This window comes from Allobosea sp. TWI1241 (assembly GCF_039673065.1).
Taxonomy (GTDB): Bacteria; Pseudomonadota; Alphaproteobacteria; order Rhizobiales; family Beijerinckiaceae; genus Allobosea.
Window position 1 is genome coordinate 108,363 of record NZ_JBDJKW010000006.1, and the last position, 111,510, is coordinate 219,872.

Annotated in this window: 106 protein-coding genes, 3 tRNA genes and 1 pseudogene (1 of these 110 cut by a window edge); 67 read left to right on the forward strand and 43 right to left on the reverse strand. The window is 70.6% G+C overall.

Annotation, left to right across the window (positions count from 1 at the left end; genetic code table 11):
- The 3 genes from rfbD to ABE438_RS10035 all read left to right on the forward strand — a co-directional run.
- Positions 1-816 carry the 3' portion of a dTDP-4-dehydrorhamnose reductase gene (gene rfbD / locus ABE438_RS10025; protein WP_346502467.1) on the forward strand. It extends 78 nt beyond the left edge of the window, so only the last 816 of its 894 coding nucleotides appear in the window; its start codon lies beyond the left edge, outside the window; the stop codon is at positions 814-816.
- A gap of 13 nt (positions 817-829) precedes the next feature.
- Complete coding sequence (rfbA, locus tag ABE438_RS10030) at positions 830-1,708, forward strand: glucose-1-phosphate thymidylyltransferase RfbA (RefSeq protein ID WP_346502468.1); 879 nt, start codon at positions 830-832, stop codon at positions 1,706-1,708.
- Positions 1,709-1,821: 113 nt separating this feature from the next.
- Positions 1,822-3,234 carry an FAD-binding oxidoreductase gene (locus ABE438_RS10035; RefSeq protein ID WP_346502469.1) on the forward strand — a complete coding sequence of 471 codons (1,413 nt, stop codon included), beginning with the start codon at positions 1,822-1,824 and terminating at the stop codon, positions 3,232-3,234.
- A gap of 92 nt (positions 3,235-3,326) precedes the next feature.
- Here the strand turns inward: ABE438_RS10035 and ABE438_RS10040 are convergent, their stop codons facing one another.
- The 4 genes from ABE438_RS10040 to ABE438_RS10055 form a co-directional block, all read right to left on the reverse strand.
- Positions 3,327-3,821 (reverse strand): DUF1178 family protein, encoded by a 495-nt coding sequence (locus ABE438_RS10040; RefSeq protein WP_346502470.1) that lies wholly within the window; start codon positions 3,819-3,821, stop codon positions 3,327-3,329.
- 151 nt (positions 3,822-3,972) lie between these two features.
- Positions 3,973-4,860: a carbon-nitrogen hydrolase family protein gene (locus ABE438_RS10045; RefSeq protein WP_346502471.1), complete on the reverse strand. Its 888-nt coding sequence runs from the start codon at positions 4,858-4,860 to the stop codon at positions 3,973-3,975.
- Positions 4,861-4,875: 15 nt separating this feature from the next.
- Positions 4,876-5,133: a glutaredoxin 3 gene (grxC, locus tag ABE438_RS10050; protein WP_346502472.1), complete on the reverse strand. Its 258-nt coding sequence runs from the start codon at positions 5,131-5,133 to the stop codon at positions 4,876-4,878.
- A gap of 44 nt (positions 5,134-5,177) precedes the next feature.
- Positions 5,178-5,990 carry a ComF family protein gene (locus tag ABE438_RS10055; RefSeq protein ID WP_346502473.1) on the reverse strand — a complete coding sequence of 271 codons (813 nt, stop codon included), beginning with the start codon at positions 5,988-5,990 and terminating at the stop codon, positions 5,178-5,180.
- A gap of 158 nt (positions 5,991-6,148) precedes the next feature.
- On the opposite strand from ABE438_RS10055, the gene ABE438_RS10060 reads away from it, so the two are divergent.
- The 9 genes from ABE438_RS10060 to mobA all read left to right on the forward strand — a co-directional run bounded on the left by ABE438_RS10060 (position 6,149) and on the right by mobA (position 13,837).
- The gene (locus ABE438_RS10060) at positions 6,149-7,270 is read left to right on the forward strand and encodes an alkene reductase (RefSeq protein WP_346502474.1); all 1,122 of its coding nucleotides are present in this window, start codon (positions 6,149-6,151) and stop codon (positions 7,268-7,270) included.
- 593 nt (positions 7,271-7,863) lie between these two features.
- Positions 7,864-7,939: transfer RNA gene (locus ABE438_RS10065), tRNA-Glu, on the forward strand.
- 400 nt (positions 7,940-8,339) lie between these two features.
- Positions 8,340-8,669: a c-type cytochrome gene (locus ABE438_RS10070; RefSeq protein WP_346502475.1), complete on the forward strand. Its 330-nt coding sequence runs from the start codon at positions 8,340-8,342 to the stop codon at positions 8,667-8,669.
- Entirely contained in the window at positions 8,666-9,940 is a 1,275-nt protein-coding gene (locus ABE438_RS10075) for an FCSD flavin-binding domain-containing protein (RefSeq protein WP_346502476.1), read from the forward strand. The genes ABE438_RS10070 and ABE438_RS10075 overlap by 4 nt, the downstream gene beginning before the upstream one ends.
- A complete protein-coding gene (locus ABE438_RS10080; protein ID WP_346502477.1) occupies positions 9,937-11,028 on the forward strand; it encodes a YeeE/YedE family protein in 1,092 nt (363 codons plus the stop codon). The genes ABE438_RS10075 and ABE438_RS10080 overlap by 4 nt, the downstream gene beginning before the upstream one ends.
- Entirely contained in the window at positions 11,025-12,347 is a 1,323-nt protein-coding gene (locus ABE438_RS10085; protein WP_346502478.1) for an FAD-dependent oxidoreductase, read from the forward strand. The genes ABE438_RS10080 and ABE438_RS10085 overlap by 4 nt, the downstream gene beginning before the upstream one ends.
- A gap of 14 nt (positions 12,348-12,361) precedes the next feature.
- On the forward strand, positions 12,362-12,802 hold the full coding sequence (locus tag ABE438_RS10090; protein WP_346502479.1) for a thiosulfate oxidation carrier protein SoxY: 441 nt from the start codon (positions 12,362-12,364) through the stop codon (positions 12,800-12,802).
- A 10-nt stretch (positions 12,803-12,812) separates the two neighbouring features.
- The gene (soxZ, locus tag ABE438_RS10095; RefSeq protein ID WP_346502480.1) at positions 12,813-13,139 is read left to right on the forward strand and encodes a thiosulfate oxidation carrier complex protein SoxZ; all 327 of its coding nucleotides are present in this window, start codon (positions 12,813-12,815) and stop codon (positions 13,137-13,139) included.
- A 56-nt stretch (positions 13,140-13,195) separates the two neighbouring features.
- Positions 13,196-13,837 (forward strand): molybdenum cofactor guanylyltransferase MobA, encoded by a 642-nt coding sequence (mobA, locus tag ABE438_RS10100; RefSeq protein ID WP_346502481.1) that lies wholly within the window; start codon positions 13,196-13,198, stop codon positions 13,835-13,837.
- 4 nt (positions 13,838-13,841) lie between these two features.
- Here the strand turns inward: mobA and ABE438_RS10105 are convergent, their stop codons facing one another.
- Together ABE438_RS10105 and mobB are read right to left on the reverse strand one after the other, a co-directional pair.
- Positions 13,842-15,110: a molybdopterin molybdotransferase MoeA gene (locus ABE438_RS10105; RefSeq protein WP_346502482.1), complete on the reverse strand. Its 1,269-nt coding sequence runs from the start codon at positions 15,108-15,110 to the stop codon at positions 13,842-13,844.
- A 5-nt stretch (positions 15,111-15,115) separates the two neighbouring features.
- Complete coding sequence (mobB, locus tag ABE438_RS10110; RefSeq protein WP_346502483.1) at positions 15,116-15,670, reverse strand: molybdopterin-guanine dinucleotide biosynthesis protein B; 555 nt, start codon at positions 15,668-15,670, stop codon at positions 15,116-15,118.
- A gap of 185 nt (positions 15,671-15,855) precedes the next feature.
- On the opposite strand from mobB, the gene ABE438_RS10115 reads away from it, so the two are divergent.
- Positions 15,856-16,164, forward strand: a complete 309-nt coding sequence (locus ABE438_RS10115) for a hypothetical protein (RefSeq protein WP_346502484.1) — start codon at positions 15,856-15,858, stop codon at positions 16,162-16,164.
- A 60-nt stretch (positions 16,165-16,224) separates the two neighbouring features.
- Here the strand turns inward: ABE438_RS10115 and ABE438_RS10120 are convergent, their stop codons facing one another.
- The 6 genes from ABE438_RS10120 to ABE438_RS10145 form a co-directional block, all read right to left on the reverse strand.
- A complete protein-coding gene (locus tag ABE438_RS10120) occupies positions 16,225-17,724 on the reverse strand; it encodes a 5-methyltetrahydropteroyltriglutamate--homocysteine methyltransferase (RefSeq protein WP_346502485.1) in 1,500 nt (499 codons plus the stop codon).
- An 80-nt stretch (positions 17,725-17,804) separates the two neighbouring features.
- Positions 17,805-19,403, reverse strand: a complete 1,599-nt coding sequence (locus ABE438_RS10125; protein ID WP_346502486.1) for a hypothetical protein — start codon at positions 19,401-19,403, stop codon at positions 17,805-17,807.
- Between the two features lie 46 nt (positions 19,404-19,449).
- Positions 19,450-19,974 carry a hypothetical protein gene (locus ABE438_RS10130; RefSeq protein WP_346502487.1) on the reverse strand — a complete coding sequence of 175 codons (525 nt, stop codon included), beginning with the start codon at positions 19,972-19,974 and terminating at the stop codon, positions 19,450-19,452.
- A gap of 11 nt (positions 19,975-19,985) precedes the next feature.
- A complete protein-coding gene (locus tag ABE438_RS10135; RefSeq protein ID WP_346502488.1) occupies positions 19,986-20,348 on the reverse strand; it encodes a DsrE family protein in 363 nt (120 codons plus the stop codon).
- A 26-nt stretch (positions 20,349-20,374) separates the two neighbouring features.
- Complete coding sequence (locus ABE438_RS10140; protein ID WP_346502489.1) at positions 20,375-20,614, reverse strand: sulfurtransferase TusA family protein; 240 nt, start codon at positions 20,612-20,614, stop codon at positions 20,375-20,377.
- A gap of 305 nt (positions 20,615-20,919) precedes the next feature.
- The gene (locus ABE438_RS10145) at positions 20,920-21,171 is read right to left on the reverse strand and encodes a sulfurtransferase TusA family protein (RefSeq protein WP_346502490.1); all 252 of its coding nucleotides are present in this window, start codon (positions 21,169-21,171) and stop codon (positions 20,920-20,922) included.
- A 352-nt stretch (positions 21,172-21,523) separates the two neighbouring features.
- Here ABE438_RS10145 and fdnG point away from each other — a divergent pair, with 352 nt between their 5' ends.
- The 15 genes and pseudogenes from fdnG to ABE438_RS10220 all read left to right on the forward strand — a co-directional run bounded on the left by fdnG (position 21,524) and on the right by ABE438_RS10220 (position 36,563).
- Positions 21,524-24,610: a formate dehydrogenase-N subunit alpha gene (gene fdnG / locus ABE438_RS10150; protein ID WP_346502491.1), complete on the forward strand. Its 3,087-nt coding sequence runs from the start codon at positions 21,524-21,526 to the stop codon at positions 24,608-24,610.
- 14 nt (positions 24,611-24,624) lie between these two features.
- Positions 24,625-25,533: a formate dehydrogenase subunit beta gene (gene fdxH, locus ABE438_RS10155; protein WP_346502492.1), complete on the forward strand. Its 909-nt coding sequence runs from the start codon at positions 24,625-24,627 to the stop codon at positions 25,531-25,533.
- A complete protein-coding gene (locus ABE438_RS10160; protein ID WP_346502493.1) occupies positions 25,530-26,222 on the forward strand; it encodes a formate dehydrogenase subunit gamma in 693 nt (230 codons plus the stop codon). Before fdxH ends, ABE438_RS10160 begins: the two co-directional genes overlap by 4 nt.
- Positions 26,223-26,301: 79 nt before the next feature.
- A complete protein-coding gene (gene fdhE, locus ABE438_RS10165) occupies positions 26,302-27,219 on the forward strand; it encodes a formate dehydrogenase accessory protein FdhE (RefSeq protein ID WP_346502494.1) in 918 nt (305 codons plus the stop codon).
- Between the two features lie 12 nt (positions 27,220-27,231).
- Complete coding sequence (gene selA, locus ABE438_RS10170; RefSeq protein WP_346502495.1) at positions 27,232-28,641, forward strand: L-seryl-tRNA(Sec) selenium transferase; 1,410 nt, start codon at positions 27,232-27,234, stop codon at positions 28,639-28,641.
- Positions 28,638-29,456, forward strand: coding sequence for a tetratricopeptide repeat protein (locus ABE438_RS10175; RefSeq protein WP_346502496.1), 819 nt, complete (start codon positions 28,638-28,640; stop codon positions 29,454-29,456). The genes selA and ABE438_RS10175 overlap by 4 nt, the downstream gene beginning before the upstream one ends.
- A pseudogene (gene selB / locus ABE438_RS10180) lies at positions 29,453-31,300 on the forward strand (selenocysteine-specific translation elongation factor); the annotation flags it as partial. The gene ABE438_RS10175 and the pseudogene selB, both read left to right, overlap by 4 nt.
- Before the next feature lie 129 nt (positions 31,301-31,429).
- A tRNA-Sec gene (locus ABE438_RS10185) sits at positions 31,430-31,525 on the forward strand.
- A 19-nt stretch (positions 31,526-31,544) separates the two neighbouring features.
- Entirely contained in the window at positions 31,545-32,003 is a 459-nt protein-coding gene (locus tag ABE438_RS10190) for a hypothetical protein (RefSeq protein ID WP_346502497.1), read from the forward strand.
- 4 nt (positions 32,004-32,007) lie between these two features.
- Positions 32,008-32,400 (forward strand): hypothetical protein, encoded by a 393-nt coding sequence (locus ABE438_RS10195; RefSeq protein ID WP_346502498.1) that lies wholly within the window; start codon positions 32,008-32,010, stop codon positions 32,398-32,400.
- Positions 32,400-33,389: a radical SAM protein gene (locus ABE438_RS10200; RefSeq protein WP_346502499.1), complete on the forward strand. Its 990-nt coding sequence runs from the start codon at positions 32,400-32,402 to the stop codon at positions 33,387-33,389. Before ABE438_RS10195 ends, ABE438_RS10200 begins: the two co-directional genes overlap by 1 nt.
- Positions 33,389-34,597, forward strand: coding sequence for a radical SAM protein (locus tag ABE438_RS10205; protein ID WP_346502500.1), 1,209 nt, complete (start codon positions 33,389-33,391; stop codon positions 34,595-34,597). The genes ABE438_RS10200 and ABE438_RS10205 overlap by 1 nt, the downstream gene beginning before the upstream one ends.
- Positions 34,598-34,646: 49 nt before the next feature.
- Positions 34,647-35,735 carry a lipoyl protein ligase domain-containing protein gene (locus tag ABE438_RS10210; protein ID WP_346502501.1) on the forward strand — a complete coding sequence of 363 codons (1,089 nt, stop codon included), beginning with the start codon at positions 34,647-34,649 and terminating at the stop codon, positions 35,733-35,735.
- Positions 35,732-36,115, forward strand: a complete 384-nt coding sequence (locus ABE438_RS10215) for a DsrE family protein (RefSeq protein WP_346502502.1) — start codon at positions 35,732-35,734, stop codon at positions 36,113-36,115. The genes ABE438_RS10210 and ABE438_RS10215 overlap by 4 nt, the downstream gene beginning before the upstream one ends.
- Before the next feature lie 7 nt (positions 36,116-36,122).
- Entirely contained in the window at positions 36,123-36,563 is a 441-nt protein-coding gene (locus ABE438_RS10220; RefSeq protein ID WP_346502503.1) for a glycine cleavage system protein H, read from the forward strand.
- Positions 36,564-36,611: 48 nt separating this feature from the next.
- Here ABE438_RS10220 and selD read toward each other — a convergent pair whose 3' ends face one another.
- Positions 36,612-37,670: a selenide, water dikinase SelD gene (gene selD / locus ABE438_RS10225; protein WP_346502504.1), complete on the reverse strand. Its 1,059-nt coding sequence runs from the start codon at positions 37,668-37,670 to the stop codon at positions 36,612-36,614.
- Between the two features lie 302 nt (positions 37,671-37,972).
- Here selD and ABE438_RS10230 point away from each other — a divergent pair, with 302 nt between their 5' ends.
- The 11 genes from ABE438_RS10230 (at position 37,973) to ABE438_RS10280 (ending at position 50,576) form a co-directional block, all read left to right on the forward strand.
- Positions 37,973-38,188, forward strand: coding sequence for a TOBE domain-containing protein (locus tag ABE438_RS10230; protein ID WP_346502505.1), 216 nt, complete (start codon positions 37,973-37,975; stop codon positions 38,186-38,188).
- A 7-nt stretch (positions 38,189-38,195) separates the two neighbouring features.
- Entirely contained in the window at positions 38,196-39,335 is a 1,140-nt protein-coding gene (locus tag ABE438_RS10235) for a cysteine desulfurase family protein (RefSeq protein WP_346502506.1), read from the forward strand.
- 141 nt (positions 39,336-39,476) lie between these two features.
- Positions 39,477-40,073 carry an invasion associated locus B family protein gene (locus tag ABE438_RS10240; protein ID WP_346502507.1) on the forward strand — a complete coding sequence of 199 codons (597 nt, stop codon included), beginning with the start codon at positions 39,477-39,479 and terminating at the stop codon, positions 40,071-40,073.
- A gap of 924 nt (positions 40,074-40,997) precedes the next feature.
- Entirely contained in the window at positions 40,998-41,933 is a 936-nt protein-coding gene (locus tag ABE438_RS10245; protein WP_346502508.1) for a hypothetical protein, read from the forward strand.
- A gap of 274 nt (positions 41,934-42,207) precedes the next feature.
- Positions 42,208-45,114 carry a monovalent cation/H+ antiporter subunit A gene (locus ABE438_RS10250; protein ID WP_346502509.1) on the forward strand — a complete coding sequence of 969 codons (2,907 nt, stop codon included), beginning with the start codon at positions 42,208-42,210 and terminating at the stop codon, positions 45,112-45,114.
- The gene (locus ABE438_RS10255; RefSeq protein ID WP_346502510.1) at positions 45,105-45,446 is read left to right on the forward strand and encodes a Na+/H+ antiporter subunit C; all 342 of its coding nucleotides are present in this window, start codon (positions 45,105-45,107) and stop codon (positions 45,444-45,446) included. The genes ABE438_RS10250 and ABE438_RS10255 overlap by 10 nt, the downstream gene beginning before the upstream one ends.
- Positions 45,446-47,080 carry a monovalent cation/H+ antiporter subunit D gene (locus tag ABE438_RS10260; RefSeq protein ID WP_346502511.1) on the forward strand — a complete coding sequence of 545 codons (1,635 nt, stop codon included), beginning with the start codon at positions 45,446-45,448 and terminating at the stop codon, positions 47,078-47,080. Before ABE438_RS10255 ends, ABE438_RS10260 begins: the two co-directional genes overlap by 1 nt.
- Positions 47,077-47,565 carry a Na+/H+ antiporter subunit E gene (locus ABE438_RS10265; RefSeq protein ID WP_346502512.1) on the forward strand — a complete coding sequence of 163 codons (489 nt, stop codon included), beginning with the start codon at positions 47,077-47,079 and terminating at the stop codon, positions 47,563-47,565. Before ABE438_RS10260 ends, ABE438_RS10265 begins: the two co-directional genes overlap by 4 nt.
- Positions 47,562-47,846 carry a K+/H+ antiporter subunit F gene (locus tag ABE438_RS10270; protein ID WP_346502513.1) on the forward strand — a complete coding sequence of 95 codons (285 nt, stop codon included), beginning with the start codon at positions 47,562-47,564 and terminating at the stop codon, positions 47,844-47,846. The genes ABE438_RS10265 and ABE438_RS10270 overlap by 4 nt, the downstream gene beginning before the upstream one ends.
- The gene (gene mnhG / locus ABE438_RS10275; protein WP_346502514.1) at positions 47,843-48,220 is read left to right on the forward strand and encodes a monovalent cation/H(+) antiporter subunit G; all 378 of its coding nucleotides are present in this window, start codon (positions 47,843-47,845) and stop codon (positions 48,218-48,220) included. Before ABE438_RS10270 ends, mnhG begins: the two co-directional genes overlap by 4 nt.
- 82 nt (positions 48,221-48,302) lie before the next feature.
- Positions 48,303-50,576, forward strand: coding sequence for a heavy metal translocating P-type ATPase (locus ABE438_RS10280; protein WP_346502515.1), 2,274 nt, complete (start codon positions 48,303-48,305; stop codon positions 50,574-50,576).
- On the opposite strand, the gene ABE438_RS10285 is transcribed toward ABE438_RS10280, so the two are convergent.
- Positions 50,561-50,791 (reverse strand): heavy-metal-associated domain-containing protein, encoded by a 231-nt coding sequence (locus tag ABE438_RS10285; protein WP_346502516.1) that lies wholly within the window; start codon positions 50,789-50,791, stop codon positions 50,561-50,563. The genes ABE438_RS10280 and ABE438_RS10285 overlap by 16 nt on opposite strands.
- Before the next feature lie 84 nt (positions 50,792-50,875).
- On the reverse strand, positions 50,876-51,613 hold the full coding sequence (locus ABE438_RS10290) for a response regulator (protein WP_346502517.1): 738 nt from the start codon (positions 51,611-51,613) through the stop codon (positions 50,876-50,878).
- A gap of 151 nt (positions 51,614-51,764) precedes the next feature.
- On the opposite strand from ABE438_RS10290, the gene ABE438_RS10295 reads away from it, so the two are divergent.
- Both ABE438_RS10295 and ABE438_RS10300 read left to right on the forward strand, forming a co-directional pair.
- Positions 51,765-52,520: a Crp/Fnr family transcriptional regulator gene (locus ABE438_RS10295; RefSeq protein ID WP_346502518.1), complete on the forward strand. Its 756-nt coding sequence runs from the start codon at positions 51,765-51,767 to the stop codon at positions 52,518-52,520.
- A 67-nt stretch (positions 52,521-52,587) separates the two neighbouring features.
- On the forward strand, positions 52,588-54,459 hold the full coding sequence (locus ABE438_RS10300; RefSeq protein ID WP_346502607.1) for a hybrid sensor histidine kinase/response regulator: 1,872 nt from the start codon (positions 52,588-52,590) through the stop codon (positions 54,457-54,459).
- 223 nt (positions 54,460-54,682) lie between these two features.
- On the opposite strand, the gene ccoS is transcribed toward ABE438_RS10300, so the two are convergent.
- The 9 genes from ccoS to ABE438_RS10345 form a co-directional block, all read right to left on the reverse strand.
- On the reverse strand, positions 54,683-54,853 hold the full coding sequence (ccoS, locus tag ABE438_RS10305) for a cbb3-type cytochrome oxidase assembly protein CcoS (RefSeq protein WP_346502519.1): 171 nt from the start codon (positions 54,851-54,853) through the stop codon (positions 54,683-54,685).
- Entirely contained in the window at positions 54,850-57,057 is a 2,208-nt protein-coding gene (locus ABE438_RS10310; protein ID WP_346502520.1) for a heavy metal translocating P-type ATPase, read from the reverse strand. The genes ccoS and ABE438_RS10310 overlap by 4 nt, the downstream gene beginning before the upstream one ends.
- A gap of 5 nt (positions 57,058-57,062) precedes the next feature.
- Complete coding sequence (locus tag ABE438_RS10315) at positions 57,063-57,575, reverse strand: FixH family protein (RefSeq protein ID WP_346502521.1); 513 nt, start codon at positions 57,573-57,575, stop codon at positions 57,063-57,065.
- 54 nt (positions 57,576-57,629) lie between these two features.
- A complete protein-coding gene (ccoG, locus tag ABE438_RS10320) occupies positions 57,630-59,066 on the reverse strand; it encodes a cytochrome c oxidase accessory protein CcoG (RefSeq protein ID WP_346502522.1) in 1,437 nt (478 codons plus the stop codon).
- Between the two features lie 2 nt (positions 59,067-59,068).
- A complete protein-coding gene (gene ccoP / locus ABE438_RS10325; protein ID WP_346502523.1) occupies positions 59,069-59,953 on the reverse strand; it encodes a cytochrome-c oxidase, cbb3-type subunit III in 885 nt (294 codons plus the stop codon).
- Positions 59,954-59,956: 3 nt separating this feature from the next.
- The gene (locus ABE438_RS10330; protein WP_346502524.1) at positions 59,957-60,115 is read right to left on the reverse strand and encodes a cbb3-type cytochrome oxidase subunit 3; all 159 of its coding nucleotides are present in this window, start codon (positions 60,113-60,115) and stop codon (positions 59,957-59,959) included.
- Between the two features lie 5 nt (positions 60,116-60,120).
- Entirely contained in the window at positions 60,121-60,885 is a 765-nt protein-coding gene (gene ccoO, locus ABE438_RS10335; protein ID WP_346502525.1) for a cytochrome-c oxidase, cbb3-type subunit II, read from the reverse strand.
- A gap of 13 nt (positions 60,886-60,898) precedes the next feature.
- Positions 60,899-62,566 (reverse strand): cytochrome-c oxidase, cbb3-type subunit I, encoded by a 1,668-nt coding sequence (gene ccoN, locus ABE438_RS10340; RefSeq protein WP_465248594.1) that lies wholly within the window; start codon positions 62,564-62,566, stop codon positions 60,899-60,901.
- 99 nt (positions 62,567-62,665) lie between these two features.
- On the reverse strand, positions 62,666-63,418 hold the full coding sequence (locus ABE438_RS10345) for a helix-turn-helix domain-containing protein (protein ID WP_346502527.1): 753 nt from the start codon (positions 63,416-63,418) through the stop codon (positions 62,666-62,668).
- Positions 63,419-63,933: 515 nt separating this feature from the next.
- On the opposite strand from ABE438_RS10345, the gene ABE438_RS10350 reads away from it, so the two are divergent.
- From ABE438_RS10350 to ABE438_RS10370, 5 genes are all read left to right on the forward strand, one after another.
- Positions 63,934-64,911 carry an ABC transporter substrate-binding protein gene (locus ABE438_RS10350; protein ID WP_346502528.1) on the forward strand — a complete coding sequence of 326 codons (978 nt, stop codon included), beginning with the start codon at positions 63,934-63,936 and terminating at the stop codon, positions 64,909-64,911.
- The gene (locus tag ABE438_RS10355) at positions 64,908-65,753 is read left to right on the forward strand and encodes an ABC transporter ATP-binding protein (RefSeq protein ID WP_346502529.1); all 846 of its coding nucleotides are present in this window, start codon (positions 64,908-64,910) and stop codon (positions 65,751-65,753) included. The genes ABE438_RS10350 and ABE438_RS10355 overlap by 4 nt, the downstream gene beginning before the upstream one ends.
- 3 nt (positions 65,754-65,756) lie before the next feature.
- Positions 65,757-66,503: an ABC transporter permease gene (locus ABE438_RS10360; protein ID WP_346502530.1), complete on the forward strand. Its 747-nt coding sequence runs from the start codon at positions 65,757-65,759 to the stop codon at positions 66,501-66,503.
- Positions 66,504-66,507: 4 nt separating this feature from the next.
- A complete protein-coding gene (locus ABE438_RS10365; RefSeq protein ID WP_346502531.1) occupies positions 66,508-67,239 on the forward strand; it encodes an ABC transporter permease in 732 nt (243 codons plus the stop codon).
- A 204-nt stretch (positions 67,240-67,443) separates the two neighbouring features.
- Positions 67,444-68,100, forward strand: a complete 657-nt coding sequence (locus ABE438_RS10370; protein ID WP_346502532.1) for a transglycosylase domain-containing protein — start codon at positions 67,444-67,446, stop codon at positions 68,098-68,100.
- A gap of 98 nt (positions 68,101-68,198) precedes the next feature.
- Here the strand turns inward: ABE438_RS10370 and ABE438_RS10375 are convergent, their stop codons facing one another.
- Entirely contained in the window at positions 68,199-68,972 is a 774-nt protein-coding gene (locus tag ABE438_RS10375) for a ferredoxin--NADP reductase (protein ID WP_346502533.1), read from the reverse strand.
- A 37-nt stretch (positions 68,973-69,009) separates the two neighbouring features.
- Positions 69,010-69,339, reverse strand: a complete 330-nt coding sequence (gene fdxA / locus ABE438_RS10380) for a ferredoxin FdxA (protein WP_346502534.1) — start codon at positions 69,337-69,339, stop codon at positions 69,010-69,012.
- Positions 69,340-69,476: 137 nt separating this feature from the next.
- Here fdxA and ABE438_RS10385 point away from each other — a divergent pair, with 137 nt between their 5' ends.
- The 3 genes from ABE438_RS10385 to ABE438_RS10395 all read left to right on the forward strand — a co-directional run bounded on the left by ABE438_RS10385 (position 69,477) and on the right by ABE438_RS10395 (position 74,863).
- On the forward strand, positions 69,477-70,673 hold the full coding sequence (locus tag ABE438_RS10385; protein WP_346502535.1) for an amidohydrolase family protein: 1,197 nt from the start codon (positions 69,477-69,479) through the stop codon (positions 70,671-70,673).
- 162 nt (positions 70,674-70,835) lie between these two features.
- Positions 70,836-71,324: a (2Fe-2S)-binding protein gene (locus ABE438_RS10390; RefSeq protein ID WP_346502536.1), complete on the forward strand. Its 489-nt coding sequence runs from the start codon at positions 70,836-70,838 to the stop codon at positions 71,322-71,324.
- Complete coding sequence (locus ABE438_RS10395) at positions 71,321-74,863, forward strand: molybdopterin cofactor-binding domain-containing protein (protein WP_346502537.1); 3,543 nt, start codon at positions 71,321-71,323, stop codon at positions 74,861-74,863. Before ABE438_RS10390 ends, ABE438_RS10395 begins: the two co-directional genes overlap by 4 nt.
- Positions 74,864-75,408: 545 nt before the next feature.
- Here the strand turns inward: ABE438_RS10395 and ABE438_RS10400 are convergent.
- Genes ABE438_RS10400 through ABE438_RS10415 form a run of 4 tightly spaced genes read right to left on the reverse strand, consistent with a single transcriptional unit; the run spans position 75,409 to position 78,987 of the window.
- Positions 75,409-75,993, reverse strand: a complete 585-nt coding sequence (locus tag ABE438_RS10400; RefSeq protein WP_346502538.1) for an amino acid synthesis family protein — start codon at positions 75,991-75,993, stop codon at positions 75,409-75,411.
- Positions 75,990-76,574, reverse strand: a complete 585-nt coding sequence (locus ABE438_RS10405; RefSeq protein WP_346502539.1) for an amino acid synthesis family protein — start codon at positions 76,572-76,574, stop codon at positions 75,990-75,992. The genes ABE438_RS10400 and ABE438_RS10405 overlap by 4 nt, the downstream gene beginning before the upstream one ends.
- Positions 76,567-77,457 (reverse strand): UPF0280 family protein, encoded by an 891-nt coding sequence (locus ABE438_RS10410; protein WP_346502608.1) that lies wholly within the window; start codon positions 77,455-77,457, stop codon positions 76,567-76,569. Before ABE438_RS10410 ends, ABE438_RS10405 begins: the two co-directional genes overlap by 8 nt.
- A gap of 45 nt (positions 77,458-77,502) precedes the next feature.
- Positions 77,503-78,987 (reverse strand): 6-hydroxynicotinate reductase, encoded by a 1,485-nt coding sequence (locus ABE438_RS10415; RefSeq protein ID WP_346502540.1) that lies wholly within the window; start codon positions 78,985-78,987, stop codon positions 77,503-77,505.
- Between the two features lie 391 nt (positions 78,988-79,378).
- Between ABE438_RS10415 and nadC the strand changes: the two genes are divergently transcribed.
- On the forward strand, positions 79,379-80,212 hold the full coding sequence (gene nadC, locus ABE438_RS10420; protein ID WP_346502541.1) for a carboxylating nicotinate-nucleotide diphosphorylase: 834 nt from the start codon (positions 79,379-79,381) through the stop codon (positions 80,210-80,212).
- Positions 80,213-80,218: 6 nt separating this feature from the next.
- Complete coding sequence (gene phnN, locus ABE438_RS10425; RefSeq protein WP_346502542.1) at positions 80,219-82,261, forward strand: phosphonate metabolism protein/1,5-bisphosphokinase (PRPP-forming) PhnN; 2,043 nt, start codon at positions 80,219-80,221, stop codon at positions 82,259-82,261.
- A 45-nt stretch (positions 82,262-82,306) separates the two neighbouring features.
- Here phnN and ABE438_RS10430 read toward each other — a convergent pair whose 3' ends face one another.
- From ABE438_RS10430 to ABE438_RS10445, 4 genes are all read right to left on the reverse strand, one after another.
- Positions 82,307-82,765 (reverse strand): MarR family winged helix-turn-helix transcriptional regulator, encoded by a 459-nt coding sequence (locus ABE438_RS10430; RefSeq protein ID WP_346502543.1) that lies wholly within the window; start codon positions 82,763-82,765, stop codon positions 82,307-82,309.
- Between the two features lie 240 nt (positions 82,766-83,005).
- Positions 83,006-86,488: an acyl-[ACP]--phospholipid O-acyltransferase gene (locus ABE438_RS10435; RefSeq protein WP_346502544.1), complete on the reverse strand. Its 3,483-nt coding sequence runs from the start codon at positions 86,486-86,488 to the stop codon at positions 83,006-83,008.
- Positions 86,489-86,583: 95 nt separating this feature from the next.
- The gene (locus tag ABE438_RS10440) at positions 86,584-86,862 is read right to left on the reverse strand and encodes a YiaA/YiaB family inner membrane protein (RefSeq protein ID WP_346502545.1); all 279 of its coding nucleotides are present in this window, start codon (positions 86,860-86,862) and stop codon (positions 86,584-86,586) included.
- 41 nt (positions 86,863-86,903) lie between these two features.
- Positions 86,904-87,596 carry a PspA/IM30 family protein gene (locus ABE438_RS10445; protein ID WP_346502546.1) on the reverse strand — a complete coding sequence of 231 codons (693 nt, stop codon included), beginning with the start codon at positions 87,594-87,596 and terminating at the stop codon, positions 86,904-86,906.
- Between the two features lie 115 nt (positions 87,597-87,711).
- On the opposite strand from ABE438_RS10445, the gene ABE438_RS10450 reads away from it, so the two are divergent.
- Positions 87,712-88,347, forward strand: a complete 636-nt coding sequence (locus ABE438_RS10450) for a TetR/AcrR family transcriptional regulator (protein WP_346502547.1) — start codon at positions 87,712-87,714, stop codon at positions 88,345-88,347.
- Between the two features lie 94 nt (positions 88,348-88,441).
- Positions 88,442-90,145: an IlvD/Edd family dehydratase gene (locus tag ABE438_RS10455; RefSeq protein WP_346502548.1), complete on the forward strand. Its 1,704-nt coding sequence runs from the start codon at positions 88,442-88,444 to the stop codon at positions 90,143-90,145.
- Between the two features lie 27 nt (positions 90,146-90,172).
- On the opposite strand, the gene ABE438_RS10460 is transcribed toward ABE438_RS10455, so the two are convergent.
- Both ABE438_RS10460 and ABE438_RS10465 read right to left on the reverse strand, forming a co-directional pair.
- Positions 90,173-91,417: an NAD(P)/FAD-dependent oxidoreductase gene (locus ABE438_RS10460; protein WP_346502549.1), complete on the reverse strand. Its 1,245-nt coding sequence runs from the start codon at positions 91,415-91,417 to the stop codon at positions 90,173-90,175.
- On the reverse strand, positions 91,414-92,217 hold the full coding sequence (locus ABE438_RS10465; RefSeq protein WP_346502550.1) for a glutamine amidotransferase: 804 nt from the start codon (positions 92,215-92,217) through the stop codon (positions 91,414-91,416). The genes ABE438_RS10460 and ABE438_RS10465 overlap by 4 nt, the downstream gene beginning before the upstream one ends.
- 240 nt (positions 92,218-92,457) lie before the next feature.
- Here ABE438_RS10465 and ABE438_RS10470 point away from each other — a divergent pair, with 240 nt between their 5' ends.
- From ABE438_RS10470 to ABE438_RS10480, 3 genes are all read left to right on the forward strand, one after another.
- Positions 92,458-93,111, forward strand: coding sequence for a TetR/AcrR family transcriptional regulator (locus ABE438_RS10470; protein WP_346502551.1), 654 nt, complete (start codon positions 92,458-92,460; stop codon positions 93,109-93,111).
- Positions 93,112-93,185: 74 nt separating this feature from the next.
- Positions 93,186-94,373, forward strand: coding sequence for an efflux RND transporter periplasmic adaptor subunit (locus ABE438_RS10475; RefSeq protein WP_346502553.1), 1,188 nt, complete (start codon positions 93,186-93,188; stop codon positions 94,371-94,373).
- 11 nt (positions 94,374-94,384) lie between these two features.
- Positions 94,385-97,621, forward strand: coding sequence for an efflux RND transporter permease subunit (locus tag ABE438_RS10480; protein ID WP_346502555.1), 3,237 nt, complete (start codon positions 94,385-94,387; stop codon positions 97,619-97,621).
- A gap of 40 nt (positions 97,622-97,661) precedes the next feature.
- Here the strand turns inward: ABE438_RS10480 and ABE438_RS10485 are convergent, their stop codons facing one another.
- Entirely contained in the window at positions 97,662-98,573 is a 912-nt protein-coding gene (locus ABE438_RS10485) for a DMT family transporter (protein WP_346502556.1), read from the reverse strand.
- 139 nt (positions 98,574-98,712) lie between these two features.
- On the opposite strand from ABE438_RS10485, the gene ABE438_RS10490 reads away from it, so the two are divergent.
- The 7 genes from ABE438_RS10490 (at position 98,713) to ABE438_RS10520 (ending at position 104,447) form a co-directional block, all read left to right on the forward strand.
- Positions 98,713-99,600, forward strand: a complete 888-nt coding sequence (locus tag ABE438_RS10490; RefSeq protein WP_346502557.1) for a LysR substrate-binding domain-containing protein — start codon at positions 98,713-98,715, stop codon at positions 99,598-99,600.
- Between the two features lie 6 nt (positions 99,601-99,606).
- Positions 99,607-100,188: a cob(I)yrinic acid a,c-diamide adenosyltransferase gene (locus tag ABE438_RS10495; protein WP_346502558.1), complete on the forward strand. Its 582-nt coding sequence runs from the start codon at positions 99,607-99,609 to the stop codon at positions 100,186-100,188.
- Positions 100,189-100,195: 7 nt separating this feature from the next.
- On the forward strand, positions 100,196-100,885 hold the full coding sequence (locus tag ABE438_RS10500) for a rhomboid family intramembrane serine protease (RefSeq protein WP_346502559.1): 690 nt from the start codon (positions 100,196-100,198) through the stop codon (positions 100,883-100,885).
- A gap of 146 nt (positions 100,886-101,031) precedes the next feature.
- On the forward strand, positions 101,032-101,781 hold the full coding sequence (locus ABE438_RS10505) for an electron transfer flavoprotein subunit beta/FixA family protein (protein WP_346502560.1): 750 nt from the start codon (positions 101,032-101,034) through the stop codon (positions 101,779-101,781).
- Positions 101,782-101,783: 2 nt separating this feature from the next.
- Positions 101,784-102,731, forward strand: coding sequence for an electron transfer flavoprotein subunit alpha/FixB family protein (locus ABE438_RS10510; RefSeq protein WP_346502561.1), 948 nt, complete (start codon positions 101,784-101,786; stop codon positions 102,729-102,731).
- 64 nt (positions 102,732-102,795) lie between these two features.
- Positions 102,796-103,677 carry a 3-hydroxybutyryl-CoA dehydrogenase gene (locus ABE438_RS10515; protein ID WP_346502562.1) on the forward strand — a complete coding sequence of 294 codons (882 nt, stop codon included), beginning with the start codon at positions 102,796-102,798 and terminating at the stop codon, positions 103,675-103,677.
- 197 nt (positions 103,678-103,874) lie between these two features.
- Positions 103,875-104,447, forward strand: coding sequence for an HNH endonuclease (locus tag ABE438_RS10520; protein WP_346502563.1), 573 nt, complete (start codon positions 103,875-103,877; stop codon positions 104,445-104,447).
- A gap of 3 nt (positions 104,448-104,450) precedes the next feature.
- On the opposite strand, the gene ABE438_RS10525 is transcribed toward ABE438_RS10520, so the two are convergent.
- Both ABE438_RS10525 and ABE438_RS10530 read right to left on the reverse strand, forming a co-directional pair.
- A complete protein-coding gene (locus ABE438_RS10525) occupies positions 104,451-104,984 on the reverse strand; it encodes a disulfide bond formation protein B (protein WP_346502564.1) in 534 nt (177 codons plus the stop codon).
- A 6-nt stretch (positions 104,985-104,990) separates the two neighbouring features.
- Positions 104,991-105,602, reverse strand: a complete 612-nt coding sequence (locus tag ABE438_RS10530) for a YqaA family protein (RefSeq protein WP_346502565.1) — start codon at positions 105,600-105,602, stop codon at positions 104,991-104,993.
- Positions 105,603-105,720: 118 nt separating this feature from the next.
- Between ABE438_RS10530 and ABE438_RS10535 the strand changes: the two genes are divergently transcribed.
- From ABE438_RS10535 to soxR, 3 genes are all read left to right on the forward strand, one after another.
- Positions 105,721-105,805, forward strand: a tRNA-Leu gene (locus ABE438_RS10535).
- 274 nt (positions 105,806-106,079) lie between these two features.
- A complete protein-coding gene (locus ABE438_RS10540) occupies positions 106,080-106,454 on the forward strand; it encodes a VOC family protein (protein WP_346502566.1) in 375 nt (124 codons plus the stop codon).
- Between the two features lie 110 nt (positions 106,455-106,564).
- Positions 106,565-107,047, forward strand: coding sequence for a redox-sensitive transcriptional activator SoxR (gene soxR / locus ABE438_RS10545; RefSeq protein WP_346502567.1), 483 nt, complete (start codon positions 106,565-106,567; stop codon positions 107,045-107,047).
- Between the two features lie 80 nt (positions 107,048-107,127).
- On the opposite strand, the gene ABE438_RS10550 is transcribed toward soxR, so the two are convergent.
- From ABE438_RS10550 to ABE438_RS10565, 4 genes are all read right to left on the reverse strand, one after another.
- Positions 107,128-107,427, reverse strand: coding sequence for a hypothetical protein (locus tag ABE438_RS10550; RefSeq protein WP_465248595.1), 300 nt, complete (start codon positions 107,425-107,427; stop codon positions 107,128-107,130).
- Positions 107,428-107,496: 69 nt separating this feature from the next.
- Positions 107,497-107,952: an RbsD/FucU family protein gene (locus ABE438_RS10555; RefSeq protein ID WP_346502568.1), complete on the reverse strand. Its 456-nt coding sequence runs from the start codon at positions 107,950-107,952 to the stop codon at positions 107,497-107,499.
- Positions 107,953-107,959: 7 nt separating this feature from the next.
- The gene (locus ABE438_RS10560) at positions 107,960-108,820 is read right to left on the reverse strand and encodes an amidohydrolase family protein (RefSeq protein ID WP_346502569.1); all 861 of its coding nucleotides are present in this window, start codon (positions 108,818-108,820) and stop codon (positions 107,960-107,962) included.
- The gene (locus tag ABE438_RS10565; RefSeq protein ID WP_346502570.1) at positions 108,817-109,863 is read right to left on the reverse strand and encodes an aldo/keto reductase; all 1,047 of its coding nucleotides are present in this window, start codon (positions 109,861-109,863) and stop codon (positions 108,817-108,819) included. Before ABE438_RS10565 ends, ABE438_RS10560 begins: the two co-directional genes overlap by 4 nt.
- A 172-nt stretch (positions 109,864-110,035) precedes the next feature.
- Between ABE438_RS10565 and ABE438_RS10570 the strand changes: the two genes are divergently transcribed.
- On the forward strand, positions 110,036-111,388 hold the full coding sequence (locus tag ABE438_RS10570; RefSeq protein WP_346502571.1) for an ABC transporter substrate-binding protein: 1,353 nt from the start codon (positions 110,036-110,038) through the stop codon (positions 111,386-111,388).
- Positions 111,389-111,510: the final 122 nt, after the last annotated feature.

The window sequence follows — 111,510 nt, forward strand, 5'->3', positions numbered from 1 at the left end:
GTGATCGCGATCGGCCGCCCCGCGCTCGACCTGGCGTGGCCGGACGGCGTGCTCGCCGCGCTGGCGGAAGCCCGGCCCGACTGCATCGTCAACGCCGCCGCCTATACCGCCGTCGACAAGGCCGAGTCGGACGAGGAGCTGGCGATGGCGGTCAATGCCGAGGGCGCCGGCGCGGTGGCTGCCGCCGCCCGCCAGCTCGGCGTGCCCGTGATCCAGATCTCGACCGACTACGTCTTCGACGGCGCCCTGCCCCGCCCCTGGCGCGAGGACGACGCGACCGGCCCGCTCGGCGCCTATGGCCGCTCCAAGCTCGCCGGCGAGCGGGCGGTCGCGGCGGCGCATGCGGACCACGTCATCCTGCGCACCGCCTGGGTCTACAGCCCCTTCGGCCAGAATTTCGTGCGCACCATGCTGCGGCTGGCGCGGACGCGCGAGGAGATCGGCGTGGTCGCCGACCAGATCGGCTCGCCCACCGCAGCAACCGATCTCGCCGATGCGATCCTCTCCGTCGCGGCCGGTTTGGTGGCGCGACCGGGCGACGGCATCCTGCGCGGCGTCTTCCATGCCGCCGGCGGCGGCGAGGCGAGCTGGGCCGATCTGGCGCGCGCCGTCTTCGCCGCCTCGCGGGCGATCGGCGGCCCCGCGGCCGCGGTACGGGCGATCGGCACCGCCGACTATCCGACGCCGGCACGGCGGCCGGCCAGTTCGAGGCTCGATTGCGGCCTGCTGGCGCAGCGCCACGGCGTCGCCCTGCCGCCATGGCGCGACTCGCTCGGCCCCTGCGTCGCGGCGCTCCTGGCCGGCGGCGAAGTCTGAAGGAGGCTTTCCGGTGAAAGGCATCATCCTGGCCGGCGGCAGCGGCACGCGGCTCCATCCGATGACGATGGTGACGTCGAAGCAGCTTCTGCCCATCTACGACAAGCCGATGATCTACTACCCGCTCTCGACGCTGATGCTCGCCGGCATCCGCGAGATCCTGATCATCGCCACGCCTGAGGACGCGCCGCGCTTCGAGGCGCTGTTCGGCAATGGCGAACGCTGGGGCCTGAAGCTCTCCTATGCGGTGCAGCCCCGGCCGGAGGGCCTGGCGCAGGCCTATCATATCGGCGCGGATTTCGTGGCGGGCGGTCCCTCGGCCCTGATCCTCGGCGACAATCTCTATTATGGCGACGGGCTGACGCAGGTGCTGCGCCGCGCCGCCGGCCGCGGCGAAGGCGCCACCGTCTTCGCCTACCGCGTCAGCGATCCCGAGCGCTATGGCGTGGTCGAGTTCGACGCCCAGGGCACGGCCCTCTCGATCGAGGAGAAGCCGCAGCGGCCGCGCTCGCACTGGGCTGTGACGGGGCTGTATTTCTACGACGCGCAGGTGGTCGAGATCGCCCGCGGCCTCAAGCCCTCGGCGCGCGGCGAGCTGGAGATCACCGACGTCAACCTCGCCTATCTCGAGCGTGGCCAGCTCGGCGTCGAGCGGCTGGGGCGTGGCTATGCCTGGCTCGACACCGGCACGCCGGATTCGCTGGTCGAGGCCTCGGAGTTCGTGCGCACGCTGGAGCGGCGCCAGGGCTTCCGCATCGCCTGCCCGGAGGAGATCGCCTTCGACAATGGCTGGATCGACCGGGCGCAGCTGACCGAGCTCGGCCGGGCCCTCGCCAAGAGCGGCTACGGCCAGTACCTGCTCGGCATCGCCGAGCGGGCGGACATGCGCTGACGCCGCTTTCGTTCGGCGCGGGAAGCGCTCATGCTCAGCCTGCCGCGGGCGGGCCCGGCGCGACGAGACGCGCGCGGGCCGGCGGCGAGGACACGCTTCGGGATCCCTGACCCATGACCATCACAGCCATCGTCCCCGACCGGCCGCGGCATCCCGCGCTCGACGGCCTCGTCGCGCAGTTGCAGGACCTGCTCGGTCCGCGCTGCACCAGCGCCGCCAGCGAGCGCGAGCATCACGGCCACGGCGAATCCTACCATCCGACGCAAGCCCCCGACGTGGTCTGCTATGCGCTGACCACGGAAGAGGTCAGCCGCATCCTGGCGCTCTGCCACGCGGCGAAGGTTCCGGTCGTGCCCTTCGGCGGCGGCACCTCGCTGGAAGGCCATGTCGCGGCCTTGCAGGGCGGCGTCTGCGTCGATCTTTCGCGCATGACCGGGATCGTGCGCGTCAACGCCGAGGACCTCGACTGCACGGTCGAGGCCGGCGTCCGCCGCAAGCAGCTGAACGAGTATCTGCGCGATACCGGCCTGTTCTTCCCGGTCGATCCCGGCGCCGACGCCACCATCGGCGGCATGGCGGCGACGCGGGCCTCCGGCACCAATGCGGTGCGCTACGGCACGATGAAGGACAATGTGCTGGCGCTCACCGTGGTGCTCGCCGACGGCACGGTGGTGAAGACCGGCGGGCGCGCCCGCAAATCCTCCGCCGGCTACGACCTGACGCGGCTCTTCGTCGGCTCGGAAGGCACGCTCGGCATCATCACCGAGGTGACGCTGCGGCTCTTCGGCATTCCCGAGGCGAGCGCCGTCGCGGTCTGCTCCTTCCCGGACGTCGAGGCGGCGGTCTCCTGCGCCATCGAGACGATCCAGTGCGGCATCCCGGTCGCGCGCGTCGAGCTGGTCGACGAGACCTGCATCCGCGCGATCAACACCTACAACAACTTGTCCTATCCCGAGACGACGACGCTGTTCATCGAGTTCCACGGCACGGCCGACGGGGTGGCGCAGCAGGCGGCGATGATGAGCGCCATCGCCGAGGGCCATGGCGGCAGCGGCTGGCGCGAGGCCGCCAGCGCCGAGGAGCGCACGAAGCTCTGGCAGGCCCGCCACAACCTGCACTACGCGCTGCTCGGCCTGCGCCCGGGCTCGAGCAGCTGGGGCACCGACACCTGCGTGCCGATCTCGCAGCTCGCCACCTGCATCGGCGAGATCCGCCGGCACGCCAAGGACGCGCCCTTCCCCGTCGTGGCGCTCGGCCATGTCGGCGACGGCAATTTCCACATGGGCTTCCACATCCGCATGGATTCGCCCGAGGAGATCCGCGAGGCCGAGCGGCTGAACACCCTGCTGGTCGAGCGCGCCATCGATCTCGGCGGCACCTGCACCGGCGAGCACGGCCTCGGCTACGGCAAGGTGAAGTTCCTGCGCCGCGAATATGGCGACGAGGCTGTCGCGGTGATGCGCCAGATCAAGCAGGCACTCGACCCGGACAATCTGATGAACCCGGGCAAGGTCCTGCCGGACTGACGCCGGCCTGCAGCCCGCCATCTCTGCACGGAGCCGGCAGCGCCCGCTTCAGGTCATGAGAAGCGCACCGCTTGCGGGGCGCGACGCCGGCCTCAGTTGCCGCCGTCCGGCAGGCGCGGCAGCGGCAGGAACGCGACGCCTTCCTCGTGCAGCATGCGCGCATCCTCCAGCGAGGCCTCGCCATAGATCGCGCGGCTCTCGCTCTCGCCGTGATGGATCTTCAGCGCCTCGTCGGCGAAGCGCTTGCCGACATGCTCCGCGCTCTGCGCCACATGGGCGTGCAGCGCCCCGATCATCGCCCGCAGCGCCTTCTCGCGCTCGCCGATCAGCGCCACAGGCTGCGTCGGCTCGGCCGGAACGGGCGCCGCGGCAGGCTCCGCCGCAGGCGGCACGGCAGCGCCGCGCCCGCGGCGCTCATGGTCGGTGCGCGCCACGGCCGGGGCCATCACCGCGCGCTCGACCCGCGGGCTGTCGCAGACCGGGCAGGTCACCAGGCCGCGCTGCGCCTGCTCCTCGAAGCCCGACGAATTCGCGAACCAGCTCTCGAAGGCGTGGCCCGTATCGCAGATCAGGGAATAGCGGATCATCTCGTCACGAAACCCGTAGGCCGCGCCGACCGCCCCGCGTGAACGGGGTGGTCGCCGGCACGGCCTCTCTCGCCATGCGCCTGGGAAGCGCACCGGCAGGCGACATAGGGGGCGGGGCGATCGCCCGCAAGCCGCGCCGGACCGGGGCGCTTCATTCCGCCGCGTCGTGGCGGGGACGCTCGGCCCGCGCGATGGTGACGCGCGGCGAACGGCCATGGCGCAGCGAGGGCACGCGGGCCCGCGCCTGCGCCACCAGCGCGGTATCGATCTCGGCCATGACCACACCCGGCTCGTTGCCGGCCTCGGCGAGCACGCGCCCCCAGGGGTCGACGATGATCGAATGGCCGTAGCTCTCGCGCCCGTCCTCGTGCAGTCCGCCCTGCGCCGCCGACATCATGAAGGCGCCGTTCTCGATCGCCCGCGCCCGCTGCAGCACCTGCCAGTGCGCCTCGCCGGTCTGGCGGGTGAAGCAGGCCGGCCCGGTCAGCATGAAGGCGCCGGCCTCGGCCTCGGCCCGGTAGAGATAGGGGAAGCGGACATCGTAGCAGATCGATAGCCCGACCAGCCCCCAGGGCGTCTCGACCAGCACCGCCCGGTCGCCACCGGTGAAGGTGTTGGACTCGCGCCAGGTCTCACCGTTCGGCAGGTCGACGTCGAAGAGATGCACCTTGTCGTAGCGCGCCGCGATCGTGCCCTCGGGGTCGATCACATAGGCGCGGTTGGCGATCTTCTCGCCATCGGCGACCGAGAGCGAGCCGATATGCAGCCAGATCTTGGCGTCGCGTGCCGTCTCGCGCAGCCCGGCGAGCACCGCGTGCGCCTCCTCCGTCTGGGTCAGCTCGCGCATGCGCTTGGTGTCGCGCTCGCAGAGATTGGTGACCTCCGGCGTCTGCACGAACTGCGCGCCCGCAGTCGCCGCCTCGCGGATCATGCGGATCGCGTCGTCGCGGTTGCGCAGCGGGTCGCGCGTCGCGCGCATCTGCACGCAGGCCGCACGGAAGACCGCATCGGGGCCGGCGCCGGCCGTCGATCGTGTCATCGCTTCCGTCCTCCCTCAGGCCGCCAGCAGCGCGTCGAGCTCGCCGCGCGCCTCGAGCGCGTGCAGATCGTCCGAGCCGCCGACATGACGGTCGCCGATGAAGATCTGCGGCACCGAGGTCCGCCCGCCGGCACGCTCGGTCATCGCCTTGCGCAGCTCCGGCTGGCCGTCGACGCCGATCTCCTCGAAGGCGACGCCCTTCTTCGTCAGCAGCGCCTTGGCCGCGTGGCAATACGGGCACCAGCCCGTGGTGTAGATCGTGACCTTCGGCATCGGCGTATCGTCCTGCTTGCGATGCCTTGGACTATAGGCGCGGCTCAGGCCTGCGTCACGACCCGCGCGAAGGTCAGCAGGTCGACCGCGGCGGCGCCCCCGCGCAGCAGGGCGCGCGCCGCGGCATTGGCGGTCGCGCCCGTGGTCAGCACGTCGTCGACCAGCAGCACGCGCCGGCCGGCAAGGCGCGGGCGCATCGCCTCCGGCACGCGAAATGCGCCTTGCAGGTTCTCCGCCCTCTGCGCCCGCGTCAGCCCGATCTGCTGGCGCGTGCGCTTGACGCGCGCCAGCGCCCGCGGCTCGTAAAGCCGGCCCGAAAGCCGCGCCACCTCGCCCGCCAGCGCCGCCGCCTGGTTGAAGCGCCGCGTCCACAGCCTCAGCCGGTGCAGCGGCACTGGCACGACGAGGTCCGCTTCGGCCGTCAGTTCGTGCCCGGCCTGCGCCATCAGCCGCCCGAGCAGCCGCGCCAGTTCCAGCCGATCGCCGTATTTCAGCCGGTGCACGAGATCGCGCGCCGTGCCGTCGAAGCGGCAGGCGGCGCGGGCGCGGGCGAAGACCGGCGGATCGGCCATGGCCGCCGGCGAGATCAGCCCCGGACCGAGATCGACCTCGAAGGGCGTGCCCAGCCGCTCGCAATAGGGCCGCTCGATGAAGGCCATGCCGCTCCAGCAGGCGGCGCAGAGCGCCTGCGCCTCGCCGGTCGCCGCCCGGCAGGCGACGCAGGACGGCGGATAGACCAGACCGACCAGCCCACGCAGCCCCAGGCCCAGCCCCGAGCCGAGCCCGCGCCCGAGGCCGGCACGCCAGCGCGGCAGGAGCGTTTCACCCGCCACAGGGCCCTCCGGGGGAAGCGTCATCTCCCGCCGGCTCCCGCGCCGGACGAATCGTGTTTTCTTGGCGTCATGCGTGCGGCGGCCGTACCAATCCGCCGGCGCGCGCCTATCTCTCCGGCGATGCGACGGCGCGACCCGCGCGCCCTCGCCGCCCAGTCGATCTGCAGTCGAGGATTGCCAGAATGAGCCATTCCGCCGCTCCCGCCGGGACCGAGACCCCCGCGCTGTTCACGCCCTATCGCCTCGGCGATCTCACCTTGAAGAACCGCGTGGTGATGGCGCCCCTGACCCGTAACCGGGCCAGCCGGGGCGATGATGCGCCCAACGCGCTCAATGTCGAGTATTATCGCCAGCGTGCCGGCGCCGGCCTGATCATCACCGAGGGCACGCAGATCTCGCAGCAGGGCCAGGGCTATGTCTGGACGCCTGGCATCTACAGCGAGGCCCAGATCGCCGGCTGGAAGGCGGTGACGGATGCCGTCCACGCAGAGGGCGGCGTGATCTTCGCGCAGCTCTGGCATGTCGGCCGCGTCAGCCATCGCACGCTGCAGCCCGGCGAGGCCGCGCCTGTCGCCCCCTCGGCCCTGCGCGCCGCGACCAAGACCTATATCGAGAGCGGCTTCACCGAGGTCTCGAAGCCGCGCGCGCTCGCCCTCGACGAGATCCCCGGCATCGTCGCCCAGTTCACCCAGGCTGCCCGCAACGCCAAGGCGGCCGGCTTCGACGGCATCGAGCTGCACGGCGCGCATGGCTACCTGATCGACCAGTTCCTGCGCGACGCCTCGAACCGGCGCGAGGACGCCTATGGCGGCTCGATCGAGAACCGCTGCCGCTTCGCGCTCGAGGTGGTCGACGCCGTCTGCACCGTCTTCCCGAAGGAGCGCGTCGGCATCCGCATCTCGCCGGTCTCCCCGGCCAACGATGCGCGCGACAGCGATCCGCAGCCGCTCTTCGCCCATCTGGTCGCCGCGCTCGACCAGCGCGGCATCGGCTTCATCCATGTCGTCGAGGGCGCGACGCGCGAGGCGCGCGACTACCTGCCCTTCGACTACAAGGCGCTGCGCCGGGCCTTCCGCGGCACCTACATCGCCAACAACAGCTTCACCCGCGACCTCGCCATCGCCGCGGTGGCGAACGACGAGGCCGACCTCGTCGCCTTCGGGCGGCTGTTCATCGCCAACCCCGACCTGCCCGAGCGCCTGCGCCGGAACACGCCTCTCAACACCCCGCAGGTCGAGACTTTCTATGGCGGCGACGCCAGGGGCTACACCGACTACCCCGCCCTCGCCGACGCAGCCGGCTGAGGCAGCATTTCCGACCAACCACCTTACGCCCGGCGCGCGCCCCGCGCCGGGCATGTGCCCCCTTGCCCTATCGTCCCGCAGCGAGCGGGCGGGAGCAGGCTTCCGGGCAACTCTTGCGCTTTCGGCCCCGCGCTAAGGGCTGCAAGGAGGCGCTCCAGGCCATTTCACGCCCCTCCCGACATGACGGAGGGAGGCAAGCCCCTGCGCCGGAGATAAGCCTCACCGAGCTCCCGCAACGGCGGAACAGCGAGCGTGGCATCGCACCCGGACATCGCCGCAAACCTGCACAAGCCGACCGCCGGCGGGCCTTGCCTCAGCTCAGCCGCGGCCGCTCGTCCCCTCGGCAGCCGGCCGGGCGCGCCTCCGTTCGGCCGCGACCGCACGCCCCTTCGGCAGCCGGACCGTCCAGACGTGCCCCATCCCTGTCCCCGCCGGTCTCCGCTCGCTATCCGCCCTTCGCCGGCACCGCCCGCCGCGACCATCCTCCGCCGCTCGGCCCCGCCCGACGGCGCCCGCGAGATTTTTCCACATCATCGCACCACAGGGGCTTGCAGCCCGCCGCGCCGCCGACTATACGGACGGCCTGCCGCGCTGCTCCCTTCGTCTAGCGGTCTAGGACGTCGCCCTCTCACGGCGAAAACAGGGGTTCGAGTCCCCTAGGGAGCGCCATCGGCTATCGGCATGATTTGTCGCATTTCCATCAGCCGCACGCTTTGAAGCCGAGCATCTCACCCGGATGAGCGATCCTCGGCTGCGCGTCTAAACCTACCCTAGCGCCACCGCTGCCCCGGCCGGCCGTGCCATCGGTCTGCGTCCTCATGCGCCGCCCGCCGGCTCCCGGTGCCCGGCGCGCATCCGCAGCCTTCCCTGCCCTTCCGGCAGCCCGGCTTGACGGGCGATTTGGGCGGCTTCTATGGTCGTGCGGTCGAAGGTGTTCGCGTCGCGCCATGCCCGGTTCGGGCTCTGCCACCGTAGCGAGCGGACCTTCCAGCTCCAGTCAAACATGATCGGCGACAGGCCGGGCCTTGGGCCCGTGCGCTTCCGGCGCGCGGGTGTGGGAGGATGGCGGATGAAGCAACTCGCACCGGCCCTGGGCGCGGCGGCGCTCCTCATGGCCGCGACGGCTCCCGTCGCGGCCGAAACCCCGTCAGCGGCGGATGCGGCTATGCTCGCCGGCGGCTGCATGAGCTGCCACGGGCCGCAGGGCGCCTCGCCCGGCGCCATGCCCTCGATCGCGGGGCGGCCCGAGCAGGAACTGGCGACGCTGCTGCTGGCCTTCCGCGCCGGCGAAATCCCCGGCACCACCGTGATGACCCGGCTGATGAAGGGCTTCGCACCCGAGGAGATCGCGGCACTCGCACGCTATTACGCCGCTCTGCCGGCGAGGAGCACGCCATGATCACGCGTCGCGACCTCCTGCGCGGCGGTGCCGCCGCCCTCGCCACGCTCGCCGCCCCGCATGTCGCGCGGGCGGCGCCCGCCCGCGTCGTCGTGGTCGGCGGCGGCTTCGGCGGCGCCACCGCGGCGCGCCAGCTTCGGCGCCTCGCCCCCGAGATCGCGGTGACGCTGGTCGATCCGGCGCCGCGCTTCGTCACCTGCCCCTTCTCCAATCTCGTGCTGGCGGGCCTGCGCAACATCGGTTCGATCAGCCACGACTTCGCCGCTCTCGAACGGCTGGGCATAACGCGGGTCCAGGCCGCGGCGCGCGAGATCGACCAGAGCGGCCGCCGGCTCGTCCTCGCCGACGGCTCGGCCCTGCCCTATGACCGTCTGGTGCTCTCGCCCGGCGTCGACATGCGCTGGGATGCGCTCGAGGGCTATGACGAGGCGGCCGCCTCGCTCGCCCCCCATGCCTGGAAGGCCGGCGAGCAGACGCTGCTGCTGCGCCGCCAGCTCGAAGCCCTCGAGGATGGCGGCCTCGTCGTGATGACGGTGCCGGACAATCCCTATCGCTGCCCGCCCGGCCCCTATGAGCGCGTCGGCCTGATCGCGCATTATCTGAAGACCGCGCGGCCGCGCGCCAAAATCCTCGTGCTCGACGCCAAGGACGCCTTCTCGAAGAAGGCGCTGTTCCAGGAGGGCTGGAAGGCGCTCTATGGCGACATGGTCGAATGGATCGGCCAGGCCGATGACGGCGCCGTCGTCCGTGTCGACGCCGCGAGGCGCGAGGCGGTCACCGCCTTCGGCACGGTGCACAAGGCGGCGGTGCTCAACGTCATCCCGCCGCAGCAGGCCGGCGCCATCGCCCGGCGCGCCGGGCTGACCGACGCCTCCGGCTGGGTGCCGGTGAAGCCGGAGAGCTTCGCCGCCCGCCAGGGCGAGCACATCCATGTCGTCGGCGACGCCACCCAGGCCGCGCCCATGCCGAAATCCGGCTTCTGCGCCAGCGGACAGGGCCGGCTCGCCTCCGCCGCCATCGCCGCCGAGCTCGGCGGGCGGCCGGCGCCGCGCCCGGCCTGGATGAACACCTGCTACAGCCTGGTCGGGCCCGATTACGGCATCTCGGTCGCGGATGTGTACCGCGTCGCCGAGGGCAGGATCGCGACCGTGCCCGGCGCCGGTGGCGTCAGCCCGCTTGGGGCCGATTCCGCCTTCCGCGCCGCCGAGGCACGCTTCGCCGGCGGCTGGTACGACGCGATCACCGCCGACATCTGGGGACCGCGGCGATGAGCGCGCCGGGCACGGTGATCTGGGCCGGCTTCGGCCTCGGCATCGTGCTGGGCGCGGCCGGGCGCCTCAGCGGCTTCTGCCTCTATCGCGGGCTGAAGGAGCGCTGGAGCGGCGGCGACGGCCGGCCGCTGCGCGGCTTCGCGCTCGCCCTGCTGGTCGCGCTGGTCGGCACCCAGGCGCTGCAATTCGCCGGCTGGATCGAGCTCGGCCAGTCGGCCTATCTGCGCACCGCCTTCTCCGCCCCCGCCATCTTCCTCGGCGGGCTGGTCTTCGGCGCCGGAATGGTGCTGGCCAATGGCTGCGGCTTCCGCGCCCTCGTCCTGCTCGGCGGCGGCAATCTGCGCTCCCTCGTCGTGCTGCTCTGCCTCGGCACCGCCGGCTATGCCGCGCTTACCGGCGTGCTGGCCGGCGCCCGCGGCGCGCTCGGCCAGATCGGCCGTGTCGAGCTCTCGCTGCCGCCGAGCCTGCCGGAGCTGCTGGCGCTGGCCGGGCTGCCCGCAGGCGCCGCCACGCTGCTGGTCACCGGGCTCGTCGCGCTGGCGCTGCTCGCCTTCGTGCTGCGCGAGCGGGCGCCCGCCGGCCGCCGGCTCGCCGACAGCCCTGCCCTCGTCTTCGGCAGCGCGCTGGTCGGGGCCTGCATCGTCGCCGGCTGGGCGGTCACCGGCGTACTCGGCGCCGACGATTTCGAGCCGGTGCCGCTCGCCTCCGCCAGCTTCATCGTGCCGGTGGGCGACACGCTGCTCTATCTGATGCAGGCGGTCGGCCGCGCCCTCGCCTTCGGCCCGGCGCTGGTCGCCGGCGTGGTCGTCGGCTCCTTCCTGCTCGCCGCCGCCCGCCGCGACTGGCGCATCGAAGGCTTCTCGGCCGCGCGCCCGGTCGGCCGCTATCTCGCCGGCGGCGCGCTGATGGGCGTCGGCGGCGTGTTCGCCGTCGGCTGCTCGATCGGCCAGGGGCTGAGCGGCGCCTCGACGCTGTCGCTGACCAGCCTCGTCGCCATCGCCGGCATCCTCGCCGGCACGGCGCTGACGCTGCGCGCGACCACGACACCATCGACCGCTTTCGACAATAAAGGGGAGGAGACAGCATGATCAGCCGCCGCCATCTCATCGCGACCGGGGCCGCGGCGCTGGCCTCGGCGCCCGCCCTCGCCCGGCCCGCCGTGGTCACCGACGCGACGCAGCTTCTGCCGCGCAGCGGCCCGGCCAGCCCGCGCATCGTCATCTGCGGCGGCGGCTGGGGCGGCCTCTCCGCCGCCAAATACCTGCGCCAGCAGCTGCCCGAGGCCGAGGTCATCGTGATCGAGCGCAACCCGGTGTTCTGGTCCTGCCCGATCAGCAACAAATGGCTGATCGACGTGGTCGACACCAACTACCTGCTGCACGACATGTTCGCGCCGGCACGGCGCCATGGCTACACGCTGATCCAGACCGAGATCACCGCGATCGAGCGCGACAAGAAGCTGGTGCGCACCGCGCAGGGGCGGATCGACTACGACTACCTCATCCTCGCCGGCGGCATCCGCAACGCCTACGATGTTTGGTTCGGCGACGACCGCCGCGCCATCGAGACGACGCGGATGAGCTTCCCCTCCGCCTACATCCCCAACAGCGAGCATGTCGCGCTCAAGAACAAGCTGAAGACCTTCAAGGGCGGCACCATGGTGATGACGCTGCCGCCGCCGCCGCATCGCTGCCCGCCATCGCCCTATGAGCGGGCCTGCGTCATGGCCTGGCACATGAAGGTCAACAAGATCCCGGGCAAGATCGTCATCCTCGATCCCAAGACGCGCATCATGCCGATCGGCGGCGGCTTCCGCGCCGCCTTCGAGGAGCTCTATCCCGACATCATCCAGCACGTGCCGAACGCCGCGGTGCGCGAGGTCGATCCCTTCAACAAGCGCATCAAGACCTCGGCCGGCGATTTCGACTTCGACGACGCCGTGCTGATGCCGCCGCACCAGGCCGCCGACATGGTCTGGTATGCCGACCTGATCGCCAAGAATCCCGAGGGCAAGCCGACCGGCTGGGCCGACATCCACCCGACCATGCTGCACGCCCGCAGCGACGACAGCGTCTATGTGATCGGCGACGCCATGGGGATGATCTCGCCGCAGTTCGGGCACTATCCCAAGAGCGGCCATGTCGCGAACTATGTCGGCAAGATCGTCGCGACCTATCTCGCCCAGCGGGTCAGGAAGCAGGAGGTCAAGGTGCTGCTGCCCGACAACCTGTGCTACATGCTGGTCAATGGCGATCCGCGCGAAGCCATCTCGGTGCAGTTCGACTACGAGCTGATGGCGGACGGCACGGTCAGGCAGACCCAGATCGACGTCGACATCCGCACGCCCGACCTCCTGGAGGAGGACTTCAAATGGGCGCAGCGCATGTATGGCGACTTCCTGGCCTGAGAGGAGAGACGACCATGCCCGTGACACGGCGCGAGACCCTGGCACTCGGGGCGGCGGCAGCCGTTGCCCTCGCCGCCCGCCCGGCCCTGGCGCGTGCCGAGGTCGACGCCCTGCTCAAGGAGTTCACCGGCGGCCGGCCGACCCGCAGCGACGGGCTCTCGCTCGACGTGCCGCTGACCGCCGACAATCCCAATGCCGTGCCGGTGGCGGTGAAGCTGGCCGAGCGTTTCAGCGACAGCCTCTGGTGCGAGGAGATCCTGATCATCGCCGACCGCAACCCGCGGCCGGCGGTCTGCCGCTTCCGCTTCGAGCGGCGCATGGGGCTCGCCGACGTGGCGATCCGCGTGCGCCTCGCCGAGAGCCAGTCGGTGATCGCGCTGGCGCGGATGAGCGACGGCAGCGTGCTGATGCAGTCGAAGCCGGTGACCGTCGCCGGCGGCGGCTGCGGAATGTGAGGAGGTCGCCATGTCCAAGCCACGCATCTGGCTGAGCAACCGCAAGCCCGCCAAGGGCGAGGTCGTCATCGTCAGGGCCATGGTCGCCCATCCGATGGAGACCGGGCTGCGCAAGCAGGCGAGCGGCGAGCTGGTGCCGCGCAACATCATCAACAGCTTCGCCTGCACGCTGGACGGCGCCACGCTGTTCACCTGGCGTCCCGAGACAGCGGTCTCGCCGAGCCCCTATCTCGAATTCCGCTTCATCGCCGAGACCGGCGGCGAACTCGCCATGCGCTGGACCGACGATGCCGGCCAGACCATCCTGGCGCAGGAGAGGATCGAGATCGCGGCCTGAACGACGCGCGGCCCCGGTACGGGCCGCCGTCGACAGCGCGTCTTCAAGACAAAGGCATGGACGCAGCCCACCTTCCCTATCCGGCGACGATCGGCGTGCTGCTGGCCGGCGGGCTGGCCCGGCGTATGGGCGGCGGCGACAAGGCGCTGCGGCTCATCGGCGGGCAGACGCTGCTGGCACGGGCCACCGCGCGCCTCGCCCCGCAATGCGCCGGCCTGATCGTCAACGCCGATGGCGACCCGGCCCGCTTCGCCGGTCTCGGCCTGCCGGTTGTGCCCGACACGCTGCCGGACCATCCCGGGCCGCTGGCGGGCGTGCTCGCCGCGCTCGACTGGGTGCGGCACCACCGCCCCGGCCATGACTGGGTCGTCTCGGTGCCGACCGACGCGCCCTTCCTGCCACGCGATCTCGTCGCACGGCTTCATCAAGCGCGGATCGCGGCGGGCACGCCGCTGGCCTGCGCCGGCTCGGGCGGGCGGGTGCATCCGGTGGTCGGGCTCTGGCCGGTCGCGCTGGCGGAGAGGCTGCGCCATGCGCTGACGGTCGAGGAGGAGCGCAGGGTCGGGCGCTTTGCTGCCCTGCAAGGCGTCGCCGCGGCCGAATGGGCGAGCGAGCCGCTCGACCCCTTCTTCAACCTGAACCGGCCGGAGGATCTGGCGGCGGCCGAGGCAGCGCTCGCCGCGACGCCGGACGCCTGAAGCCTCAGCGCAGCAGCGCGTAGCTCAGGAAGCCGACGGAATCGCCCGGCGCCACCTCTTCCAGCGCTTCCGGCAGTTCGACGAGCCCGTCCGTCTGCGTCAGCGAGGTCAGGATGCCGGAGCCGTCCTGCGGATGCTTCACCGCCTCGACAGCGCCATCGGGCGTCAGGCGCAGGGCCGCACGCAGATATTCGCGCCGGTCCTGCTTCTTGCGATGCGAGAAGGCCGCGCAGACCCGCAGCGCCGGCGGCGCCGCCGGCCGCCCGCCCGCGAGCGCGGCCAGAAGCGGCCGCACCAGATGCGCGAAGGTGACGAAAACCGCGACGGGATTGCCCGGCAGCCCGACGAAGGCGGCGGCCTGCCCCGGCACGGCGGACGGAATTACCCCCATGGCGACGGGGCGGCCGGGCTTGATCGCCAGGCGCCAGACATCGAGGCTGCCGACCTCGCGGACCGCCGACTTCACATGGTCCTCCTCGCCGGCCGAGACGCCGCCGGAGGTGAGGATGAGGTCGTGGCCGGACGCCGCTTGGCGCAGCGCTCGCGCGATCGCGGTGCGGTCGTCCCCGAGGATGCCGAGATCGCTGACCTCGGCGCCGAGGCGCCGCAGCAGCGCCTGGAGCAGGAAGCGATTGGCGTCGTAGATCTGGGCCGGGCCGCGCGCACCGCCCGGCGAGACGATCTCGTTGCCGGTGGAGAACACCGCGACGCGGATGCGCCTGCGCACCGGCAGCGCCGTCAGCCCGAGCGCCGCCGCGAGCGCGATCCGCTCCGGCGTCACCAGCTCGCCGGCATGGAGCGCCAGCGCACCGGCGGCGACATCCTCGCCCGCCGGCCGGCAATTCGCCCCGGCTGACAGCCCGGCCGGCAATGCGACCGCCGCGCCCGCGAGCCGGACATCCTCCTGCATGAACACGGTATCGAGCCCCGGCGGCATCGGCGCGCCGGTGAAGATCCTCACCGCCTGCCCGGCCGAGACGGCAAGGCCGGGATCGCCCGCCGGCACGCGCGCACCGACCGGCAGCAGGCTCGGCCCGGCCGCGGCCAGATCGGCATGGCGCACCGCATAGCCGTCCACCGCCGAATTGAAGAAGGGCGGCAGGTCGATCGGCGCAGCGATGTCGGCCGCGAGCTGGCGACCATCCGCGTCGAGCAGCGCGACCGTCTCGACCTCCGGCACTGGCTGCAGCCCCTTGACGACGCGCGCCAGGGCCTGCTCGACGGTGAGGAGGCCGTCCGCGAGGGTGAACTGGTCGGCGGAGAGCTGGGCCATGGCGCTCAGCTCTCCGCGAGCGCCGGCGCGGCGGCCGCTGCCAGCGCAGCCAGCACCGCCTTGCGCGGCGCCGCGGCGTTCAGGACGAGCTCGGCCGCGCCGTCGAGATCGTCGAGCGCGACCAGAGGCACGTTCCAGCCGGGCGGGGCGGCGACATCGCTGATCAGGCCGCGGACATCGTGCAGCGTCGGAAACAGGAAGGGCTTGCCGTTGGCGGCGCGGTGCACCTCGATCTTGGGGTGCGCCTCGTGCTTGAACCCCTCGACCAGCACGAGGTCGACCGGGGAGAGCAGCGGCAGCAATTCGCTGAGCGCCGCCTCCCGCGGGGTGCGCCGCTCATGCATCAGCGCCCAGCGCCGGCTGGAGGCGACCAGCACCTCGCCGGCGCCCGCCATGCGGTGGCGATGGGAATCCTTGCCCGGCACGTCGACGTCGAAGCCGTGATGCGCGTGCTTGACGGTCGAGACGCTGACACCCCGCGCCGTCAGCCTTTCGAGCAGCTGCACCAGCAGCGTCGTCTTTCCCGCGCCGCTCCAGCCGGCGAGGCCCACGATCTTCATGTCGAACCCATCATATCCATGGCCGGCGAGCTTAGTGCGCCGGGGCGGTGACGGCCAGCACCCGGCACCGCGCGACAGGGTCGCGGGACGCCGCCGACTCCCGCCCCGTCTGGAACAGATCGCGGCGTGGCTCGTTGTCTCGCGACAAGGAAGCGCGCGTCGCTTCGCCAACCGGAGCATGATCCATGTCCGCTTTCAGCCGTTGCCTCGCCGCCGCGACCCTTCTCGGCCTGAGCGCCGTGTCGGCACCGGCGGGCGCCGTGACGGACCCGACCGACGGCGCCCCGCGCATCCAGCTGGCCCAGACCACGACGCCCGGCGCCACGGCCCCGCAGTCGCAGACCGATCCGCGCAAGCCCGGCGAGCCGCCGGCGGCCGCACAGCCGCCGCAGGAGGGCCACAGCCCGCTGCCGGTGAAGCCCTCCGACCGTAACACCTCCGAGACCGGCCAGCCGGCCCAATCGGTTCCGCCGGGCCACAAGGCAAAGGACTGACGCGCGCGAAAGCGCCCGCCCGACGCAACCCTGCGAACGCGCCCCGAGAGCCCCCTGCCCTCAGGCGCGGAAGCGCTGGACGGCGCTCGCGATCACCGCCAGCTTGTCCTGCGCCGAGCCGGTGCAGCAGATCGGATTGTCGGCGAAGGTCGCGAAGCCGCAATCGGGATGCAGCAGCACCCGCTCGCGTCCGAACAGGCCGATCGCCTGCTCGATCCGGCGTGCCACCGCGTCCACCGCCTCGGTGTGATGGTCCTTCTGGTTGACCACGCCGACGCCGATGCGCGCCTCCTGCGGCAACGCCGTCAGGATTTCCATCTCCCCGGCGCGCGGCGTGCACATCTCCAACAGATAGGCGCCGACCTTGACCTGCGACAGCATGCCGATCAGCGGCTCGTAGCTTCCGGCGAGCGCGACGCTCTCGTCCGGCGTCCAGTTGCCGCGGCAGACATGCAGCGCGGTGCGCTCGCGCGGCATGCCGTCGAGCACGGCGTTGAGCAGGTCGCGCGCGAAGCCGAGCTCGTGCTCCGGCCCGAGCGATTCTGACAGCGCCCCGCACATGAAGGAGCGCTTGTTCTTGGCCCCCGAGAACACGACCTCCGACAGCACCGGCTCGTCGAACTGCACGAGCGCGGCGCCGGCGTCCATCAGCTCCGCCAGCTCCTCGCGTAGCACCCGCACGATGTCCTCGGCGATCTCCTCGCGGCTGGCATAGGCTTGGTCGGAGATGCACTCCATCCACATGGTACGCGCCAGCAGATAGGGCCCGGGCAGCGCCACCTTGATCGGCTTATTCGTAACGGTCCGGGCGAAGTCGACCTCGTGCGCCACCAGCGGGCGCGAGCGCGAGAGCCGGCCGAACACGGCGGGATGGCGCACGTCGCCGGCCGGAATGTCGAGCGCGCGCAGCTCGGCCTCGAACTCCTCCGGATGGTCGACCAGCGGCAGCAGATCGACCAGCGGGATGAGCTGGCAGTTGTCGAGCCGGCTCGCGACGAAGCTCGCATAGGAATCGCGGCGCTGCTCGCCATCGGTGATCACGTCGACCCCGGCCTTCTCCTGCGCCGCCATGGCGAGGCGGACCGCGTCGTCGGCGGTCTCCTGGAAAGCCGCCTCCGACAGCCGGCCCTCGACATGGGCGTGCATGGCCTCGACCATCCAGCGCGGCCGCGGCCAGGAGCCGATGCCCATCACCGCCAGCGCCGGGATCGCGGGCGCGGCAACCGGCGTGCGGGTGCGGACCGGCGCGGCGGCGGGCGCCGCTGCGGCGACGGCCGCCACCGGCGCGGCCGCGCGCTCGGCCAGCTTGCCCTTGCAGACCAGGAAGGAGCGCTGCTTCTTCACCTTGGTCCAGGACACCAGCTCGTTGCCGGTGAGCCGGCACCAGGCCGGCAGGTCCTCGTCCACCGAGATCTCGGTCGAGCGGATCTCCAGGAGCCCGCCGCGCGGCAGCGGGTCGATATGCTTGCGGATCAGCAGCAGCAGCCCGTTGCCGCAGTCGAGATCCCCGCCGTCGAAGCCGACATCGGGGGCGTGGCTGTGAGCGTCGCTCGGGTTCACGGCATCTCCTTCCGTCGCGGCGGTGTCGCCGCGGTCCGGCCGGCTTGGCGCCGGCCTCGATAAACCGGCCGTGCCGGCGCTCAGGCGCCGCGGCGGCGGCCGAGTTCGAAGCCGATCGCGCCCATGGCGAGGCCGGCGATGGCCAGCGCCGCGATCAGCCCGGTCGAGAGGCCGGGAGCGGGCGGTGGCGGGGCCGAGACCGTCGCGGCCTGGGCGGAGCCGGCGGCCGGGGGCACCGGCGCGGCCTGAGCGCTGGCCCGGGTCAGCAGCGCCGCGGCCTGGTAGCCGCGGTTGAGCAGCGCCCGGCCGACATCCTTGAGGATCGCCTGGCCGGCGACGCGGCCCTGGCCGAGCACAAGATCGACATTCGCGACCGCCGGCCCGCCGAGATTGATCGAGCGGTTGCCGTCCTTGTCCTCGATATGCCAGTCCGCGACCTTGTCGCCGTCGATGCGGTTCACCGCGACGCGGAAGAAGCCCTCCGGCCCCTCGGCCTTCTGGCCCGGGCGGATGCGGATCTCGTCGCGGTTGACCAGCATGAAGCCGAAATTATGCCCGGTCGGGCAGCCGACCGGATAGGCGGTGAAGCGCCCGTCGAACTGATAGGGCTTGCCGTATTCGAAGACGATGGTGCGGTCGTAGAGCTTGAGATTGGCCTTGCCGTCCTTGAAGCCCTCAGGCCAGGGCGAGAGGAAGCCGGCGACGCCGTCATGCTCGAACACCAGCGCCTTGCGCGCCGCGGTGTCCTCGATCAGCCGCTGCGGCTGGATCGGCCCGAGCGTCTTCTCGAACACGGTCTTGCCGCCCTCGAGAACCGCGACCGTCACCGTGCCGGCCGCCTCGTCGATCCCGGCGACGCGGATGGTCTTGGTCCCGCTCGGCCAGCTGTCGCCGCTGGCCGCCAGCCCGGCGAACAGGCGCTCGCCCGCCAGCATCCGGTCGGTGCGCACGCCGGAGATCCAGTCGAACACCAGCTTCTGCGGGCCGGCTTCGCGGATCTTCCCCTGGTTGTAGAGCTGGGTGAAGCCGCTCGCCCCCTGCCCGGCCCACCAGCCCGGCTGGTTGGCCGAGAAGACCGGCGCGCCGAAGGCCCATTCCCAGTCCTGCCCGGCGATGGTGCGCACATGCATGGCGTGGTTGGCCGTGCGCTCATGCCCGACGGTGGCGAAGTAGTGATAGACCTGCCCGCCGACCGCGACGCTGCCGCCGGCCGGGATCGTCACGTCCTCCTTGATGACGATCGACATGTCGTAGTCGATATAGGTCGGCATCCGGCCGAGCACCGGCAGCGGCTCGCCGCGCAGCGCCGTCTCGCCGCCCCAGGTGTCTTCGAGATAGGCCAGCCCGCCCGGCGGGATCACCACCTCGCCGTTCTCGACCCGGCTCTTGCGAATGAGAACGCTGTCGAACTTGGGCGGCCGGTTCAGGCCGAAATCGTCCTTCACCGCCACGCCCTGCTTCAGCCCCGGCAGGCCGGGCACATAGGCCGGGTTCACCGGCCGGTCGGCGACCAGCGAAAAGGGCGGCGGCGGCAGGTCCTGCGTCGCCACCGGATGGGCGATTGGCACGCCCGGCGCCAGCGGCGTCAGGCGGCTCTCGGCCCCGGCCGTGAGCGGGGCGGCGAATGGCACGGCGCAGCCCAGGGCCGCGGCGACGAGGAAGCGGGCGGTCTTGTGCATGGCGGTCCCTCGCAGCGGGGTGTCGGCGACGGTTCAGGTCGGCGGTTCAGGCCGGGCGCGCGGGCGCGTCCGGCAGCTTGCAGGCGCTGCCGCGCCGGCCGGAGAGGTAGAGCGCCCCCCAGCCGGTCAAAAGCAGCGTGTTGAGGAAGATCAGCCATTTCGGCACGCCGGCCAGCAAGCTGCCCGCCATGCCGAGCCCGACCAGCGAGAGCACCGGCGCGAGGCAGCTGACGCAGAGCGCCGAGACGGCGAGCGCCCCGCCACCCAGCGCAGCGCCGGCGGTGGTGCCGGCGCCGTTGCGCCGCGCCGTCGCCAACGCGAAGCCGACGAAGCCGAGCGCCGCCGCGACCGAAAGCAGCGAGAAGATCTCCTGCTTGCGCTGGAAGCTGATCCACCAGGCCTGCCCGCGCGCATAGGTGAGCTGGCCCGCGCCCAGGAACTCCTCGGGCAGGAAGCCGCAATCCTCGGCGGCGGTCGCCGATTGCGGCATTTCGAAGAGCAGGTGGCTCAGGCCGAGATAGCCGAGGCCGCCGACCAGAGCCAGGACGAGGGCGAGCGTGCGCGGGCGCATGGCGGCCCCGTTCAGTAGCTGATCGCGGGGGCGCCTTCGCCCATGAACTCGACGAGCTTGGCCCCGCCGACGATCTTGGCGCCGGCGACGAGGTTGTCCTCGTCGAGGCCGCGCTTCTTGAAGCAGGGCGAGCAGACATAGATCGTGCCGCCGGCGGCGGCGAAATTGCTCATCAGCTCCTTGAGCGGCGCGAAGCCCTCCTCGTGGATGTCGTCGGCATAGCCGGCCTGCGACAGGCGGGTGCCCTCGATCGACAGGAAGACCACGGTCTCCTTGTCGGAGGCGACGGCCGCATTGGCGATGACGAAGCCGACGGTGGCCTTGTCGGTGTCGTTCTTGGCGACGCTGATCGAGACGACGAACTTGCCGGGCATTGCTGAGGCTCCTTGCGGGTGTGGGGTCAGGTCCAGTCCGGGCGCGAGCGGATCCAGAAGCTGTGGCTGTCCGGCTCGTGGCGGAGAAGGTCGTTGCGGGTCATCCGGCACCAGGCCGGGATGTCTTCCGGAGCGCCGGGATCGCGCGCGATGACGCGCACGACCTTGCCCGGCGCGCTCCGCAGCTTGATGCGGAGCAGCAGCACGAGATCGCCGCAGCCGGTATAGCCGGCATCGTAGGTCTCAGACGGCTCGCTGTCGTCCATGCACGTCCCGCCGCGCCGCGCGACCTCGTCGCCCGGGCACGTTAATGAATCCGGTGTTGCTGGAAGAAAGCGGCCCGCTTCCGCCTACGCCCCGCCGGCTACGGCGGTTGGCCAGCCCGAACCGGGCATGGCGCGCGAAAGTGCGACCACTGTGGCCGAGCCTAGCGATCGCACCCGTGGCGTCAAGCGAGCCGCGGCGGCGGGAAGAGGAAAACCGCCGTCACGGCGGCGCGGCGCAGGCGGAGGCCGCCATCGGGCCGGCCCGCGGGAGAACACCGTTGCCGCCGCCTCCTCCGCTCGCGGCGTCAGTCCCTGCCCTCTCCGGCGTGTTCGAGGCCCGGCCGCGCGAGCCGGAACCGGAAGACGCCGTCCTCCAACGCCGCCTGATCGGCCAGGGTCAGCCCGTTGCGGGCGGCATAGACGGGGATGTCGATCCTGCTCAGCGGGTCGGTGCTCAGGATTTCGAACACGGCCGCCTGGGGATTCTCGCGCACCGCGCGCGCGACCCGCAGCACCACTTCCGGGCAGAACAGCCCGGCGAGATCGAGCCTCAGCATGGCGGGCACAGCAGCATCGCAGGATAGCGGTCCGCCGGCATGGTTTCGCCATGCCCGGCACCTGCGTCATCTGGGCGGCGGGCCTGGGCGGGCACTGCAACAACGAACGAATACATTGTCTTGTGAATCGCTCTCTTGGTATTTGTGCAGCGCAAAAACAGATTTTTGCGCCGAAAGTCGTATCGCTAGTCGTGGCGCGACTTCCAGAATTCCTTTGCGGGACTCGCAGCACCGCCCGGCTGCGGCAGTCTAGCACCTTTCGTTTCTTGACGTGCGTTTACAAATTGGGCAAATTCTAATGTGAGGGAAATTCAGGGATTTCCTGCCTCGCCAAACCAAGGAGCGCAAACCCATGCTGAGAGAGATCTCGCGTAGACAGTTCCTCGGAACTGCCGGCGCCGGTCTTGCGGGCACGGCGATCGGGGCCTTCGGCTTCGACGGAGCGGCGGAGGCCCTGGCGGCCTCGGTTCGCCCGTTCAAGCTGGCCGAGACGGTCGAGACCCGCAACATCTGCACCTATTGTTCCGTCGCCTGCGGAATCATCCTGTATTCCAAGGGGGCCGACAAGGCTGCCGGCAAGCGCGGCGAGATCGTCCATATCGAGGGCGATCCCGACCATCCGACCAATCGCGGCACGCTCTGCCCCAAGGGTTCGGCGCTGCTCGACACCGTGAAGTCCGAGACGCGCTCGCTCTATCCGCAGATGCGCAAGCCCGGCTCCGACAAATGGGAGCGGATCTCCTGGGATCAGGCGCTCGACCGGATCGCGCGCCTGATGAAGGACGATCGCGACAAGAACTTCATCGAGCGGAACAAGGACGGCACGACCGTCAACCGCTGGACCTCGACCGGCTTCCTGGCCGCGTCGGCGACGACGAACGAAACGGCCTGGTGCACCTACAAGGTCGTGCGCTCGTCCGGCATGCTGGTGTTCGACAACCAGGCGCGCGTCTGACACGGCCCGACGGTGGCGAGTCTCGCCCCGACGTTTGGCCGTGGAGCCATGACGAACTCCTGGACCGACATCAACAACACCGACCTGGTCATCATCATGGGCGGCAATGCCGCCGAAGCGCATCCCTGCGGCTTCAAATGGGTGACCGAGGCCAAGGCCAACCGTGGCGCCAAGCTGATCGTCGTCGATCCGCGGTACACGCGCTCGGCCGCCGTGGCGGATTACTACGCTCCGATCCGTCAGGGCACCGACATCGCGTTCCTGCTGGGGGTGATCAACTACCTGATCAAGAACGACAAGGTTCAGTGGGAGTACGCCAAGAACTTCACCTCGGCCGCCTTCATCGTGAAGGAGGGCTTCGGCTATCAGGACGGCCTGTTCACCGGCTATGACGAGGCCAAGCGCGACTATGACCGGTCGAGCTGGGACTACGAGTACGACGAACAGGGCTTCGTGAAGGTCGACATGACGCTGCAGCATCCGCGCTGCGTCTGGAACCTCCTCAAGGCCCATGTCGCCCAGTATACGCCGGAGCTCGTCGAGCGCATCTGCGGCACCCCGAAGGACGCGTTCCTGACGGTCGCCAAGATGATCTCGGAGACCGCGGCGCCCGACAAGGCGATGACCTCGATGTACGCGCTGGGCTGGACCCAGCACTCCAAGGGTTCGCAGAACATCCGCTGCATGGCGATGCTTCAGCTGATCCTCGGCAACATCGGCGTCGCCGGCGGCGGCATGAACGCGCTGCGCGGCCACTCGAATATCCAGGGTCTGACCGATATCGGCCTGATGTCGAACCTGATCCCCGGCTATCTGACGCTGGCCAACGAGCGCGAGACCACGCTCGACACCTACATGTCGACGCGCGGCTTCAAGCCGACGCGGCCCGGGCAGATGAGCTACTGGCAGAACTACCGGAAGTTCTTCGTCTCCTTCCAGAAGATGATGTGGGGAGACGCCGCCCGCGCCGACAACGAGTGGGGCTTCAACTACCTGCCGAAGCTGGACGTGCCGTCCTACGACATCTTGCGTGCATTCGACATGATGCATCAGGGTCAGATGAACGGCTATTTCTGCCAGGGCTTCAACCCGCTGCTCTCGTTCCCGAACAAGAACAAGATCAAGGCGGCGCTCGGCAAGCTGAACTTCCTCGTCGTCATGGATCCGCTCCAGACGGAGACGGCTCGCTTCTGGGAGAACCACGGCGAGTTCAACCCCTCCGATCCGGCCAAGATCCAGACAGAGGTCATCGAACTGCCGACGACCTCCTTCGCCGAGGACGAGGGCGCCACCGTCAACTCGGGCCGCTGGCTGCAGTGGCACTGGGCCGGCGGCGACGCGCCCGGCGAGGCGCGCCCCGACATCTGGATCATGGCCCAGATCCATCGTCGCCTGCGCGCGCTCTACGAGAAGGAGGGCGGCGTCTATCCGGACGGCATCCTCAACCTCGCCTGGAACTACAAGGACAAGGAGGAGCCGACTGCGGCTGAACTCGCGCGCGAGCTCAACGGCTACGTGCTCGAGGACGTGCTGGACCCGGCCGATCCGAGCAAGAAGCTGCTCGAGAAGGGCAAGCAGGTCGCCACCTTCGGCGTTCTGCGCGACGACGGCACCACGGCCTGCGCCAACTGGATCTATGCCGGGTGCTGGACCGAGGCCGGCAACATGATGGCGCGCCGGGACAACAAGGACCCGTCGGGCCTCGGCATCCACCAGAACTGGTCCTTCGCCTGGCCGGCGAACCGGCGCGTGCTCTACAACCGCGCCAATGCCGACCTGTCGGGCAAGCCCTGGGATCCGAAGCGGGCGCTCATCGCCTGGGACGGCGCCAAATGGTCGGGTCCGGACATTCCGGACATCGCCCCGACGGCCAAGCCCGAGACGGTGATGCCCTTCATCATGACGGATGAGGGCGTGGGTCGCCTCTTCGTCCGCCGCATGATGAAGGACGGGCCCTTCCCGGTTCACTACGAGCCGTTCGAGAGCCCGGTCGCCAACGTCGTCGCCCCCAAGATCAGGGGTAACCCGGCGGCGCGCGTCTTCAAGGGCGACATGGAGCAGTTCGGGACCTCGTCCGAGTTCCCGTTCGCCGCTGTGACCTACCGCCTGACCGAGCACTTCCACTACTGGACGAAGCACAACCGGGTGAATGCGATGCTGCAGCCCGAGTTCTTCGTCGAGATCTCGGAGGAGCTCGCCAAGGAGCGCGGCATCCAGAAGGGCGGCTGGGTGCGGGTCGATTCCGCACGCGGCTACGTCAAGGCCAAGGCCGTGGTGACCAAGCGGATCAAGCCGCTGATCTGTGACGGCAAGACCGTCCATATCGTCGGCATCCCGATCCACTGGGGCTTCATGGGCGCGGCCAAGAAGGGTTTCGGCGCGAACACGCTGACCCCCTTCGTCGGTGACGCGAACATCGAAACGCCGGAATACAAGGCGTTCCTCGTCGATATCCGGCCCGATGCCGGCCCGGCAGTCTCGTAAGGGAGGGCGACACGATGGCTAACGCTGTTCTCGAAATCGCCCGCCAGTCCGCGACGCGTGGCGGCATCACCGGGGCGCTCGCGCCACAGGACGACTTCCAGCTGGTCAAGCTGATCGATGTCTCGAAATGCATCGGCTGCAAGGCCTGCCAGTCGGCCTGCCTGGAGTGGAACGACCTGCGCGAGCCGGTCGGCATCAATGTCGGCGTCTACGACAATCCGCACGATCTGACGGAGAACTCTTGGACGCTGATGCGCTTCACGGAATGGGACAATCCCCAGACCGGGCGCCTGGAATGGCTGATCCGCAAGGATGGCTGCATGCATTGTGCCGATCCGGGCTGCCTCAAGGCCTGCCCGGCCCCCGGCGCGATCGTTCAGTACACCAACGGAATCGTCGACTTCCAGAAGGACCACTGCATCGGCTGCGGCTACTGCATCAAGGGATGTCCGTTCAACATCCCGCGCATCTCGAAGGCCACCGAGAAGGCCTACAAGTGCACGCTCTGCGTCGACCGCGTCGCGGTCGGCCAGGGGCCTGCCTGTGCCAAGGCCTGCCCGACCAAGGCGATCTCCTTCGGCACCGAGACGCAGATGAAGCAGCTGGCGGCCAGCCGGATCACGGATCTCAAGTCGCGCGGCTACCAGAATGCCGGGCTCTACGATCCGCCGGGCGTGGGCGGCACGCACGTCATGTACGTGCTGCACCACAACGACCAGCCCCAGCTCTATGCCGGCCTGCCGAAGGACGCCCGGATCTCCCCGGTCGTCGAGGTCTGGAAGGGCATGACCAAATATGCCGGCCTCGCCGTCATGGGTCTTGCCGCTGCCGTCGGCCTCATCCACCATACGGTGGTCGGCGCCAACCGCGTCACCGAGCATGACGAGGTCGAGGGCGAGAAGATCAAGGAGGGCAAGGCATGAGCCACCCGTCCATGAATCACCCGTCCGAGGCCCAGGTCGAGAAGCACGCCGTCTCGCGTTATTCGGGCGGCGCGCGCCTCAACCACTGGATCACGGCGGTGACGCTGATCCTGCTGGCGATCAGCGGGCTCTCGCTCTTCACCCCGTCTCTGTTCTGGCTCACCGGCCTGTTCGGCGGCGGGGCGCTGACCCGCGAAATCCATCCCTGGCTCGGCGTGCTGCTGTTCTTCTCCTTCATGGGGCTCTTCCTCCGCTTCTGGAAGCTAAACCTGTGGAACCGTGACGACACGGCCTGGATGAAGAACATCGACGCCGTGGCCAAGGGCGACGAGGAGAAGCTGCCCGAGGTCGGCAAGTACAATGCCGGGCAGAAGCTGGTCTTCTGGGGCATGTCGCTCTCGATCATCGCGCTGATCACCTCGGGCATCGTGATCTGGGATAAGTATTTCTACCAGTTCACCACGATCGACCAGAAGCGCTGGGCCGTGCTGATCCACGCCGTCGCCGCGGTCGGCGCCATCACCATCTGGATCGTCCACGTCTATGCGGCGATCTGGGTGCGCGGCACCATCCGGGCGATGACGCAGGGTTCGGTAACGGCGGGCTGGGCCTACCGGCACCACCGCAAATGGCTGCGCCAGGAAGCCAGGAAGCCAGAGGCGCCCCGGCCGGCCCAGCCGGCGGAGTGACCTGCCCCGAGACAGACGGAGCGGCGCGCGCGCGTGCCGCTCCGTCCCTTTTTTGAACGTGACCCGTGAGGTTCGTGCCGTGTCCCAGCCGACCGCCCCCCAGTTCCAGCCGGTGCATATCGGCACCGCGGCCAAGCCGCCACTCGCCGTCGTGCCCGAACCGGCGACGCTGTTCGCCCGGCGCGCCGAGCGCTTCCGCGCCCTGTCGCCGGACCATCAGCTCGCGGGCTATCTCGGCTTCCTCGCCGATCTCGCCGACGCCCAGGCCGCCATCCTGCCCGGATTGCCGCCGGCCGTGCTGCCGGACGCCGCGCTGGTCGAGCGCGCCATAACCCATGGCATGGCGCCGATCGCCCGTTCCGAGGTCGCGATCGACGACACGGTGATGACCACGCTCGACAGGCTGCTCGACGCCGCGCGCGGCATCGCCATGCCCGACAGCGCCCAGGCCGCGCGTGACGGCGTCATCGCCGCCCCCGCCGAGGAGAAGCGGGCAATGATCGCCAATGTCCTGGCGGATTCCCTGCCGGCCAACGAAATGGCCGAGCACGTCTTCGTCGCTGCGGCGCTCCAGGTGCACTTCGCCCGTCTGGCGGCGCAGTTGCCGGGCGAGCGGCTGACCCCGGTCTCCGACGGCGCCTGCCCGGCCTGCGGCGGCCCGCCGGTCTCCTCCTCCGTGGTCGCCTGGCAGGGCTCGGAATCGACGCGCTTCGCCACCTGCGCCAGCTGCGCCACCGCCTGGCACGTCGTGCGGATCAAATGCGTCGCCTGCTCCTCGACCAAGGGCATCCACTACGCCCATGTCGAGGGCACCGCCGACACGCTGAAGGCCGAGTGCTGCGACGAGTGCGGCACCTATCTCAAGATCCTCTACAACGTCCACGACGCGGCGCTCGACGCTGTCGCCGACGATGTGGCGAGCGCAGGCCTCGACCTGCTCGTGCGCGACAAGGGCCATCGGCGCTCCGGATTCAACGTCTTCCTCGCCGGTTTCTGACGGGAGCGCGCCATGCACGCTCCCCAAGCCGACATCCGCCCGCGCCTGCCCTCGGTCGACCGCGTCCTCCAGAGCGAGACCGGCCGCGTCGCGCTGGCCGCCCACGGCCAGGCCGCGGTGACCGCAGCCATACGCGCGGCGCTCGCCGGCTGGCGGGAGAGGGTCGCCCAAGGCGGCGCGGCACCGGAGGCCGAGGCCGTCGCCCGGCAGGCGCAGGCCGCGCTCGCGCGCGCCGATGCACCCTCGCAGCGCCGCGTCTTCAACCTCACCGGCACGGTGCTGCACACCAATCTCGGCCGTGCCGTGATGCCGGAGGAAGCGGTGCAGGCGGTGGTGACCGCGATGCGCCATCCGACAACGCTGGAATTCGCGCTCGACGGCGGCGCCCGCGGCGAGCGCGACGACCATGTCCGCGGCCTGGTGCGCGAGCTCACCGGGGCGGAGGACGCCTGCCTCGTCAACAACAACGCCGCCGCGGTGCTGCTGGTGCTCGCCACACATGCGGCGGGCCGCGAGGCCATCGTCTCGCGCGGCGAGCTCATCGAGATCGGCGGCGCCTTCCGCCTGCCGGAGATCATGAAGCGCGCCGGCACCCGCCTGCACGAGGTCGGCACCACCAACCGCACCCATCTGCGCGATTTCGAGGAGGCGATCTCGGAGGAGACCGGCGTCATCCTCAAGGCGCATGCCTCGAACTACGCCATCCAGGGCTTCACCGCCGAGGTCGACCCGACGAAGCTGGCGACTCTGGCGCAGGCCAAGGGCCTGCCCTTCATCGACGATCTCGGCTCCGGCACGCTGGTCGATCTCGGCCGCTGGGGGCTGAAGCGCGAGCGCACGGTGCAGGACGCGCTCAAGGCCGGCGGCGATCTCGTCACCTTCTCCGGCGACAAGCTGCTCGGCGGCCCGCAATGCGGCTTCATCGTAGGCCGCAAGGAGCTGGTGCGCGCCTGCGCCAGAAACCATCTCAAGCGCACGCTGCGGCTCGACAAGATCCGCCTCGCCGCGCTGGAGGCGACCTTGAAGCTCTATCGCGATCCCGACCGGCTGGCCGAGCGCCTGCCGACGCTGCGCGCCTTCAGCCGGACGCAGGACGACATCCGCGCCCAGGCGGCGCGGCTGCTGCCGGCCTGGCGGGAGGCGCTGCCGGAGGGATTCACGGCCGAATTGCGCGACTGCGCCAGCCAGATCGGCTCGGGCGCCATGCCGGTCGACACGCTGCCGAGCGCCGCGCTCGCCGCGGTCCCGGCCGGCCGCCACAAGGGCGAGGCGCTGGAGCGGCTCTCGGCCGCGCTGCGCGCCCTGCCCGTGCCGGTGATCGGCCGGATCAAGGACGACGCCGTTCTGCTCGACCTGCGCTGCCTCACCGAGGAGGACGATTTCCGCGCCCAGCTGCCGGCGCTGACGGGAGGGGCCGCATGATCCTGTCCCTGCTGCGCCGCCGCTCCGCCGGAGCCCCCGCCGCGCCGAGCGCCCCCGCCCCGGAGGCGAATGTCGAGGACCAGCTCGCCGAGGCGAAGGCCCTGGCGCAGGGCGGCGACTACGACGCCGCTCTGGCGATCTGGGGGCCGCTGGCGCATCAGGGCGTGGCGCGCGCCGCCAACAATGTCGGGGCCTGCTTCATGGGCGGGCTCGGCGTCGTCGCCGACCATGAACTCGCCGTGCGCTGGCTGACGCTGGCGGCCGAGGGCGGCGATCCGGCCGGACAGCGCAACCTCGCCGCCGCCTATCTCCAGGGCCAGGGCGTCGCGCAGGACGACGCGCAGGCGCTCGACTGGTATCGCAAGGCCGCCCGCACTGGCGACGCGCAGGCGCAGGACATGCTGTCCTGGATGCTGCTGGAGCGCGAGGACGCCTATGCCCACGCGCTCGAGGCCCGGCAATGGGCGGAAGCGGCGGCCGAGGCCGGCATCGCCAGCGCCATGACGCGGATGGGCATGTTCTTCCACAATGCGCTCGGCGTGGAGCGCGACCCGCAGGAGGCCGTGGCCTGGTGGTCGCGCGGCGTCGCCGCCGGCGATGCCGACGCCATGGCGATGCTCGGTGCCGCCAACCATCTCGGCCAGGGGGTCGACCGCGATCCGGTGCGCGCCATGGTGTTGCTGATCATGGCGCGCCAGCGCGGCTCGCAGCTCGCCAACACCTTCTTCGAGGCGGTGAAGCAGAGCCTCGCCCCTGGCGATTTCGACAAGGCGGAGGCGCTGGCCTCGCGCATCGCCGTGGACGCGCCGTCATGATCGTCGGCACCGCGGGCCATATCGATCACGGCAAGACCTCGCTGGTGAAGGCGCTGACCGGCGTCGACGCCGACCGGCTGAAAGAGGAGAAGCAGCGCGGGATCACCATCGAGCTCGGCTTCGCCTACTGGCCGCGGCCGGACGGGCAGGTCACCGGCTTCGTCGACGTGCCGGGCCATGAGCGCTTCGTCCACACCATGCTGGCGGGCGCACAGGCGCTCGACCTCGTCCTGCTGGTGATCGCCGCCGATGACGGGGTGATGCCGCAGACGCGCGAGCATCTCGAGATCGTCGAGCTGCTCGGGCTCGACCGGGCGCTGGTGGCGCTGACCAAGATCGACGCGGTCGCGCCCGGACGGCTCGCCGAGGCCGAGACCGAGATCGCCAACTGGCTTGCCGGCACCCGTCTGGCCGGCACCCCGATCCTGCCGGTCTCCAGCCTGACCGGCGACGGCATCGACGCCCTGAAGGCCGCGCTCGACGCGGAAGCCGCGCGGCTGCGGGCCCGCGATGACGGCCGCCTGTTCCGGCTTTCGGTCGATCGCAGCTTCACCCTGCAGGGTGCCGGCGTCGTCGTCACCGGCATGGTGCTCGACGGAGCCGTCGCGGTCGGCGACGAGGTGGTGTTGTCGCCGTCGGGGCTGACCGCGCGCGTGCGCGCCATCCACGCCCAGAACCGCAAAGCCGAGCGTGGGCGGGCGGGCGATCGCTGTGCGCTCAACCTCGCCGGGCCGCAGATCGAGAAAGGCGCGATCCATCGCGGCGACATGGTGGTCGCCCCGGCCGGCCACGCCCCGACCCAGCGCATCGACGCCCGCATCAAGGTCGCGCCCGGCGCGGTCAAGGGCCTGCAGCAATGGATGCCGGCCCGCTTCCACCACGCCACCGCCGAGATCGGCGCCCGCATCGTCCTGCTCGGCGAGGGCCAGCCCCAGCCCGGCGAGGAGGCGCTGATCCAGCTCGTGCTGGAGAAGCCGATCGCGGCGCGCGCGCTCGACCGCTTCGTGCTGCGCGACGTCTCGGCCAGCCACACGCTCGGCGGCGGCGTCCTGCTCGATCTACGCGCGCCCGACCGCAAGCGCCGCACGCCGGAGCGGCTGGCGGCGCTGGACGCCGCCGGCCGCACCGACCCCGCCGCGGCGCTCGCCGCCCTGCTGGCGGCGACCAGCGGCACCGTCGATCTCGCCGCCTTCGGGCGCGATCGCGGCCTCGATACGGCCGCCACCACCGCACTCGCGGCGCAGGCCGGCGCCGTGGTCTTCGCCGAGGGCCGCGCCGTGCTCGGCCTGGCGCAGGACCGGCTCGGCGCCATCGAGGAGGCCGTGCGCGCCGCGCTGGCCGCCTTCCATGCCGAGAACCCCGACCTCACCGGCACCGGGCTGGAGCGGCTGCGCCTGCAGACGGCGCCGCGCGTGCCGGCCCCGGTCTTTCGCGCCATCCTGCGCGGCTTCGTCGGCGCCGGCTGGCTGGTGATCGACGGCAACTGGGTCCGGCTCGCCAGCCATCAGGTCGCGATCTCGCTGGAGGAGGAGAACCTCTGGTTCGAGCTCGGCCGCCACATCTCCGGCGGCGAGCGCTTCCGCCCGCCGCGCGTGCGCGACATCGCCCGGCTGACCGGCGAGGACGAGGGCGACATCCGCCGGCTGTTCAAGCGGCTCGGCCGCGCCGGCGAGATCGACGAGGTCGCGCATGACCATTTCTTCCTGCGCCGCACGGTGGCGGAAGCGGTCGACATTGCCTGCGCGGTCGAGCTCGCCGCCAATGGCTGGTTCAACGCTGCGCTCTATCGCGATGCGGTCGAGGCGGCCGGCGGGGGCACGGTCGGCCGCAAGGTCGCCATCCAGATTCTCGAATTCTTCGACCGCCACGGCGTCACCATCCGCCGGGGCGACCAGCGTCGGGTCAATCCGCACCGCCGCGACCTCTTTGCAGTCGCGTCCGAGCATGCGAAGACGCAGGACGTCGATGGTTCTGGAAGAGAAGCGTCCCTGGTGGGGCGGCCGGACTTCAAATCCGGTTGGGGCCGCGAGACGGTCTCAGGTGGGTTCGACTCCCATTCTCTTCCGCCACTTCCCGGAGGAGCGGCCCGTGCCGGCATTGGCTGAGACCTTCCTCTCCCGTCTGGCGGACGACGCAGCGGCCGGCGATCGCGCCGAGGCGGAGCTGCGCCGCGAGTTCGGCGAGCGGCTGGCGCAGGTCGAGCGCGAGCGCGTCTTCGCCAATCGCCGCCTGCACCTGATGCGCTGCCTCGCCGCCGCGGTCGAGGGCGCGGAGGACGATGCCGCCGCGCTCGCCGCCGGCGACCGGGTGATCGAGGCCGAGTTCGGCCTGAGCCGCGCCAGCGAGGCGCATGGCGTGATCATGGACCGGTTCCGGCCGGTGGCCGACGCGGTCGACACGCTGCTGAACTGCGAGGCAGAGCCCGACCATGCCGCCGTGCTCGGCGCGCTGGCGAGCTTCGAGCGCTGGTACGAGACCCATACCGGCAAGCCCTTCCTCGCCCTCTACGACGTCTACCGGGCCCAGACCCCGGTCGTGGATTTCTGAGACGATGAGCGACACCGCCCTCACCGATTTCGACCGCTGGCTCGCCGAGGAATACTCCGCCGGCGACGCGCGCGGCTTCACCGCCTTCATCATCCTGGTGAAGATCAAGAAGCAGGACGTCCAGCCGATCTGCTCGACCTTCCTCCACGTCATCGGCACCGAGACCGACTGGGGCGAGATCACCAATCTCTTCGCCGGCTCCGGCATGCGCTGGGATGCCGCCGTCTTCTTCGTCAAGCGCGACCATCGCCATGGCGGCCCGCTCGACAATCCTGCGGCGCGCATCATCCTGCTCGAGCAGGAGGCGAAGGTCGCCGACGACCGCCTCGCCATCAACCAGGGGCATTTCTTCGACGTCTGGGGCCGGCGCATGACGGTCGAGGAGGTTCCGGGCTGATGGCGGCAATGGCGCTCGCGGCGGAGGTCGGCCTGCCGGACGTGCTGGCGGACCGTCTCGCCGCGATCGGCCTGCCCTATCGCGAGCGGCTGTTTCGCGCCTCGACCCCGAGCTTCCGCCAGTTCGACAGCGACGAGCTCGGCGCCTGCCGGTCCGGCGCCTTCCCCGCCTTCTCGATCACCGGCGGCACCTGCGCGCTCAACTGCAAGCATTGCCGCGCCGAGATCCTCAAGCCGATGATCCCGACCGGCGACCCGGCGGCCTTCGAAGCGACGCTGCGCGGCATGATCGCCCGCCAGGGACTGAAGGGCTTCCTGCTCTCGGGCGGCTCCAGCCGCCGCAACGAGGTTCCCTTCGACCGCTACCTGCCGGCGATCCGCCGCCTCAAGGACGACCATCCCGGCCTGGAGGTGCTGCTGCACACCGCCCTGGTGGATGCGCGCCGGGCCGCCGCGCTGAAGGCGGCCGGCGTCGACGTCGCCATGCTCGACATCATCGGCGACCAGGACACGGTACGCGAGGTCTACCATCTCGACCGGCCGGTCGCCGATTTCGACGCCTCGCTCGGCCATCTCGTCGCGGCGGGGCTGACCGTGGTGCCGCATATCGTCGTCGGCCTGCATTTCGGCCGGCTGCGCGGCGAGGAACGCGCGCTGGAGATCATCGCCCGCCATCGCACCGGCGCCGCCATCCTCGTCGTGCTGATGCCGGCCTTCGCCATGCAGGGCTTCGGCGTGGTGGACCCCGTCACGGCCGCCGGCTTCTTCGGCGAGGCGCGCCAGGCGCTGGACGACCGGCTGCTGCTGCTCGGCTGCGCCCGCCCACACGGCGCCGCGCGCCCGACGCTCGACGTCGCCGCCGTGCTCGCCGGCTTCGACGGCGTCGCCTACCCCACCGACGAGGCGGTCCAGGCGGCGCGCGCGCTCGGCCGGCCCTTCGAGCACGCCCATGCCTGCTGCGGCACGCAATCCTGCGCGAGGGCCGCCTGATGGGTTGCGTCCCGCCCGAAAGCGCCCCGGCGCTGATCCCGCGCAAGCCCGAGCCGGTGCCGGCCGAGGCGCGCAACGGCATGGCGGTGAAGCGCGAGGCGCTGCAGCCGGACGGCGTCTACCGCCCGCGCTACCGCCGCACCCCGGCGATGCGCTCGCCCGACTATGTCCAGCTCTCCACCGCCGCCGCGATCACGCTCGGACTGGTGCCGGGCAAGCTGCATCGCTGCGGCTGCACGCGCTGCCTCAACCTGCTGCTGACCTATCCGGAAGGCTGCCGCGCCAACTGCGCCTATTGCGGGCTGGCGCGCCATCGCGAGGCGGCGACCAATTATGCCGACCGGAATTTCATCCGGGTGGATTGGCCGGCGGCACCGCTCGACGAGATCATCGCCCGTGTCGCCGATGCCGGCGCGGCAACGCCCTTCCACCGCATGTGCATCTCGATGATCACGCATCCGAACTCGGACGCGGATACGGTGACCGTGCTGGAACGCTGGATGGCCCGCATCCCGCGCGCGGCGGTGCCGGTCTCGATCCTGTCGAACCCGACCACGATGGGCCGCGCCGACGTCCAGGCGCTCTACGATCTCGGCGCCGACCTCTTCACCGTGGCGCTCGACGCCTGTACGCCGTCCCTGTTCGAGCGCACCCGCGGCAAGGGCGTCGAGAGCCCGCACAGCTGGCGCAAATACTGGTCGGTCTTCGAGGAGGCGCGGGCGATCTTCGGCCCCGGCCGCATCGGCATGCACCTGATCGTCGGCCTCGGCGAGAGCGACCGCGACGTGCTGGAGATCTGCCGGCAGTTGCACGCGCTCGGCGGGCATTCGCATCTGTTCTGCTTCTTCCCGGAGCGCGGCAGCCTGATGGACCATCTGCCCGCCCCGCCGCGCGGCCGCTGGCGGAGGCTCCAGCTCGCGCGCTACCTGATCGAGTATCGCGACCATCCCTTCGCCGCGCTCCGCTTCGACGCGGAAGGCGCGCTGGTCGATTTCGGCATGGAGGAAGCGGCGCTGCAGGCGGTGATCGCCACCGGCGTCCCCTTCCGTACCTCCGGCTGCCCGGGCAAGGAGCGCGAGGACGTCTCGGCCTGCGACCGGCCCTATGGCGACAGCCCGCCCTCGAACATTGCGAGCTATCCCTTCCAGCCCAACGGCAATGATCTGCGCACGATCCGCAGCCAGATCGCCCGGGGCGCGGCACCGTGACCGTCCTCCCGTCATCCGCCCCGCCGCCCGCCGGCCTCGAACGGACATCATGAGCCAGACCCTGCGCATCATCGACAGCGGCCTTCGCAGCGCCCGCGCCAATCTCAGCCTCACCGAGGCGCTGACGCGCGGCCGCCGCGCCGGCACCACGCCCGACAGCTTCCGCTTCCAGCATTTCCCCCGCAGCGCCATCGTCGGGCGCCACCAGATCCTTCCCCGCGAGGTCGACCTGGCCTGGTGCGCCGCCAACGACGTCGCCACCGCCCGGCGCATGACCGGCGGCGGTGCCATCGTTATGGGCCCGGGCCTGCTCGGCTGGGAGCTGATCCTGTCGCGCACGCTGGTGCCGGACGGGCTCGCCGAGACCTCGGCCAGGCTGTGCGGCGCGATCGCCGCCGGCCTGTCGCGCTTCGGCATCGCCGCCACCTATCGCCCGCGCAACGACATCGAGGTCGGCGGACGCAAGGTTTCCGGCACCGGCGGCTATTTCGAGGGGCAGGTGCTGGTCTTCCAGGGCACGGTGCTGGTCGATCTCGACATCGGCTTCATGACGAGCGCTCTCAACCTGCCGATCCGCAAGCTCGGCAAGCGCGGGCTCGACGCCTTCGCCGAGCGCGTCTGCGACCTCAAGGGCCTGCTCGGCACAGCACCCGCCATGCGGACGGTCGAGGAGGCGCTGGCGGAGGCGGTCGGCGAGGCGCTCGGCCTCGTGCCGGAATGGGGCACGCTCACAGCGGCCGAGGAAGCGCTGGCCGGCGAGGTCCATGACACCGAGATCGGCCGCGACGCCTTCGTCGAGGGCCATGACGACGCCTTTCCAGCGCCCGGCCGCCTCGTCAGCCATGCGGTGCAGACACCAGGCGGCCTGATCGAGGTGACGCTGAAGCTGCGCGATGGCGCCGGCGCGATCATCGACCAGGCGGTGATCAGCGGCGACTATTTCGCCGCCCCGCCGCGCCTCGCCGCCGATTTGGAAGCGCATCTGCGCCAGTTGCCGGCCGAGGCCGCGGGCGAGGCCGCCGCCCGCTTCCTCGACACAGCCGGCGCCCGCTTCCTCGGGCTGGAGCGTGCCGATGTCGTCGCGGTCGTCGCTGAAGCGGCGCGACAGGCCGCGGCGCCTGCGGGCGACGTGCCATGAGCGCCGCCGAACGCCTGCTGATCGTGCTGGTGAACACCGACCCCCGCAATGGCGAGGAGCTCGGCGCACCGTTCTACCACGCCTCCGTCGCCGCCGCGCTGGGCTACACGGTCGACGTGGTCTGCACCGCCACTGCCGGCCGGCTGCTGCGGGTCGGCGTCGCCGCCGGGCTCGAGGTCAAGGCCGGCAGCGGCCGCAGCGTCTACGACTTCATCAAGGACGCGCACGGCCATGGCGCCCGCTTCTGGGCCTGCCCGAACAATCTCGACCTGTTCGACATGGCCCGCGACGAGCTGATCCCGGAATGCGCCGGCATGATGAGCGCCACGCAGATGATCACCGACCTGATGGACGGCGAATGCCGCGTCCTGACATACTGACGGCGCCATGATCACCGTCCGCGGCTGCCGCTTCCCCGCCCATCTGCTCTACGACGTCGCCAACCATGTCTGGTACGAGCGGCTGGACGACGGCTCCTTCCGCGTCGGCATGACCAGCGTCGCGGTGGCGCTGGCCGGCGACATCCTCGCCTTCACGCCGCGGCGCGTCGGCCGCCCGGTCGAGGCCGGCCGCGCCTGCGCCACGGTGGAGAGCGGCAAATGGGTCGGCCCCGCCCGCATCGTCTTCGACGGCGAGGTGCTGGCGGTGAACGAGGACATGATGAACCGCCCGCAGCTCGCCAACGAGGATTGCTACGGCGTCGGCTGGATGCTGGTGGCGAAACCCGGCGACGAGGGCCCGATCGCGAGCCTGGTCTCCGGCAACCAGATCGCCGAGGCCTACGAGGCCTGGATGGAGGCCGAGAACTTCCCCGGCTGCGGCGAATAGGCGGCGAGCAGGCAGGCCTCGCTGCCGCCCTGCCGGCCCGGAATCCTGCTAGCCCACGGCGCCTTCGACCCTGACCACCGGCTCGCCGGCCTCGATCCGGCCGATCACCGCCGCGCTGGCATAGCCGCCGGCCTTCAGCTGGGTGACGATCGCCTCGGCCTCCGCCTGATCGCAGGTGACGAGCAGGCCGCCCGAGGTCTGCGGATCGGTCAGCAGGTGCTGCTGCCAGTCCGGCGTGCCCTCCGGTAGGCGGATGCCCTCGCCATAGCTCGTCCAGTTGCGCTTCGAGGCGCCGGTGAAGATGCCGGCCTTCGTCCATTCCAGCGCCTTCGCCAGCAGCGGCACGCGCCCGGCCTCGACGACCAGCGTCGCGCCCGAGGCGCGCGCCACCTCGAGCCCGTGCCCGAGCAGGCCGAAGCCGGTGACGTCGGTGACCGCGTGCACGGCCGGGTTCGCCGCGAGATCGGCGCCAGCGCGGTTGAGCAGCGTGGTCGAGGCGACCATCTCGGCATAGGTCTCGCCGTCGATCAGCCCCTTCTTGATCGCCGCCGAGTAGATGCCGACGCCGAGCGCTTTGGTCAGGATCACCGCGTCGCCGGGCTTGGCCATAGCGTTGGTGCGCAGCTGCGAGGGATGGCAGATGCCGATCACCGCCAGCCCGTATATCGGCTCCTGCGAGTCGATCGAATGCCCGCCGGCGACCGGGATGCCGGCCCCGGCGCAGGTCTCGGCACCTCCGGCGAGGATCTCGCGGATCACGCCGGCATCGAGCTTGTCGATCGGCATGCCGACGATGGCGAGCGCCATGATCGGCTTGCCGCCCATGGCATAGACGTCCGAGATCGCATTGGTCGCGGCGATCCGGCCGAAATCGCGCGGATCGTCGACCACCGGCATGAAGAAGTCGGTGGTGGCGATGATGCAGGTGTTGTCGTCGACCTGCCAGACCGCGGCGTCGTCGGCGGTGTCCGAGCCGACGAGAAGCTGGTTGAACGGCGCCGCCGCCGGCATGCCGGCGAGCAGGTTCTGCAGGACGGCGGGCGCGAGCTTGCAGCCGCAGCCGCCGCCATGGGCGAGACTGGTGAGGCGGGGCGTCATGTCGTTCATCGGTCGCACAGCGCGCTCGGCGCGCCTCCCTGCTGGACTTGGACTGTGGAACGGCGGCGGGCCGGGGCGCACGGCGTGCGCGGGGCGCCGCCGAAGCGTGAGCCCGCCGCGCCGCGTTGAGCGGCGGGCCTGTCGGGCATTGGCCGGGACGGGGCAGGACCTGCCACGGGGAAACGAGCCATTCGACTGCCGATTGAACAGAATCCGCGCGCCCATGCAACCGGCCCGCCGCGACCGGGCTCTGGACTTTCGCGGCGGCTGCGACCAGCCTCTCCCCAGACAAGCGCGAGGGAGGCACCGCGATGACCCGGCACAATGCCCGCAACGACATTCCCGCCAGCGTGGTCGCGATCAAGCGGGGCGACGTCATGGCGCAGGTCGATGTCGAGCTGAAGGGCACCAGTTACCGCATGAGCTCGGTGATGACGGTGGACTCGCTCGACGCCATGGGGCTGAAGCAGGGCGACACGGTGCATGTCGTCGCCAAGGCCGTGAACGTCCTGCTGACGCGGGAGTGAGGCCGCGGTGACCGCAACGCCGATCTACCTCGACTACAACGGCACCACCCCGGTCGATCCCGCGGTGCTCGAGGCGATGCTGCCCTTCCTGCGCGAGCATTACGGCAACGCCTCCTCCGCGACGCCGCTCGGCCGCGTGGCGCGCAGCGCGATCGAGGCCGCCCGTGCCGAGGTCGCGGCCCTGATCGGCGCGCGTCCCGGCGAGATCGTCTTCACCGGCGGCGGCACGGAGGCGAGCAACCACGCCATCCGCGGCTTTGCTGCCATCGCCCCCGCCGCGCGCCGGCGGATCGTCACCACCACCGTCGAGCACCCCGCCACAGAGATGCCCTGCCGCCGGCTGGAGCGCGAAGGCTTCGCCGTGGCGCGCATCGGCGTCGACGGCGACGGCCGGCTCGACCTCGCGGCGGCACTGGCGGCGATCGGCGAGGCCACGGCGCTGGTCACGGTGATCCACGCCCAGAACGAGATCGGCACGTTGCAGCCGGTCGCCGAACTCGCAGCCGCTACCCGCGCCGCCGGCGCGCCGATCCATGTCGACGCGTCGCAATCGCTCGGCAAGGTGCCTGTCGACGTCTCGGCCTGGGGTATCGACGCGCTGACCATCGCCGGTCACAAGCTCTACGCGCCCAAGGGCATCGGCGCGCTCTATCTGCGCGAGGGCCTGTCCGTGCCGAGCGTGATCGACGGCGCCGGGCAGGAGGGCGGCCGCCGGCCCGGCACCGAGAACGTGCCCTTCATCGTCGGTCTCGGGCGCGCCTGCCGGATCGCGACAGAGCGTCTGGCGCAGGATGCCCGCCGGCTGGAGACGCTGCGCGAGCGGCTCTGGCAGGGCCTGAGCGCGGCGGTACCCGGGCTGCGCCGGCTCGGCGGGGCGCAGACTTTGCCCAACACCTTGAACGTGCTGTTCCCGGACGCGGTCGGCAATGACCTGCTCGCGGCGACGCCGGCGATCGCGGCCTCGACCGGCTCGGCCTGCCATGCCGGGGATTCCAAGCCGAGCGCCATCGTGCTCGCGCTTGGCATTCCGGCGCAGGAGGCGCTGGGCGCCGTGCGCCTGACCCTGGGCCGCGCGACCACGGAAGCGGAGATCGACGCGGCGGTCGCGGCGCTGGCGACGGCGCATCGCGCCGGCGGCCGGGCCTAGCCTCCCGGACGCCGCGCGTGCGCGGCGCACCGGCCTTTCGCCGTCTTGCGAAAAGCGGATGAGCGTACCCTTGCGGCATGCCATTCTGCGCCGGCGGGACGCGATTCTTCCAGCGCGATCCCTCAGGGTTGAGACAGCGACATGACCAGAACTCCCGCCCTGTCCGTCCAGTCCGCCGCGCACCGCCATCGCGCCGTCGCGACCGGGATCGCCGCCGCTGTCGCGCTTGCCCTGTCCGCCTCCGGCGCGCTGGCGCAGGACAAGGCCGGCGCCAAGCCTGCCGCGCTGCCCGGCGGCGCCAGCTCCCTGACCGAATCCTTCGAGAACTGGCAGGTCGCCTGCGCCGCACCGGGCGGCACCGCCACCTGCACCGTCTCGCAGACCCAGGTGCAGAAGGAGCGACGGCGCGTCCTCGACATCCGCTTCATGAGCCCGGCGCCCAAGGGCGCGCCGGGCGGCTGGCTGTCCCTGCCCTTCGGGCTCGAGCTGGCCGCCGGCGTCGTCTTCCAGATCGACGAGGACAAGCCGAGCGCGCCGCAGGCCTTCAAGACCTGCCTCCCGACCGGCTGCGTCGTCCCGCTCGACCTCGCCGGCCCGGTTCTCGCCGGCCTGCGCAAGGGCACGACGCTGAAGCTGAAGGCGACCTCGACCGACGGCCAAGCCGTACCGCTCGCGGTCCAGCTCGGCGGCTTCGCCCAGGCCATGGACCGCGCCGCCGCGGTTGCAGCGGCGAAGTGAGCCTGCGGCCGGCCTGAGCGCCGACGGCGCAGGCCGGACGCATATCGCGGCTTCACGAGACCGGCACGCCGCTACGTCCTTGCCATCGCCCCTCACTCGGCCGGGACGACGGCGCGATCGTCTCCGCCTGAGGATGATGTACGCGGGGAGGCGCTCCTTCAGCGCCGCCCCCGGGATCGGCCAGCCATTTTCCACAGAGCGATCACGTAAAAGTCATCCATCGGCCGTTTTACGAGACCCGGACATATTGACCGCCTTTGGTGGATCACCAATAATCGGATTCGCACCCTCGCTGAAATTCAGAGACGATTACGCATATATAGACCGACGCATAGATGAATTGACGTAAAGTAATTTTATTATCTTCAATGAAATTTATACATTTTCATGAGCGATTTTTATTGCTTCTCGAAACGGACATTGCTGATAAAAATGCAAAAATTATTTCTATGGAAATGAAATTATCTTTACCCCGCAAGATCGCGAAAACAGCGACGCGGCCGATACACTCGACATCCGAACCTGAAACGGACTGGCCGGGCACAGACCACCCGGCAACGCTGCGCCTTGTGGAGACAGGCGGGGCGCGGCCTTCCACCCGGCCGAGCGTAGCCGCCCCCGCGGGCGACGCATGAACAGGCGACGCGACGCCGCCTGCTCGCTGGCGGCGTCAGCCGGCAGAGCGGACGGGTAGGGACACGTAACCAAAGGGGAGAAGCGCAGCGCGATGAGACCATCATCATACGGCCCGAAGCCACCGGCCACCCCGGAGCCGGCGAGCGCTCCGAGCGACGCCGGAGCGCTGCGCCCGCCGAAACCGGGACGCCAGCCGGCACGCGCGCCACGGGGCGCATAGCCGCCGGACAGTGAAGATCGGCCGGACCCGGTTGGGGCCGGCCAGGGGGGGGGGGGGGAGACCAGATCGTGACGATCGGCACCGAAATGCATCAGGCCCAGTACGAGACCCTTCTCGGCAGGATCGCGGCGATGACCGCGCACCCGAATTTCCGGCCGGCCGCGGCGTGCTATTTCCGCGAATTCCACCGGACGCAGGTCAAGAACCACGCCCTCCTCAAGCTCGCCTCCGACGAAGGCCGCTATGCGCTGGCCGTCAAGATCGTGGCGATGCTGATCTCGAGCAGCGAGACCCGAAAGCTCACGATCGGCATGCTGCAGAGCTTCGCCGAGGAGCATCGCCTCTGCTCGCGCAACCGCGTCACCATGATCATCAACGTCGCGGAACTTTTCGGCTATCTCCACAGGATCAAGGACGCCAGGGACCGCCGCTCGCGCACCATCGTCGCGACGGAGAAGTTCCAGCGCATGTTCGATGACGGGTTCCGCTACTTCTCGTTGCCGCTGGCGCTGATCGACCCGCAGAAGAGCCGGTTGATCCCGCTCGCGGACAGGGCGCTCTGCGCCGATTTCGTCGCGGAGGCGATCGACCTCTATCTCGGCGAGATGCGCTTCGGCGAGCTGTTGCCGGAGCTCCGGGCCTTCATCCATCGCGACGGGGCGCTGGAGATCATGGCGCGCCTGATGATCGAGGCGCGGTATTTCACGCCCGAGCAGCGGACGATCGTCGACCTGCCCTATGCGCGGCTCGCCGGCGAGATGGCGCTGTCGCGCTCGCATGTGCAGAAGTTCTTCGCGACGCTGGCCGAGCGCGAGCTCGTGCGGCTGGGACGGCCCGGCGGACGCGAGATCGAGATCCTGCCCAAGGGCGACCTCGTCGCGCACCAGATCGCCGCTTCCTTCCTCTGTGTGTTCCAGATCGCGGCCGGCACCATGCTGCGGCGGCGCGGCCTGCTCGACGCCGCGGACGATGCCGCACCGGCAGCGCTGCGCGAAAGCGCATAGACAGCCCGGCCCGCGGGCCGGAGACCGGTCCACGGCGCGCCCGGCACGGTTCATGCTTGACGACCTTGCGGGGGGCGGCGGATCGCGGGACGCGGCGGCCGGCGGCCGCACGCCTGTCGGGGTTTTCCGGCCCGCCTGCGGCGACGCGCGGCATCGCAAGGTCCGCCGTCGCTTCCTATATGCATCGCGACGCTTATTCTGCGATCAGACCGTTGCGCATCGAGACCGATCGCGTCAGAACGAACCACGCCCGCACCGCTGACGAAGGAGAACGATGGATCCCTCCCCGCTACTACTGATCCTCGCTCTGCCTTTCATCGCCAGCCTCGCTGTGGTCCTTCTTCCGTCGGCTTCGCGGGAGCCGCCGACCTGGGTCGCCGGGGCCACGATGCTGGCCTGTCTTGCCTGCTCGCTCGCGCTTTATCCTTCGGTCGGCGCCGGCGAAGTCGTTCGCTACACCATTTCGTGGATTCCGGCCCTCGGGCTCGACATGACCCTGAGGATGGACGGTTTCGCCTGGGTCTTCGTGACCATGGTGACCGGCATCGGCTTCCTCGTGGTGATGTACACCCGCTATTATATTTCGGCCGAGGACTCGGTCCGGCGCTTCTACCAGCTCTTCCTCGCCTTCACCGGCTCGATGCTCGGCGTCGTTCTGTCGGGCAATCTCGTGCTGCTGGTCGTGTTCTGGGAGATGACCAGCATCTTCTCCTTCCTGCTGATCGGCTACTGGCACCATAGCCAGGGCGCGCGCGACGGCGCCCGCATGGCGCTCACCGTGACCGGCGTCGGTGGCCTCGCCCTGCTCGGCGGAGTGCTGATCATCGGCCACATCGTCGGCAGCTACGACCTCGATTCCGTGCTGGCCTCGGGCGACGCCATCCGCTCGCATGCGCTCTACGTGCCGGCGCTGCTGCTCGTCCTGCTCGGCGCGCTGACCAAGAGCGCCCAGTTCCCCTTCCATTTCTGGCTGCCGAACGCGATGGCGGCACCGACCCCGGTCTCGGCCTTCCTGCACTCCGCCACCATGGTGAAGGCCGGCGTCTTCCTGATGGCGCGGCTCTGGCCCGTCCTGTCCGGCACGCAGGAATGGTTCGTCATCCTCGGCCTCGCGGGCATGGCCTCGCTGGTTCTCGGCGCCTATCTCGCCATGTTCCAGCACGACCTGAAGGGCCTGCTCGCCTATTCGACCATCAGCCATCTCGGCCTGATCACGCTGCTGCTCAGCCTGGGCAGCCCGCTCGGCGCCGTCGCGGCGATCTTCCACATGCTGAACCACGCGACCTTCAAGGCGTCGCTGTTCATGGCCGCCGGCATCATCGACCACGAGACCGGCACGCGCGACCTGCGCAAGCTCTCCGGCCTGTTCCGCTACATGCCGATCACCGGCACGCTGGCCATGGTCGCCAGCGCCGCCATGGCCGGCGTGCCGCTGCTCAACGGCTTCCTCTCCAAGGAGATGTTCTTCGCCGAGGCCGTCGAGACCCATGCCGATTCCTGGGTCGACATCATCGCGCCTTATGCCGCGGTGCTCGGCAGCGCGCTGGCCGTGACCTATTCGCTGCGGCTGATCCATTCGATCTTCCTCGGCGCCCCGCCGGAGAGCTTCCCCCGCGAGCCGCACGAGCCGCCGTTCTGGATGCGCTTCCCGGTGATGTTCCTGGTGGTCGCCTGCCTGGTCGTCGGCATCATGCCCGCCCAGACCATCGGCCCCTTCCTCCACGTCGCCGTCGCCTCGGCGCTCGGCTCGGCCACGCCGCAATACAGCCTGGCGATCTGGCACGGCTTCAACATCCCGCTGGCGATGAGCGTGATCGCGCTGGTCGCCGGCGCCCTGCTCTATCTCGGCGCCGCGAACTATCTGGAATGCGCCGAGCGCGCCCCGATCTTCGGCCGCATCCAGGGCCAGCGCGTCTTCGAGCGCGTCACGGTCGCGATCTCCTGGCGCTGGGCGCGCATGATGCAGGAGACCTTCGGCACCAACCGCCTGCAGGCGCAGATGCGCCTGATCGCCGTGGTGGCGATCGCGGCCGGCGCCGCGCCGCTGCTGCTCTCCGGCCTCGGCCTGCGCCAGGCCCGGCCGATCCAGCTCGACCTCGCCTTCGCCGGGCTGTGGATCATCGGCGCGATCTGCGCGGTGGCGGCGGCCTATCTCGCCAAGTTCCACCGGCTGGCGGCGCTCGCCCTGCTCGGCGGCACCGGCCTGGCCACCTGCACCACCTTCTTCTGGCTCTCCGCGCCCGACCTCGCCGCGACGCAGCTCGTCGTCGAGATCGTCACCACCGTGCTGATCCTGCTCGGCCTGCGCTGGCTGCCCAAGCGCTCGGAAGCCTTCGCCACCGAGGAGGGCTGGCTCTCGCGCCTGCGCCGCTCGCGCGACCTTGCCATCGCGGTCGCCGCCGGCCTCGGCATGGCGGTGATGTCCTATGCGGTGATGACGCGCGACGCGCCGGACTCGATCTCGCGCTTCTTCGTCGAGAAGGCCTATAGCGAGGGCGGCGGGCGCAACATCGTCAACGTCATCCTGGTCGATTTCCGCGGCTTCGACACGCTCGGCGAGATCACCGTGCTCGGCATCGTCGCGATCACGGTCTTCGCGCTGCTGCGCCGCTTCCGCCCGGCGCCTGACAGCATCGAGCTGCCCGAGCAGCAGCGCATCCAGCGCTCCTATGACGACGCCGACCCCGACCGCGACGCCGGCACCACCAAGATGGAGTATCTCTTCGTCCCGGCGGTGATCATGCAGTGGATGTTCCCGGTCGTGATCGTGCTCGCCGCCTATCTCTTCGTGCGCGGCCATGACGCGCCGGGCGGCGGCTTCGCGGCTGGCGTCGCCATGGCGGCCGGCTTCATCCTGCAATACATGGCGGCCGGCACGCGCTGGGTCGAGGACAGGCTGCGCATCCTGCCCGTGGTCTGGATCGGCGGCGGCCTGCTGATCGCCGCGCTGACCGGCCTGGTCTCGGTGCTGCTGGGCGATCCCTTCCTGACCTCCTATTTCCGCTATGCGGAGGTGCCGCTGATCGGGAAGGTGCCGCTCGCCAGCGCCGCCCTCTTCGATCTCGGCGTGTTCAGCCTCGTCGTCGGCGCGACCGTCCTGATGCTGATCGCCATCGCCCACCAGTCCATCCGCCGCCTGCGCGCGGCCCGCCTCGAGGAGGAGCGCCAGAAATGGAACTGACGCTCGCGATCGCCATCGGCGTCATCACCGGCTCGGGCGTCTGGCTCGTGCTGCGCCCGCGCACCTACCAGCTCGTCATCGGGCTGTCGCTGCTGGCCTATGCCGTCAACCTGTTCATCTTCAGCATGGGCCGGCTGCGCATCGGCGCGGCCCCGGTGCTCGGCCCGGGCGGCGCCGGCAGCGCCGCCGACCTGGCCGACCCGATCCCGCAGGCCCTGGTGCTGACCGCGATCGTCATCGGCTTCGCCACCACCGCGCTCCTGCTCGTGGTCCTGCTCGTCGCCCGCGGGCTGACCGGCAACGACCATGTCGATGGCCGAGAGAAGCGGTGATGGACTGGTCACGCCATCTCCTGGTCGTCCCGGTCCTGCTGCCGCTGCTCACCGGGTCGCTGCTCCTGCTGATCGGCGAGGTGCGCCATACGCTGAAGGCGCTGATCAGCCTCGCCTCCTGCGTGCTGCTGCTGGTCGCGGCCTGCGCGCTGCTGCGCCTCGCCGCCGGGCTGCCGGAGACCGGCGGCGCGCTCACCGCCTCCTATGCCGTCGCCGACTGGCCGGCGCCCTTCGCCATCGTGCTGGTGGTCGACCGGCTCTCGGCGATGATGCTCGTCGTCACCGGCATCCTGGCTCTGGCCTCGCTGATCTTCTCGATGGCGCGCTGGCACAGCGCCGCGCCGCATTTCCACACGCTGTTCCAGTTCCTGCTGATGGGGCTCGGCGGCGCCTTCCTCACCGGCGACCTGTTCAACCTCTTCGTCTTCTTCGAGGTGACGCTGGCGGCCTCCTACGGCCTGCTGCTCTACGGCTCGGGCACCTTCCGCGTCCGCTCCGGCCTGCACTACATCGCGATCAACCTCGCCGCCTCGCTGCTCTTCCTGATCGGCGTCGCGCTGATCTACGGCGTCGCCGGCACGCTCAACATGGCCGATCTCGCGGTGCGCCTGCCGGCGGTGGTCGAGGCCGACAAGCCCCTGCTCTATGCCGGCGCCGCGATCCTCGGCGTCGCCTTCCTGGTCAAGGCCGGCATGTGGCCGCTCTGCTTCTGGCTGCCCTCGGCCTATATGGCGGCGGCGGCCCCGGTCGCGGCGCTGTTCGTCATCCTGACCAAGGTCGGCGCCTATTCGCTGCTGCGCATCGGCCTGCTGGTCTTCGGCCCGGCGGCAGGCGAGGCCGCGGGCTTCGGCGGCACGGTGCTGCTCTGGGGCGGCATGGCGACGATCGCCTTCGCCACCTTCGGCATCCTGGCCTCGCAGACGCTCGGCACGCTCGCCGGCTACAGCGTGCTGATCTCGTCGGGCACGCTGCTCGCCGCCATCGGCATCGGCGAGCGCGCGGTGATCTCGGGCGCGCTGTTCTACCTGGTCAGCTCGACCTTCAGCACCGCCGCCTTCTTCATGCTGATCGAGCTGGTCGAGCGCGCCCGTGAACCGGCGGCCGACCTGCTCGCCGTCACCATGGAGGCCTATGGCGACGAGAGCGAGGAGGAGGAGGAGCGCGAAGACGAGCAGGTCGGCGTGATCATGCCCGGCGCGCTCGCGGTGCTCGGCCTCTCCTTCGGTGTCATCGCCATCCTGCTGGCAGGCCTGCCGCCATTGTCCGGCTTCATCGCCAAGTTCGCCATGCTGACCGGCATGCTCAATCCGGCAGGCCTCGGCGACACCGCCGCGGTGCCGGGGCGAATCTGGGGGCTGGTCGCGCTGGTGATCCTGTCCGGCCTTGCCGCGCTGATCGCGATGATGCGCAGCGGCATCCGCATCTTCTGGGCGCCGATGGAGCTGATCGTGCCGCGCGTGCTGGTGGTCGAGGTCGCCCCCATCGTCGCGCTGCTGACGCTGTGCCTGATGCTCGTCGTCCAGGGTGGCGCCGTCGTGGCCTATACCGATGCCGCCGCCCGCGCCCTGCACACGCCCGCGACCTACATCCAGAGCGTGCTGGGTGTCTCCCCGCCGGCCGGGAGCGCGCCATGATCAGCCGCATCCTTCCCTATCCCGTCCTGACCGTCGCGCTGCTGGTGATGTGGATGCTGCTGACCGCGTTTTCGCCGGGGCAGTTCCTGCTCGGCGGGATCATCGCGGTCGGCGCCTCGCGCGTCATGGCTGCGCTGCAGCCCGACAAGCCGCGCCTGCGCAACTGGCACCTGATCCCGAAGCTGGTGGCGATCCTGCTCTGGGACATCCTGCTCTCCAACATCGCCGTCACCCGCATCATCCTCGGCGGCGGGCGCCCCGGCCGCCGCTCGGGCTTCGTCGCCATCCCGCTCGATCTGCGCGACAAGACCGGGCTCGCCATCCTGGCCTGCATCGTCACCAGCACGCCCGGCACAGCCTGGATCGAATACGCGCCCGATACGGGCGTGCTGCTGATCCACGTCCTCGACCTGGTCGAGGAGGATGAATGGGTCGACACCATCAAGAACCGCTATGAGAAGCTGCTCATGGAGGTCTACGAATGAGCGCCGCCGTCATCCTGCACTGGTCGGTCAGCGCTGCCCAGCTCATGCTGGTCGCCGCGATGGGCTGCTACACCTACCGGCTGATCCGCGGCCCCCGCGCCCAGGACCGGGTGCTGAGCCTCGATGCGATCTACGTCTCCGCCATGCTGCTGGCGCTGACCGCCGGCATCCGCACCGGCAGCACCTTCTATTTCGAGGCGGCCCTGATCATCGCCATCCTCGGCTTCGTCTCGACCATCGCGCTGGCCAAGTTCCTGATGCGCGGCGAGGTGATCGAATGAGCCATGCCGAGACCCTGCCGGCCTGGGCCGCGCTGCTGACCTCCTTCTTCCTGCTGGTGGGCGCCGGGCTGACGCTCGTCGGCGCGATCGGCACTGTGCGCCTGCGCAGCTTCTTCGAGCGCGTCCACGCCCCGACGCTCGGCACCAGCTGGGGCACGGGCGCGATGGTGCTGGCCTCGATGCTGTTCTTCACGGTGCAGGGCTCGCGGCTCGCCGTGCACGAGCTGCTGATCGGCATCTTCATCACCGCCACCACCCCGGTGACGCTGATGCTGCTCGCCCGTGCGACGCTCTATCGCGACCGCACCGAGGGCAAGGAGGACGTGCCGTCGCGCGCCATCATGCGCCGCCGCTCCGGCAGCCAGAGCCATTGACGGCATGAGCGCCGCAAAAGGCGCTTGACCCTCTAGTCGCTAGAGGAATTACGGTCTCCCCGTTCGAGATGAGGAGACCGCCATGACAGCGGCGAGCAACAGCCCCGGCGAAAGCCCCCGCAGCCTGACCTGGACGGTCACGGGCATGGATTGCGCCAGCTGTGCCAACACGCTGGAGAGCGCGATGGCGCGCCTGCCCGGCGTCGGCGACATCGCCGTCTCGGTGCCGCGCGAGCGGCTGAGCCTGACGCTGAGTGGCAGCGCGACGACGCAGGGCGAGATCGAGGCGCTGATCCGCAAGCTCGGCTACCGGCCGAGCGCGCTGGCGACGCTAGGCGCAGCGGATGCCGAGGCCGGCACGGCCGGCCATGAAGCCTGCGGCCACGATCACGCCGACCACGATCACGATCATGCTCATGGCGCGCCGCCGGCAGCGGCGACTTCCGCCGACGAGGCCGCGCGGTGGTGGGCCACGCCCAAGGGCCGCGTCGCGCTGACCGCCGGCGGGCTGCTCGCCGTCGCCTTCGTCGCGGGCGAACTGGTGCCGGCGGCCTCCTTCTGGTTCTTCGTGGCGGCGACGCTGCTCGCCATCGCGCCCATCGCCCGGCGGGCGGTGGCGGCGGCCCGCGCCGGGGCGCCCTTCACCATCGAGATGCTGATGACGATCGCCGCCATCGGCGCCCTCGTCATCGGCGCGATCGAGGAGGCCGCGGTCGTCGTCTTCTTCTTCGCGGTCGGCGAGGTGCTGGAGGGCGTCGCCGCCAACAAGGCCCGCTCCGGCATCAGGGCGCTGGCGGCGCTGGTGCCGCGCACCGCCCTGCTCGACGAGAACGGCGCGGTGCGCGAGGTCGCGGCCGAGAGCCTGCGCATCGGCCAGACCGTGCTGGTGCGCCCGGGCGACCGCGTGCCGGCCGACGGCACCGTGGTCGACGGCCATTCCGGCGTCGACGGATCGCCGATCACCGGCGAATCCGTGCCCAAGGCCAAGGAGCCGGGCGCCGCGATCTTCGCCGGCTCGATCAACCAGGACGGGGCGTTGCGCGTGCGCGTCGACAAGGCGGCGCAGGACAACACCATCGCCCGCATCGTCACCCTGGTCGAGGAGGCGCAGGACGCCAAGGCGCCGACCGAGCGCTTCATCGACCGGTTCTCGCGCGTCTACATGCCCTTCATCGTCGGGCTCTCGGCGCTGGTCGCGATCGTGCCGCCACTGGCCTTCGGCGCCGACTGGGGCACCTGGGTCTATCGCGGCCTGGCGCTGCTGCTGATCGGCTGCCCCTGCGCGCTGGTGATCTCGGTGCCGGCGGCCATCGCCTCCAGCCTGTCCATGGCGGCGCGGCGCGGCCTGCTGATCAAGGGCGGCGCGGTGATCGAGGAGCTCGCCCATGTCCGCACGATCGCGCTCGACAAGACCGGCACCCTGACCCGCGGCCGGCCGATCGTCACCGACGTCGTCGCCCTCGACGGCGACGCCCGCACGCTGCTCGGCCTCGCCGCCGCGGTGGAGCGCGAATCCAGCCATCCGCTGGCGCGCGCCATCGTCGACCGCGCCGAGGACGACCGCGCGCCGCGCCTGGTGGCGACGACCAGCCGCGCCGTGCCCGGCAAGGGCATGGAGGCCAGCGTCGCCGGCGCGACGCTCTTCATCGGCGCGCCGCGCTTCGCCGCCGAGCGCCTGCCGCTCGACGAGGACCTCGCCGCCCGCATCGCCGCGCTGGAGGAACAGGGCAAGACGGTGGTCGTCGTGCATCGCGACGGGCGCCATGCCGGGCTGGTGGCGCTGCGCGACGAGCCACGCCCCGATGCGCGTGCCGCCATGGCCGAACTGCGCGCGCTCGGCGTCATCCCGGTGATGCTGACCGGCGACAACCGCCGCACCGGCGCCGCCATCGCGCACGATCTCGGCGTCGAGGTCCAGGCCGAGATGCTGCCCGAGGGCAAGGTCGCGGCGATCCGCGCGCTCGCGGCACAGGGCGGCGTCGCCATGGTCGGCGACGGCATCAACGACGCGCCCGCGCTCGCCGCCGCCAATGTCGGCGTGGCGATGGGCTCCGGCACGGATGTCGCGCTGGAGGCGGCGGACGCGGCGCTGCTGAAGAGCCGCGTCGCCGATGTCGGCCGGCTGGTGCGCCTGTCGCGCGCCACCATGGCCAATATCCGCCAGAACATCGCGATCGCGCTCGGGCTGAAGGCGGTGTTCCTGGTGACGACGCTGACCGGCACCACCGGGCTCTGGCTCGCCATCATGGCCGATACCGGCGCCACCGTGCTGGTGACGCTCAACGCGCTCAGGCTGATGACCTTCTTCCGCGGCGAGGACGAGGCCGCGCCGCAGCCGGCTCAGCGCGCGGTGTAGCCGGCCTCCGCAACCAAGCGGATCGCCGCCGCGCGATCCGTCGAGCCGGCGACGCTGACGCGCTTGCTCTGCGCGTCGGCCTCGACGGCGGTGCCGGGCAGGCCGCGCTCGAGCGCGGCCTTCACCGTCTGGGCGCAATGGCCGCAGCTCATATCGGCGACGGTGAGCTCCATCGCCGGGGCGGCGGATGCGGTGCTGGACGGGTCGGCGCTCATGGCCTTCACTCCGCTGGAGGATCGATGCCGGGCAGCATGGACCTTGCCGTCATGGCAAGGTCAAGCGGCTGTCCCGCGCCGCGCTCAGGCCGGCTTGCCGGTGAAGACGTAGCCTACGCCGCGCACCGACTTGATCAGCACCGGCGCCTTGGGATCGGGCTCGACCTTCTTGCGCAGCCGGGCGATCTGCGCGTCGATCGAGCGGTCGAACGCCTCCAGCCGGCGCCCGCGCGTATGCTCCATCAGCATGTCGCGCGAGAAGACCCGGCCGGGATGGCCGGCCAGCACGGCCAGGATGTCGAACTCGCCGGTGGTCAGGGCGATCTCGCCGCCCGCGGCGGTGCGCAGTTCGCGCCGGTCGAGATCGAGCTGCAAACCGTCGAAGCGCAGCACACCGGCCTGCGCCGCCGGCTGCTCGCGCGCCTCCGCCTGCTGGCGCGGCCGGCGGCGCAGCACGGTGCGCAGCCGCGCCAGCACCTCGCGCAGATGGAAGGGCTTGGCGATGTAGTCGTCGGCGCCGACCTCGAGCCCGACGATGCGGTCGACCACGTCGTCGCGGCCGGTCAGCATGATGATCGGCAGGTCGGAGCGCGCCCGGACCTCGCGCGCCAGCATCAGCCCGTCCTCGCCGCCGGGCAGGACGAGATCGAGCAGGATGATGTCGATCGCCTCGTCCTGCAGGCAGTCGCGCATGCCGCGGCCGTCGGCGGCGGTCGAGACGCGATAGCCCTCCTCCTCGAAATAGCGCACCAGCATGGTCCGGATGCGCGGGTCGTCGTCGACGACGAGGATGTGCTCGGGGCGGGGCTGGCGATCAGCCATGGCGGCCGGGGCGAGGAATCGGACGGGCGAGCGGGAGCACCAAGGCCGTTACAATCCGTTACAAATCTGCACGGACGGTAACACGCGGATCGTTCGTCCGTCACGCGGCGCCTGTGAATTGCGACCATCGCATCACAGGGAACCGGTGGTCATGATCGTCGCCAGCGCCGCCTTGAGGCCATCCGGCCTCCAGCCCATCCTCGCTCCCGCCGCCGCGGCGCCGAGCCTGCACGCCCTGTTCCAGCGCCAGCCGGTCGAGACCGTCGAGCCCGGCGCCGCGATCGCCTGGGAAGGCGACCCGGCCGACCATGTCTTCGCGATCGAGAGCGGCGTGATGCGCGCCTTCCGCGTCCTGCCCGACGGGCGCCGCGTCATCGTCGCCTTCCTCTATCCCGGCGACCTCGTCGGCGTCGCCGCCGCCGATCTGCACGCCTGCACCGTCGAGGCGGTGAACGCCGTGCGCCTGCGCCGGCTCGGCCGCAACCGGTTCCGCGAGGCGGTCGAGGCCTCGCCGACGCTCTGGTCGCAATACACCACCCTGCTCTGCGCCGAGATGGCGGCGGCGCAGGACCATGCGGTCGTGCTCGCCCGCAAGAGCGCCGAGGAGCGCGTCTGCAACCTGCTGCTCAGGCTGGCGCGCCGCGCCGACGAGATCTGCGGCAATGCCTGCGTCATCGACCTGCCGATCAGCCGGCTCGATATGGCCGACCATCTCGGCCTGACGATCGAGACGGTCTCCCGCACCATGACCAATCTCGCCGGGCGCGGCATCGTCGCCGCCAATGGCCGCCATACGCTGGCGATCCGCCGGCTGGCCATGCTGGCCAACCTTGCCGGCGAGGACGCCGGGGCGGATAATCGCGGTTCGACCTCGCGCGCCGCGCGGCAGGCCGCACGCCCCCACTGACGATCGAGACTGCCCGGTGCCAACCAGTAGCGAGACCAAGGTCACCACGCAGCGCGATCTCGACGAGATGGTGCGTATCCTCGACGACGCCAACCTGATCGTCCACGACGTCGCCGGCCGTATCGAGCGCTGGACCGGCGGTTGCACCGAGCTCTACGGCTGGACCGCCGCGCAGGCCGAGGGCCGCGACGTCCATGCCCTGCTCGAGACCGAGTTCCCGGAGCCGCTGGAGGACATCCTGGCGCAGATTCGCGAGCACGGCGCCTGGCGCGGCGAACTGCGCCAGCGTCATCGTACCGGCCGGCCGATCACCGTCAGCAGCCGCTGGGTGACGGTGCAGCCCGAGGCCTCCGCGGAGCCCGTCATCGTGGCCAACAATCTCGACATTTCCGGGCTGAAGGCGGCGCAGACCGACCTGGCCGCACGCGAGGCGCATCTGCGCTCGATCCTCGAGACCGTGCCGGAGGCGATGGTCGTGATCGACGCCCGCGGCATCGTGCTCTCCTTCAGCAAGGCGGCGGAAGCGCTGTTCGGCCACGCCTCGGCCGAGATCTGCGGCCGCAATGTCAGCATGCTGATGCCGAATCCCGACCGCGACCGGCATGACGACTATATCCGCCGCTACATGACGACCGGCGAGCGCCGGATCATCGGCTTCGGGCGCATCGTCACCGGACTGAAGAAGGACGGCTCGACCTTCCCGATGGAGCTCGCCATCGGCGAGGCCTATACCGACGGGCAGCCGCTCTTCACCGGCTTCATCCGCGACCTGACCAGCCGCCACAAGATGGAAGAGGAGCTGCGGCAGGCGCAGAAGATGGAGGCCGTCGGCCAGCTCACCGGCGGCATCGCGCACGACTTCAACAACCTGCTCACAGTGATCAGCGGCAATCTCGAGATGATCGAGCGCCGGCTGCAGGACGAGCGCCTGCTCACCCTGCTGCGCGAGGCGCAGGAGGCGGCCGAGGATGGCGCCAAGCTCACCGGGCAGTTGCTCGCCTTCGGGCGGCGGCAGGCGCTGAACGCCAAGCTCTCCGATATCGGCGGGCTGGTCTCGACCTTCGCGGAGCTGCTGCGCCGCACGGTCGGCGAGGCGATCGAATTGCGCACCGTAGTGACGGGCGCCGGCAACAACGCCCTCGTCGACACCACTCAGCTGCAGAACGCGCTGCTCAACCTGACCCTCAACGCGCGCGACGCCATGCCCCGCGGCGGCCGCCTGACCATCGAGATCTCGCGCGTGCGGCTCGATGCCGATTATGCGCGCATGTATCCGCAGGTGCGCATCGGCGACTATGTGCTGGTCAGCGTCTCAGATACCGGCGTCGGCATGAGCCCCGAGGTGCGCCAGCGCGCCTTCGAGCCCTTCTTCACCACCAAGGGCGTCGGCGCCGGCACCGGGCTCGGCCTGTCGATGGTCTACGGCTTCGCCAAGCAGTCCGGCGGCCATGTCCAGCTCTACAGCGAGCCCGGCCGCGGCACGACGGTGCGCCTGTTCCTGCCGGCGGCGACGCCGCAGGCCGAGGCCGCCGCGCCGGCCCCGCTGCCGGAGGAGCTGCCGCCGGTGCCCGCCCCGCGCAGCCGCGAGCTGATCCTGGTGGTCGAGGACGATGCGCGCGTGCGCCGCGTCGCCGTCGCCCGGCTGGAGGATGAGGGCTACCGGGTGCTGGAGGCGGCCAATGGCGCCCAGGCGCTGGCCCTGGTCGAGCAGAACCCCGACATCGCCCTGCTCTTCACCGACATCGTCATGCCCGGCGGCATGCTCGGCGACGAGCTCGCCCGCCATGTCCGGGCGCTGCGCCCGGAGCTGCCTGTACTGTTCACCTCGGGCTTCGCCGAACCGGAGATCGCCGGGCGCGAGCTCAACCAGGGCGGCTGGCTGAAGAAGCCCTATACCGCCCGCGACCTGGCGGTGCGCCTGCGCCAGCTGCTCGACTGACGGGGGCGCCGCCCCGCATCCCAGGACGACCCGACGGCCCGGAGCCCCGCTCCGGGCCGTTCGCATTGCTGCCCGGCGCGACCGGAGCCTGAGCCCTGGCAAACCGGCCGGCCTATGCGGCCATCGCGGTCCGACGTCTTGCCGGCCTCCAAACGCAACATCCCGCCGCGCCGGGAGCGACGGGCGGGACGTCGAGCGCTGACATGCAGAGGCGCGGACGGGCTCAGTCCGCCTTGTCGGCCCCGCCATCCGGCAGGTCGTCGTCGGAGAGGATGCGCCAGCCCGGCCCCTCCATGTCGGCATATTGCCCGGTGCGCATGCTCCAGAAGAAGCCGGCGAGGCCGAGCAGGCCGAGACCGAGCGCCAGCGGCACCAGCACGACGAGAATGTTCATGACCCGGCCTCCTCGGAGACGGGCGCCGCCGGGCGGCCGGCCCGCAGCGCGTTGAGCGTGACGACGATCGAGGAGCCCGACATCGCCACCGCCGCGATCAGCGGCGTCGCCAGCCCGGCGACGGCGATCGGCACCGCCACGACATTGTAGAGCACGGAGAACCACAGGTTCTGCAGCATCAGCCCGCGCGCCTTGCGGGCGATGCGGATGCTGGCGGCGACGGGCGCCAGCGCGTCGCCGAGGAAGACGATGTCGGCCGAGGCCTGGGCGAGCTGCGTCGCGCTGATCGGCGACATCGAGGCATGCGCCCGCGCCAGTGCCGGCGCGTCGTTGAGCCCGTCGCCGACCATCAGCGTCCGCCGCCCGGCGGCGGCGAGCCGGTCCAGCTCGGCGATCTTCTGGTCCGGCCGCTGCCCGGCGCGGAAGGCGGCGACGCCGAGCTGCCGCGCCAGCGGCGCCACGGCCTCCTCCCGGTCGCCCGAGAGGATGACGATCTCCAGCCCGAGCGCGCGCAAGTCAGCCAGCGCCTCCACCGCATCCGGCCGCAGCCGCTGGTCGACGGCGAAGACGGCGCGGCGCGCGCCATGGCGCCAGGCGATCAGCGAGGCGCCGGGATGCCCGGCGGCGACGTCGGCGGCCTGCGCCTCGGCGCCGCAGAAGGCGACGCTGCCGAGGCGTATCTCGGCGCCGTCGACCATCGCCGACAGGCCGAGGCCGTGATGCTCCTGCACGCCGGCGGGCGGCGAAGGATCGCCGGCGGCGGCCGCGATCGGCCGGGCGAGCGGATGGCGGCTGGCGGCGGCGAGCGCGCCGGCCGCCGCGAGATCCTCAGCCGGGATCGCGTCCGCATTCGCCAGCGCCGGCTCCGGCAGGGTCAGCGTGCCGGTCTTGTCGAAGACGACGGTATCGGTCTCGGCCAGCCGCTCCAGCGCGTCGCCCTGCTTCAGCATGACCTTGCGACGGAACAGGGCGGAGGCGGCGACGACCTGCACGGCGGGGATCGCCAGGCCGAGAGCGCAGGGACAGGTGATGATCAGCACCGTCGCGGCGATGACCAGCGCCTGCGGCCAGGCCAGCCCGAAGGCGACCCAGCCGAGGAAGGTCGCCAGCGCCAGCGCGTGCACCACCGGCGCATAGAGGCGCGCGGCGCGGTCGGAGAGATGGACATAGCGCGAGCGGCTCTCCACCGCCTGGGCCATCAGCCGGTCGATCTCGTCGAGCAGCGTGCCGGCACCGGCCGCGACCACGCGCACCGTCAGCGCGCCCGACAGATTGAGCGTGCCGGCATGGACCTGCGCGCCGGCGGCGACGGAAGCCGGCGCCGTCTCGCCCGTGACCAGGCTCTGGTCGATCTCGGAGGCCCCGCTCTCGACGATGCCGTCGACGCTAACGCGTTCGCCCGGTCGCACCAGCACCAGCTCGCCCGGCGCGATCGCCGCGATCGGCACGGTGACCGTGCTGCCGTCGGCGGCGAGGCGTGTCGCGGTCTCGGCCTTGAGCGCGGCGAGGTTGCCGGCGAGGTCGCGGGTGCGCCGCCGCATCAGCTGGTCGAGATAGCGCCCGAGCAGCAGGAAGAAGAGCAGCATGACCACGCCGTCGAAATAGGCGTGCTCGGCATGGTTGAGCGTCTGCGCCACCGACATGATCAGCGTCAGCACGATGCCGATGGTGATCGGCACGTCCATGTTGACGTGGCCGCTGCGCAGGGCGCGCAGCGCGCTCTCGTAGAAGGGCCGGCCGGCATAGGCCGCCGTCGGCAGCGCGATCAGCGCCGACAGCCAGTGGAAGAAGTCGCGGGTGACCGGGTTGATGTCGTTTGTGTTGCCCGACCAGATCGAGACCGAGAGCAGCATCACGTTCATCGAGGCGAAGCCGGCGACGCCGAGATAGCGCAGCAGCCGCCTGTCCTCCTGCCGGTCGGCCTCCTGGGCGCTCTGCGGCAGGAAGGGATAGGCGCGGAAGCCGAGCGAGGCGAGCCGGGCGATCACCGCCTCCGGCCGCAGCGCCCCGTCGCGCCACTCCACCGTGACGCGCTTGAGCGCGAGGTTGACCCGCGCGCTCATCACGCCGGCCTCCTCGCGCAGGCCGCGCTCGATCGTGTGCATGCAGCCGGCGCAGCGGATGCCGTCGACCGCCAGCTCCATGCCCTCGACGCCGCCGGCTCCGTGGCGGACGAAGATCGACAGGTCCTGCTCGGCTGCCATGGTCGTCACTCTCCCAGCATCACGCGGCTGCGGGTCTCGAACAGCGTGGCGTCGTCGCGGGTGGCGGTCAGCGCCAACGTCCAGCCGCCGGCATGGGTCGCCGGCACCTGCGCCGCGTAGCGCCCGGGGGCGACCTCGCTCAGCTTCGCCTCATGGTCCTCGACGCGCCGGGCCGGATGCTCCAGCCGCACCGTGACGGCGAGCCCGGTGACCGGCTTGCCGGCCTTGTCGGCGAAGTCGACCGAGACCGCGGCCGCCTCGCCGGCCCGGCGCAGGCTGGCGTCCACCGTCCAGCCGCGGGCCTGCTGCGCGCGCATGCGGGCGATCTCGCCATTATAGCGCTGGCTCGATTCATAGGCGCTCTTCACGTCGACGCCCGGCATGGTGCTGATGGCAATGGTCATCATCACCGCGTTGACCCCCGCCACGACGGCGAAGAAGCCGACCATGGCGAGCAGCACCAGCCGGCCGGTGAGACGGAAGGGCTCGCGCGGCCGCGCCGGCACCTCGATCGGCATATGGAAACCTCCGCAACAGCTCATGGTCGTTCTCCGCATCGCCGTCCCGAGGGCTCAGGGCGCGATGAAATGATCCTCGGCGCGCACCACCTCGCCCGCGAACAGGTCGGCGGCGGTGAAGGTGACGGGCTGCGACTTCTCCAGCGGGATGCCGGCCGGCACGGTGACCAGCACCCGGATCTCGCGGGAGCTGTCGGGGCCGACGGTGACCACCGGTCGGACATCGGCCGTGGCCGAGACGCCGACCGTCTCGATCCGTGCCCCGACCGGCCCGGAGACCGTCAGCGCGAAGGGCCTTGCCTCGGGCCGCTTGTTGAGCAGGCGCACCGTGTAGCTGTTGCGGATTCCGCCGTCGCTCAGCCTGACATAGAGCGGGGTGCGCTCGTGCAGCACCGAGATGCCGGCCGTGCTGCGCGTCGCCAGCTGGTAGATCATCGCGCCGCCGACCACGACGATCAGCGCCGTATAGATCGCGGTGCGCGAACGCAGCGTCCGGTAGACCGGCTTCTCGCCGGCGAGGCGCCGCTCGACATTCTGCTGCGTGTCGTAGGCGATCAGCCCCTGCGGATAGCCGACCTTGTCCATCACCGTGTTGCAGGCGTCGATGCACAGCCCGCACTGGATGCAGGCCATCTGGGCGCCGTCGCGGATGTCGATGCCGGTCGGGCAGACGGCGACGCACTGGTTGCAGTCGACGCAGTCGCCGGCCGGCGCGCCCTGCTCGCGCAGGCGCCTGGCCTGCTTGACCGAGACACGCGGATCGCCGCGATCGTAGCGATAGGTGACGTTGAGCGCGTCGTCATCGGTCAGCGCCGCCTGGATGCGCGGCCAGGGGCACATGAAGGTGCAGACCTGCTCGCGCATGATGCCGGCGAGCGAATAGGTCGTGAAGGTCAGGATCGCGATCCAGACATAGGCGGAGAGCGGCGCGGTGAAGGTCGCGAGCTCCTTCACCAGGGTCGGCGCGTCGGAGAAGTAGAGCACCCAGGCGCCGCCGGTCCACCAGGCGATCACCAGCCAGACGCTGTGCTTGGCCAGCTTGCGCCAGGCCTTGTCGAAGGACCAGGGCGCCTCGTCGCGCCGCATGCGCTCGCGGCGGTCGCCCTCGAACAGGCGCTCGACCGCCATGAACAGGTCGGTCCACACCGTCTGCGGGCAGAGATAGCCGCACCAGACCCGGCCGGCGACCGCGTTCATCAGGAAGAGGATGAACGCGGCCATGATCAGCAGGCCGGTGAAGTAGTAGACCTCCTGCGGCCAGATCTCGATGAAGAAGAAGTAGAAGCGGTTGTTGGCGATATCGGCCAGCACCGCCTGGTTCGGCAGGTTCGGCCCCCGGTCCCAGCGCAGGAACGGCAGCAGGTAGTAGATGCCCAGGCAGACGACGAGGATGACCCACTTCGCCCGGCGATAGGGGCCGGACACGCTCTGGGGATAGACCTTCTTCGACGGAGCGAAGAGCGGCAGGTCATCCGCGTCGACAGTCGCCATGGCTATTCACCCCCGCCCAGCGCGTGGACGTAGACCGTCAGGGCCTTGATCGTGGTGGGATCGAGGCGCTGGCTCCAGGCCGGCATCACCCCGGCACGGCTGTTCGAGATGGTGTCGACCAGCGTGTCGAGCTCCATGCCGTAGAGCGAGATCGCGTCGGTCAGGTTGGGCGCACCGAGGTCGCGGCTGCCCTTGCCCTGCTCGCCATGGCAGGAGGCGCAGTTGTCGGCGAAGACCGTGCGCCCACCGGCGAGATCGGCGCCCTGCTCGGTCGGCAGGCCGGCGAGTTCGCGGACATGGTTGGCCACCGCGCGGATCTGCTTGGCGTCCAGCATCTTGTCGCGGCCGAAGGCCGGCATCTGGCTGACGCGGGTGTCCGGATCGTTGGCGAAGCGGATGCCGTGCTGCAGCGTGGTCTGGATGTCCTCCAGCTTGCCGCCCCAGAGCCAGTCGTCGTCGTTCAGGTTGGGATAGCCCTTGGCACCGGCGCCGCCGACGCCGTGGCAGGCGGCGCAATTGTCGCCGAAGGCGGCCTTGCCCTGGGCCATGGCGACGCGGAACAGGTCCGGATCGGCCTTGATCTGCTGGAGGCTGGCCTCGGACAGGCCCTTGGCCAGCGAGGCGCGCTGCTGCTTCATCGCCTCGAGATCGGCGGCGATCTCCAGGCGCGAGGAGTAGCCGATCACGCCCTTGGTCGCGTCGGTGATCAGCGGCCAGGCCGGATAGATCACCCAGTAGCCGATCGACCAGATGATGGTCGCGTAGAAGATGCCGAGCCACCAGCGCGGCAGCGGCGTGTTCAGCTCCTGGATGCCGTCCCAGTCATGGCCGGTAGTCGACTGGCCGGTGACGGCGTCGATCCTGGGGGTGTCGTGCGGTTCGGCCATGGCTCAATCCTCGCGCAGGGGCGTACGGGCGGCCTCCTCGAACCGGTCGCGGTTCGAGGGCCAGAAGGCGTAGGCGCAGACGGCGAGGAAGATGCCCATGAAGTAGAGCACGCCGGTGGACTGCGCGAACTGGGCGAGCCAGGCATAGGTGGATGTCGTCATGGCGCTCACCGGATGTTGGCCTTGTCGTCGTAGAGCTTGAAGTCGACGAGGGTGCCGAGGACTTGGAGATAGGCGATCAGCGCGTCGGCTTCGGTGATCCGCTTGGGATCGCCGTCGAAGTCGCGGATCTGGGCCTTGGGATAGCGGGCCTCGAACTCCGCGGCCTTGGGATGGTCGGGATTCGCCTGGGCCTCGAGATCGGTCGCGGCGCGCGCGATCATCTCGTCGGTGTAGGGCACGCCGCCGAGGCGGTTGACCTTGAGATGGTCGGCGATGTCGGCGTAGCGCAGCTCGGTCTTCGCCAGGAAGGGATAGCCCGGCATGATCGACTGCGGCACCAGATCGCGCGGGCGCTTCAGATGCGCCAGCTGCCATTCGTCGGAGTACTTGCCGCCGACGCGCGCCAGGTCTGGCCCGGTGCGCTTGGAGCCCCACTGGAAGGGCTTGTCGTACATGCTCTCGGCCGCCAGCGAGTAGTGGCCATAGCGCTCGATCTCGTCGCGCAGCGGCCGGATCATCTGGCTGTGGCAGTTGTAGCAGCCCTCGCGGACATAGATGTTGCGGCCCGCCAGCTCGAGCGGCGTGTAGGGACGCATCCCCTCCACGGTCTCGATCGTGTTGCGCAGGTAGAACAGCGGCGCGATTTCGATCAGGCCGCCCACCGAGATCACGATCAGGATGCCGATCACCAGGATGATCGAGTTCGTCTCGAAGATCTTGTGCTTGGACCAGAGCGACTTGCGCGGCGCAGGGTTGTCGAGGCTCGACATGGATGTCCGTTCCTTACTCTGCGGGGACGAGGCGCGGCCCGAACCCGGTCTCGGGTTCCGCGGCGCCGACGGCGGGGCTGCGCACCGTCATCCAGAGGTTGAAGGCCATGATCAGCGCGCCGATCAGGAACAGTGCGCCGCCCATCGCGCGGATCACGTAATAGGGCTTCATCGCCGCAACCGTCTCGATGAACGAGTATTCGAGGAAGCCGAGCGAGGTGTAGGCGCGCCACATCAGGCCCTGCATGATCCCGGAGACCCACATCGCCGAGATGTAGAGCACGATGCCGAGCGTCGAGATCCAGAAGTGCCAGTTCACCAGCTTGAGCGAATACAGGTTCTTGCGGTTCCACAGCCACGGCACGAGGCAGTAGAGCGCGCCGAAGGAGATGTAGGCGACCCAGCCCAGCGCGCCGGAATGCACGTGGCCGATGGTCCAGTCGGTGTAGTGCGACAGGGAGTTGACCGCCTTGATCGACATCAGCGGGCCTTCGAAGGTCGACATGCCGTAGAAGGCGAGCGAGACGACCATCATCCGCAGCACCGGATCGGTGCGCAGCTTGTCCCAGGCGCCCGAGAGCGTCATCAGGCCGTTGATCATGCCGCCCCAGGAGGGCATCCACAGCATGATCGAGAAGGTCATGCCCAGCGTCTGCGCCCAGTCCGGCAGCGCGGTGTAGTGCAGATGGTGCGGGCCGGCCCAGATGTAGAGGAAGATCAGCGCCCAGAAGTGGATGATCGACAGCCGGTAGCTGTAGACCGGCCGCTCGGCCCGCTTCGGCACGAAATAGTACATGATGGCGAGGAAGCCGGCGGTCAGGAAGAAGCCGACCGCGTTATGGCCGTACCACCACTGGAACATCGCGTCCTGGACGCCCGACCACAGCACATAGGACTTCGGCGAGAACAGCGAGACCGGCACGGCGGCGTTGTTGCCGATGTGCAGCACCGCGATGGTCAGGATGAAGCCGAGATAGAACCAGTTCGCCACATAGATGTGGGGTTCCTTGCGCTTGGCCAACGTCGCCAGGAACACCAGCAGGTACACGACCCAGACGATGGTCAGCCACAGATCGGCATACCATTCCGGCTCGGCGTATTCCTTGCCCTGCGTCACGCCGAGCAGGTAGCCCGTGCCGGCGATGACGATGAACAGGTTGTAGCCCAGGATCACGAACCAGGGCGACAGGTCGCCGGCCAGCCGGGCGCGGCAGGTGCGCTGGACCACGTAGAACGAGGTGCCGAGCAGCACGTTGCCGCCGAAGGCGAAGATCACCGCCGAGGTGTGCAGCGGCCGCAGGCGGCCAAAATTGATCCAGGGCAGGTCGAAGTTCAGGTCGGGGAAGGCGAGCTGGAGCGCGATGATCAGGCCGACCGTGAAGCCGGCGATGCCCCAGACCATCGCGGCCACGGTGGCGAACTTCACCGGGCCCATATTGTAGTTCGGCCGTCCGTCGATCTCCTGCGGCGCGGGCATCTCGCCCGGCCGGAAGCAACGATTGCCGATGATGAACACGCTGCCGATCGCCGCCAGCACGCCGATGCCGGCATGGAAGGCGTAGGCCTGATCTTCGGTCAGCGCCGCGATGATCAGCAGCGGCAGGACGAGGACGGCTGCGATCAGCATGCCTCCCAGCTCTCCCGCCGTCGCTCTGCGAACCGGATATCCCGTCGCCGCCATCTGCCCCACCTCTCCTGCTCGCTGCGGCGCAACACGCCATGGAGCGAGCGTTATCGGGCGGGCCGAAGATTGGCTTTGATCTAAATCAACGGCTGTGGATCAGGCCGCCGCTAGGCGCGCCATGCGCTCGCCGTCGAGCAGCCGCACCCCGTCGGGAACCAGGAGGATCGCGCCTTCGCGCGCCAGCCGGTTCAGCCCGCGGCTCACCGTCTCGATGGTCAGGCCGAGGAAATCGGCGATGTCCTGGCGGCCCATCGGCAGGGCGACGGTCGGCGAGTCGCGGCCGACGCGGGCCCAGCGCTCGCGCATGCCGAGCAGGAAGCAGACCAGCCGCTCCTCCGCCGTGCGCCGCCCGAGCAGCAGCATCTGCTCCTGCGCCAGCGCGAGCTCGCGCGCCGTGTCCTCGTGCAGGCGGCGCAGCAGATGCGGCCGCGTATCGACGAAGGCGAGATAGGTCGAGCGCGGGAAGGCGCAGGCCACGACCGGAGTGACGGCGTCGGCGGAGAAGGCGAAGGTCTCGGTCGAGGCGAAGCCGAGCACCTCGCCCGGCAGGGCGAAGCCGACGATCTGGCGCCGCCCGTCGCGCAGGAGCTTGTAGAGCCGCGCCATGCCGCTGGTCAGGCTGTAGATCGCGTCGGCGCGCTGGCCCTCGACGAAGAGGCTCTCGCGCACGGCGAAGCTCAGCGGGTGTGAAAGTCCCTGCAGCTGGCCGATCTCCGCGTGCGACAGGCAGGCGCAGGCGCTGCGCTCGCGCACCGTGCAGTCCTCGCAGGTCGAGGCCCGGCGGCGCGGCACGGAGACCGCGCCCGGCGCAGGGCGCGGCGAAGGACTGGGCGGTGGCGCCTGCGTCATCGCGGCACGTCTCCTGCACGGCATGAGGTCTGCATGGCGCGGACAGGCGCGCCGCAGCCCCCGCCATGCACCCGAACCGCGCCGGGGCGTTTGATCTGGATCAAGGCGCGCATGCATCTCGCCAAGACCCGGCGGAGGCACACCAATGAAAAAATAATTCGTATGCAAACTAATTTTAGATCGCGACCGGCGCGAATGCAGCCTTGCCAGCCCCAGGCCGCCCTCCGATGCTGAGCCGCACGGACGGCGACTCGCCGTCATCCCTCCCCCGAAGCAGCCGAAGCGATGATCTCCTGCGATATGCACCCGAAACGGCCGAACCTGGCCGCAATCTTGCCTGCGCGCTTTCCGGCACGGGCCGCTCCGGCGCGCGCGCCGCTGCCCGGCATCCGGGCAGAAGCCCGCTTGACAAGCCCAAGCCATGTTGAGACTGTTATTTGTATACAAATGAAAAGGGGTCTTCCCGAACGCAACGGTAGCAGCCGGCGTCCGGGTCTTTCGAACGGGAGAGAGGAATGACGGCTTTCTTTGGGTTGCGGCAGCTGGGCATCGCCGCCCTCGCCGCGCTGGCCTTCCAGATGCCGGCCAAGGCCGAAGAGATTTCCGTGACCCAGTGGGGCAACAGCCTGTACGGCGCCCCCTATGCGGTCGCGATGGAGAAGGGCCTGTTCAAGAAGGCCGGCATCGACATCACCGGCATTCTCGGCTCCGGCGGCGGCGGCACCACGGTGCGCAACATCCTGGCGAGCCCCACGCCCTATGGCGAGGTCGCGGTCTCGGCGGCGCTGGCCGCCAAGGCACAGGGCCTCGACGTCGTCATCGTCAACACCGGCGCCCGCTCGGTCGCCGAGGCGTCGATGGTGACCATGCCGAACTCCGACGTGAAGACCGTCGCCGACCTCGTCGGCAAGAAGGTCGCGATCACCTCGCCGCGCTCGGTCTCCGAGATGCTGCTGCTGATGGTGCTGCGCGAGAAGGGCATCGACCCGGCCAAGGTCCAGCGCGTCGCCGCCGGCGGCTATGTCCCGGCGCTGACCATGATGGAGCAGGGCGCGGTCGCCGGCTCCGTGCTGATCGAGCCGCTCTCGATCATCCGCAAGGCGCAGTATCGCACGGTCTACAAGGCCGGCGACGTGCTGAAGCCGATGACCACCTCGGTCGGCATCACCACCAGCAAGTTCGCCAAGGAGCAGCCGGAGAAGCTCAAGGCGATCATCGCCGGCCGGCGCGCCGGCGTGCAGGCGATCTATGCCGACCCGGTCGAGGCCGGCAAGATCATCGAGAAGGTCTACAAGCTCGAGCCCGAGATCGCCCGGGAATCGGTCGAGAACATGGTGCCGCCCAAGATGTGGAGCGAGGGCGAGTTCAGCATCGAGGAGCTGAACCGCATGGTCGACGGCCTCAAGCTGATCGGCCACGTCAAGGAGGACATCGACTGGTCGACCCTGCTCGACGACAGCTTCCTCCCCGCCGATCTCAAGGCCAAGCGATGAGCGCGGCGTCCTCGGGGGCCAAGGTCGTGCCGCTCTCCCCGCAGTCGCCCGCCCGCGAGGTCCACGCCCAGCTGCGCGGCGTCACCCGCGTCTTCCAGCTGCCGACCTCGACGCTGCACGCGCTCGGCCCGATCGATCTCGATCTGGCCAAGGGCGAGTTCTTCTCGGTGGTCGGCCCCTCGGGCTGCGGCAAGTCCACCCTGCTCGACATCCTCGCCGGGCTCTCGGCCCCGCAATCGGGCACCGCCACCTTCGAGGGCAAGCCGGTCTCCGGCGTGCCCGACGGCGTCGGCGTGGTCTTCCAGGAGGACGCCTCCTTCCCCTGGCTCAACGTCCGCGACAACGTCGCCTTCGGCCTGCGCCGGGCCGGCGTCGATGCGGCCGAGATCGCCCGCCGCGTCGATTATGCGGTCGGCTTCATGGGGCTGAAGGACTTCGCCTCCTCCTACCCCGCCCAGCTCTCCGGCGGCATGCGCCAGCGCGTCTGCATCGCCCGCACCCTGGTGATGCAGCCGCGGCTGATCCTGCTCGACGAGCCCTTCGGCGCGCTCGACCAGCAGACGCGCCTGCTGATGGGCGACGAACTGCTGCGGCTCTGGCGCGAGACCTCGGCGACGGTGCTGCTGATCACCCACGCGCTCGACGAGGCCGCCATGCTCTCCGACCGCGTCGGCGTGATGTCGACCCGGCCCGGCACCTTCATCGACTTCGTCGAGACCGGCTGGGAGCGCGACCGCGACAGCCGCGTGGTGTCGACGCCACATTTCGGCGACATCACCGCGCGCCTCTGGGAGAAGCTGCGGGTCGAGGCCATGAAGATCATGGCGTCCGGGAAGGATTGAGCGATGACGGAGAAGCGCCTGCGCATCCTCGTCGTCCTGGGAATGATCGCGCTGGTCGAGCTGCTCTGCCGGACCGGGATCATCCCCTACACGGTGATGATGTCGCCGATCCAGATGACCGGCGAGATGGTCCGCGTCCTCGCCTCCGGCCAGTTCTCGGCCGACATCGTCACGAGCTTCGCCAACATCGCCATCGCGACGGTGGTCTCGATCCTGCTCGGCTTCGTGCTCGGGCTGATCATCTACGCCATGCCCGGCGTGCGCCGGGCGCTGGAGCCGCTGCTCGCCAGCTATTATGCGGTGCCGACCTTCGTGTTCTACCCGATCTTCGTGACGCTGTTCGGCGTCGGCTCGGCCTCGATCATCTCGATCGCCGTGCTGCTGGCGGTGGTCTCGATGATCACCGCGACGCTGAACGGGCTCGACCGCATCCCGCGCGTACTGCGCAAGACCGGGCAGATCTACCGGATGTCGCGGGTGCAGACCGCGCTGCTGATCGAGTTGCCGGCCGCCCTGCCCTATCTCTTCACCGGGGTGAAGCTCTCGGTCGCCTATTCGTTCATCGGGGTGATCGCCTCCGAGTTCATCCTCTCCGGCGCCGGGATCGGCTACGCCATCGCCTTCGCCTACAATCTCTTCGAGAACGGCGACATGTACGGGCTGATGCTGCTCGTGCTCGTGGTGGTGACGATCGTCAACACGGCCCTCAACATGATCGACCGGCGCCTCCAGGCGCGCAGGCAGCGGTGACGCCATGCCCAGACTAGCCGGAACGCTCATCGTCCTGCTCTGCTTCCTGGTGATGTGGCAGGGCTTCCACCTGCTCGTCGGCGCCTCCGCCATCGCCTCGCCGCTGCAGACCGTGCTCAAGCTCGGCACGCTGCTGACCCAGGCCGATTTCTGGGCCAACATCTCCGAGACGATGCGGGCCTTCGTCGCCGCCTTCGCGATCTCGCTGGCGGGCGGCGTCACGCTCGGCATCGTGCTCGGGGTGCGGCGGCTCGCCGGCAACGTCGCCGAGCCGATCCTGACGACGCTCTATTCGATCCCGAAAGTGGTGCTCTATCCGCTGGTGCTGCTCTGCTTCGGGCTCGGCATCTCGGCCAAGATCGCCTTCGGCGTCATGCACGGGCTGATCCCGATCACCCTGTTCTCGATGAACGCCATCCGCCAGATGAAGCCGGTCTACGGCCGCACCGCGCAGGTGATGCGGCTGTCGCCGACGCAATCGGCCTTCACGGTGATCATGCCGGCGATCCTGCCGGAGATCATCTCGGGCGTGCGGCTCGGCTTCTCGCTGACCCTGCTCGGCGTGCTAATCGGCGAGATGTTCGCTTCGCAGCGCGGCCTCGGCTTCCTGCTGACCAACGCCATCAATATCGGCCAGGTCGACACGATCATGGCGGTGGCGCTGCTGCTGACCGTATTCGCCGTGACCTGCAACAGCCTGATGATGCTGCTCGACCGGCAGGTCTCGCACCGCTGAGGCCGCAGGGCCTGCTGCAAGGACGAAACGCGACGGGCGCCCTTCCGGGCCGCCCGTCGTTTTGTCGGGGCCTGCGCCGCGGCGCCCGCCATCTTCCAACCGTGAAACTGTGTGAACTCGACCGCATCGGATTCGCGCGGCTGCGGATCAGGCGGGCCGGCATGGTGCCACCGGCGGGCCCGGGAGCACGGCTGGGGAGGCGACATGAAGCGGCTGATGATCGGAGCGGGCATCCTCGTCGGCCTGCTGGTCGTGGCGACGCTGCTCTATGGCGGCAAGGGCTATTGGGATGCCCTGTCGGACGCGCCGCGACTGGGCGCGCGGGCGGACGCCCTGATCGCGCAGGGGCAAGGCGCAGGCTCGCTCGGCCCCGGCCAGTACGCGATCCTGCTCGCGGTCGAGGACCCGAATTTCGCCGGGCACTCCGGTGTCGATCTCTCGACGCCGGGAGCCGGCGCCACCACGATCACCCAGTCGGCCGCCAAACGCCTCGCCTTCGAGCGCTTCCGCCCCGGCATCGGCAAAATCAGGCAGACCGGCTACGCCCTCGGCCTGGAACGCCGGCTCTCCAAGGAGCAGATCCTGGCGCTCTGGCTCGACACGCTCGAAATGGGCGAGGGGCCGGACGGCTGGATGACGGGTTTCCATCGGGCCAGCCGAGCGATCTACGGCCGCCCGCCGGCTACGCTCACCGATCCCGAGTTCCTCCGCCTCGTCGCCGTGCTCATCGCCCCGGCGACCTACCGGCTGCGCGGCGACGATCCGGCCCTCGACGAGCGCGTCCGGCGGATCACACGGCTGGTGGCGGGCGCCTGCCAGCCGTCCGGCCATGGCGACGTCTGGCTCGACGCCTGCCGCTGAACCGCGCGACTGCCCGTCGCAGGAAGGGCCGCGAACGCGAACGGCCGGCCCCATGGGGACCGGCCGCGCAAGGACGGATCGGATCCCGCCTGGCCGGCTCAGCGCTCGGCGAAGGCCTTCTCGATCACATAGTCGCCGGCCTCGCCATGGTTGCCTTCCTCGAGGCCGCGTTCGTCGAAGATCGCCTTGAGGTCGACCAGCATCTGCGGGCTGCCGCAGAGCATGAAGCGGTCGGTCGCGCCGTCGAACGGGCCGAGGCCGAGATCGGAGAAGAGCTGGCCCGAGACCAGGAGGTCGGTGATGCGGCCGCGATTGCGGAAGGGCTCGCGCGTCACGGTCGGGTAGTAGAGCAGCTGCTCGCGGATCATCTCGCCGAGAAACTCGTCGTTCGGCAGTTCCTGCTGGATCCGCTCGCCATAGGCCAGCTCGGAGACCTGGCGGCAGCCATGCACCAGCACGACCTTCTCGTAGCGCTCATAGGTCTCTGGATCGCGGATCAGCGAGAGGAAGGGGGCGAGCCCCGTGCCGGTGCCGAGGAGGAACAGGCGCTTGCCGTCCTTGAGGTTGTCCAGCACCAGCGTGCCGGTCGCCTTCTTGCCGATGATGATCGGGTCGCCGACCTTGAGGTTCTGCAGGCGCGAGGTCAGCGGGCCGTCCGGCACCTTGATCGAGAAGAATTCGAGGTTCTCGTCATAGTTGGTGCTGACGACGCTGTAGGCACGCAGCAGCGGCTTCTCGTTCACCTTGATCCCGATCATCGTGAACTGGCCGTTCTTGAAGCGGAAGGTGCTGTCGCGCGTCGTGGTGAAGCTGAAGAGCGTGTCAGTCCAGTGATGGACGCTGAGAACGCGCTCCTCGTAGAAATTGCTCATGGTCGGTCCCTCGACAAACTCGGGCGGCGGGCAAGTATCAGATCGCGGGCTGCTCGGAAAGCATGGCGAGCTTGTCGGATACGCCTTTCCATGCGTCGGCGTCCTGCGGCGGTTCGCCCTTCTGGGTGATATTCGGCCAGAGCGGCGCCAGCCTGGCGTTCAGCGCCAGCCATTCCTGCGCCCCGTCCGCGGTATCGGCGACGATCGCCTCGGCCGGGCATTCCGGCTCGCAGACGCCGCAATCGATGCACTCGTCGGGATGGATCACGAGCATGTTCTCGCCGGCATAGAAGCAGTCCACCGGACAGACCTCGACGCAATCCATGTATTTGCAACGGATGCAGGCACTGGTGACGGCATAGGGCATGCGCGATCCTCGCTGCTTGACAGCCTCGGAAGGGCGGTGCAAATTCATTCGTATACAAACGATATGACGCCTCCCGCCATGCTTGTCAATCGGGCCTGCCGGGGACAGGATGTCGATAAAACTCAGAGGCGGACGAGATGGCGGAAGTTCAGGCGGCAGCGGTCAGCAGCACCCATAAGCTCGTGGTCCGGAATATCGGCCTCGTCCTCTCCGGCGACATCAGCAAGCCGATTCTCGACGCCGACACCGTCGTCTCGGTCGGCGGGCGCATCGTCGGCGTCGGCCGCTTCAAGGATCTCGACACCGAGGGCGCCGACACCGTCATCGACGCCAACGGCACCGTGCTGGCGCCGGGCCTGATCGACAGCCATGTCCACCCCGTCGCCGGCGACTGGACCCCGCGGCAGAACCAGTTCGGCTGGATCGATTCGACCATGCATGGCGGCGTCACCACCATGATCTCGGCCGGCGAGGTCCATACGCCCGGCCGTCCGAAGGACATCGTCGGCCTCAAGGCGATGGCGATCTACGCCCAGCGCGCCTTCACCGCCTTCCGCCCCGGCGGCGTCAAGATCCATGCCGGCGCGCCGGTGATCGAGCCCGGCATGGTCGAGCAGGACTTCAAGGACCTGGCGGATGCCGGCGTGAAGCTGCTCGGCGAGGTCGGCCTCGGCGGCGTCAAGGACGGCGCGCGTGCCCGCGAGATGGTCGCCTGGGCCCGCAAATACGGCATCCAGTCCACCATCCACACCGGCGGCCCCTCGATCCCGGGCTCCGGCCTGATCGGCGCCGACGTGGTGCTGGAGGCCGATACCGACGTGGTCGGCCACATCAATGGCGGCCACACCGCCCTGCCCGACAAGGAGATCCGCTGCATCTGCGAGGGCTGCAAGCGCGGGCTCGAGCTGGTCCACAACGGCAATGAGCGCGCCGCCCTCTATACGCTGCGCGTCGCCCGCGAGATGGACGAGCTCAACCGCGTCATCCTCGGCACCGACGGCCCGGCCGGCTCCGGCGTGCAGCCGCTCGGCATCGTGCGCATGGTCTCGATGCTGTCCTCGCTCGGCGACGTGCCGGCCGAGATCGCCTTCTGCTTCGCCACCGGCAACACCGCCCGCATGCGCAGCCTCGACTGCGGGCTGATCGAGGTCGGCCGCGCCGCCGACTTCGTCTTCATGGACAAGGCCCAGCACTCGGCGGGGAAGAACTTCCTCGACTCGATCCAGCTCGGCGACCTGCCCGGCATCGGCATGATCGTCATCGACGGCATCGTGCGCAGCGGCATCAGCCGCAACACCCCGCCGGCGGAGAAGATCCCCTCGGTCGCCCACTGAGGCACGCGCGCGCCGCACGGCGGGACGCCCTGACGGGCGCCACGCGGTAGATCCCGCTTGCGGCGCGCGCCGCTTTCTCCTTATTCTCATTCGCATACGAACGATCTTGGTGGCCGTGACGACAGACCGGATCCGGAGCGCCTCGCCCCGCATGGGCGACCGATGAGGACGCCGCGGCGCTTCGCCCTGCGCGTCAACGGCGCCGACCATGCCGTCACCTGCGAGCCGCAGACGCCGCTTCTCACCGTGCTGCGCAACGATATCGGCCTCAACAGCCCGAAATTCGGCTGCGGCCTCGGCGAATGCGGCGCCTGCACCGTGCTGGTCGACGGCAGCGCCGCCCGCAGCTGCGCCCTGCCGGTGCGCCTGGCCGAGGGCTGCGCGATCACCACATTGGAAGGGCTCGGCAGCGTCGCGGCGCCCGATCCGCTGCAGCAGGCCTTCATCGATGCGCAGGCCGCGCAATGCGGCTATTGCATCCCGGGCATGATCATGACCGCCAAGGCCTTCCTGGCCGAATGCCCGGCGCCGACCGAGGCGCAGGCCCGCGAGGCGCTGCGCCATAATCTCTGCCGCTGCGGCACCCATGTCGAGATCCTGCGCGCCGTGATGCTCGCTGCCGAGCGCGGCGCCGGCGGGGCCGCGCCGTGACCGCCTCCGCCCCTTCCCCGTTCTCGCGCCGCACCCTGCTCAGGCGCGCCGGGATCATCGGCGTGGTCGCGCCGCGCAAGGGCGCCGCAGCCGACGCCGCGCCCGAGGACGGGCTCGACCTCCATGTCTGCCTGACGGCGGAGGGGCGCGTCGTCGCCTTCTGCGGCCATGTCGATCTCGGCACCGGCATCCGTACCGCGCTCGCCCAGATGGTCGCCGAGGAGCTCGATGTCCCGTTCGAGGCCGTCGAGATGGTGCTCGGCGATACCGCCGACACGCCGGACCAGGGCGCGACCATCGCCAGCGAGACGATCCAGGTCACCTCGGTGGCGATGCGCGTCGGTGCCGCCCAGATCCGCCGCGAGCTGATCGCGCGCGCCGCAGCCGCGCTGGACTGCCCGGCGCAGGAGATCGACCTGAAGGAGGGCGCCATCCTGCGCGCCGGCTCCGACCGGCCGGCGATCGCGCTCGACACGCTGCTCGCCAATGAGCGCATCCTCCTGCCGCTGGCGGCAGAGGATACCGTCGCCCTCAAGCCGGTCGATTCCCATCGCCTCGTCGGCAAGCCGGTCGCGCGCGTCGACATCCCGGCCAAGGTCACCGGCGCCTTCACCTATGTCCACGACGTCCGCCTGCCCGGCATGCTGCACGGCCGCGTGGTGCGCCCGCCCTATTCCGGCATGGATGCCGGCGACTGCGTCGGCACCAGCCTGATCGCGGTCGATCGCGAGTCGATCGCCCATGTGCCGGGCATCGTCGCCCTGGTGGTCGAGGGCGACTTCATCGGCATCGTCGCCGAGCGCGAGGAGCAGGCGGCGGAGGCGGCGCAGGCGCTGAAGACGCAGTGGCGCGACTTCACCCCGCCGGACCTCTCCGACCTCGCCCAGGCGCTGCGCGCCCATCCCTCCACCCCGCGCCGGCTTGTCGACGAGGGCGATGTCGAGGCGGCGCTGCAGACGCTGGAGACCCGGCTCGACCGCACCTATGTCTGGCCCTACCACATGCACGGCTCGATAGGCCCGTCCTGTGCCGTCGCCGATCTGCGCGCAGACGGGCTCACCGTCTGGACCGGCAGCCAGAACCCCTATCCGCTCCAGGCCGACCTCGCCCTGCTCACCGGCCTGCCGAAGGAACGCATCGACGTAGTCCGGCTCGAGGCCGCCGGCTGCTATGGCCGCAACTGCGCCGACGACGTGGTGGCGGACGCAGCCCTGCTCTCACGCGCGGTCGGCCGGCCGGTGCGCGTACAGCTGACCCGCGAGCAGGAGCATCTCTGGGAGCCCAAGGGCGCCGCCCAGCTCATCGACATCCGCGGCGGCCTCGGCCCCGGCGCCTCGCTCAAGGCCTACGACCTCGACACCTGGTATCCGTCCAACGCCGCGCCGACCCTGGCGCTGCTCCTGACCGGCAGGCTGCCGAACCGCCCCACCGCGCTGAAGATGGGCGACCGCACCGCGATCCCCTCCTATGCCTACGAGAACATGCGCCTCACCGCGCACGACATGCCGCCGATCGTGCGCGCCTCCTGGCTGCGCGGCGTCTCCGCCATGCCGAACGTCTTCGCGCATGAAAGCTATATCGACGAGCTGGCGCACGAAGCCGGCGTCGATCCCGTCGCATTCCGCCTGCGCCACATCACCGACGAGCGCGCCGCCGAGCTCAGCCGCGCCACCGCCGAGCGGGCGAACTGGCAGCCGCATGTCGGCCCGCGCATGGAGCAGGACGGCGAGCTGCTGCGCGGGCGCGGCTTCGCCCAGGCACGCTATGTCCATGGCAGCTGGCCGGGCGTCGGCGCCGCCTGGGCCGCCTGGGTCGCCGATGTCGCGGTGAACCGCAGCACCGGCGAGGTCACCGTCTCGCGCGTCGTCGTCGGCCAGGACACCGGCATGATGGTGAACCCGGCCGGGGTCACCCACCAGATCCACGGCAACGTGCTGCAATCCACCAGCCGCGTGCTGCGCGAGGAGGTGACCTTCTCGGAGACCACCGCCGTCGCCTCGCGCGACTGGGGCTCCTATCCGGTGCTGACCTTCCCGGAGTTGCCGGCGATCGACGTGCTGCTGATGGACCGCCAGCACCTGCCGCCGATGGGTGCGGGCGAATCGGCCTCCGTCCCCAGCGCGGCGGCGATCGTCAACGCGGTGTTCGACGCCACCGGCGTGCGCTTTCGCGAGTTGCCGCTGACGCCCGAACGCGTGCTCGCCGGGCTGAACGGCACGCCGTTGCTCAAGGCGCCGGCGCAATCCGCGCCGCCGCGGCGCCTGCCCTGGTGGAGCAAGCTCGGCGCCGCGGTCGCGGGGGCGGCGAGCTTCGCGGCGGTGTCCTTCGCCATCGCCCCCGCCATCGCGCCGATCGCCCGGCCCGACCCGTCGACCTGGTCGGCGGCGACGATCGAGCGCGGGCGCCAGCTGGCGGCGCTCGGCGCCTGCGCGGTCTGCCATACTGCCGAGAACGGCGTGCCCTATGCCGGCGGCCGCCCGCTGCCGACGCCCTTCGGCACGGTGGTCAGCACCAACATCACCCCCGATGTCGGCACCGGCATCGGCGACTGGTCCTATCCCGCCTTCGAAAGGGCGATGCGCGCCGGCCTGCACCGCGACGGAAGCCATCTCTACCCGGCCTTCCCCTATGCCAGCTTCGCCCGCACCAGCGAGGCCGACCTGCAGGCGCTCTACGCCTTCCTGATGTCGCAGCCGGCGGTGCAGCGCGCCAGCGAGCCGAGCCGCCTCGCCTTCCCCTTCAACCTGCGGCCGCTGCTGGCGGGCTGGAACCTGCTGTTCAACCGCGGCGGCGAAACCACGCCGGATCCGACCCGTTCGGCGCAGTGGAATCGCGGGCGCTATCTCGTCGAAGGGCTCGGCCATTGCGGCGCCTGCCACACCCCGCGCAACGCGCTCGGCGCCGAGAAGGGTGGCAGCGCCTATCTCGCCGGCGGCGTGGCCGAAGGCTGGGAGGCGCCGGCGCTGACCGCGCTGTCGGCCGGGCCGATCCCGTGGAGCGAGGCGGCGTTCTACGCCTATCTGCGCACCGGCACGGCGGAGAACCACGGCGCCGCCTCGGGGCCGATGGCGCCGGTCGTCGCCGAGCTGAAGGCGCTGCCGGACGACGACATCCGCGCCATGGCGCATTATCTCGCCTCGCTGAACCGGCCGCTGCCGGAGGCGCAGGCGCAGGCCGTGGCGCAGAGGATCGCGCAGGAGACCGGCCGCGCCGCCAACCCCGCGACCTCGCCCGTCGCCCGGCTCTACGAGGGCGCCTGCGCCGCCTGCCACGAGCCCGGCCGCCTGCCGCAGCTCGCCAATGCCGGCCCGGCGCTCGGCCTCTCCTCGAAGCTGCACGCCGCGACGCCGACCAATCTCGTGAACATGCTGATCGAGGGCGGCCAGCACGGCATCGGCTCGATGCCCTCCTTCGCCACGGCCCTCGACGACACCCAGCTCGCGGCCCTGACCGCCTATCTCCGCAGCCGCTTCGCCCCCGGCAAGCCCGCCTGGACGGGGATCGGCGATGCGGTGGTTAAGGCGCGGGCGGGGCACTGATCCTTCGGGAGAAGCGCTGGCGGAAGCCCCCTTCCCAACCCTCCCCCGCAAGCGGGAGAGGGCTCCCGCGCCCGGCAACCACGCCGGCGCCCCGAAGGCGAGAGGCCCGGGCCTGCACAAGGCCGCACCCAAGCCGAGCCAGCAAGCCGGCGCAGGCCTGCCTGCCGACGCGGACCGAACCATCGGCGCAGACCTACCCGTGAGGAAGGGCTGCGCGCCCACACTACCACCCGCCCCCTGTCATTCCGGGGCAGGCCGAAGGCCTGAGCCCGGAACCCACGACCGGGTGCAACGCCGTGACCGCGCCCATGTCGCAGCGCTCACCCAGTCGTGGGTTCCGGGCTCTTCGCTTACGCGAAGCCCCGGAATGACAGAGGAAAGCGGCTGCTCCGGCCTGACGGGTTACAGCGGCACCGGTCGAGCGAACAGCACCGCCTCCCCCTTGCGCACGCAAGGCGACAGCTCAGCCCAATCCGCCCCCCGACAACAAAACACCGGCCGCCGCAGGCGCGGCGACCGGTGCTCATGCCGAAGCCCTGCGCCTGTTATCGTAGGCCGTCCTCACCCTTGGCCTCGCCATGGCTGAGCCCGCCGACGCGAGGGTGGGGGCGGCCGCCGCTGGTCAGCGCGACCGCGACCATGATCTCGCCGGCGCGCGGCGCGTCAGGCACGCGGACCTCCATGCCGTCGAAATGGCTGCGGACATAGGCCGCCGCCTTGTGGCCGAGCGGCACGTCGAGCACCACGCCGAGCGAGCCGCGCTTCTTCGAGGACGGGATCAGCGCCGGCGCCTTGCCGATCAGCGCACGCACAGGGGCGCCGAGCTTGGGATGCAGGATCGCCGCGGCGTGCTCCATCTCGCCATCCTCGCCGACGGCGGCGGCCTTGCCGTAGCCCTCGACGGCCTCGCCATCGATGCCGAGCGCCGCGAGCGCCCGCCGGCCGAGCAGGTCGCCCAGCTCCTCGCCGATCGCGATCAGTTCGGAGAGGTCCTCCTGATAGCGGCCGGCGAAGGGGTTCTCGATCACCGCCACGGCGGCAGCGCGGCGGATCGGCGGCGAGACCGGCCGGCCCTGCTCGGTATGCACCTCGTCGACGATGGTGACGATCTTGCGGATCTTCGCGCTCATCTCAGCCCGTCCTCTCCCTTGATCTCGCTCGCGGCCAGCCCGCCGACGCGGGCATGGATGCGCGACCCCGTGGTCATCACCAGCGCCAGCAGCATCTCGTCGGCGCGCGGCGCATCGGGGATGCCGACCTCGAAGGCGCTGAAATGGCTGCGGACATAAGATGCGTTGACATGGGTGACCGGCACGTCGAGCCGCGTCCCCGGCCCGCCGACCTTCTTGGTCGAGGGCACGATGGCGCGCGCATCGCCGAGCAGTTCGCGCATGGCGTAGCCGCCGGGCACGTGCCAGAGCGCGCCGTGCTCCAACTCGCCGGCGGCGCCGACGATGGCGCCCTTGCCGTAGCCCTGGATCGCAGCGGCATCACCGCCCATCACGTCGAGCAGCCGGCGCGCCATGGCGAGGCCGAGCGGCTTGAGATCGTCCATGAAGCCCTGGATGTCGGCGACATAGCGGCCGGCGAACGGGTTGGCGATCACCGCCATCACCGCGCCGCAGAGCAGCGGCGTCGCGGCGGCGGGCCCGCCCTCGTGGAATATCTCCTCCACGGTGACGGCGTATTTCCTCACGGCGATCTCAGGCAAGCGCGGTCCTCCCCTCGGTATCCTGTTCGGCGATCATCGGGCTGTCGAGCACGGCGCTGCGGCCCTGAAGATGGATGGCGGCGGAGCGGATCAGCCCTTCCCCGCGCAGGGCCTCGGCGACGGCCTGTGCGGCGGCGAGCGCCCGGTCGATCTCGGCGGCGGCGAGCGGGCCGACCGCCCGCGTCACCAGCCGCGCGCCGAGGTCGCTGTCGCTCTGGACCTCACACGCCGGCACCCGCGCGATCGCTTCATGGCCCGGCAGGTCGCAGGCATTGGCGATCACGGTCGCGGCGGCGTCCGCCATGGCGGCGGTCGGCGCCAGCACCGTCACCGCCTCGGCGATGCCGAGCGAGAAGCTGCGGCCGGGATAGCCGGAGGTGGCGATGCCGGCGACGCCGTCGGCAGCGCGGATGGTCGCCGTCGCGAAGATGTCCGGCCGGTCGGGCCGCCGCACCAGCCCGATGCGGAACTGCGCCTCGCCCGCCAGATGCAGCGCGATGTCGCCGCCATTGTTGACATAGGCCCGGCGCAGCGGCGCCGCCGCCAGCATGATCCCGAGGATCTCCTCAGCCACCGCACCCGCCACCGCCGCCATAGGCGTGATGAAGCCGCGCACGGCAAAGGGGGCGACCGCCGCGTGCATGCGCCGCGCCACCGGCCCGGCCGGGACGGCGCTCGCCGGCGTCACCGGGCTGCGCAGCAGGGGAAGCTCGTCGCAGAGTTCGGCGAGCAGGCCGTCGAAGCGGCGCATCGCGGCCTCGCGCGCCGCGGCCACGGCCTCCGCCTCGCCCTCGGCCGCGATCACCAGGTCGATCGGCCCCTGCTGGAGCAGCAGGCGCCTGCCGTCCGGCAGGAGGCGCGCCGACGGCGCCTCGAAGCGCATCACGGCCGGGCCTCACGCGCGACGCAGCGATGGCGCGCCATGGCCTCAGCCGACCGAGCGCTTGGGCTGGTCTGGCGCCAGCGGCCAGGGATTGTCCGGCCGCTGCGGCAGGCGCAGCCGCCCCTCGCCCTTCAGCGAGGCCAGCGGCTGGATCGCGTCCATATGGCCGCCCAGCGCCTCGTAGTCGGAGAGCCGCATGGTGAATTCGAGCGGCGCGACCAGGGCCGGCGTCGGCACATAGCCGAAAGCGTTGTCCGGCAGGCGGGTGACATCGACCATGAAGGTGATGCCGCCACCCGGCCAGATGTACACGGGGGCTCCCCCACAGGTGACATAGGTCAGCGCATCCTTGACCGAGCGGGTCAGCCGCACCGGGTTCTCGGTGACGCCGGCGCGCAGCGAGCCGCCGGCCCCGCCGATGAACAGCACGGTGGAGAGCGCCGGCTCGCAGTTCTCGGCGATGCGCTCCACGGGCTCGACCAGCTGCGGCGGGATCGGCTTCTCCACCGGCAGCAGCGCCTCGTCGAGCTCGTAATAGGCGGCGTGCTCGCCGGTGGTCGAGACCATCAGCAGGCGCAGGCCCGGCCAGGCGACCTTGGGGTCGAAGGGGCCGAGAATGGTCAGCGGGTCGCTGATATTGGTGCCGCCCCAGCCGGTGCCGGGCTGCGCCACCTGGAAATAGCGGCCGGGCGTCGAGCGGCGCCCCTTCATCTTGATGCCGGTCGGCGCCATGTCGAGCAGTTTGCCGGCCTGGTGCTCGGAGAGCACGCCGGTGATGTGGTCGTCGACCACCACCACCTCGTCGACCTTGCCGTGCCACTGCTTGGCGAAGATGCCGATCGTCGCCGAGCCGCAGCCGACGCGCATCCGGCTCTCGGGCACGCCGTTGACGATCGGCGGCTTGCCCGCCTGCACGACAACGGTCTCGCCCTCGTCGATGGTGAGCTCCACCGCCTCGCCATTGCTGAGCTTGAGCAGCGCGTCGCAGGTGACGCGCCCCTCCTTCTTCGAGCCGCCGGTGAGATGGTGCACGCCGCCGAGCGACAGCATCTGCGAGCCGTACTCGCCGGTGGTGACGTGGCCGACCGCCTCGCCGTCGACCCTGACCGTCGCCTGCTCGGGCCCGAGGAAGCGGTCGGTGTCGATCTTCACCTTGACGCCGCAATAGCTGAAGATGCCCTCGGTCACGACGGTGACCATGTCGACGCCGTCGACCTCGGCCGAGACGATGAAGGGCGCGGGCTTGTAGTCGGGATAGGTGGTGCCGGCGCCGATCGCGGTGATGAAGGTGCCCTGCTGGTGGACGATGTCGCCGTCCCAATCGCGCCCCTGCGCGAACGGCACCACCTCGCCGCCCTGCGCCAGCGTGCGCTCGAGCACGACATGCGGCTCCATCCGCACCAGCTCGCCGGCGACATTGCCGTAGCGGTCGCAGGCGCCGACCGCGCCGGGCTTGATGAAGCACATCACCGGGCAGGCGTCGCAGCGGATCTTGTCGTCGACGGCCGCGCTGGCTTCCTGGAGGCTCATGCTGGCATTCTCCGCCGTCTCGCTCTCGGCTAACTCATTTGTATACAAATGATGATGCTGAAACGACACCAAACTGTCAAGGTCGCCATGCCAGCCTGCCGGCCGGCGAGTCGCGCCGCAAGCGTCCATGCGCCGTCCGCCCCGCCGTCCCTTCCTATCGAAAATCAGGCGAATTCCGCTTGCCAGACGTTCCGGCCGTGCCTGCCTCACGCCTGCGTGGACGCCCCGCGCTCAGGGCGCTATCCAGCCCTGAAGCACGATGCGCCGACGAGGCGATGGCCAGATTGACAGTCGGAAAAGCCGATTGTTATTATTCGTGTACAAATAAAATTCGTCGGGGCCGAGACTGGGTTCGACGTCAGGGCGAACAGCGCCCGAGGAGGGGTTTTCCATGTATGACCGCTTTGCCACGGACCGCCTGATCGACCTCTGGCTGACCGAAGATATCGGCGCCTGCGACCTGACCGTGCAGGTGATGATCGAGGCCGAGGAGACCGGGCGCTTCTACATGAACGCCCGCGAGCCAATGATCGTCGCCGGCATCGAGGTCGCCGCGCGCGTCTTCAAGCGCTACGATCCCGAGCTGAAGGTCGACCTCAAGGTCAAGGACGGCGACAAGGTCGAGAAGGGCGCGATCCTGATCGAGGTCGAGGGCTCGGCCCGCAGCGTGCTGACCGCCGAGCGCACCGCGCTCAACATCGCCCAGCGCCTCTCGGGCATCGCCAACGAGACCGCCCGCTACGTCGCCGCCATCGCCGGCACCAAGGCGCGCCTGATCGACACCCGCAAGACCACGCCCGGCCTGCGCATGATGGAGAAGCATGCGGTGACCTGCGGCGGCGGCCTCAACCACCGCCTCGGCCTCGACAACGGCGTGATGATCAAGGACAACCACATCGCCGTCTGCGGCAGCATCTCGGCCGCCGTCGAGCGCGCCCGCCGCACCCTGCCGGTGCTGACCAAGCTCGAGGTCGAGTGCGACAATCTCGGCCAGGTCGACGAAGCGGTCGCCGCCGGCGCCGACGTCATCATGCTCGACAACATGTCGGTCGCCGACATGACCAAGGCGGTGGGCATCATCGCCGGCCGCGCCAAGGTCGAGGCCTCGGGCGGGATCAACATCGACACGATCGGGCCAATCGCCAAGACCGGGGTCGACTACATCTCGACCAGTAAGATCACCCAGTCGGCTCCGGCCGTGGACATCGGCCTCGACGAAGCCTGATCGACCATGCGCGCCGGCACCTTCTTTCTCGTCGTCGGCCCCAGCGGAGCCGGCAAGGACTCCCTGATCGACGGCGCGAGGCAGGTGCTGGAGCCGACCGGGCGCTACCGCTTCGCAAAGCGCGTCATCACCCGCCCCGCCGGCTCGCCCGGCGAGGATCACGAGGCGGAGACCGAGGCCGGCTTCGCCGCGCGCGAGGCGCAAGGCGGCTTCCTGATCTGCTGGGGCGCGCACGGGCTGCGCTACGGCCTGCCGGCGAGCCTGCTCGAGGCTGTCGCCAACGGGCAGAACGTCGTCGCCAACGGCTCGCGCGCCACCATCACTGCGCTGGCCGAGCGGGTGGCGCGCCTCGTCGTCGTCGAGGTCACGGCGCCGCCGGAGGTTCTGGCGGCGCGCATCGCCGGGCGCGGCCGCGAGAGCGGCGCCGCCATCGAGACCCGCCTCGCCCGCAAGGTCGATCCCTGGCCGGACGGCATCCGCAGCGTCTGCGTCGCCAATGACGGCACGCTGGAGGCCGGCGTCGAGCGCTTCGTCGCCGCGGTCGAATCCGCCGCCAACACGCTGCGCCTGCGCCAGCTGCCGCTCTTCGTCGGCCGCGCGCATTGCGCCTGGCTGCCGGCCAGGGGCGAGGTCGTCAACGGCTTCGACTATCTCGGCCCCGGCCGCATCGAGCTCTCGGCCGGCAAGGCCAGCATCCGCGCCGACGTGCAGGTCATGGACATCCCCGCCGTGCTCGCCGGCGACGAGATCGGCCTGTCGAGCGAGGCCTTCGCCGAGTTCGGCCTGCCGGAGGGCAGCGAGATCGCGATCCGCCGCACGCCCTCGCCCGAGAGCCGCGCGGCGCTGACCGCCAAGATCCGCGGCGAGGCGCTGGACGAGGCGCAGTATCACACCCTGATCCGCGACATCGTCGAATCCCGCTATCCCGACGGCGAGGTCGCCGCCTTCCTGGTCGCCGCGACCCAGAAGCTGACGGACGAGGAGGTCGTGGCGTTGGCGCGGGTGCGCACCCGCTTCACCGAGACCATCGCCTGGCCGGACGGCATCGTCGTCGACAAGCACTCCATGGGCGGCATCCCCGGCAGCCGCATCACGCTGATCGTGGTGCCGATCGTCGCCGCCCACGGCGCCTTCCTGATGCCGAAGACCTCCTCGCGCGCCATCACCTCCGCCGCCGGCACCGCCGACGCGATGGAGACGGTCGCCGATGTCGAACTGACGCCGGCGGAGCTACGGCTCTGCGTCGAGAAGGCGCGCGCCTGCATCGCCTGGAACGGGCGGCTCAACCACTCGATCGTCGACGACGTGATGAACGCGATCACGCGCCCGCTCGGCATCGATTCCAACCGCTGGTCGGTCGCCTCGATCCTGTCGAAGAAGAAGACCGCCGGCTCGACCCATGTCATCGTCGACCTGCCCTACGGCCCGCGCGCCAAGCTGCGCACGCTGGAGGAGGCGGCCGAGCTGGCGCGGCTGTTCGAGACGGTCGGCGCCGGGCTCGGCCTCGTGGTGCGCGCCTTCCCGACCGACGGCACCCGGCCGATCGGCCGCGGCATCGGCCCGGCGCTGGAGGTGCGCGATGTCGGCCTGGTGCTCGACGGCGACGCAAGCGCGCCGGCCGATCTCGTCGAGAAAGCCCTGTTCTTCGCCGGGCACATCCTGTCCTGGGATCCGGCGCTCGGCAGCTACGAGGCCGGCCGCGCCCGCGCGATGGACCTGCTACGCAGCGGCGCGGCGCGGGCCGCCTTCGAGCGCATCGTCGACGCACAGGGCCGCCGCGAGCCGCCGGTCCGGCCCGGCCTACTGGTCCATACAGTGCGGGCGGAGCGGGCCGGCACGATCACCGGCATCGACGGCTGGGCGGTGGCGGGCATCGCCCGGCGCGCCGGCGCGCCTTTCGACAAGGCGGCGGGCATCGACCTGCGCTGCGGCGTCGGCGACGTCGTCGCGGCGGGCGATCCGCTCTTCGTCATCCACGCCTCGGCCGCCTCGGACCTCGACGACGCCCGCAAGCTCGCGGCCGAGACCGCCTGCTACACGATCGGCTAGCGGCCGGGGGCTGCCTTCGCGCAGGCGCCGGGCACCGCCGCCGGCTCAGCGCAGCTGCTTCAGCAGGGAGATCAGCGTGGCGCGCTGGCTCGTCGCCAGCGGCGAAAGCGTCACCTTGCTGACCGTCTCGGCGCGCGGCAGCAATTCGCGGGTGAAGTCGCGGCCGGCCTCCGTCAGCTGCACGATGACGCGGCGGCCATCGTCGGGATCGCGCTCGGTGCGCACCAGCTTGCGCTTGATCAGCCTGTCGACCACGCCCTTGATCGTCGCCGCGTCCATCGAGGTGTGGCGGCCGAGCAGGTTCTGCGAGCAGCCGCCCTCGGCATAGAGCCGCGACAGTACCGCCCATTGGGTCGGCGTCAGGTCGGTGCCCATGATCTCGCCGAACAGCGAGACATGGCGCTGCACCGCCTGGCGCAGAATGAAACCGATCTGCTCGGACAGGTCGTAGTCCTCACCCGGCGCCTCGACGAGGTCTGCCTGAGCGTGTTCCGGCCTGGACATCGAGCGTTCCTTCTCACCCTGCCTTGCGCCCGTCGGGCGAACTGCCTTCGGTCAGCCCAATGGCGACGCCGATAACTGCATCCCCGCCACCGGAATTTCAATCGTTTCTTGGCATGAATATGCGTTTACACAACTACGACTTGTGTCTGGTCCAAGTCGAAACTGGCAACGTCGAAACTGCCGCGCTGAAGCGCCGGCCCGGCACAGGCTGCACCGGGCCGGCGGCAGAGCCCGCGAGCGTCAGGCCGTGGCCGGATCGGGCGCCGCAGGCTCCGGCGTGGCAGGCTCCGACTTGGCAGGCTCCGGCGTGGCGGGCTCGGGCGCGGCGGGCTCGGGGGCGGCGGCGCGCTCGCGCACCAGCTTGCTCACCCCGGCGAAGTCGAGCTTGCCGGAGCCGAGCACCGGCACCTCCGGCACGACCATGACCTCGGCTGGGATCATCAGGTCGGCGGCGCCCTTGCCCTTGGCGAAGGCCTGGAAGCTGGCGCGGGTCGCGTCCTTCTGCTGCGTCACCAGCACCAGCCGCTCGCCCTTGCGGGCATCGGGGAGGCTCGCCACCGCCGAGAGCGCGCCCGGCCAGCATTCCGCCGCCAGCGCCTCGACCGCCGCCAGCGAGACCATCTCGCCCGCGACCTTGGCGAAGCGCTTGGCCCGGCCCTTGATGGTGACGAAACCGTCGGCGTCGATGGTGACGATGTCGCCGGTGTCGTGCCAGCCCTCGGCCGGCGGCTCGAGCACACCGGGATTCTCGGCGCGCAGATAGCCCAGCATGATGTTGGGGCCGCGCACATGCAGGCGCCCGCCCTCCTCGACGCCGGGCACCGGCTCCAGCCTGGCCTCCATGCCGGGCATGATCCGGCCGACCGTGCCGAAGCGGTTGAACATCGGCGTGTTGAGCGCCAGAACCGGCGCCGTCTCGGTGACGCCATAGCCTTCGAGGATGCGCAGGCCGAACTTCTCCATATAGGTCCGGCGCGTCGCCTCCTTCACCGGCTCGGCGCCGGCCACGATGTAGCGCAGCGAGCGCAGATCATAGGGATGGGCGGCGCGGGCATAGCCGTTCAGGAAGGTGTCGGTGCCGAACAGGATGGTGGCGTTGGAGCCGTAGACCAGCTCCGGCACCATCCGGTAGTGCAGCGGCGACGGGTAGAGATAGACCGGCACGCCCGAGACCAGCGGCAGGACGAGCCCCGCCGTCAGGCCGAAGGAGTGGAACACCGGTAGAACGTTGAAGACCTTGTCGCGTCGGCCGAAATCGATGCGCGCCGCCGCCTGCGCCGCATTCGCCAGCATGTTGGCATGCGACAGCACCACGCCCTTCGGCGCCCCCTCCGAGCCCGAGGTGAACAGGATCGCGGCGCGGTCGGAGCCCTTCGCTTCGGCGATCGGCGTGCCCTGCCGCCACAGCCCCTTGAGCTTGTCGAGCGTCGTCACCGTCTCGCGGACATCCTCGAGATAGACGATCGTCACCACGCCCGAGAGCGCCTCGACCAGCGGGCCCATCCGGCCCTTCTCGACGAAGGCGCGTGAGGTCACGATGGTCCCGACCTGCGCGGCGGTGCAGGCGGCGGCGATATTGGCGGCGCCTGCGGTGAAGTTGATCATCGCCGGCACGCGCGCCGCCGACATCAGGCCGAGCACGGTCACCGCCGCGCCGTTGGCGTTGGGCAGCATCACGCCGACCGCCTCGCCCTCGCCCGCCAGCCGCATCAGCTTGCGGCCGAGCACCTCGGCGCCGATCAGCAGGCGCTTATAGGTCAGCGAGCCGGTCAGCGGATCCTCCACCGCGACGCGCGAGGGTCCGTGGTCGCGCGCAGCGGCCGCGACGGCGGCGAAGACGCTGCGGTCGATGTCGCTGGTGCGGAAGATCAGATCCGACATCACCTGGTAGAGCGCGGCGCCCGCCGCCTGGCGGCGCGCCCGGCCCTTGAGCGCCTCGGGCACGGTCAGCGAGATCGGCTCCAGGATGGTGACGCGCACCTTGGGGAACCATTTCCGCCGGACCTGCTCGCGGGTCAGCCGCGAGAAGATCGTCTTCTCCAGCCCGTCGATCCGCACCGGCAGCACCGGCGCGCCCGACTTCTCGGCGATCATGCCGGCACCGTCATAGACCTTCATCAGGCTGCCCGTGACGGTGAGGCGCCCCTCGGGGAAGATCACCAGGCTCTCACCGCCCTTGATCGCATTGATCAGCGAGCGCGTCGCCAACGGCCGCGCCGGATCGAGCGGCATGGCGCGCGTCAGCTTCAGGAAGGGCTTCACCCACCAGCGCTGCGCGATGCCGTGGTCGATGGCGAAGACCGGCTCCTTGTCGAGGATCGAGAGCGCCAGCGCCGCATCGAGGAAGGAGACGTGGTTGAGCGCGATGATGGCGTGGCCGCCGGCCTTGGCGATGTTCTCGCGGCCGGTGACCTCGACGCGGTAGAAGGCGCGGAACAGGATCGAGAGGAAGTCGCTGAGCGGGTTGGTCGGCAGGGTCCGTACGATCCAGACCGACGCCGCGATCGTCAGCACGCCGAGCAGGGCGAAGAGCTGCCAGAGCGCGGCGCCCGCCTCCTGCAGCAGCGCGATCACCGCCGCCCCCGCCACCATGAAGGCGGCCGAGAGCACGTTGACGGCCGCGACGATGCGCGCCCGCTTGGCGGCCGGCGCCCAGGCCTGGGTCGCGGCGAAGGAGGGCACGATGAAGACGCCGCCGGCGATCGCCAGGCCGGCGAGATCGATGCCGATGCGCCAGGCCACGCCCGCCTCGAAGAAGGCGGCGACGTCGCGCGCCGGCTGGTAGGGGCTGACGCCCGAGACCGCCCAGGCGAGGTCGAGCGCGAACAGCCCCATCACCAGCCCGGCGACCGGCACCGGCAGCAGCACGATGCGCCCGCTCGACAGGAAGGAGCCGAGGCCGGAGCCGACCGCGATGGCGATGGCGAACACGGCGAGATAGGTCGAGACCACCATTTCGGTGCCGCCCATGCCGTTCTTCACCAGCGTCGGCAGCAGCGCCATCACCACCGCGCCGATCAGCCAGAACAGCGAGACCATCACGCCGGTGCGCCAGAGCCTGGCGTCGCCCCAGAGATCGCGCAGCAGGTCGCGGGTCGAGCGCAGGATGTTGCGGTCGATCACCAGGTCGGGCGCGGCCGGGCCGGTCTTGGGGATGAACAGCGTCGCGACCCAGCAGGCCAGCGCAAACACCATGATCAGCAGGCTGAGCTGCGCGGCGTCGCCGCCATCGCTCGCGGTCAGCCCGCCGGCGATGGTGCCGAGCAGGATGGCGATGAAGGTCGCGCCCTCGATCAGCGCGTTGCCGGCCGGCAGTTCCTCGCGCTTCAGATGGTCGGGCAGGATGCCGTATTTGATCGGGCCGAACAGCGCCGCGATCACCCCGAACAGGAAGAGCGCCACGAACAGCACCGGCACCGAATGCGCCAGGAAGCCGGTCACCGCGACGCCGGCCGCGCCGATCTCGGCAAATTTCAGCCGCTGCGCCATCATCGCCTTGTCGAAGCGATCGGCCATCTGCCCGCCGATGCCGGAGAGCAGGAAGAAGGGCAGGATGAAGATCGCGCCCGCCAGCGTCACCAGGGCCTCGCCATGCGAGCCGGCCAGCCGGTAGAGGATGATGAAGACCAGCGCGTTCTTCAGGAAGTTGTCGTTGAAGGCCGAGAAGAACTGGGCCCAGAACAACGGCGCGAAGCGCCGCTTCAGCATCAAGCTATCGACCATGACCCGTCCTTGCCGGTTTCTGGAAAGACAATCGCACCGCACCGGGAAACGTTCCGTTGCCGGCCGGCGCATGGAGAAGGATGGCGAACGCGGCGTCAGGCGCCGGTCTTGCCCACATCCATGAGCAACCGCTCGGTGCGGGCGTCCTCGATGCGGTTCACCAGGCGCGAGGCCTCGTGCATGTCGCGCACCGTCTTGGTCATGGTCACGCAGGACTGCACCAGCATGACCACGCCCATGGCGAGATAGCCCTTCGCCCACCAGTCGAGCGGCAGGAACAGGATGCCGGCGGCGACCATGGCGGCGGCGGCGAAGAAGGATGCGTAGGTGAAGCTCACCCAGGCGCCGCTGTGCGGCTGTGACGGATTGGTCATGGCGGTCTCCCGTGATCGTCTGGTGTGATGGGGTCTGCGGCTCAGGCGCCGGCGGGGCGGCGGCCCCGCAGGCGCTCCAGGATCTCTTCGGCGCTCGGCCGCAGGCGCGGGCCGAAGCCGCGCGCCGCCAGCCGCTCGCCGATGCTGCCGGCGGCCGCGGCGTCGAGCTCGTCCAGTGCCCGGTCGGCGGCCTCGGCCGCGAGCTGCCGCTCGCGCAGGCGCTGCAGCGTGCGCTCGGCATCGACCAGCGTCGCCTCGCTGGGCACGCCATCCGGGCCGCGGCCGGCGCGCCGCTCCCGCACCGCCTGCGCCGCGCGGGCGATGCGCCGGCCGCATTCCAGTTCGGCGAGGCGCACCTGCGCCCCGGCGACATGGCGGCGCAGGCGCACGATCTCCGCGGCGAACAGCGCCTGCGTCTGCGCGGCGCTGTCGCGATCGGCCTCCAGCACGGCCAGCGCCTCGGCGCCTTCGCGGGCGAGTGCCTCCTCGCCACCGGCGAGCGCCGCCGCGACGCGCTCTTCCAGCGCGCGGATGCGGCCGGCCGTCTCGGCCAGGCGGGCGCGTTCCCGCCCGTCCTGCGCGATCGCCAGTGCCAGCGCCGTCTTGGCACGGTCGAAGCCGGCGGCGGCCTCGCGCATCTGCTGATCGAGGATCAGCATGGCGTTGCGGTCGGCCGCGCGCTCGCCCGCTTCGGCGGCGCCGCCCTTCACCAGCGTCAGAAACATCTTGAGCATCCGCTCGCTCCTGCTATGAACAATGTTCACAAACCGGAAGCTAGCGCCAACATGAACATCGTTCAAGATAAAAAATGAACGTTGTTCAATTTTTTGCGCAGATGATGAGGCGAGCATGACGGCAACCGCACAGCGGCGGGACAGGCAGCGGACGGCGCTGGTGGCGGCGGCCGAGCGCGCCATCGCCGAGAAGGGCCCGGCCGGGCTGAAGGCGCGCGATCTGGCGGCCGAGATCGGTTGCGCCCTCGGCGCGATCTACAATCTCGTGCAGGATATGGACGAGCTGGTGCTGCGCGTCGGCTCGCGCACGCTCGGCCGGCTCGACGCCGCGCTCGCCGCCGTCGCGGCCGAAGGCGAGCCGCGCGACCGGGAGGCGGCCGTCGCCCGGCTGGTCGCCATCGCCATCGCCTATCACGGCTTCGCCCGCGACAATCCCCGGCTCTGGCGCACCCTGTTCGAATACCGGCTCGCCGAGGACGCCGAGATTCCCGACTGGGCCGTCGCCGACCAGCTCCAGCTCTTCCGCCACATCATGGCGCCGCTGGCGCTGGTGCTGCCGCAGGCCGATGCGGCGGCGCTCAGCCTGCTCGGGCGCACCCTGTTCTCGGCGGTGCACGGCGTCGTCGCCCTCGGCCTCGAAGACCGGCTGGTCGGCGTTCCGCGCGCCGATATCGACCGGCAGATCGAGGCACTGGTCCGGCTGGTCTGCGCCGGGTTGGCGGCGGGCGGGGACGGCACGCCCCTGCCCTGAGCGCGCAGGCGTCCTGCGCGCTTTCCGCCTCGACATCGCGGGGCTTCGCGTCATCCTTGGCGGATAAGAACGAGTCCAGGGAGGCGGCTTGCGCATGAGCGGGGCGGACGAGAAGCGGTACGGCATCGCCGGCGGCCTGACGAATTACGGCGACCCGGCCTTCGCCGCCTATCTGCGCCGCTCCTTCGCGCGCTCCATGGGCTATTCCGACGAGGCGCTGGCCCGGCCGATCGTCGGCATCGCCAACACCTATAGCGGCCTCAACAACTGCCACCGCCATTTCCCCGAATTGCTGGAGGCGGTGAAGCGCGGCGTGCTGATGGCCGGCGGCCTGCCGCTCGACTTTCCGACCATCTCGCTCGGCGAGGTCTTCCTGAAGCCGACCAGCCTGAAGTTCCGCAACCTGATGGCGATGGGCACCGAGGAGATGATCCGCGCCCAGCCGGTCGACGCGGTCGTGCTGATGGGCGGCTGCGACAAGACCGTGCCGGCCCAGCTGATGGCGGCGCTCTCGGCCAACGTCCCGACCGTGCAGCTCGTCGCCGGCCCGATGTCGACCGGCCGCCACAAGGGCGAGCGCCTCGGCGCCTGCACCGATTGCCGCCGCTTCTGGGCGCGCTTCCGCGCCGGCGAGATCGACCAGGCCGAGATCGACGCGGTCGAGGGCCGCCTCGCCACCACCGCCGGCACCTGCGCGGTGATGGGCACCGCCTCCACCATGGCCTGCATCGCCGAGACGCTGGGGCTCGCCCTGCCGCGCTCGGCCGCGATCCCGGCGGTGCATGCCGACCGGCTGCGCTGCGCCGAGGAGAGCGGCCGCCGGGCCGTGGCGCTGATCGGCACGCAGACGCTGCTGCCCCGCCAGATTGTCACCGAGAAGGCGATCGAGAACGCCTGGCGCGTGCTGCTCGCCATTTCAGGCTCGACCAATGCGGTGGTGCATCTCACGGCCATCGCCCGCCGCGCCGGTATCAAGGTCGATCTCGACCGGCTGAACAGGCTCTCCGACGAGACCCCGGTGCTGGTGAACCTCAAGCCGGTCGGCGACAACTACATGGAGGATTTCTTCGCCGGCGGCGGCGTGCCGGCCGTGCTGAAGGAGCTGCGCGACCTGCTGCACCTCGACTGCCTGACCGTGACGGGCCGCACGCTCGGCGAGCTGATCGACCAGCCGCTGGTCGACCAGGTCGACCGCACCATCGTCCGGGCGCGGCAGGATCCGGTCGATCCCGATGGCGGGCTGGTCGCGGTGTTCGGCTCGCTCGCGCCGCGCGGCGCCATCGTCAAGCGCGCCGCCGCCGAGAAGCGCCTCCTCGAGCATGAGGGCCGCGCCGTGGTCTTCGCCTCGCTGGCCGATCTGGCGGCCCGCATCGACGATCCGGCGCTCGACGTGACGGCCGACGACGTACTGGTGCTGCAGAATGCCGGGCCGAAGAGCGACGCCGCCATGCCCGAGGCCGGCTATCTGCCGATCCCGCGCAAGCTGGCGGCGCAAGGCGTCAAGGACATGGTCCGCATCTCGGACGCCCGCATGTCCGGCACCGCCTATGGCGCCATCGTGCTGCATGTGGCGCCGGAGGCGGCGATCGGCGGGCCGCTGGCTCTGGTGCGCGACGGCGACCGCATCCGCCTCAGCGTGCGCGAGCGCCGGCTCGACCTGCTGGTGGACGAGGCCGAGCTGGCGCGCCGCCGTGCCGCCCTGCCCGCGCCGGAACCGCGCCAACGTCGTGGCTATGACCGGCTCTATGACGAGCATGTGCTCCAGGCCGACGAGGGCGTCGATTTCGACTTCTGCTGAGAGGGCTCTCTCCGGGGCCCCGCGGCCTCAGCGCAGATAGCGCCCGGGCGCGAACGGGGCGGGATCGGCCGGCGGCGCCTCGCCGCAGACCAGCGCGGCCAGAAGCTCGCCGGTCGCCGGCCCGGTCGAGAAGCCGACATGCTGGTTGCCGAAGGCGAGCCACAGCCCGGGATGGCGCGGCGCCTCGCCGATCATCGGCAGCGAATCCGGCAGGGTCGGCCGCGATCCGCGCCAGGTGCCGGGCTCCGCCGCCTCGCCGATGTCGATCGCCTCGCGCACCCGCGGCAGAACCTGCTCGATCTGGGCGTGGTCGTCGGGCGCGTCGTGCCGGGCGAGCTCGACACCGCTGGTGACGCGCAGGCCCTGCTCCATCGGCCCCATCATATAGCTGGCCTCGACATCATAGGCCGGCCGGCTCAGCCCGGCGCCGGGCGCCAGCCGGTAATGGCGGTGATAGCCGCGCTCGGCGCCGAGCGGCACCGAGAGGCCGAGCGGCGCGAGCAGATCGCCGCTCCACGGCCCGAGCGCCACCACGACGAGATCGGCCGCATGGCCGCCATCGCGCCCTGCGACGCGCCAGCCCGCGCCTTCGCGGGCGAGAGAGCGCACCTCGTCGCGCAGCAGCCTGCCGCCGCGCGCGACGAAGAGCTGCGCATAGGCCTCGACCACCGCGCCCGGCCAGTCGACCGAGGCGCTCTCGGCATGCCAGAGCGCCGCCGGGAAGATCGGCTTCAGCCCGGGCTCCAGCGCCGCCAGCGCCGCCTGGTCGAGCCTCTCGACCCGCACGCCATGCGCGCCGAGCCAGTCCTGCCGTGCCCTGGCCGCAGCCACGCCGGCCTCGCTGCGGAAGAGTTCGAGGAAGCCGGTCTCGCGCAGGCGGCCGGCGATGCCGGCCTCGCTCATCAGCCTACGGTGCAGCGGCAGCGACGGCGCAATCAGCGATTCCAGCGCCGCGACGCGCGGCGGCAGCCGGCTGGCGCGCGCCTCGGCCAGGAAGCGCAGGATCCAACCCGGCCGGCGCATCAGGTCGCCGAGGCGATAGCGCACCGCGGCGTGGCGGTTGCTGAGATAGCGCGGCAGGTTGCGCCACAGGCCGGGATGGTTGATCGGCAGGATCGAGGAGCGGCTGATCACCCCGGCATTGCCGTAGGAGGTCTCGCGGCCCGGCTCGCGCCGGTCGAGCAGCGTCACCGCAAGGCCGCGCCTCTGCAGCGCGAGCGCGCAGCCGACGCCGACCATGCCGGCGCCCAGGACGATGACGGAGCGGCTCATCGCGGCGATATCCCGGTCTCGGAGATGGCGGCGCCGGCCGGCGGGGCCAGCCAGTGGTTGAGGAAGGCGTCGAGCCAGGAGCGCACCGCCGGATCGTAGCGATACCAGCCGTCGAGATGCATCTGGCGCGGCTGGGCGCCGGGAAGCAAGGTGCGCTCGTGCCCGCGCACCGACCAGCGGCACATCATCGCCGGCGTCACCTCCGGGTGGAACTGGATGCCGAAGGCCTTGTCGCCGACCCGGATAGCCTGCACCGGGAAGTCGGCGCCCGTGGCGAGGGTGGTCGCACCCGTCGGGCAGTCGAAGCCCTCGCGGTGCCATTGATAGACGGTGGCGGGCCAGGGGCAGGCCGCCTCCTGCGCATGGCTCCTGCCGGCATCCGTCAGCGCCAGCGGGTAATAGCCGACCTCGGCCCGTCCCTCCGCGTGGGGATAGACCCTGCCGCCGAGATGGCGCGTCAGCATCTGCGCGCCGAGGCAGATGCCGAGGAAGGGCGCGCCCTCGCGCAGGCAGACGCCGATCCAGTCGATCTCGGCCCGGACGAAGGCGTCGGGGTCGTTGGCGCTCATCGGGCCGCCGAAGATCACGGCGCCGGCATGCTCGCGCATCGTCGCGGGCAGCGGGTCGCCGAAGCGCGGCTTGCGGATGTCGAGCGCATGGCCGCGCGCCGCGATCAGCCGCCCGACGCGGCCGGGCAGGGAATGCTCCTGATGCAGCACGATCAGCACCGGCTTCTTCGGGGACGGCCGGTTGCGGGCGCGAAGGGCGCGCGCGGGAGGGCGACGGAACGGTTCGGTCATCGCGGGATCGGGAGGCACTCCGGTCGCCGGGCGGAGCCGGCCGTGACCTGCCCGAGAATGGGGCGGGCTGCCGGAGCCCGCAAGCGCTTTGTCGCGGCGCCGGAGCCGGCCGGACAGGTCCGAAACGCATGCCGCGACGTATCGGGCGTGAGCCTGCGGCCAGGATGCGATCCGCCGCATATTGACAGGACGCCCTGTCTCCATCATGAGAATGAACGTTCATTCTCATCTTCAGAGCCCATGACGCACGCCATCCCGCCCGCACTCCACGACACGTCGCACGACACGGCCCCGACCGAGCGCCATGTGCGCATCCTCGACGCGGCCGAGATCGTCTTCGCGCGCTCCGGTTTCGACCGGGCGACGATGAACGAGGTCGCGCTCGAGGCCGGGATGAGCCCGGGCAATCTCTATCGCTACTTCGCCAGCAAGGACGCGATCGTCGAGGCAATCACCGAGCGCGACCGCACCGAGATCACCCGCGACTTCGCCTCGCTCAGCATGGCGTCCGGCCCCCTGCTCGATCAGCTCGAGCGGATCGGCCGCCGGCATCTCGTCGAGAAGCCGCATCACAAGGCGGTGCTCGCCATGCAGATCTGGGCAGAGGCGGCGCGCAACCCGGCGCTGGCCACGCTATGCGCCTCGATCGAGGCGATGGTGCTGGGCGGCCTCTCCACCGCGATCGCCCAGGCCCGCGAGGCGGGCGAACTGCCGGCCGACCTCGACGAGGAGGCCTTCCTGCTGGCGCTCTCGATGATGTCGGACGGTTTCATGACGCGCCGCGCCGCCGATCCGCATTTCGACCTGGCGACCATGACGACGACGCTGTTCACCAGCATGCGGGGGCTGGCGCAGGTGCTGCGCAAGCCCCCCGCCGGGCAGGTCACACCATGAGTAGCCTCACCATGAACCGCCTCGCCGCCCCCGATCCCTCGTCCAGCCGATCCCCGCTGCGGAAGCTCGCTCCGATGTCCCGCCCCCGCCCGTTCCGTCCTGCCTTCGCCGCCCTTCTGGCCGCCGCCCTGCTCGCGCCCGCCCTGCCCGTCGCGGCTCGTGCCGAGGACGGCGTGAAGCAGGCCGACAAGCAGGCCGGCCCCGCCATCACCGTCACCACCGTCAAGCGCGACGAGATCGTCCAGAGCGTCGTCGTCGCCGGCACCATGGTGGCGCGCGACGAGGTGCTGGTGACGCCGGAGGTCGACGGGCTCGTCATCACCGAGCTGCTCGCCGAGGAGGGCGACCGCGTCGCCGCCGGCCAGGTGCTGGCGCGGCTGTCGCGCACCACGCTCGAGGTCCAGCGTGCGCAGAACGAGGCGCAGAGCCGCAAGGCGCAGGCCGGGATCGACCAGGCCCGCGCCCAGATCGTCGAGGCGCAGGCCAATCGCGAGCAGGCGGACAACGCCTTCGAGCGCACCAAGGCGCTGCGCGGCAGCGGCAATGCCAGCCAGGAGATGTTCGACCAGCGCTCCGCCGCGTCCCGCTCCGCCCAGGCCCGCCTCAACGCCGCCAACCAGGCTCTCGCCATGGCCGAGGCCGACCTCGCCCTGTCGCAGGCGCAGGGGCGCGACATCGAGGTCCGGCTCGGCCGCACGCAGATCAAGGCGCCGCGCGCCGGCATCGTCAGCCGCCGCACCGCCCGCCAGGGCGCCATCGCCGGCATGGCGGCCGAGCCGCTGTTCCGCATCATCGCCGACGGCGCCATCGAGCTCGAGGCGGAGATCGCCGAGGTCGAGCTGCCGCGCCTGCGCACCGGCCAGGCCGTCGCGGTCACCCCGGCCGGCTCCGACACCGCGCTCGCCGGCGAGGTCCGTCTGATCGCCCCCGAGGTCGACCGTGCCTCGCGGCTCGGCAAGCTGCGCGTCGCGCTGGCCGGCAACCCGCCCGTCGCGCTCGGCTCCTTCGCGCGCGGCGTGGTCGAGACCGGCCGTCGCAACGGGCTCGTCCTGCCGCTCTCGGCGATCACCTATACCCGCGCCGGCCCGACGGTTCAGGCGGTCGCCGGCGGCAAAATCGCCACCCGCAAGGTCGCGCTCGGCCTGATCGGCCGCGGCCATGTCGAGATCGTCTCCGGCGTCGCCGAGGGCGACACCGTGGTGGCGCGCGCCGGCACCTTCGTGCGTGACGGCGACGTCATCACGCCGGTCGCGTCGAACTGAGGAGAGCCGGGGTGAACCTCAACTTCTCGGCCTGGTCGATCCGCAAGCCGGTCCCGGCGATCCTGCTCTTCGTCGTGCTGTGCGTGCTCGGCCTGATGGCGTTCTCGAAGCTGCCGGTGACGCGCTTCCCGAACATCGACGTGCCGCTGATCTCGGTGACCGTGACCCAGTCGGGGGCCGCCCCAGCCGAGCTGGAGAGCCAGGTCACCAAGCGCGTCGAGGACGCGGTCGCCAACATTACCGGCGTCAAGCACGTGCTCTCGACGCTGACAGACGGCCAGTCGCAGACGCTGATCGAGTTCCGGCTGGAGGTCGACACCGACCGCGCCGTCAACGACGTCAAGGACGCGGTCGCCAAGATCCGCGCCGACCTGCCGCGCACCATCGACGAGCCGGTGATCCAGCGCATCGACGTCGAGGGCCAGTCGATCCTGACCTATGGCGCCTCCTCGCCTGGCATGACGCTGGAGCAGCTCTCCTGGCATGTCGACGACGTGGTCGCGCGCGAATTGCAGGGGCTGAAGGGCGTCGGCCGCGTCGAGCGCTATGGCGGCGTGGATCGCGAGATCCGCATCTCGCTCGATCCCGACCGGCTGCTGGCGCTCGGCGTCACCGCCGGCGAGGTCAACCGCCAGATCCTCGCCACCAATGTCGACATGGCCGGCGGCCGCGGCGAGGTCGGCGGCAAGGAGCAGGCGATCCGCACGCTCGCCAGCGCCCGCACGGTGGCCGAGCTGGCGGACAGCAAGATCACGCTCTCGGGCGGCCGCGAGGTCCGGCTCAAGGAACTCGGCCGCGTCGAGGATTCCAATTCCGAGCCGCGCGCTTTCGGCCGCCTCGACAAGCAGCCCGTGGTCTCCTTCGCGGTGTTCCGCTCGAAGGGGTCGAGCGAGCTCTCGGTCAAGGAGGTCGTCGCCGCCCGCATCGCCGAACTCAACCAGCGCTATCCCGCCATCGCGCTGCAGCCGATCGACGACGCAGTCGCCTATACCGCCGGCAACTACCGCTCGGCCATGACCACGCTGCTGGAGGGCGCCGGGCTCGCCGTGCTCGTCGTCTTCGCCTTCCTGCGCAACTGGCGCGCCACGCTGATCACCGCCGTCGCCCTGCCGCTCTCGGTCATCCCGACCTTCTGGGCGATGGAGATGCTCGGCTTCTCGCTCAACCTGGTGAGCCTGCTCGGCATCACCCTGGTCACCGGCATCCTGGTCGACGACGCCATTGTCGAGATCGAGAACATCGTCCGGCACATGAAGATGGGCAAGTCGCCCTATCGCGCCGCGATGGAAGCCGCCGACGAGATCGGCCTCGCGGTTATCGCGATCACGCTGACCATCGTCGCGATCTTCGCGCCGGTCTCGTTCATGAGCGGCGTGGCCGGGCAGTATTTCCGCCAGTTCGGCCTGACGGTGGCGATCGCGGTGCTGTTCTCGCTGCTCGTCGCGCGCCTGATCACGCCGATGATGGCGGCCTATCTGATGAAGCCGGTCGACCATGCCGAGCCGAAGGACGGCGTGGTGATGCGCTTCTACACCCGCCTGCTCGAGGCTTCGCTGAAGCGCCGCAGCCTGCCGCTGCTCCCGCGCTTCGACGGCAAGCGCGGCTGGCGGCGCGTGCCGGTCAACACCGCCTATCTCACCATGCTCGCCGGCTTCGGCTTCCTCTTCGTCTCGATCCAGGCGACGGCGCTGCTGCCGACCGGCTTCATGCCCGAAGAGGACACCGCCCGCGTCGTCGCCAGCGTCGAGCTGCCGCCCGGCGCGACGCTGGAGGACACCCGCCTCGCCACCGACCAGCTCACCGACCGGCTGCGCGAGATTCCCGAGGTCACCCGCGTCTTCGTGCTGGGCGGCGCCTCGCCGACCGGCCAGCGCGAGGTGCGCCGCGCCGCGGTCTTCATCATGCTGACCCCGAAATCCGAGCGCCATGTCGCGCAGAAGGAGCTCAAGGTCACCATCGCCGAGAAGCTCGCCAGCGTGCCGGACGTGCGCGCCTGGTATGTCAACGAGCGCGGCGAGCGCGAGATGGCCTTCTCGCTGCTCTCCAAGGACGGTGCGGCGCTGGACGAGGCGGTCGCCCGCCTGGAAGCGCGCATGCGCAAGGTCGACGGCTATCTCAACGTCGCCACCGCCGGCGCGCTGAGCCGGCCGGAGCTGCGCGTCACGCCCAAGCTCGAACAGGCCGCCAGCCTCGGCGTCACGCCGGAGGGGATCTCGCAGGCGATCCGCATCGCCACGATCGGCGACATCGGCGCCAACCTCGCCAAGTTCAATGCCGGCGACCGGCTGGTGCCGATCCGCGTGCAGCTCGACGAGCAGGCCCGCACCGACATCCGCAACCTCGCGGCGCTGCGCGTCACCAATGCCAGCGGCGTCTCGGTGCCGCTCACCGCCGTGGCCGAGATCGGCTTCGACGAGGGCCCCTCCTCGATCGACCGCTACGACCGGCTGCGCCGCGCCCAGATCGGCGCCGACCTGAAGCGCGGCTTCGAGCTCGGCACCGCCCAGGACACCTTCAACACCATCGTCGCGGAGGTCGGCCTGCCGGCCGGCGTGCACGTCGCCGCCACCGGCGACGCCGAGATCCAGGGCGAGGTGGTGCAGGGCTTCATCACCGCCATGACCACCGGCCTGATGCTGGTGCTGGCCGTGCTGATCCTGCTGTTCGGCTCGGTGTTCCAGCCGATCACCATCCTGCTCTCGCTGCCGCTCTCCTTCGGCGGCGTGGTCGTCGGCCTGCTCGCCACCAACAACGCCGTCTCGATGCCGGTCTATATCGGCCTTCTGATGCTGATGGGCATCGTCACCAAGAACGCGATCATGCTGGTCGACTTCGCGGTGGAGGAGGTGGCGCGCGGCGGCGACCGCATGCACGCGCTGATGGAGGCCGGCCGCAAGCGCGCCCGCCCGATCGTGATGACCACCATCGCCATGGGCGCCGGCATGCTGCCCTCGGCCTATGGCGTCGGCGACGGCGGCGAGTTCCGCTCGCCCATGGCGATCGCGGTGATCGGCGGCCTGCTGGTCTCGACCGTGCTCAGCCTGGTCTTCGTGCCGTCCTTCTATGTGGTGATGGACGATCTCGGCCGGCTCACCGGCTGGGTGTTCGGCCGCTTCTTCGGCAAGGCCGAGGACGAATCGACCTGGACCGACGCCACCACCGAGGCGTCCCCGGGCGAGGCCAGTGCCCGCGCCATGGGCGGGCACGACCCGGCCGGCCGGCAGCCGCCGAAGCTGGCGGCGGAGTAGCCTCCGCAGCGTGTGGGGGACGGGGCGTAGCGCCCCGCCCTCAGCCCTTGCGCACCATCAGCACGGCGGCGAGGATCGCGACGCCGCCGAAGGCCTGCACCGGGCTCGGCTGCTCGGCGAAGATCGCCCAGGCGGCGAGCACCGCGACCAGCGAGGGCCAGACCATCACCAGCGAGGTGGCGTTGGCGCCGTAATGGCCGAGCGCCAGGGTGATCAGCCCCTGGCCGAGCACATGCGAGACCAGCCCGAGCGCCGCCACCGCGAGCCAGCCCTGCAGGTGCTGCGGCAGGATGGTCTCGCCCATGGCGACCGCGGCGACGAGGCAGACCAGGGCGCAGGCGGCGCTGGAGATCAGCCCGATCAGCCCGGCATCGGCCCGGCCGCGGGCGCGACGCACCGCGAGGATATAGGCGGCGTAGGAGAGCGCCGCGCCGATGGCGAGCGCGTCGCCGGTCAGGCCGCCGCCCGGCGCCGCCGCCGCGCCGAGCTTGGGCAGGACCAGCAGCGCCGCACCGGCCAGCGCGAGCAGCAGCGCGCCGAGGATGCGCCGCGTCGGCCGCTCGCCGAACATCAGCCAGCCGCCGAGGATCACGCCGACCGGGGCGAGATTGCCGAGCAGCGAGGCATTGGCGATCGTCGTGAAGGCCAAAGAGGCGTTGTAGAGCGTCACGTCGACGCCGAAGGCCAGCCCCGCCAGCAGGATCGGCAGCAGCGCGCCGGGCCGCAGCCCGCGCGGCGCGCCCGGGCGCCGGCCTTCGAGCAGCGTCCAGGCGACCAGCGCCGGCAGCGCGAAGACCATGCGCCAGAACCCGGCCGCCGCGGGACCGACCTCGGCGAAGCGCACCAGGATGCCGGAGAAGCCGATGAAGGTCGCCCCCGTCATCAGCACGAGGAACATGGCGAAGGCGGGCGAGGCCGGGCGATCGGGCAGGCTGAAGCCGGGGGCGGACATGACGGGCGTTTCCGGGCGATGCGATGGGCCCGCGCCGCCATGCGGCGGCCAAGGGCCGGCGCGGAGATAGCCCAGCTTCACAAATCAGCAGAACGAATTATTCCTATCGATCCATCGCAATCGCCGATGGGAGGATGCGATGGCCGATCATCTCGATCTCGACGCGCTGGCGACCCTCGTCGCAGTGGCGGATACCGGCGGCTTCACCGCCGCCGGCCAGCGCCTCGGCCGCACGCAATCGGCGGTCTCCGGCCGCATCCGCGAGCTCGAGCTGGCGCTGGGCTGCCGGCTCGTCATCCGCTCGCGCCGCGGCGCCACGCCGACCGAAGCCGGCGAGCGCCTGCTCTCCCATGCCCGCCGGCTGCTGGCGATCGAATGCGAGGCGCGCGCCGAGCTCGCCGGCGACCGCGCCCAGGGCCGTTTGCGCCTCGGCGTGCCCGACGACTATGTCGACGGCTATCTTCGGCCGCTGATCATGCGCTTTGCCGAAGCGCATCCGCGCGTCGAGGTCGAGGTGCAATGCGAACTGTCCAAGCGCATCGAGCCGGCGGTCGCCGGCGGCGAACTCGATCTGGCGGTGATCACCCAGGACCCGGCCCGGCCGCGCGGCGAATTGCTGCGGCGCGAGCCGCTGCACTGGGTCGCGGCGCGCGGCCACCGGCCGGAGCTGAACACGGTGCTGCCGCTCGGCCTGTTCAGCGAGGGCTGCCGCGGCCGCCCGCGCATTCTCGCGGCGCTGGAGGGCGCCGGGCGGGCCTATCGCCTGGTTTTCTCCTCCACCCATACGCCCGGCCTGCTCTCGGCGGTCGAGGCAGGGCTGTGCGTCTCCGCCATCGCCGAGAGCGCCGTGCCGCCGGGCCTGCGGGTGCTCGGCCCCGCCGACGGCCTGCCGCAGCTGTTCGAGGTCTCGGTCGCCATGGTAATGGCGCCCGGGGCCGGCGCGGCGGCGCGACATTTCGCCCGGGCGCTGCGCGAGGCGATGACGGCGCCGCGCCTCCCCTTCCGCGACGGCGCGGGCGCGGTATAAATCGGCATGGTCATCCTCAACCGAATCTACACCCGCACCGGCGACGACGGCACCACGGCCCTGGCCACGGGCGCGCGCCGGCCGAAATACGATCTGCGCGTCGCCGCCTACGGCACCACCGACGAGACCAATGCCTGCATCGGCATCGCCCGCCTGCATTGCGCGCAGGAGGACGCGACCGTCGACGCCATGCTGGGCCGCATCCAGAACGACCTGTTCGACCTCGGCGCCGAGCTGGCCTCGCCCGACACCGGCGAGAAGCAGGACTGGGAGCCGCTGCGCATCGTCCAGGCCCAGGTCGACCGGCTGGAGGCCGAGATCGACGCGCTCAACAAGGGGCTCGCAACGCTGCGCTCCTTCGTCCTGCCGGGCGGCACGCCTGCCGCGACCCATCTCCACCTCGCCCGCACGGTGAGCCGCCGGGCCGAGCGCCTGATGGTCGAGCTGTCGCGGACCGAGGGCGAGAGCGTCGCCGCCCCGGCGCTGAAATTCATCAACCGGCTCTCCGACTTCCTCTTCGTCGCCTCCCGCCATCTCAACGCCAGGGCGCAGGGCGACGTGCTCTGGACGCCCGGCCAGAACCGGTAGCCCGCCCATGTTCGTGCCCCTCCATGACGGGGTGCCGCTGCGTTTCCTGCGCGCGGCCTATGTCACCTGGGGGCTGATCGCGCTCTGCGTCGGCCTGCGCCTGCTGCTGGCGCTCGGCGCGCGCGACGGCGGCGACATCGCGGTGATGGCCGGCTTCGGCACCATCCCGGCCGTGCTGCTCGGCGACGCGCATCTGCCGGCGGGGCTCGCCCAGGCGCCGCCCTGGCTGACGCCGGTCACCGGCATCGTCCTGCACGCCAGCCTGGCGCATCTGATCGGCAACATGCTGTTCCTCTGGGTGTTCGGCGACAATGTCGAGGACGCGATGGGCCATCTGCGCTTCCTCGTCTTCTTCATCGCCTGCGGGGTCGCCGGCGCGCTGCTGCACGCCTTCATGAACCCGGAGTCGAGCCAGCCGCTGATCGGCGCCTCCGGCGCGATCTCGGGCGTCATCGCCGCCTATCTCATGCTTCACCCGCGCGTGCGCGTGTGGGGGCTGGCCTTCAAATGGGTGCCCTTGCGCATCCCGGCCATGTACGCGCTCGGCGCCTGGATCCTGGTGCAGCTGCTCTCGGCCCTGCTCGACGAGCAGCGCCAGGTCGGCTGGTGGGCGCATCTCGGCGGCCTCGGTGCCGGCGCGATCCTGACCCCGCTGATGATCCGCCGTGGACTGCCGCTGTTCGGGAGAACCGCGTGACGCCGCGACGCGCCGCCCGCCGTTGACAATCGCAAATTCCCGTCGTTACGGTCCCCCCGCATTCCAGCCGAGAGCCGCGATGCTGATCTTCCGCCAGTCCAGGCGATCAGGCTCGCGGTCCACCTCTCCCGAACGGTGAAGCGCCTATGAAGATTCTCGTCCCAGTCAAGCGGGTGGTCGACTACAACGTGAAGATCCGCGTGAAAGCGGATGGTTCGGGCGTCGAGCTCGCCAACGTCAAGATGTCGATGAATCCCTTCGACGAAATCGCCGTCGAGGAGGCGCTGCGCCTGAAGGAGGCCGGCAAGGCGACAGAGGTGGTCGTGGTGTCGATCGGCCCGGCGCAGGCGGCCGAGACCATCCGTACCGGTCTGGCCATGGGCGCCGACCGCGGCATCCTGGTCAAGGTCGACGGCACGGTCGAGCCGCTCGCCGTCGCCAAGATCCTGAAGAAGCTGGTCGAGCAGGAAAGCCCGCAGCTGGTCATCCTCGGCAAGCAGGCGATCGACGACGACGCCAACCAGACCGGCCAGATGCTGGCGGCGCTGCTGGGCTGGCCGCAGGGCACCTTCGCCTCCAAGGTCGTGGTCGGCGACGGCACGGTCGACGTCACCCGCGAGGTCGATGGCGGCCTGCAGACCGTCGGCCTCAAGCTGCCGGCGATCGTCACCACCGATCTGCGCCTGAACGAGCCGCGCTACGCCTCGCTGCCGAACATCATGAAGGCGAAGAAGAAGCCGCTCGACGAGACCTCGGCCGAGACGCTCGGCGTCGACGTCGCGCCGCGCCTGACCGTGCTGAAGACCGCCGAGCCGCCGACCCGTTCGGCCGGCGTCAAGCTGTCCTCCGCCGCCGAACTCGTCTCCAAGCTCAAGACCGAAGCGGGAGTGCTCTGACCGTGACGACGCTGCTGCTCGCCAAGCACGACAACAAGACCCTGAACGAAGCCACCCGCAAGGCGCTGACCGCCGCCAAGGAACTGGGCGCCCCCGTCCATGTCCTCGTCGCCGGCCACGGTGCGCAGGCGGTGGCGGAAGCCGCCGCCAAGCTCGACGGCGTCGAGAAGGTGCTGCACGCCGACGCCCCGGCCTATGAGCACCGCCTCGCCGAGCCGCTCGCCGCGCTGATCGTCTCGCTCGCCGGCACCTATGACGCGCTGGTCGCGCCGGGCACCACCACCGGCAAGAACGTGATGCCGCGCGTCGCCGCGCTGCTCGACGTGATGCAGATCTCCGAGATCACCAAGGTAGTCTCGGCCGACACCTTCGAGCGGCCGATCTATGCCGGCAACGCCATCCAGACCGTGCAGTCCGGCGACGCCAAGAAGGTGATCACCGTGCGCGGCGCCTCCTTCGCCGCCACCGGCGACGGCGCCGCCGCCGCCCCGGTCGAGACCGTCGGCACCGTCGAGGATGCCGGCCTCTCCAGCTTCAAGGGCGAGGAGGTCGCCAAGTCCGACCGTCCGGAGCTGGCCTCGGCCAAGATCATCGTCTCTGGCGGCCGCGCGCTCGCCTCGTCCGAGAACTTCACCAAGGTCATCGAGCCGGTGGCCGACAGGCTCGGCGCCGCCATGGGCGCCTCGCGCGCCGCGGTCGATGCCGGCTACGCTCCCAACGACTGGCAGGTCGGCCAGACCGGCAAGGTCGTGGCGCCGGACCTCTATGTCGCGGTCGGCATCTCGGGCGCCATCCAGCACCTCGCCGGCATGAAGGACTCCAAGGTCATCGTCGCGATCAACAAGGACGAGGAAGCGCCGATCTTCCAGATCGCCGATTACGGCCTCGTCGGCGACCTCTTCACCATCATGCCCGAGCTCGAGCAGGAGCTCGCCAAGATCGGCAAGTAGCACCGGATTCGACGGGCGGCCGCCATGGCCGCCCGTCTCGCCTTTGCGGACATAGAAGGGTCAAATGGCTCACCAGATCAGGACGGTCGGCATCATCGGCGCAGGCCAGATGGGCAACGGCATCGCCCATGTGGCGTCGGTCGCCGGCTTCGACGTCAAGCTCCACGACCTCGCCGAGGAGCGCATCCACGCCGCCCTGGCGACGATCGACGGCAATATGGCGCGCCAGGTCGCCAAGGGGGCCATCGGCGACGAGATCCGCCGCGACGCCATGGCCCGCATCACCGCCGCGCCCTCCCTCGAAGGCCTGGGCGCCTGCGATCTGGTGATCGAGGCCGCGACCGAGAGCGAGGAGGTGAAGCGCAAGATCTTCACCGCCGTCTGCGCCCATCTGCGCCCCGACGCCCTGCTTGCCTCCAACACCTCCTCGATCTCGATCACGCGCCTCGCCGCCGCCACCGACCGGCCGGAGCGCTTCATCGGCATCCACTTCATGAACCCCGTGCCGCTGATGCAGCTCGTCGAGCTGATCCGCGGCATCGCCACCGACGACGAGACCTTCGAGCTCGCCAAGGAGTTCGTCGGCAAGCTGCACAAGACCGTCTCGGTCTCCGAGGACTTCCCGGCCTTCATCGTCAACCGCATCCTGCTGCCGATGATCAACGAGGCGGTCTACACGCTCTATGAGGGCGTCGGCTCGGTCGAGGCGATCGACACCGCCATGCGGCTCGGCGCCAACCATCCGATGGGCCCGCTGCAGCTGGCCGACTTCATCGGCCTCGACACCTGCCTCTCGGTGATGCAGGTGCTCCATGACGGGCTGGCGGATTCCAAGTACCGCCCCTGCCCGCTGCTGGTGAAATATGTCGAGGCCGGCTGGCTCGGCCGCAAGACCAAGCGCGGATTCTACGACTATCGCGGCGAGAAGCCGGTCCCGACCCGCTGAGGCGACACCGCGGCCGGGGCCCTCGCGCCCCGGCCGCGCCGTCAGTTCATGCGCCACGCCTCACCCGACCGGCGGCCCGCCCGTGTGCGCGCCGCCTGCCCGCGTTTTTCCGCACCCGCTTCACAATCCTGTCGTCTCGCGCTTACAGTGTAGGCGCTACGGGATTCGTGCGGCCTTTCAGCGGAGGCGCGATACGGGTGACAGTTCATGTTACGCATCCGATGGCCTCGCCGGACGGCTGTCCGGCGCTGGTGCTCAACGCCGACTTCAGGCCGCTGAGCTATTATCCCCTGTCGCTGTGGAGCTGGCAGGACACGATCAAGGCGGTCTTCATGGACCGCGTGAACATCGTCTCCGAATACGACACGGTGGTGCGCAGCCCCAGCTTCGACATGAAGCTGCCCTCCGTGGTCTCGCTGAAGAGCTACATCAAGCCCTCGCGGACCCCGGCCTTCACCCGCTTCAACGTCTTCCTGCGCGACCGTTTCGCCTGCCAGTACTGCAATGCGCGCGAGGAACTGACCTTCGACCACGTCATCCCGCGCGCCAAGGGCGGGCTGACCACCTGGGAGAACGTCGTGGCCGCCTGCTCGCCCTGCAATCTGCGCAAGGCCGACAAGCTGCCCGCCGCGGTCGGCATGGAGCCGATGCAGAAGCCCTACGCCCCCTCGGTCAACGACCTTCACCGCAACGGCAAGCTCTTCCCGCCCAACTATCTGCACGAGAGCTGGCTGGATTATCTCTACTGGGATTCCGAGCTGGAGCCGTGAGGCTCAGCGCGGCCGCCGCAGCGCGCCGCGCAGGCCGAGCAGCGAGAGCGCCAGCAGGCCGAGCGAGGCGAGCGCGTTCCAGCCCGCCAGCGACAGGCCGAGGAAGCGCCAGGCCGCCTCGGTGCAGGAGACGATCCGCGTCGTCTCGAGCTGGCGCATGAAGTCGGCGACGTTGCCCGGCGCCGGTGCCGGCGTGCCGCCGCAATCGTTCGGCCCGGCGAACCAGCCCCATTCGACGCCGGAATGATAGACGCCGAGGCCGAGGCTCCAGAGCATCAGCCCGGCCAGCACCGCCAGCGCCGCGATCTGCACCGGCCGCTTTCGCGCGAAAGGCAGCGCCAGCGCCGCGATGCCGATCGCGGCGTAATGCGGGGCGCGCTGCTCCAGGCAGAGCTTGCAGGGTCGTAGGTGCAGCACCAGCTCGAAGAACCAGGCGCCGGCGATCAGCGCCAGGCTGGCCAGCCCGACGACGAGGATGACGCGGCGGGGATCGGCGAGCAGGCGCGCCAGCGGACGGAGTGGAATCGTGTCGGTCATCGGCCCTCAGCAGGTCAGGAGCTGGCCCGAGCCCATCACGAGCTTGAACCCGACATAGAGCAGGATCACGGCGGCGGCCGCCAGCGCGGCGACCAGCTTAAGGCGTTTCTCGACGAGATGGCGGATCGCCTCGCCATGCCGGCGCAGCAGCCAGGCCAGGGCGAAGAAGCGCGCGCCGCGCGCCAGCACGCAGGAGACCAGGAAGAAGACGAGGCCGATATGCACCGCGCCCGCCAGGATGGTCACCACCTTGATCGGCGGCAGATGCGCCAGCCCGGAGGTGGTCAGCAGCAGCAGCGTCGTGTCCGGCCCGGCGCAGGCACGCAGTTGCTCGAAGGCGTCGAGCTTGTTGTAGAAGGCCAGCACCGGCCGGGCCAGCGCGTCGAAGGCGTAATAGCCGAGGCCGTAGCCTGCGAGCCCGCCCAGCGTCGAGAACACGGTGGCGATCGTGGCGAAGCGATAGGCCCGCTCCGGCCGCGCCAGCGCCATCGGCACGAACAGCACGTCGGCGGGAATCAGGAAGACGGAGCTCTCGACGAAGGCGATCAGCGCCAGCCAGGCCTGCGCGGCCCGGCGCGCGGCCAGAGAGAGCGTCCACTGGTAGAGCGACTGCAACATGGGCTGCCCCATACGCCCCGCGCAGTCCCGCGTCCATCCTCGCAAGCCGGCCCGCGAACCCGCTCACGCACGATTGACCGCCCCTTCGCGATCGCTATAGTCCGCCGGCCCGAAAGGGGCCCCTGTGGCGGAATTGGTAGACGCGCTCGACTCAAAATCGAGTTCCGCAAGGAGTGCTGGTTCGATCCCGGCCAGGGGCACCATTTCCTGCTCTCATGCGAATTCGCTGCGCTCAACGCGCCGATGGTGTGGCCTGACCGGCCGGCAGGCGGTCGCTTGGTCTCGCCCGCTTTCGGCATGGTCACTGATCCTCAGCTTCGCGGCATCGATGCTCGGGCGATGGCGCAACGAAGCGCACCGCCGGGTCGCTGCGGCGCCGGACTGGCGGATCTGCTAGAATCGGAACTGTAAGGACGCGCGCGCCCAAGCCTGCGGCAGCGCGCCCGTCCCGCAGCGGTCTCTTCGGGAGCGACAGCCATGTTCACGCACGTCATGATCGGCAGCAACGACCTCGAGCGCGCACGCGCCTTCTACGACGCCACCTTCGCCGCACTGGGCGGGGCACCGGGCGTGACCGATGCCAGGGGCCGGTTGATCTATGCCCATGACGGCGGCCGGCTGATGATCACGAAGCCGATCGACGGGCAGCCCGCGACGGCCGCCAATGGCGGCACGATCGGCATCGCCGCCGGCAGCCGCGAGCAGGTTCTCGCGTGGCACGCGGCCGGCGTCGCACATGGCGGCACGGCGATCGAGAGCCCGCCCAGCGAGCGTCCGAACGGCGCGTTCGTCGCCTATCTGCGCGACCCGGACGGCAACAAGCTCACCGCCCGCACCCTGCCCGCCGCCTGACCCGGCCGGCCCCGCTTGCCGCCACCCGCCGGCGGGCCTAAAATCTCGATCTTTATCGAGGTTACGCAGCCGCGTGCCTGGTCGGAGGCGGAACGGCGGGGGCAATGGCAATGTCCGAGCGGGAGCTGAGCGTCGGCGAGGTGGCGCGGCGCGCGGGCGTGCCGATTTCGACGCTGCATTTCTACGAGGCGCAGGGGCTGATCGAGAGCCGGCGGACGCGCGGCAACCAGCGGCGCTTTCCGCGGGCGGTGCTGCGGCTGATCGCGGTGATCCGGGTGGCGCAGCGCACCGGCATCCCGCTGGCGCAGATCCGGCAGCGGCTCGCCCGGCTGCCGCGCGACCGGGCGCTGACCGGCGACGACTGGGCCGCGCTCTCGGCCGAATGGCGGGCCGAGCTCGATACCCGCATCACGCTGCTGACCCGCCTGCGCGACCAGCTCACCGGCTGCATCGGCTGCGGCTGCCTTTCGGCGCAGGACTGCCCGCTGCGCAATCCGGACGACATCGCCGCCAGCAGCGGGCCGGGCGCGCGCCTGTTCGACCTGCCAGATGGCGGCACCAGGCACCCGGAAGACGCTTCCGATCCGCGTTGATCTCAACCGGGCGCGCGGCCCCGGCGATTGCGCCGAGCCACGTCAGCGAGCCCTGGCCGCAGCGGAAACCTTCCCGGCCGTCAGCGCCGGCGTGCGCGCCAGCCGTCGAGCCGGTCGGCGATCCAGTGGGCGAAGCGCGCCATCGGCCGGCGCAGCACGGCGAGATCGGCCGCGATCAGCATCAGCCCGAGCGGCAGCATCCAGATGCCGAGCACCGGCAGGAAGGACAGCACGCCGCCGGCGACCAGCAGCAGCGCCACCGGCACACGCACCCAGCGCGAGGCCGGATGCCGCAGCCAGCGCGAGGCGGCGGCCATGCGCGCCGGCATCTCCCGCTCCAGCCGCTTGAAGGCGATCCTCAGTTCCAGCCGCGCGCTCAAGTCCCGCTCTCTCCGTTGGTGCGGTGAGAAGCTGGGGTGCGCCGGCCCCGCTGCCAAGAGGCCGCCGGCTCAGCCGGGCTCGCCGGCGATGACGCCCTTGCGGAACAGGAAGCAGCCATAGGGCCGCGGATCGCCGACCTGCACCACCGCGAAGGCCCGCCGCGCCGCCTCGTAGAAGGCGAAGCGCTCCAGCCCGGCCAGCGGCTCCGGCCGGCCGAGCGCGCGGTCGATCTCGGCCTGGACCTCGCGCTGCACCGCCGGCACGGCCTGCGCGTCGCCGACCACCAGCATGCGGCGCAGCGGCTGCGGCTCGAAATCGTCGACCGGCAGCACCGAGAGCACGGCGCGCGCCACACGCTGCAAGGAGAGCCCGGGCAGGCGCACCAGCCGGCCGCTCGCCGTGGCGCCCGCGATGGTCTGCGCCGGATGGTTGGCGTCGACCAACGCGAGATCGTCGCCATGGCCCATCGCCGCGAGGATCCAGAGCAGGTCGGCCGACAGGACCGGGTCGATGGCTTTCAGCATGTGTTGGTCATCCCTGCTGCGTGGCGGCGCGCCCGCGGCGCCCGAGATAGAGGCGGGCGGCATTGCCGCCGAACACCGCGGCGCGCTCGGCCGGCGCCAGATCGGCGAGCAGCGCCTGCGCCGTCTCGACCCAGCTTCCATAGGAGGCGCGCAGCGTCACCACCGGCCAGTCGCTGCCGAAGACCAGCCGCTGCGGCCCGAACACCGCGAGCAGATGCTCCACCACCGGCCGCAGCGTCGCGAGCGTCCAGTCCGGACCGGCCTCGGTCACCAGCCCCGAGAGCTTGCACATCACCTGCGGATGCGCAGCGAGCGCCGCGATGCCGTCCCGCCAGGCGCCGAGATCGCCGCGGGTGAGATCCGGCTTGGCGGCATGGTCGATCACGCAGGCGAGATCGGGATGGCGGTCGAGCACACGCAGCATCGCCGGAATGTGCGGCGTCTTCAGCAGCGCGTCGAAGACCAGCCCGGCGCCGATCAGCGCCGAGAAGGCGGGTGCCAGTTCGGGCCGGGCCAGCCAGCCGGTGTCGGGGATGTCCTGCACCATCGGCCTGAGCCCGACCAGCAGCGGATCGCGCGCCAGCGCCGCGATCCTGAGGCCTGCCTCCGGCGCGGCGAAATCGCACCAGCCGACGACCCCGGCGACGTAAGGCGTCCGGGCCGCGACGCCGAGCAGGAAGGCGGTCTCGGCCTCGGTCGGCGCGGCCTGCACCAGAATGGTGCGCGCGATCCCGTTGGCGGCGAGCAGCGGCGCGAGCTCGTCCGGGGTCGCGTCGCGGTAGATCGACCCGAGCGCCGGCGTCAGCCAGCCATAATCGCCGCGTGCGAGCGTCCAGACATGCTGATGGGCGTCGATGCGCGGCGTCATGCCGGCACCGGCACGTCGGCGCCGAGCAGCCCTTCCGCCTTGAGCTCGGCCCAGAGCGCCGCCGGCACCGGATCCGCCAGCGCCGCGAGCTGGTCTGCGACCTCGGCCGGCGTCACCGCGCCCATCACCAGGCTCGCCACCGCCGGATGGCCGAGCGGGAACTGCAGCGCCGCCCGGCGCAGGGTCACGCCGTGGCGGTCGCACACCGCCGCGATCGCCGCGACTCGGGCGAGGATCTCCGGCGGCGCCGGCCGGTAGTCGTAGCGCGCGCCCGGCACCGGCCCCGTGGCGAGGATGCCGGAGTTGAACACCCCGCCGAGCATCAGCCCGATGCCCTTCTCCAGCGCCAGCGGCAGGAAGGAGGCCAGCGCCGGCTGTTCCAGCAGCGAATAGCGCCCGGCCAGCAGCATGGTGTCGAAATCGCCGGCGCGGGCGAAGCGCTCGCACATCGCCGCCTCGTTGACGCCGACGCCGATCGCCGCGACAGCGCCGGCCGAGCGCAGCCGCTCCAGCGCGCGATAGGCCCCGTCCATCGCCTCGCGGAAGCGGCCCTCGACCGCCTCCGCGCCATGGGTCCGGACATCGACGTCGTGGATCAGCACGATATCGATCCGGTCGACGCCGAGCCTGAGCGCCGACTGCTCCAGCGAACGGAGCACGCCGTCATGCGAATAGTCGAAGGCGAGCCCGTGCGGCAGGCCGCCGACATAGCCAGAGCCGTCCCCTCGCCCCGCGAAGGGCCGCGCGACCCGGCCGACCTTGGTTGAGAGCAGCACCGGTCGCCCGGGCCGGCGCCGCAGCGCCGCGCCGATCCGGTGCTCCGACAGCCCGTGGCCGTAGAGCGGCGAGGTATCGACCAGCGTGACGCCGCCGTCGAGCGCCGCCTCGACCGTAGCCACCGCCTGCGCCTCGTCGAGCACGGCATAGAGATCGCCGAGCGGCGCCCCGCCGAAGCCGAGCGTCGAGACGGAAAGCCCGCTGCGGCCGAGGCGGCGCAGCGGCGGCTTGGAGGCGGTCACGGCGGCAGTCGTATCGACGGTCATGAGAGAGCTCCGGGCATCATGCGAAAGACTATGTGCACGCCAACATGTCAGCTTGCAACCGACCCTTTTCCCTTCTAGCGTGCGCCTCGATCCGACAGGCGCGGCGACCGATCGCGCAGCGGACGAGAGATACGGCCGGTCGAGGCCGGACAGACTGTTCAGGGAGGACAGCATGACCGACAGCATCCTGAAGCCGACCCGTCGCGGCCTGCTGCGCGGGGCCGCCGCGCTCGGCGCGAGCGGGGCGATCGCCTCGCCGCTGGTGCTGCGCCAGGCGCACGCCCAGGCGGCCTTCGACTGGAAGCGCTTCTCCGGCCAGACCATCGACGTGCTGCTGGTCAAGAACCCGCGCTCGGACCTGATGCAGGCGGCGGAAAAGGAGTTCACCGCGCTCACCGGCATCAAGGTCTCCTCCGAGCAGGTGCCGGAGCAGCAGCAGCGCCAGAAGGCGGTGATCGAGTTCGCCTCGGGCCGGCCGAGCTTCGACGTCAGCGGCATCTCGCTGCATGTGCAGAAGCGCATGGCGGCGCGCGGCAAATGGTTCGCCGACCTGACGCCGATGATCAAGGACGCTTCTCTGACCTCGCCGGAGTTCGCCTTCGAGGATTTCGGCGCCGGCGCGGTGGCCTATGCCCGGCAGGCCGACGGGGCGCTCGATACCCTGCCCTTCTTCGTCGACTACTGGATGGTCTATTACAACAAGGAGCTCTTCGACGCGAAGGGCGTGGCCTATCCCAAGACCATGGACGAGATGGCGCTGGCCGCGCAGAAGCTGCACGACCCCGCCAAGGGCGTCGCCGGCTTCGTCTCGCGCGGGCTGAAGAACGCCAACGTCCCGGTCTGGGCCTGCCTGCTGCTCGGCCAGGGCATCGAGGCGACCTCCGCCGACGGCAAGCTGCAGACCGACGGGCCCGAGGCGGTCTGGGCGGGCGATCTCTACCGCAAGCTCAACAAGGACACCGGCCCGGTCGGCCAGGTCGGCTTCAACTGGAACGAGTGCCAGACCACCTTCATGCAGGGCCGCGCCGCGATGTGGCTCGACGGGATCGGCTTCGCCACCCCGCTCGAGGATCCGGCCAAGTCGCGCATCGTCGGCAAGGTCGGCTACGGCGTCACCCCGCCGGGCCCGAAGGCGCATCACGCCGGGATGTTCGGCGACGGCATGGGCATTTCGCGCGGCTCCCAGAAAAAGGAGGCCGCCTGGCTCTACATGCAGTTCATGACCAGCAAGGCCCAGCAGCTCGCCATGCTCAAGGCCGGCGCCGGCGCCCCTGCGCGCTCCTCGGCCTATCTCGACACCGAGACGATCGAGAAGTCGAAATTCGGCAAGCAGTATTTCGACTGCCTGCTGCAATCGGCCAAGATCGCCCGCGCCGCCCTGCCCCAGATCGTCCCGGTCACCGAGTTCCGCGACGTCTTCGGCGTGGCGCTGACCAACATGATCGGCGGCGCCGATGTCGCGGCCGAGCTGAAGAAGGCGACCGACGCCTTTGCACCGGTGCTCGCCAAGAGCGAGCAGGGCTGAAGGGCCGCGACTGGCCGCAGGACGCGTCATGGTCGGCTTGTCCCGACCAGCCACGTCTTCCCGCGGCCGGGCCGGTGTTTCGAGACCGAGGCTCGCCCGGCACGGGCGAGCCTGACGGCGTG

What these genes read in the sequence shown, in the direction of transcription:
- ABE438_RS10035 (WP_346502469.1), top strand. Translation starts at nt 1,822, where the DNA reads ATGACCATCACAGCCATCGTCCCCGACCGGCCGCGGCATCCCGCGCTC.
- ABE438_RS10040 (WP_346502470.1), bottom strand. Translation starts at nt 3,821, where the DNA reads ATGATCCGCTATTCCCTGATCTGCGATACGGGCCACGCCTTCGAGAGC.
- ABE438_RS10045 (WP_346502471.1), bottom strand. Translation starts at nt 4,860, where the DNA reads ATGACACGATCGACGGCCGGCGCCGGCCCCGATGCGGTCTTCCGTGCG.
- grxC (WP_346502472.1), bottom strand. Translation starts at nt 5,133, where the DNA reads ATGCCGAAGGTCACGATCTACACCACGGGCTGGTGCCCGTATTGCCAC.
- ABE438_RS10055 (WP_346502473.1), bottom strand. Translation starts at nt 5,990, where the DNA reads ATGACGCTTCCCCCGGAGGGCCCTGTGGCGGGTGAAACGCTCCTGCCG.
- ABE438_RS10060 (WP_346502474.1), top strand. Translation starts at nt 6,149, where the DNA reads ATGAGCCATTCCGCCGCTCCCGCCGGGACCGAGACCCCCGCGCTGTTC.
- ABE438_RS10070 (WP_346502475.1), top strand. Translation starts at nt 8,340, where the DNA reads ATGAAGCAACTCGCACCGGCCCTGGGCGCGGCGGCGCTCCTCATGGCC.
- ABE438_RS10075 (WP_346502476.1), top strand. Translation starts at nt 8,666, where the DNA reads ATGATCACGCGTCGCGACCTCCTGCGCGGCGGTGCCGCCGCCCTCGCC.
- ABE438_RS10080 (WP_346502477.1), top strand. Translation starts at nt 9,937, where the DNA reads ATGAGCGCGCCGGGCACGGTGATCTGGGCCGGCTTCGGCCTCGGCATC.
- ABE438_RS10085 (WP_346502478.1), top strand. Translation starts at nt 11,025, where the DNA reads ATGATCAGCCGCCGCCATCTCATCGCGACCGGGGCCGCGGCGCTGGCC.
- ABE438_RS10090 (WP_346502479.1), top strand. Translation starts at nt 12,362, where the DNA reads ATGCCCGTGACACGGCGCGAGACCCTGGCACTCGGGGCGGCGGCAGCC.
- soxZ (WP_346502480.1), top strand. Translation starts at nt 12,813, where the DNA reads ATGTCCAAGCCACGCATCTGGCTGAGCAACCGCAAGCCCGCCAAGGGC.
- mobA (WP_346502481.1), top strand. Translation starts at nt 13,196, where the DNA reads ATGGACGCAGCCCACCTTCCCTATCCGGCGACGATCGGCGTGCTGCTG.
- ABE438_RS10105 (WP_346502482.1), bottom strand. Translation starts at nt 15,110, where the DNA reads ATGGCCCAGCTCTCCGCCGACCAGTTCACCCTCGCGGACGGCCTCCTC.
- mobB (WP_346502483.1), bottom strand. Translation starts at nt 15,670, where the DNA reads ATGAAGATCGTGGGCCTCGCCGGCTGGAGCGGCGCGGGAAAGACGACG.
- ABE438_RS10115 (WP_346502484.1), top strand. Translation starts at nt 15,856, where the DNA reads ATGTCCGCTTTCAGCCGTTGCCTCGCCGCCGCGACCCTTCTCGGCCTG.
- ABE438_RS10125 (WP_346502486.1), bottom strand. Translation starts at nt 19,403, where the DNA reads ATGCACAAGACCGCCCGCTTCCTCGTCGCCGCGGCCCTGGGCTGCGCC.
- ABE438_RS10130 (WP_346502487.1), bottom strand. Translation starts at nt 19,974, where the DNA reads ATGCGCCCGCGCACGCTCGCCCTCGTCCTGGCTCTGGTCGGCGGCCTC.
- ABE438_RS10135 (WP_346502488.1), bottom strand. Translation starts at nt 20,348, where the DNA reads ATGCCCGGCAAGTTCGTCGTCTCGATCAGCGTCGCCAAGAACGACACC.
- ABE438_RS10140 (WP_346502489.1), bottom strand. Translation starts at nt 20,614, where the DNA reads ATGGACGACAGCGAGCCGTCTGAGACCTACGATGCCGGCTATACCGGC.
- ABE438_RS10145 (WP_346502490.1), bottom strand. Translation starts at nt 21,171, where the DNA reads ATGCTGAGGCTCGATCTCGCCGGGCTGTTCTGCCCGGAAGTGGTGCTG.
- fdxH (WP_346502492.1), top strand. Translation starts at nt 24,625, where the DNA reads ATGGCTAACGCTGTTCTCGAAATCGCCCGCCAGTCCGCGACGCGTGGC.
- ABE438_RS10160 (WP_346502493.1), top strand. Translation starts at nt 25,530, where the DNA reads ATGAGCCACCCGTCCATGAATCACCCGTCCGAGGCCCAGGTCGAGAAG.
- selA (WP_346502495.1), top strand. Translation starts at nt 27,232, where the DNA reads ATGCACGCTCCCCAAGCCGACATCCGCCCGCGCCTGCCCTCGGTCGAC.
- ABE438_RS10175 (WP_346502496.1), top strand. Translation starts at nt 28,638, where the DNA reads ATGATCCTGTCCCTGCTGCGCCGCCGCTCCGCCGGAGCCCCCGCCGCG.
- ABE438_RS10195 (WP_346502498.1), top strand. Translation starts at nt 32,008, where the DNA reads ATGAGCGACACCGCCCTCACCGATTTCGACCGCTGGCTCGCCGAGGAA.
- ABE438_RS10200 (WP_346502499.1), top strand. Translation starts at nt 32,400, where the DNA reads ATGGCGGCAATGGCGCTCGCGGCGGAGGTCGGCCTGCCGGACGTGCTG.
- ABE438_RS10205 (WP_346502500.1), top strand. Translation starts at nt 33,389, where the DNA reads ATGGGTTGCGTCCCGCCCGAAAGCGCCCCGGCGCTGATCCCGCGCAAG.
- ABE438_RS10210 (WP_346502501.1), top strand. Translation starts at nt 34,647, where the DNA reads ATGAGCCAGACCCTGCGCATCATCGACAGCGGCCTTCGCAGCGCCCGC.
- ABE438_RS10215 (WP_346502502.1), top strand. Translation starts at nt 35,732, where the DNA reads ATGAGCGCCGCCGAACGCCTGCTGATCGTGCTGGTGAACACCGACCCC.
- ABE438_RS10220 (WP_346502503.1), top strand. Translation starts at nt 36,123, where the DNA reads ATGATCACCGTCCGCGGCTGCCGCTTCCCCGCCCATCTGCTCTACGAC.
- selD (WP_346502504.1), bottom strand. Translation starts at nt 37,670, where the DNA reads ATGAACGACATGACGCCCCGCCTCACCAGTCTCGCCCATGGCGGCGGC.
- ABE438_RS10230 (WP_346502505.1), top strand. Translation starts at nt 37,973, where the DNA reads ATGACCCGGCACAATGCCCGCAACGACATTCCCGCCAGCGTGGTCGCG.
- ABE438_RS10240 (WP_346502507.1), top strand. Translation starts at nt 39,477, where the DNA reads ATGACCAGAACTCCCGCCCTGTCCGTCCAGTCCGCCGCGCACCGCCAT.
- ABE438_RS10250 (WP_346502509.1), top strand. Translation starts at nt 42,208, where the DNA reads ATGGATCCCTCCCCGCTACTACTGATCCTCGCTCTGCCTTTCATCGCC.
- ABE438_RS10255 (WP_346502510.1), top strand. Translation starts at nt 45,105, where the DNA reads ATGGAACTGACGCTCGCGATCGCCATCGGCGTCATCACCGGCTCGGGC.
- ABE438_RS10260 (WP_346502511.1), top strand. Translation starts at nt 45,446, where the DNA reads ATGGACTGGTCACGCCATCTCCTGGTCGTCCCGGTCCTGCTGCCGCTG.
- ABE438_RS10265 (WP_346502512.1), top strand. Translation starts at nt 47,077, where the DNA reads ATGATCAGCCGCATCCTTCCCTATCCCGTCCTGACCGTCGCGCTGCTG.
- ABE438_RS10270 (WP_346502513.1), top strand. Translation starts at nt 47,562, where the DNA reads ATGAGCGCCGCCGTCATCCTGCACTGGTCGGTCAGCGCTGCCCAGCTC.
- mnhG (WP_346502514.1), top strand. Translation starts at nt 47,843, where the DNA reads ATGAGCCATGCCGAGACCCTGCCGGCCTGGGCCGCGCTGCTGACCTCC.
- ABE438_RS10280 (WP_346502515.1), top strand. Translation starts at nt 48,303, where the DNA reads ATGACAGCGGCGAGCAACAGCCCCGGCGAAAGCCCCCGCAGCCTGACC.
- ABE438_RS10285 (WP_346502516.1), bottom strand. Translation starts at nt 50,791, where the DNA reads ATGAGCGCCGACCCGTCCAGCACCGCATCCGCCGCCCCGGCGATGGAG.
- ABE438_RS10290 (WP_346502517.1), bottom strand. Translation starts at nt 51,613, where the DNA reads ATGGCTGATCGCCAGCCCCGCCCCGAGCACATCCTCGTCGTCGACGAC.
- ABE438_RS10295 (WP_346502518.1), top strand. Translation starts at nt 51,765, where the DNA reads ATGATCGTCGCCAGCGCCGCCTTGAGGCCATCCGGCCTCCAGCCCATC.
- ABE438_RS10300 (WP_346502607.1), top strand. Translation starts at nt 52,588, where the DNA reads ATGGTGCGTATCCTCGACGACGCCAACCTGATCGTCCACGACGTCGCC.
- ccoS (WP_346502519.1), bottom strand. Translation starts at nt 54,853, where the DNA reads ATGAACATTCTCGTCGTGCTGGTGCCGCTGGCGCTCGGTCTCGGCCTG.
- ABE438_RS10310 (WP_346502520.1), bottom strand. Translation starts at nt 57,057, where the DNA reads ATGGCAGCCGAGCAGGACCTGTCGATCTTCGTCCGCCACGGAGCCGGC.
- ABE438_RS10315 (WP_346502521.1), bottom strand. Translation starts at nt 57,575, where the DNA reads ATGCCGATCGAGGTGCCGGCGCGGCCGCGCGAGCCCTTCCGTCTCACC.
- ccoG (WP_346502522.1), bottom strand. Translation starts at nt 59,066, where the DNA reads ATGGCGACTGTCGACGCGGATGACCTGCCGCTCTTCGCTCCGTCGAAG.
- ccoP (WP_346502523.1), bottom strand. Translation starts at nt 59,953, where the DNA reads ATGGCCGAACCGCACGACACCCCCAGGATCGACGCCGTCACCGGCCAG.
- ABE438_RS10330 (WP_346502524.1), bottom strand. Translation starts at nt 60,115, where the DNA reads ATGACGACATCCACCTATGCCTGGCTCGCCCAGTTCGCGCAGTCCACC.
- ccoO (WP_346502525.1), bottom strand. Translation starts at nt 60,885, where the DNA reads ATGTCGAGCCTCGACAACCCTGCGCCGCGCAAGTCGCTCTGGTCCAAG.
- ccoN (WP_465248594.1), bottom strand. Translation starts at nt 62,566, where the DNA reads ATGGCGGCGACGGGATATCCGGTTCGCAGAGCGACGGCGGGAGAGCTG.
- ABE438_RS10345 (WP_346502527.1), bottom strand. Translation starts at nt 63,418, where the DNA reads ATGACGCAGGCGCCACCGCCCAGTCCTTCGCCGCGCCCTGCGCCGGGC.
- ABE438_RS10350 (WP_346502528.1), top strand. Translation starts at nt 63,934, where the DNA reads ATGACGGCTTTCTTTGGGTTGCGGCAGCTGGGCATCGCCGCCCTCGCC.
- ABE438_RS10355 (WP_346502529.1), top strand. Translation starts at nt 64,908, where the DNA reads ATGAGCGCGGCGTCCTCGGGGGCCAAGGTCGTGCCGCTCTCCCCGCAG.
- ABE438_RS10360 (WP_346502530.1), top strand. Translation starts at nt 65,757, where the DNA reads ATGACGGAGAAGCGCCTGCGCATCCTCGTCGTCCTGGGAATGATCGCG.
- ABE438_RS10365 (WP_346502531.1), top strand. Translation starts at nt 66,508, where the DNA reads ATGCCCAGACTAGCCGGAACGCTCATCGTCCTGCTCTGCTTCCTGGTG.
- ABE438_RS10370 (WP_346502532.1), top strand. Translation starts at nt 67,444, where the DNA reads ATGAAGCGGCTGATGATCGGAGCGGGCATCCTCGTCGGCCTGCTGGTC.
- ABE438_RS10375 (WP_346502533.1), bottom strand. Translation starts at nt 68,972, where the DNA reads ATGAGCAATTTCTACGAGGAGCGCGTTCTCAGCGTCCATCACTGGACT.
- fdxA (WP_346502534.1), bottom strand. Translation starts at nt 69,339, where the DNA reads ATGCCCTATGCCGTCACCAGTGCCTGCATCCGTTGCAAATACATGGAT.
- ABE438_RS10385 (WP_346502535.1), top strand. Translation starts at nt 69,477, where the DNA reads ATGGCGGAAGTTCAGGCGGCAGCGGTCAGCAGCACCCATAAGCTCGTG.
- ABE438_RS10390 (WP_346502536.1), top strand. Translation starts at nt 70,836, where the DNA reads ATGAGGACGCCGCGGCGCTTCGCCCTGCGCGTCAACGGCGCCGACCAT.
- ABE438_RS10400 (WP_346502538.1), bottom strand. Translation starts at nt 75,993, where the DNA reads ATGAGCGCGAAGATCCGCAAGATCGTCACCATCGTCGACGAGGTGCAT.
- ABE438_RS10410 (WP_346502608.1), bottom strand. Translation starts at nt 77,457, where the DNA reads ATGCGCTTCGAGGCGCCGTCGGCGCGCCTCCTGCCGGACGGCAGGCGC.
- ABE438_RS10415 (WP_346502540.1), bottom strand. Translation starts at nt 78,987, where the DNA reads ATGAGCCTCCAGGAAGCCAGCGCGGCCGTCGACGACAAGATCCGCTGC.
- nadC (WP_346502541.1), top strand. Translation starts at nt 79,379, where the DNA reads ATGTATGACCGCTTTGCCACGGACCGCCTGATCGACCTCTGGCTGACC.
- phnN (WP_346502542.1), top strand. Translation starts at nt 80,219, where the DNA reads ATGCGCGCCGGCACCTTCTTTCTCGTCGTCGGCCCCAGCGGAGCCGGC.
- ABE438_RS10430 (WP_346502543.1), bottom strand. Translation starts at nt 82,765, where the DNA reads ATGTCCAGGCCGGAACACGCTCAGGCAGACCTCGTCGAGGCGCCGGGT.
- ABE438_RS10435 (WP_346502544.1), bottom strand. Translation starts at nt 86,488, where the DNA reads ATGGTCGATAGCTTGATGCTGAAGCGGCGCTTCGCGCCGTTGTTCTGG.
- ABE438_RS10440 (WP_346502545.1), bottom strand. Translation starts at nt 86,862, where the DNA reads ATGACCAATCCGTCACAGCCGCACAGCGGCGCCTGGGTGAGCTTCACC.
- ABE438_RS10445 (WP_346502546.1), bottom strand. Translation starts at nt 87,596, where the DNA reads ATGCTCAAGATGTTTCTGACGCTGGTGAAGGGCGGCGCCGCCGAAGCG.
- ABE438_RS10450 (WP_346502547.1), top strand. Translation starts at nt 87,712, where the DNA reads ATGACGGCAACCGCACAGCGGCGGGACAGGCAGCGGACGGCGCTGGTG.
- ABE438_RS10455 (WP_346502548.1), top strand. Translation starts at nt 88,442, where the DNA reads ATGAGCGGGGCGGACGAGAAGCGGTACGGCATCGCCGGCGGCCTGACG.
- ABE438_RS10460 (WP_346502549.1), bottom strand. Translation starts at nt 91,417, where the DNA reads ATGAGCCGCTCCGTCATCGTCCTGGGCGCCGGCATGGTCGGCGTCGGC.
- ABE438_RS10465 (WP_346502550.1), bottom strand. Translation starts at nt 92,217, where the DNA reads ATGACCGAACCGTTCCGTCGCCCTCCCGCGCGCGCCCTTCGCGCCCGC.
- ABE438_RS10470 (WP_346502551.1), top strand. Translation starts at nt 92,458, where the DNA reads ATGACGCACGCCATCCCGCCCGCACTCCACGACACGTCGCACGACACG.
- ABE438_RS10475 (WP_346502553.1), top strand. Translation starts at nt 93,186, where the DNA reads ATGTCCCGCCCCCGCCCGTTCCGTCCTGCCTTCGCCGCCCTTCTGGCC.
- ABE438_RS10485 (WP_346502556.1), bottom strand. Translation starts at nt 98,573, where the DNA reads ATGTCCGCCCCCGGCTTCAGCCTGCCCGATCGCCCGGCCTCGCCCGCC.
- ABE438_RS10490 (WP_346502557.1), top strand. Translation starts at nt 98,713, where the DNA reads ATGGCCGATCATCTCGATCTCGACGCGCTGGCGACCCTCGTCGCAGTG.
- ABE438_RS10495 (WP_346502558.1), top strand. Translation starts at nt 99,607, where the DNA reads ATGGTCATCCTCAACCGAATCTACACCCGCACCGGCGACGACGGCACC.
- ABE438_RS10500 (WP_346502559.1), top strand. Translation starts at nt 100,196, where the DNA reads ATGTTCGTGCCCCTCCATGACGGGGTGCCGCTGCGTTTCCTGCGCGCG.
- ABE438_RS10505 (WP_346502560.1), top strand. Translation starts at nt 101,032, where the DNA reads ATGAAGATTCTCGTCCCAGTCAAGCGGGTGGTCGACTACAACGTGAAG.
- ABE438_RS10515 (WP_346502562.1), top strand. Translation starts at nt 102,796, where the DNA reads ATGGCTCACCAGATCAGGACGGTCGGCATCATCGGCGCAGGCCAGATG.
- ABE438_RS10525 (WP_346502564.1), bottom strand. Translation starts at nt 104,984, where the DNA reads ATGACCGACACGATTCCACTCCGTCCGCTGGCGCGCCTGCTCGCCGAT.
- ABE438_RS10530 (WP_346502565.1), bottom strand. Translation starts at nt 105,602, where the DNA reads ATGTTGCAGTCGCTCTACCAGTGGACGCTCTCTCTGGCCGCGCGCCGG.
- ABE438_RS10540 (WP_346502566.1), top strand. Translation starts at nt 106,080, where the DNA reads ATGTTCACGCACGTCATGATCGGCAGCAACGACCTCGAGCGCGCACGC.
- soxR (WP_346502567.1), top strand. Translation starts at nt 106,565, where the DNA reads ATGTCCGAGCGGGAGCTGAGCGTCGGCGAGGTGGCGCGGCGCGCGGGC.
- ABE438_RS10555 (WP_346502568.1), bottom strand. Translation starts at nt 107,952, where the DNA reads ATGCTGAAAGCCATCGACCCGGTCCTGTCGGCCGACCTGCTCTGGATC.
- ABE438_RS10560 (WP_346502569.1), bottom strand. Translation starts at nt 108,820, where the DNA reads ATGACGCCGCGCATCGACGCCCATCAGCATGTCTGGACGCTCGCACGC.
- ABE438_RS10565 (WP_346502570.1), bottom strand. Translation starts at nt 109,863, where the DNA reads ATGACCGTCGATACGACTGCCGCCGTGACCGCCTCCAAGCCGCCGCTG.
- ABE438_RS10570 (WP_346502571.1), top strand. Translation starts at nt 110,036, where the DNA reads ATGACCGACAGCATCCTGAAGCCGACCCGTCGCGGCCTGCTGCGCGGG.